Source organism: Pseudomonas sp. USTB-Z (assembly GCF_019691255.1).
Lineage (GTDB): Bacteria > Pseudomonadota > Gammaproteobacteria > Pseudomonadales > Pseudomonadaceae > Aquipseudomonas > Aquipseudomonas alloputida.
Genome location: NZ_JAECZP010000011.1, coordinates 55,578 through 170,496 on the forward strand (window position 1 = coordinate 55,578; position 114,919 = coordinate 170,496).

Annotated in this window: 105 protein-coding genes (2 of these 105 only partly in view); 37 read left to right on the forward strand and 68 right to left on the reverse strand. The window is 59.1% G+C overall.

Going from position 1 to position 114,919, the window contains the following annotated elements:
• The 6 genes from phoU to I8746_RS14665 form a co-directional block, all read right to left on the reverse strand.
• A protein-coding gene (phoU, locus tag I8746_RS14640) for a phosphate signaling complex protein PhoU (RefSeq protein ID WP_003253329.1) crosses the window boundary here: on the reverse strand, positions 1-595 show its 5' portion. It extends 176 nt beyond the left edge of the window; 595 of the gene's 771 nt are visible here — the first part of the coding sequence; the start codon lies at positions 593-595; its stop codon lies off the left edge, out of view.
• A 101-nt stretch (positions 596-696) separates the two neighbouring features.
• A complete protein-coding gene (pstB, locus tag I8746_RS14645) occupies positions 697-1,530 on the reverse strand; it encodes a phosphate ABC transporter ATP-binding protein PstB (protein ID WP_003253327.1) in 834 nt (277 codons plus the stop codon).
• Between the two features lie 72 nt (positions 1,531-1,602).
• Positions 1,603-3,219 (reverse strand): phosphate ABC transporter permease PstA, encoded by a 1,617-nt coding sequence (pstA, locus tag I8746_RS14650; protein WP_178085893.1) that lies wholly within the window; start codon positions 3,217-3,219, stop codon positions 1,603-1,605.
• 71 nt (positions 3,220-3,290) lie between these two features.
• Positions 3,291-5,579 (reverse strand): ABC transporter permease subunit, encoded by a 2,289-nt coding sequence (locus I8746_RS14655; RefSeq protein WP_221100774.1) that lies wholly within the window; start codon positions 5,577-5,579, stop codon positions 3,291-3,293.
• Between the two features lie 138 nt (positions 5,580-5,717).
• A complete protein-coding gene (locus tag I8746_RS14660) occupies positions 5,718-6,716 on the reverse strand; it encodes a phosphate ABC transporter substrate-binding protein PstS (RefSeq protein WP_014861173.1) in 999 nt (332 codons plus the stop codon).
• 236 nt (positions 6,717-6,952) lie between these two features.
• On the reverse strand, positions 6,953-8,242 hold the full coding sequence (locus I8746_RS14665) for an MFS transporter (protein WP_003253318.1): 1,290 nt from the start codon (positions 8,240-8,242) through the stop codon (positions 6,953-6,955).
• Between the two features lie 361 nt (positions 8,243-8,603).
• On the opposite strand from I8746_RS14665, the gene I8746_RS14670 reads away from it, so the two are divergent.
• Positions 8,604-9,002 (forward strand): acyl-CoA thioesterase, encoded by a 399-nt coding sequence (locus I8746_RS14670; protein WP_003253317.1) that lies wholly within the window; start codon positions 8,604-8,606, stop codon positions 9,000-9,002.
• 71 nt (positions 9,003-9,073) lie between these two features.
• The gene (locus tag I8746_RS14675; protein WP_221100775.1) at positions 9,074-9,970 is read left to right on the forward strand and encodes a D-hexose-6-phosphate mutarotase; all 897 of its coding nucleotides are present in this window, start codon (positions 9,074-9,076) and stop codon (positions 9,968-9,970) included.
• A 122-nt stretch (positions 9,971-10,092) separates the two neighbouring features.
• Here the strand turns inward: I8746_RS14675 and I8746_RS14680 are convergent, their stop codons facing one another.
• The 4 genes from I8746_RS14680 to purE form a co-directional block, all read right to left on the reverse strand.
• Positions 10,093-10,626, reverse strand: coding sequence for a DUF3299 domain-containing protein (locus I8746_RS14680; protein ID WP_012054120.1), 534 nt, complete (start codon positions 10,624-10,626; stop codon positions 10,093-10,095).
• A 48-nt stretch (positions 10,627-10,674) separates the two neighbouring features.
• Positions 10,675-10,920 carry a GlsB/YeaQ/YmgE family stress response membrane protein gene (locus I8746_RS14685; protein WP_003253308.1) on the reverse strand — a complete coding sequence of 82 codons (246 nt, stop codon included), beginning with the start codon at positions 10,918-10,920 and terminating at the stop codon, positions 10,675-10,677.
• A gap of 108 nt (positions 10,921-11,028) precedes the next feature.
• On the reverse strand, positions 11,029-12,111 hold the full coding sequence (locus I8746_RS14690; protein WP_010955825.1) for a 5-(carboxyamino)imidazole ribonucleotide synthase: 1,083 nt from the start codon (positions 12,109-12,111) through the stop codon (positions 11,029-11,031).
• A 10-nt stretch (positions 12,112-12,121) separates the two neighbouring features.
• Entirely contained in the window at positions 12,122-12,613 is a 492-nt protein-coding gene (gene purE, locus I8746_RS14695) for a 5-(carboxyamino)imidazole ribonucleotide mutase (RefSeq protein ID WP_003253304.1), read from the reverse strand.
• 269 nt (positions 12,614-12,882) lie between these two features.
• Here purE and I8746_RS14700 point away from each other — a divergent pair, with 269 nt between their 5' ends.
• Positions 12,883-13,509: a zinc-dependent metalloprotease family protein gene (locus I8746_RS14700; RefSeq protein ID WP_088512623.1), complete on the forward strand. Its 627-nt coding sequence runs from the start codon at positions 12,883-12,885 to the stop codon at positions 13,507-13,509.
• On the opposite strand, the gene I8746_RS14705 is transcribed toward I8746_RS14700, so the two are convergent.
• Entirely contained in the window at positions 13,501-14,418 is a 918-nt protein-coding gene (locus I8746_RS14705) for a LysR substrate-binding domain-containing protein (RefSeq protein ID WP_003253299.1), read from the reverse strand. The two genes, I8746_RS14700 and I8746_RS14705, sit on opposite strands and share 9 nt — an antisense overlap.
• Before the next feature lie 182 nt (positions 14,419-14,600).
• Between I8746_RS14705 and aspA the strand changes: the two genes are divergently transcribed.
• The 4 genes from aspA (at position 14,601) to I8746_RS14725 (ending at position 19,692) form a co-directional block, all read left to right on the forward strand.
• Positions 14,601-16,025: an aspartate ammonia-lyase gene (gene aspA, locus I8746_RS14710; RefSeq protein WP_003253297.1), complete on the forward strand. Its 1,425-nt coding sequence runs from the start codon at positions 14,601-14,603 to the stop codon at positions 16,023-16,025.
• 231 nt (positions 16,026-16,256) lie between these two features.
• Entirely contained in the window at positions 16,257-17,249 is a 993-nt protein-coding gene (locus I8746_RS14715) for an AraC family transcriptional regulator (RefSeq protein ID WP_003253295.1), read from the forward strand.
• A 296-nt stretch (positions 17,250-17,545) separates the two neighbouring features.
• Positions 17,546-18,589, forward strand: a complete 1,044-nt coding sequence (locus tag I8746_RS14720) for a histone deacetylase family protein (protein ID WP_012054125.1) — start codon at positions 17,546-17,548, stop codon at positions 18,587-18,589.
• Positions 18,589-19,692: a polyamine ABC transporter substrate-binding protein gene (locus I8746_RS14725; RefSeq protein ID WP_010955830.1), complete on the forward strand. Its 1,104-nt coding sequence runs from the start codon at positions 18,589-18,591 to the stop codon at positions 19,690-19,692. Before I8746_RS14720 ends, I8746_RS14725 begins: the two co-directional genes overlap by 1 nt.
• A 31-nt stretch (positions 19,693-19,723) precedes the next feature.
• On the opposite strand, the gene I8746_RS14730 is transcribed toward I8746_RS14725, so the two are convergent.
• Positions 19,724-21,253: a PLP-dependent aminotransferase family protein gene (locus I8746_RS14730; protein WP_012054126.1), complete on the reverse strand. Its 1,530-nt coding sequence runs from the start codon at positions 21,251-21,253 to the stop codon at positions 19,724-19,726.
• A gap of 89 nt (positions 21,254-21,342) precedes the next feature.
• Between I8746_RS14730 and I8746_RS14735 the strand changes: the two genes are divergently transcribed.
• Genes I8746_RS14735 through I8746_RS14745 form a run of 3 tightly spaced genes read left to right on the forward strand, consistent with a single transcriptional unit; the run spans position 21,343 to position 23,109 of the window.
• Positions 21,343-21,972 (forward strand): FMN-binding negative transcriptional regulator, encoded by a 630-nt coding sequence (locus tag I8746_RS14735; protein ID WP_003253288.1) that lies wholly within the window; start codon positions 21,343-21,345, stop codon positions 21,970-21,972.
• 11 nt (positions 21,973-21,983) lie between these two features.
• Positions 21,984-22,430: a GNAT family N-acetyltransferase gene (locus I8746_RS14740; protein WP_221100776.1), complete on the forward strand. Its 447-nt coding sequence runs from the start codon at positions 21,984-21,986 to the stop codon at positions 22,428-22,430.
• Between the two features lie 7 nt (positions 22,431-22,437).
• On the forward strand, positions 22,438-23,109 hold the full coding sequence (locus tag I8746_RS14745) for a GNAT family N-acetyltransferase (RefSeq protein ID WP_004575198.1): 672 nt from the start codon (positions 22,438-22,440) through the stop codon (positions 23,107-23,109).
• Positions 23,110-23,270: 161 nt separating this feature from the next.
• Here I8746_RS14745 and oadA read toward each other — a convergent pair whose 3' ends face one another.
• Positions 23,271-25,079 (reverse strand): sodium-extruding oxaloacetate decarboxylase subunit alpha, encoded by a 1,809-nt coding sequence (oadA, locus tag I8746_RS14750; RefSeq protein ID WP_003253282.1) that lies wholly within the window; start codon positions 25,077-25,079, stop codon positions 23,271-23,273.
• Positions 25,080-25,090: 11 nt separating this feature from the next.
• Positions 25,091-26,506 (reverse strand): acetyl-CoA carboxylase biotin carboxylase subunit, encoded by a 1,416-nt coding sequence (locus I8746_RS14755; RefSeq protein ID WP_003253279.1) that lies wholly within the window; start codon positions 26,504-26,506, stop codon positions 25,091-25,093.
• A 189-nt stretch (positions 26,507-26,695) separates the two neighbouring features.
• Here I8746_RS14755 and I8746_RS14760 point away from each other — a divergent pair, with 189 nt between their 5' ends.
• Positions 26,696-27,658, forward strand: coding sequence for a LysR family transcriptional regulator (locus tag I8746_RS14760; protein ID WP_003253277.1), 963 nt, complete (start codon positions 26,696-26,698; stop codon positions 27,656-27,658).
• Here I8746_RS14760 and I8746_RS14765 read toward each other — a convergent pair.
• Both I8746_RS14765 and hexR read right to left on the reverse strand, forming a co-directional pair.
• Positions 27,600-27,818: a PA3496 family putative envelope integrity protein gene (locus I8746_RS14765; protein WP_003253275.1), complete on the reverse strand. Its 219-nt coding sequence runs from the start codon at positions 27,816-27,818 to the stop codon at positions 27,600-27,602. The genes I8746_RS14760 and I8746_RS14765 overlap by 59 nt on opposite strands.
• 212 nt (positions 27,819-28,030) lie before the next feature.
• Positions 28,031-28,897, reverse strand: a complete 867-nt coding sequence (gene hexR / locus I8746_RS14770) for a transcriptional regulator HexR (RefSeq protein ID WP_003253273.1) — start codon at positions 28,895-28,897, stop codon at positions 28,031-28,033.
• 103 nt (positions 28,898-29,000) lie between these two features.
• Between hexR and zwf the strand changes: the two genes are divergently transcribed.
• The 4 genes from zwf to I8746_RS14790 all read left to right on the forward strand — a co-directional run bounded on the left by zwf (position 29,001) and on the right by I8746_RS14790 (position 34,350).
• On the forward strand, positions 29,001-30,443 hold the full coding sequence (gene zwf / locus I8746_RS14775; protein WP_003253271.1) for a glucose-6-phosphate dehydrogenase: 1,443 nt from the start codon (positions 29,001-29,003) through the stop codon (positions 30,441-30,443).
• Between the two features lie 214 nt (positions 30,444-30,657).
• Positions 30,658-32,844 (forward strand): DNA helicase II, encoded by a 2,187-nt coding sequence (uvrD, locus tag I8746_RS14780; RefSeq protein ID WP_004575197.1) that lies wholly within the window; start codon positions 30,658-30,660, stop codon positions 32,842-32,844.
• Positions 32,845-32,974: 130 nt separating this feature from the next.
• A complete protein-coding gene (locus I8746_RS14785) occupies positions 32,975-33,829 on the forward strand; it encodes a Tim44 domain-containing protein (RefSeq protein WP_041168564.1) in 855 nt (284 codons plus the stop codon).
• A 113-nt stretch (positions 33,830-33,942) separates the two neighbouring features.
• Entirely contained in the window at positions 33,943-34,350 is a 408-nt protein-coding gene (locus tag I8746_RS14790) for an SMI1/KNR4 family protein (RefSeq protein WP_003253266.1), read from the forward strand.
• A 158-nt stretch (positions 34,351-34,508) separates the two neighbouring features.
• On the opposite strand, the gene I8746_RS14795 is transcribed toward I8746_RS14790, so the two are convergent.
• The gene (locus I8746_RS14795; RefSeq protein ID WP_003253264.1) at positions 34,509-36,269 is read right to left on the reverse strand and encodes a cation:proton antiporter; all 1,761 of its coding nucleotides are present in this window, start codon (positions 36,267-36,269) and stop codon (positions 34,509-34,511) included.
• A 339-nt stretch (positions 36,270-36,608) separates the two neighbouring features.
• Between I8746_RS14795 and I8746_RS14800 the strand changes: the two genes are divergently transcribed.
• A complete protein-coding gene (locus I8746_RS14800) occupies positions 36,609-37,094 on the forward strand; it encodes an acyl-CoA thioesterase (RefSeq protein ID WP_003253263.1) in 486 nt (161 codons plus the stop codon).
• Here the strand turns inward: I8746_RS14800 and pdxY are convergent.
• Entirely contained in the window at positions 37,091-37,963 is an 873-nt protein-coding gene (gene pdxY, locus I8746_RS14805; RefSeq protein ID WP_003253261.1) for a pyridoxal kinase PdxY, read from the reverse strand. The two genes, I8746_RS14800 and pdxY, sit on opposite strands and share 4 nt — an antisense overlap.
• A 120-nt stretch (positions 37,964-38,083) precedes the next feature.
• On the opposite strand from pdxY, the gene I8746_RS14810 reads away from it, so the two are divergent.
• A complete protein-coding gene (locus I8746_RS14810) occupies positions 38,084-38,476 on the forward strand; it encodes a DUF3301 domain-containing protein (protein ID WP_003253259.1) in 393 nt (130 codons plus the stop codon).
• Here the strand turns inward: I8746_RS14810 and I8746_RS14815 are convergent, their stop codons facing one another.
• From I8746_RS14815 to zigA, 3 genes are read right to left on the reverse strand one after another with little or no spacing between them, the layout of a single operon-like run.
• Positions 38,477-39,448 (reverse strand): GTP-binding protein, encoded by a 972-nt coding sequence (locus I8746_RS14815; protein ID WP_012054129.1) that lies wholly within the window; start codon positions 39,446-39,448, stop codon positions 38,477-38,479.
• Positions 39,449-39,488: 40 nt separating this feature from the next.
• Positions 39,489-40,115, reverse strand: coding sequence for a DUF1826 domain-containing protein (locus I8746_RS14820; RefSeq protein WP_012054130.1), 627 nt, complete (start codon positions 40,113-40,115; stop codon positions 39,489-39,491).
• Positions 40,112-41,320, reverse strand: a complete 1,209-nt coding sequence (gene zigA / locus I8746_RS14825; protein WP_012054131.1) for a zinc metallochaperone GTPase ZigA — start codon at positions 41,318-41,320, stop codon at positions 40,112-40,114. Before zigA ends, I8746_RS14820 begins: the two co-directional genes overlap by 4 nt.
• Positions 41,321-41,434: 114 nt before the next feature.
• On the opposite strand from zigA, the gene I8746_RS14830 reads away from it, so the two are divergent.
• Positions 41,435-41,815, forward strand: coding sequence for a hypothetical protein (locus I8746_RS14830; RefSeq protein WP_004575191.1), 381 nt, complete (start codon positions 41,435-41,437; stop codon positions 41,813-41,815).
• A 272-nt stretch (positions 41,816-42,087) separates the two neighbouring features.
• Here I8746_RS14830 and I8746_RS14835 read toward each other — a convergent pair whose 3' ends face one another.
• Positions 42,088-42,615 carry a DUF3617 domain-containing protein gene (locus I8746_RS14835; protein ID WP_003253248.1) on the reverse strand — a complete coding sequence of 176 codons (528 nt, stop codon included), beginning with the start codon at positions 42,613-42,615 and terminating at the stop codon, positions 42,088-42,090.
• Positions 42,616-42,747: 132 nt separating this feature from the next.
• Here I8746_RS14835 and cls point away from each other — a divergent pair, with 132 nt between their 5' ends.
• Positions 42,748-44,187, forward strand: a complete 1,440-nt coding sequence (gene cls, locus I8746_RS14840) for a cardiolipin synthase (protein WP_012054132.1) — start codon at positions 42,748-42,750, stop codon at positions 44,185-44,187.
• Positions 44,188-44,349: 162 nt separating this feature from the next.
• On the opposite strand, the gene cfaB is transcribed toward cls, so the two are convergent.
• Entirely contained in the window at positions 44,350-45,534 is a 1,185-nt protein-coding gene (gene cfaB, locus I8746_RS14845; RefSeq protein WP_020190282.1) for a C17 cyclopropane fatty acid synthase CfaB, read from the reverse strand.
• A 207-nt stretch (positions 45,535-45,741) separates the two neighbouring features.
• On the opposite strand from cfaB, the gene lpdA reads away from it, so the two are divergent.
• Complete coding sequence (gene lpdA / locus I8746_RS14850) at positions 45,742-47,142, forward strand: dihydrolipoyl dehydrogenase (RefSeq protein WP_221100777.1); 1,401 nt, start codon at positions 45,742-45,744, stop codon at positions 47,140-47,142.
• A 70-nt stretch (positions 47,143-47,212) separates the two neighbouring features.
• On the opposite strand, the gene I8746_RS14855 is transcribed toward lpdA, so the two are convergent.
• From I8746_RS14855 to I8746_RS14870, 4 genes are all read right to left on the reverse strand, one after another.
• Positions 47,213-48,220, reverse strand: a complete 1,008-nt coding sequence (locus tag I8746_RS14855) for a transketolase family protein (protein ID WP_221100778.1) — start codon at positions 48,218-48,220, stop codon at positions 47,213-47,215.
• The gene (locus I8746_RS14860; RefSeq protein WP_012054135.1) at positions 48,217-49,065 is read right to left on the reverse strand and encodes a transketolase; all 849 of its coding nucleotides are present in this window, start codon (positions 49,063-49,065) and stop codon (positions 48,217-48,219) included. The genes I8746_RS14855 and I8746_RS14860 overlap by 4 nt, the downstream gene beginning before the upstream one ends.
• 18 nt (positions 49,066-49,083) lie before the next feature.
• Positions 49,084-50,385, reverse strand: coding sequence for an MFS transporter (locus I8746_RS14865; RefSeq protein WP_121784226.1), 1,302 nt, complete (start codon positions 50,383-50,385; stop codon positions 49,084-49,086).
• 67 nt (positions 50,386-50,452) lie between these two features.
• Positions 50,453-51,202, reverse strand: coding sequence for an SDR family NAD(P)-dependent oxidoreductase (locus I8746_RS14870; RefSeq protein ID WP_014754902.1), 750 nt, complete (start codon positions 51,200-51,202; stop codon positions 50,453-50,455).
• A 195-nt stretch (positions 51,203-51,397) separates the two neighbouring features.
• Between I8746_RS14870 and I8746_RS14875 the strand changes: the two genes are divergently transcribed.
• Entirely contained in the window at positions 51,398-52,315 is a 918-nt protein-coding gene (locus I8746_RS14875; RefSeq protein ID WP_012054138.1) for a LysR substrate-binding domain-containing protein, read from the forward strand.
• 811 nt (positions 52,316-53,126) lie between these two features.
• On the opposite strand, the gene I8746_RS14880 is transcribed toward I8746_RS14875, so the two are convergent.
• Entirely contained in the window at positions 53,127-55,301 is a 2,175-nt protein-coding gene (locus tag I8746_RS14880; RefSeq protein WP_014754905.1) for a tetratricopeptide repeat protein, read from the reverse strand.
• Between the two features lie 370 nt (positions 55,302-55,671).
• Between I8746_RS14880 and I8746_RS14885 the strand changes: the two genes are divergently transcribed.
• On the forward strand, positions 55,672-57,201 hold the full coding sequence (locus I8746_RS14885; RefSeq protein ID WP_221100779.1) for a DUF2235 domain-containing protein: 1,530 nt from the start codon (positions 55,672-55,674) through the stop codon (positions 57,199-57,201).
• A 355-nt stretch (positions 57,202-57,556) separates the two neighbouring features.
• Here I8746_RS14885 and I8746_RS14890 read toward each other — a convergent pair whose 3' ends face one another.
• The 6 genes from I8746_RS14890 to I8746_RS14915 all read right to left on the reverse strand — a co-directional run bounded on the left by I8746_RS14890 (position 57,557) and on the right by I8746_RS14915 (position 62,937).
• The gene (locus I8746_RS14890; protein ID WP_014754909.1) at positions 57,557-58,585 is read right to left on the reverse strand and encodes a DUF4238 domain-containing protein; all 1,029 of its coding nucleotides are present in this window, start codon (positions 58,583-58,585) and stop codon (positions 57,557-57,559) included.
• 192 nt (positions 58,586-58,777) lie between these two features.
• Positions 58,778-59,194, reverse strand: coding sequence for a protein-export chaperone SecB (locus I8746_RS14895; protein ID WP_014754910.1), 417 nt, complete (start codon positions 59,192-59,194; stop codon positions 58,778-58,780).
• 21 nt (positions 59,195-59,215) lie between these two features.
• Positions 59,216-59,590, reverse strand: a complete 375-nt coding sequence (locus I8746_RS14900; protein WP_014754911.1) for a hypothetical protein — start codon at positions 59,588-59,590, stop codon at positions 59,216-59,218.
• Between the two features lie 15 nt (positions 59,591-59,605).
• Complete coding sequence (locus I8746_RS14905) at positions 59,606-60,217, reverse strand: hypothetical protein (protein WP_014754912.1); 612 nt, start codon at positions 60,215-60,217, stop codon at positions 59,606-59,608.
• Between the two features lie 527 nt (positions 60,218-60,744).
• A complete protein-coding gene (locus I8746_RS14910) occupies positions 60,745-61,245 on the reverse strand; it encodes a hypothetical protein (RefSeq protein WP_041167266.1) in 501 nt (166 codons plus the stop codon).
• Positions 61,246-61,269: 24 nt separating this feature from the next.
• Positions 61,270-62,937 carry a hypothetical protein gene (locus tag I8746_RS14915; RefSeq protein WP_221100780.1) on the reverse strand — a complete coding sequence of 556 codons (1,668 nt, stop codon included), beginning with the start codon at positions 62,935-62,937 and terminating at the stop codon, positions 61,270-61,272.
• Positions 62,938-63,247: 310 nt separating this feature from the next.
• Between I8746_RS14915 and I8746_RS14920 the strand changes: the two genes are divergently transcribed.
• Entirely contained in the window at positions 63,248-63,988 is a 741-nt protein-coding gene (locus I8746_RS14920) for a hypothetical protein (RefSeq protein WP_049806374.1), read from the forward strand.
• Here the strand turns inward: I8746_RS14920 and I8746_RS14925 are convergent.
• From I8746_RS14925 to rpmH, 22 genes are all read right to left on the reverse strand, one after another.
• Entirely contained in the window at positions 63,961-64,884 is a 924-nt protein-coding gene (locus I8746_RS14925; RefSeq protein ID WP_221100781.1) for a hypothetical protein, read from the reverse strand. The genes I8746_RS14920 and I8746_RS14925 overlap by 28 nt on opposite strands.
• A 150-nt stretch (positions 64,885-65,034) precedes the next feature.
• Positions 65,035-66,870, reverse strand: coding sequence for a glutamine--fructose-6-phosphate transaminase (isomerizing) (glmS, locus tag I8746_RS14930; protein WP_221100782.1), 1,836 nt, complete (start codon positions 66,868-66,870; stop codon positions 65,035-65,037).
• 3 nt (positions 66,871-66,873) lie between these two features.
• A complete protein-coding gene (locus I8746_RS14935) occupies positions 66,874-67,650 on the reverse strand; it encodes a DeoR/GlpR family DNA-binding transcription regulator (RefSeq protein WP_003253204.1) in 777 nt (258 codons plus the stop codon).
• Positions 67,651-67,840: 190 nt separating this feature from the next.
• Positions 67,841-69,208, reverse strand: coding sequence for a bifunctional UDP-N-acetylglucosamine diphosphorylase/glucosamine-1-phosphate N-acetyltransferase GlmU (gene glmU, locus I8746_RS14940; protein ID WP_003253201.1), 1,368 nt, complete (start codon positions 69,206-69,208; stop codon positions 67,841-67,843).
• Positions 69,209-69,332: 124 nt separating this feature from the next.
• Entirely contained in the window at positions 69,333-69,752 is a 420-nt protein-coding gene (locus tag I8746_RS14945) for a F0F1 ATP synthase subunit epsilon (protein WP_003253199.1), read from the reverse strand.
• A 43-nt stretch (positions 69,753-69,795) separates the two neighbouring features.
• On the reverse strand, positions 69,796-71,172 hold the full coding sequence (atpD, locus tag I8746_RS14950; RefSeq protein ID WP_003253197.1) for a F0F1 ATP synthase subunit beta: 1,377 nt from the start codon (positions 71,170-71,172) through the stop codon (positions 69,796-69,798).
• A 27-nt stretch (positions 71,173-71,199) separates the two neighbouring features.
• Positions 71,200-72,060, reverse strand: coding sequence for a F0F1 ATP synthase subunit gamma (gene atpG, locus I8746_RS14955; protein ID WP_003253195.1), 861 nt, complete (start codon positions 72,058-72,060; stop codon positions 71,200-71,202).
• A gap of 48 nt (positions 72,061-72,108) precedes the next feature.
• The gene (atpA, locus tag I8746_RS14960; RefSeq protein WP_012054152.1) at positions 72,109-73,653 is read right to left on the reverse strand and encodes a F0F1 ATP synthase subunit alpha; all 1,545 of its coding nucleotides are present in this window, start codon (positions 73,651-73,653) and stop codon (positions 72,109-72,111) included.
• Positions 73,654-73,674: 21 nt separating this feature from the next.
• Positions 73,675-74,211 carry a F0F1 ATP synthase subunit delta gene (locus I8746_RS14965; protein WP_003253191.1) on the reverse strand — a complete coding sequence of 179 codons (537 nt, stop codon included), beginning with the start codon at positions 74,209-74,211 and terminating at the stop codon, positions 73,675-73,677.
• Between the two features lie 12 nt (positions 74,212-74,223).
• The gene (locus tag I8746_RS14970; RefSeq protein ID WP_003253189.1) at positions 74,224-74,694 is read right to left on the reverse strand and encodes a F0F1 ATP synthase subunit B; all 471 of its coding nucleotides are present in this window, start codon (positions 74,692-74,694) and stop codon (positions 74,224-74,226) included.
• 56 nt (positions 74,695-74,750) lie between these two features.
• Positions 74,751-75,008 carry a F0F1 ATP synthase subunit C gene (gene atpE / locus I8746_RS14975; RefSeq protein ID WP_003097235.1) on the reverse strand — a complete coding sequence of 86 codons (258 nt, stop codon included), beginning with the start codon at positions 75,006-75,008 and terminating at the stop codon, positions 74,751-74,753.
• 144 nt (positions 75,009-75,152) lie between these two features.
• On the reverse strand, positions 75,153-76,022 hold the full coding sequence (gene atpB / locus I8746_RS14980; protein ID WP_003253188.1) for a F0F1 ATP synthase subunit A: 870 nt from the start codon (positions 76,020-76,022) through the stop codon (positions 75,153-75,155).
• A 16-nt stretch (positions 76,023-76,038) separates the two neighbouring features.
• Positions 76,039-76,446 (reverse strand): F0F1 ATP synthase subunit I, encoded by a 408-nt coding sequence (locus I8746_RS14985; RefSeq protein ID WP_003253187.1) that lies wholly within the window; start codon positions 76,444-76,446, stop codon positions 76,039-76,041.
• Positions 76,447-76,595: 149 nt separating this feature from the next.
• Positions 76,596-77,468, reverse strand: coding sequence for a ParB/RepB/Spo0J family partition protein (locus tag I8746_RS14990; RefSeq protein ID WP_003253185.1), 873 nt, complete (start codon positions 77,466-77,468; stop codon positions 76,596-76,598).
• A gap of 9 nt (positions 77,469-77,477) precedes the next feature.
• Complete coding sequence (locus tag I8746_RS14995; protein WP_003253182.1) at positions 77,478-78,269, reverse strand: ParA family protein; 792 nt, start codon at positions 78,267-78,269, stop codon at positions 77,478-77,480.
• Positions 78,270-78,287: 18 nt separating this feature from the next.
• On the reverse strand, positions 78,288-78,938 hold the full coding sequence (gene rsmG, locus I8746_RS15000) for a 16S rRNA (guanine(527)-N(7))-methyltransferase RsmG (protein ID WP_003253179.1): 651 nt from the start codon (positions 78,936-78,938) through the stop codon (positions 78,288-78,290).
• Positions 78,935-80,827, reverse strand: a complete 1,893-nt coding sequence (gene mnmG, locus I8746_RS15005; protein WP_221100783.1) for a tRNA uridine-5-carboxymethylaminomethyl(34) synthesis enzyme MnmG — start codon at positions 80,825-80,827, stop codon at positions 78,935-78,937. Before mnmG ends, rsmG begins: the two co-directional genes overlap by 4 nt.
• Positions 80,828-81,460: 633 nt before the next feature.
• The gene (gene mnmE, locus I8746_RS15010) at positions 81,461-82,831 is read right to left on the reverse strand and encodes a tRNA uridine-5-carboxymethylaminomethyl(34) synthesis GTPase MnmE (RefSeq protein ID WP_010951424.1); all 1,371 of its coding nucleotides are present in this window, start codon (positions 82,829-82,831) and stop codon (positions 81,461-81,463) included.
• An 88-nt stretch (positions 82,832-82,919) separates the two neighbouring features.
• Complete coding sequence (gene yidC / locus I8746_RS15015) at positions 82,920-84,602, reverse strand: membrane protein insertase YidC (protein ID WP_003253171.1); 1,683 nt, start codon at positions 84,600-84,602, stop codon at positions 82,920-82,922.
• Between the two features lie 2 nt (positions 84,603-84,604).
• Positions 84,605-84,850, reverse strand: coding sequence for a membrane protein insertion efficiency factor YidD (yidD, locus tag I8746_RS15020; RefSeq protein WP_003253169.1), 246 nt, complete (start codon positions 84,848-84,850; stop codon positions 84,605-84,607).
• Complete coding sequence (rnpA, locus tag I8746_RS15025; RefSeq protein ID WP_003253166.1) at positions 84,843-85,247, reverse strand: ribonuclease P protein component; 405 nt, start codon at positions 85,245-85,247, stop codon at positions 84,843-84,845. The genes yidD and rnpA overlap by 8 nt, the downstream gene beginning before the upstream one ends.
• Before the next feature lie 13 nt (positions 85,248-85,260).
• Positions 85,261-85,395, reverse strand: coding sequence for a 50S ribosomal protein L34 (gene rpmH, locus I8746_RS15030; RefSeq protein ID WP_003253163.1), 135 nt, complete (start codon positions 85,393-85,395; stop codon positions 85,261-85,263).
• Between the two features lie 595 nt (positions 85,396-85,990).
• Here rpmH and dnaA point away from each other — a divergent pair.
• From dnaA to gyrB, 4 genes are read left to right on the forward strand one after another with little or no spacing between them, the layout of a single operon-like run.
• A complete protein-coding gene (gene dnaA, locus I8746_RS15035) occupies positions 85,991-87,508 on the forward strand; it encodes a chromosomal replication initiator protein DnaA (protein ID WP_003253158.1) in 1,518 nt (505 codons plus the stop codon).
• 40 nt (positions 87,509-87,548) lie between these two features.
• Positions 87,549-88,652 carry a DNA polymerase III subunit beta gene (gene dnaN / locus I8746_RS15040; protein WP_003253156.1) on the forward strand — a complete coding sequence of 368 codons (1,104 nt, stop codon included), beginning with the start codon at positions 87,549-87,551 and terminating at the stop codon, positions 88,650-88,652.
• Between the two features lie 15 nt (positions 88,653-88,667).
• Entirely contained in the window at positions 88,668-89,771 is a 1,104-nt protein-coding gene (recF, locus tag I8746_RS15045) for a DNA replication/repair protein RecF (protein ID WP_011953076.1), read from the forward strand.
• A 4-nt stretch (positions 89,772-89,775) separates the two neighbouring features.
• Positions 89,776-92,196, forward strand: a complete 2,421-nt coding sequence (gyrB, locus tag I8746_RS15050) for a DNA topoisomerase (ATP-hydrolyzing) subunit B (RefSeq protein WP_003253152.1) — start codon at positions 89,776-89,778, stop codon at positions 92,194-92,196.
• Positions 92,197-92,260: 64 nt separating this feature from the next.
• Here gyrB and I8746_RS15055 read toward each other — a convergent pair whose 3' ends face one another.
• Both I8746_RS15055 and I8746_RS15060 read right to left on the reverse strand, forming a co-directional pair.
• The gene (locus I8746_RS15055; RefSeq protein ID WP_221100784.1) at positions 92,261-92,668 is read right to left on the reverse strand and encodes an RcnB family protein; all 408 of its coding nucleotides are present in this window, start codon (positions 92,666-92,668) and stop codon (positions 92,261-92,263) included.
• 131 nt (positions 92,669-92,799) lie between these two features.
• Complete coding sequence (locus I8746_RS15060) at positions 92,800-94,092, reverse strand: sigma-54-dependent Fis family transcriptional regulator (protein ID WP_003253147.1); 1,293 nt, start codon at positions 94,090-94,092, stop codon at positions 92,800-92,802.
• A 222-nt stretch (positions 94,093-94,314) separates the two neighbouring features.
• Between I8746_RS15060 and I8746_RS15065 the strand changes: the two genes are divergently transcribed.
• From I8746_RS15065 to I8746_RS15075, 3 genes are read left to right on the forward strand one after another with little or no spacing between them, the layout of a single operon-like run.
• Positions 94,315-95,199 (forward strand): MBL fold metallo-hydrolase, encoded by an 885-nt coding sequence (locus I8746_RS15065; RefSeq protein ID WP_221100785.1) that lies wholly within the window; start codon positions 94,315-94,317, stop codon positions 95,197-95,199.
• Positions 95,200-95,239: 40 nt separating this feature from the next.
• A complete protein-coding gene (locus I8746_RS15070; protein ID WP_060544876.1) occupies positions 95,240-96,508 on the forward strand; it encodes an FAD/NAD(P)-binding oxidoreductase in 1,269 nt (422 codons plus the stop codon).
• Entirely contained in the window at positions 96,505-97,323 is an 819-nt protein-coding gene (locus I8746_RS15075; protein WP_011953116.1) for a sulfite exporter TauE/SafE family protein, read from the forward strand. Before I8746_RS15070 ends, I8746_RS15075 begins: the two co-directional genes overlap by 4 nt.
• On the opposite strand, the gene I8746_RS15080 is transcribed toward I8746_RS15075, so the two are convergent.
• On the reverse strand, positions 97,312-98,199 hold the full coding sequence (locus I8746_RS15080) for a LysR family transcriptional regulator (RefSeq protein WP_003253138.1): 888 nt from the start codon (positions 98,197-98,199) through the stop codon (positions 97,312-97,314). The genes I8746_RS15075 and I8746_RS15080 overlap by 12 nt on opposite strands.
• A 234-nt stretch (positions 98,200-98,433) precedes the next feature.
• On the opposite strand from I8746_RS15080, the gene I8746_RS15085 reads away from it, so the two are divergent.
• Entirely contained in the window at positions 98,434-100,080 is a 1,647-nt protein-coding gene (locus I8746_RS15085) for a GMC family oxidoreductase (protein WP_003253136.1), read from the forward strand.
• A gap of 97 nt (positions 100,081-100,177) precedes the next feature.
• Positions 100,178-101,797: an MFS transporter gene (locus I8746_RS15090; protein WP_221100786.1), complete on the forward strand. Its 1,620-nt coding sequence runs from the start codon at positions 100,178-100,180 to the stop codon at positions 101,795-101,797.
• Positions 101,798-101,971: 174 nt separating this feature from the next.
• Here the strand turns inward: I8746_RS15090 and I8746_RS15095 are convergent, their stop codons facing one another.
• Genes I8746_RS15095 through glyQ form a run of 4 tightly spaced genes read right to left on the reverse strand, consistent with a single transcriptional unit; the run spans position 101,972 to position 106,334 of the window.
• Complete coding sequence (locus I8746_RS15095) at positions 101,972-102,757, reverse strand: 1-acyl-sn-glycerol-3-phosphate acyltransferase (RefSeq protein WP_010951467.1); 786 nt, start codon at positions 102,755-102,757, stop codon at positions 101,972-101,974.
• A gap of 47 nt (positions 102,758-102,804) precedes the next feature.
• A complete protein-coding gene (gmhB, locus tag I8746_RS15100) occupies positions 102,805-103,332 on the reverse strand; it encodes a D-glycero-beta-D-manno-heptose 1,7-bisphosphate 7-phosphatase (RefSeq protein ID WP_003253129.1) in 528 nt (175 codons plus the stop codon).
• A gap of 3 nt (positions 103,333-103,335) precedes the next feature.
• A complete protein-coding gene (gene glyS, locus I8746_RS15105) occupies positions 103,336-105,390 on the reverse strand; it encodes a glycine--tRNA ligase subunit beta (RefSeq protein ID WP_221100787.1) in 2,055 nt (684 codons plus the stop codon).
• The gene (gene glyQ / locus I8746_RS15110; RefSeq protein ID WP_003253126.1) at positions 105,387-106,334 is read right to left on the reverse strand and encodes a glycine--tRNA ligase subunit alpha; all 948 of its coding nucleotides are present in this window, start codon (positions 106,332-106,334) and stop codon (positions 105,387-105,389) included. The genes glyS and glyQ overlap by 4 nt, the downstream gene beginning before the upstream one ends.
• 83 nt (positions 106,335-106,417) lie before the next feature.
• On the opposite strand from glyQ, the gene I8746_RS15115 reads away from it, so the two are divergent.
• Both I8746_RS15115 and I8746_RS15120 read left to right on the forward strand, forming a co-directional pair.
• Positions 106,418-106,969, forward strand: coding sequence for a DNA-3-methyladenine glycosylase I (locus I8746_RS15115; RefSeq protein ID WP_003253123.1), 552 nt, complete (start codon positions 106,418-106,420; stop codon positions 106,967-106,969).
• Between the two features lie 41 nt (positions 106,970-107,010).
• On the forward strand, positions 107,011-107,898 hold the full coding sequence (locus I8746_RS15120) for a lysophospholipid acyltransferase (protein ID WP_003253121.1): 888 nt from the start codon (positions 107,011-107,013) through the stop codon (positions 107,896-107,898).
• Positions 107,899-107,996: 98 nt separating this feature from the next.
• On the opposite strand, the gene I8746_RS15125 is transcribed toward I8746_RS15120, so the two are convergent.
• From I8746_RS15125 to def, 5 genes are read right to left on the reverse strand one after another with little or no spacing between them, the layout of a single operon-like run.
• Positions 107,997-108,311 carry a tetratricopeptide repeat protein gene (locus tag I8746_RS15125; protein ID WP_003253119.1) on the reverse strand — a complete coding sequence of 105 codons (315 nt, stop codon included), beginning with the start codon at positions 108,309-108,311 and terminating at the stop codon, positions 107,997-107,999.
• A gap of 11 nt (positions 108,312-108,322) precedes the next feature.
• Positions 108,323-109,696 carry a Trk system potassium transporter TrkA gene (trkA, locus tag I8746_RS15130; protein ID WP_003253117.1) on the reverse strand — a complete coding sequence of 458 codons (1,374 nt, stop codon included), beginning with the start codon at positions 109,694-109,696 and terminating at the stop codon, positions 108,323-108,325.
• A gap of 23 nt (positions 109,697-109,719) precedes the next feature.
• Entirely contained in the window at positions 109,720-111,030 is a 1,311-nt protein-coding gene (gene rsmB, locus I8746_RS15135; protein ID WP_003253115.1) for a 16S rRNA (cytosine(967)-C(5))-methyltransferase RsmB, read from the reverse strand.
• The gene (gene fmt, locus I8746_RS15140; RefSeq protein WP_003253113.1) at positions 111,027-111,959 is read right to left on the reverse strand and encodes a methionyl-tRNA formyltransferase; all 933 of its coding nucleotides are present in this window, start codon (positions 111,957-111,959) and stop codon (positions 111,027-111,029) included. Before fmt ends, rsmB begins: the two co-directional genes overlap by 4 nt.
• A gap of 60 nt (positions 111,960-112,019) precedes the next feature.
• On the reverse strand, positions 112,020-112,526 hold the full coding sequence (gene def, locus I8746_RS15145; protein WP_003253111.1) for a peptide deformylase: 507 nt from the start codon (positions 112,524-112,526) through the stop codon (positions 112,020-112,022).
• Between the two features lie 206 nt (positions 112,527-112,732).
• On the opposite strand from def, the gene dprA reads away from it, so the two are divergent.
• The 3 genes from dprA to I8746_RS15160 form a co-directional block, all read left to right on the forward strand.
• Positions 112,733-113,830: a DNA-processing protein DprA gene (gene dprA / locus I8746_RS15150; RefSeq protein ID WP_221100788.1), complete on the forward strand. Its 1,098-nt coding sequence runs from the start codon at positions 112,733-112,735 to the stop codon at positions 113,828-113,830.
• 42 nt (positions 113,831-113,872) lie between these two features.
• Positions 113,873-114,430 carry an L-threonylcarbamoyladenylate synthase gene (locus tag I8746_RS15155; protein WP_011953122.1) on the forward strand — a complete coding sequence of 186 codons (558 nt, stop codon included), beginning with the start codon at positions 113,873-113,875 and terminating at the stop codon, positions 114,428-114,430.
• Positions 114,431-114,809: 379 nt separating this feature from the next.
• A protein-coding gene (locus tag I8746_RS15160) for a hypothetical protein (RefSeq protein ID WP_011953123.1) crosses the window boundary here: on the forward strand, positions 114,810-114,919 show its 5' portion. The gene runs 208 nt beyond the window's last position; 110 of the gene's 318 nt are visible here — the first part of the coding sequence; the start codon lies at positions 114,810-114,812; the stop codon falls past the right edge of the window.

Genomic DNA, 114,919 nt, shown 5'->3' on the forward strand with positions numbered 1-114,919 from the left:
GCAGCACCCAGATCACGCTCAGCACCCGCGAGATAGAGCGCGGGTCTTCCATCATGTAGGTCACCAGCTCACGCAGCGCGGTCTTGTATTCGCGGTCGATGGTCTTGTCGTACTGGGCCACCGACAGCGCCAGGTCGGCGTCGAAGCGGGCAAAGGCGTCCAGCGCATCCCGGACCATGTTGCGCACCTGGTCGCCAATGTGGCGCACCTCGACATAACCACGCGGCGACTCGCCCTCTTCGCACAGCTGGATGGCGCGGCGGGCGATCTTGGTCGACTCGTCACCGATGCGTTCCAGGTCGATCACCGACTTGGAAATGCTGATGATCAGGCGCAGGTCCGAGGCCGCTGGCTGACGGCGGGCGAGGATGCGCAAGCACTCCTCGTCGATGTTGCGCTCCATCTGGTTGATCTGCTCGTCAACCTCGCGCACCTGCTGGGCCAAACCAGAGTCGGCTTCGATCAGCGCGGTAACCGCGTCGTTGACCTGCTTTTCCACCAGCCCGCCCATGGCCAGCAGGTGGCTGCGCACCTCTTCCAGCTCGGCGTTGAACTGCTGGGAAATGTGATGGGTAAGGCTTTCTTTGTTGATCATCGTTTTGTCCTTTGGTAGCGCGGCCCTGTAGGAGCGGGTTCACCCGCAAACACCGGCAACGCCGGTGCCAGACACCGAGGTGCCTGTTTCGCGAGCGGCGCTTAGCCGTAGCGACCGGTGATGTAGTCTTCGGTCTGCTTCTTCGCCGGGTTGGTGAACAGGGTATCGGTATCCCCGAATTCGACCAGTTTGCCCATGTACATGAACGCGGTGTAATCCGAAACACGCGCCGCTTGCTGCATGTTGTGGGTCACGATGACGATGGTGTACTTGGATTTCAATTCATAGATCAGTTCTTCGACCTTCAAGGTCGAGATCGGGTCCAGCGCCGAGCACGGTTCGTCAAGCAGCAGCACCTCCGGCTCCACGGCAATGGTGCGGGCGATGACCAGACGCTGCTGCTGGCCACCGGACAGGCCCAGCGCCGACTCGTGCAGGCGGTCCTTGACCTCGTCCCACAAGGCCGCGCCCTTCAACGCCCACTCGACGGCTTCATCAAGCACGCGCTTCTTGTTGATGCCCTGGATGCGCAGGCCGTAGACCACGTTCTCGTAGATGGTCTTGGGGAACGGGTTCGGCTTCTGGAACACCATGCCCACACGCCGGCGCAGTTCGGCAACGTCTTCACCCTTGCGGTAGATGTTGTTGCCGTACAGGTTGATGGCACCTTCCACACGGCAACCGTCAACCAGGTCGTTCATCCGGTTGAAAGTGCGCAGCAGGGTCGACTTGCCGCAGCCGGATGGGCCGATGAAGGCGGTCACACGCTGCTTCGGGATGTTCATCTGCACGTCGAACAGCGCTTGCTTGTCGCCATAGAACAGGCTCAGGCCCGGCACTTCGATGGCCACGGTTTCTTCAGCCATTCGCAGGCTTTGTTTGTTGCGGCCCAGGGCAGACATGTCGATGCCATGGGTGTGGGAATCTTGCTGCATGGTCAACTCCATACGCTATCAAGTCGTTTCAAAGGGCCGCCCGGCTTAAGGGCGGCACGCTTGCAATCAGGGTCAGCCGTCCAGTGCCTTGTACTTCTCGCGCAGGTGGTTGCGAATCCACACGGCAGAGAGGTTGAGGGTCGCGATCACCAGCACCAGCAGCAGCGCAGTGGCATAAACCAGCGGCCGCGCAGCTTCGACGTTCGGGCTCTGGAAGCCGACGTCATAGATGTGGAAGCCCAGGTGCATGATCTTCTGGTCCAGGTGCAGGTACGGGTAGTTACCATCCACCGGCAGTGACGGCGCCAGCTTCACCACACCTACCAGCATCAGCGGCGCCACTTCGCCGGCGGCACGGGCCACGGCGAGGATCATGCCAGTCATCATGGCCGGGCTGGCCATGGGCAGGACGATTTTCCACAGGGTCTCGGCCTTGGTTGCGCCCAACGCCAGCGAGCCCTCACGCACGGTGCGCGGAATTCGCGCCAGGCCTTCTTCGGTGGCCACGATCACCACCGGCACCGCCAGCAATGCCAGGGTCAGCGATGCCCACAGCAGGCCCGGGGTGCCCAGGGTCGGCGCCGGCAGCGCTTCGGGGAAGAACAGGCGGTCGATCGAGCCGCCCAGCACATAGACGAAGAAGCCCAGACCGAACACACCGTAGACGATCGCAGGAACACCGGCCAGGTTGTTCACCGCAATGCGGATAAGCCGGGTGACCGGGCCCTGCCTGGCGTATTCACGCAAGTACACGGCAGCCAGCACGCCAAACGGGGTAACGATCACGGCCATGATCAGGGTCATCATCACGGTACCGAAGATGGCCGGGAAGATACCGCCCTCGGTGTTGGCTTCACGCGGGTCGTCGCTGAGGAACTCCCAGACCTTGCCGAAGTAGGTGCCCAACTTGGTGAACGCCGACATGCCGTTCGGCTGGACAGCATGCACTACCTTGCTCAGGTTGATTTCCACTTCACGGCCGTTGCCATCCCGGGCCACCAGGCTGTCGCGGGAAAAAGCCTGGTGCAGGCCGGTCAGGCGGTCTTCGATGGCCTTGTAGCGGCTGTTCAGTTCGGCACGGTCGGCGTCCATGTCGGCCTGGGCGGCGGCGTCCAGCTTGCCGTCCAGCTCCAGCTTGCGTGCTTGCAGGCGCAGGCGCTCAAGGCCATGGTTGATGGCACCGATGTCCTTCTTCTCCAACTGCTGCAGCTCGCTGTTGAGCTGGTTGGCACGCTTGAGGCGGGCCTGCAGTTCGCTCCAGGCAGTGGGGCCTTCGGCAACCACGCGGCCTTGTTCCTTGACGCTGACCAGGTAGCCATAGAAGTTGCCCCACTCGCGGCGCTCAAGGGCCATCAAGTCAGCCGGGCGCTGTTCGTCGACCAGCCAGTCGCCGACCACCCAGGTAAAGTCGCTGCCATTGAGGTCGCGGTTACCCACCTTGATCAGCTCGCGGGTCATGAACTCCGGCCCCTGGTCAGGCACTGGCAGGCCAGCCCCCTTCAGACGAGCACGGGGTACTTCCTCCTTCTGCACCACTTCGCCAATGACAACGTGATCGGCCTGGCCCGGCACCTTGTAGGTGGCCTGGACAAGATCGGCTGGCCAGAAGTGGCCCAGGCCGCGCACGGCGATCACCGCCAGCAGGCCGACGGTCATGATCACGGCCATGGCCACCGCGCCGCCGCTCATCCAGACGCCTGGGGCGCCGCTCTTGAACCAGCCTTTGAGGGAATCCTTTTTCACGGATCGCTACCTTTCTATCAAAGCGACGAGTATTTCTTGCGCAGACGCTGGCGAATCAGCTCGGCCAAGGTGTTCATGATGAAGGTGAACATCAGCAGCACCAGGGCGGCCAGGAACAGCACGCGATAGTGGCTGCCACCGACTTCCGATTCCGGCATTTCCACAGCCACGTTGGCGGCCAGGGTGCGCATGCCCTCGAACAGGTTCATCTCCATCACCGGCGTGTTGCCGGTAGCCATCAGCACGATCATGGTCTCGCCTACCGCACGGCCCAAGCCGATCATCAACGCCGAGAAGATGCCCGGGCTGGCGGTGAGGATGACCACGCGAGTCAGGGTCTGCCAAGGCGTCGCGCCCAGTGCCAGCGAGCCCAGGGTCAGACTGCGCGGCACACTGAACACGGCATCTTCGGCAATCGAGTAGATGTTCGGGATGACCGCGAAGCCCATGGCGATACCGACTACCAGGGCGTTGCGCTGGTCGTAGGTGATGCCTAAATCGTTGGTGATCCACAGGCGCATGTCGCCGCCGAAGAACCAGCTTTCCAGGTGCGGGCTCATGGTCAGGGCGAACCAGCCGGTGAACAGGATGACCGGAATCAGGATCGCCGCTTCCCAACCATCCGGTACACGCAGGCGGATCGACTCCGGCAGCCGGCTCCAGAAGAAGCCGGCCAGCAGGATACCGATCGGCATCAGCAGGAACAGGCTGAACACACCGGGCAGGTGGCCTTCCAGGTACGGGGCCAGGAACAGGCCGGCGAAGAAGCCGAGGATCACCGTCGGCATCGCTTCCATCAGCTCGATCACCGGCTTGACCTTGCGGCGCATGCGCGGGGCCATGAAGTAGGCGGTGTAGATGGCTGCGGCAATGGCCAGCGGTGCGGCCAGGATCATGGCGTAGAACGCGGCCTTCAGGGTTCCGAAGGTCAGCGGCGACAGGCTCAGTTTGGGCTCGAAGTCAGTGTTCGACGCGGTCGATTGCCAGACGTACTTCGGCTCGTCGTAGTTCTCGTACCACACCTTGCCCCACAGCGCGCTGAACGAAACTTCCGGGTGCGGGTTGCGCAGGCTAAACGGCAACAACTTGCCGCCTTCTTCGATGATGATGCGGTTGGCGCGTGGCGACAGGGCCAGCGTGCCAGGGCCTTCGGCAGCCGGCTTTACCAGCAGGGTTCGGTGTGCAGTGCTGTGGAACACGCCCAGTTTGCCTTCGGCGTCGAGGGCGATGAAGCCCTTGCGGCGCTCTTCGGCGTCGATCTGCACGATCGGCGCCTTGCCCATCTGGAAGGTACGGATCTGCTTGAAGCGCGATTCGCCATCCGGGTCGCGGGCCATGAACCACTGGGCCAGCCCGCCCTTGGAGTCACCGATGATCAGCGAAATGCCGCCAACCAGCTGGGCCGTGGCAGTAATTTCGGTGTCGGCGCTATCAGACAACTTGTAACGGCCGTTGAGGCTCTTGTCGCGCAGGCTGAACACATCGGCCGTGGCACGGCCGTTGATCACGTACAGCCAGTGCTGGCGTGGGTCGATGAAGATATTCTTCACCGTCTCGGTCATTTGCGGCAGTTCGATGCGGTTCTGCTCGGTGGTGACCTCTTCGGTCATCATGTTTTCCGTGCGGGTCAGCTCGACCACCTGCAGGTGAGCACCGGTAGAGCCGGCCAGCAGCAGGGTGTCGCCGTTGACGTTGACGCTGACGTGGTCCAGCGCACGCCCCTGCTCGTCGAGCACGAACGATTGCTCGCCGTACGGGTAGTCGATGCCAGGGGTGATGGTTTTCTTGTTGTCCGGGTAGGTGATCTTGTAGGTGTGCTGGAAAACCAGCGCCTGGCCATTGGACAGGCCCAGCACCACCAGCGCGCTACCCGGCTGGTCAGTACTGATGGACGTGACCTGGGTGTCCGCCGGCACTGCCAGATCGACACGCTTGAGTTCGTTACCGGTCTTGGTATCGAAGAACAATGCCTGGCCCTTGTCCGAAACACGCATCCCCACCTGATTCTGCTCTTCAAGCGCGATCATCAGTGGCTTACCGGCATCCTGCTGCAGCCATGTCGGCTCCAGGGCTTTCTTGCTGGTCAGCTCGGCGCCCTGGAACAGTGGCAACACCACATAAGCCAGGTAGAAGAAGATCAACGTGATTGCCGCCAATACGGCAAGCCCGCCTACCAGCACATACCAGCGGGTCAGGCGGTCCTTGAGCGCGCGCATGCGGCGCTTGCGTTGCAACTCGGGCGTATTGAAATCAATGCGCACGGGCTGGGAGTTTTGGGTCATGTTGGAATTGGCCAGATCATTCATGCGCACACCCTAGCGGTCCCGTGTGACAAAAACATTACAAAGTGGTGACGCGCGAAAGCCCGCCGCACAGGGAACCTGGCTTCGGACTGGAAATTCGTGGAAGAGGCCGGGCTGTGGCACCGGCCTCCTCTTAATTACTTACTTCTTTGCAACGTTACCGGCGTGCGACAGGCCCAGGTCAGCCAGAGTCTTGTCGACGACTTTGGCCGGCAGCGGGATGTAGCCATCCTTCACCACCACCTGCTGGCCCGCTTGCGACAGCACCAGCTTGACGAACTCGGCTTCCAGCGGGGCCAGAGGCTTGTTCGGCGCCTTGTTGACGTAGACGTACAGGAAGCGCGACAGCGGGTAGGTGCCGTTCAGGGCGTTGGCTTCATTGTCTTCAATAAACTCACCGCCGTCTTTCTTGGCCAGGGCTACGGTCTTCACGCTGGCGGTCTTGTAACCGATGCCCGAGTAGCCGATGCCGTTCAGCGAGGAGCTGATCGACTGCACGACCGAAGCCGAGCCAGGCTGTTCGTTGACGTTAGGCTTGAAGTCGCCTTTGCACAGGGCTTCTTCCTTGAAGTAGCCGTAGGTGCCCGATACCGAGTTGCGGCCGAACAGCTGGATTGGCTTGTTGGCCAGGTCGCCGGTCACACCGACGTCGCCCCAGGTCTTGATCTCGGCCTTGCCACCGCACAGGCGAGTGGAAGAGAAGATGGCGTCAACCTGAGCCATGGTCAGGCCCTTGATTGGGTTGTCCTTGTGCACGAACACGGCCAGGGCGTCGACGGCGACCGGGATGGCGGTCGGCTTGTAGCCGTACTTCTGCTCGAAGGCTTGCAGCTCGACGTCCTTCATCTTGCGGCTCATCGGGCCGAGGTTGGCGGTACCTTCGGTCAGCGCGGGTGGCGCGGTAGAAGAGCCGGCAGCCTGGATCTGGATGTTTACGTTCGGATATTCCTTCTTGTAGGCCTCGGCCCACAGAGTCATGAGGTTCGCGAGGGTGTCGGAACCAACGCTGGAGAGGTTGCCCGAAACACCCGTGGTCTTGGTGTAGGTCGGGATCGCAGGATCGACAGCGGCTACCGCGTTGGCGGTTGCAACGCCAGCGGCGGCAAAGGTAAGGGCCGCCATCAAACGCTTCAGTTTCATGCCTTGCTCCTAGCAGGAATATTGGGGTGTTGGATGGAACGGGCCCAAGTATCGGCAGGCCGCATGAACACGATATGACTTCATTATGACAATTGGATGAAAGGCCATCACTGAAAGCAGGTGTGGCCTCTTCGCGGCTAAAGCCGCTCCTACAGGTTCGGTGTCGGCCTTGAGGCCTGTGCAAAACCCTGTAGGAGCGGCTTTAGCCGCGAAGAGGCCAGTAGCCGTAGCGCAGATCAGCGCTTGTTGGCGAGCAGGTACAGGCCCACGGCCAGACCGACGGCGCACAGGCCTGCCACGTAGTAGGCAGGCGCCATCGGGCTCACCTTCAGCAGTGCGGTCACCACCATCGGCGTCAGCCCGCCAAAGATGGCGTAGGCCACGTTGTACGAGAATGACAACCCGCTGAAACGCACCACCGCCGGGAACGCCTTGACCATTACATAAGGCACTGCGCCAATCACACCCACGCACAGGCCGGTCACGGCATACAGCGGGAACAGCAACTCGGGGCGGGTCGGCAGGCTGTGGTAGAAGGTCCAGGAGCTGGCCAGCAGCAGCAGGCTGCCGATCACGAATACGCGGCCTGCACCAAAGCGGTCGGCCAGGCTGCCGGCACCTATACAACCAAAGCTGAGCAACACGATGGCCAGGCTGTTGGCTTTGAGCGAGTCGGTCGGGCTGATGTGGTAGAAGCTCTGCAGCAGCGCCGGGGTCATCAGGATGACCACCACGATGCCGGCAGAAAGCATCCAGGTCAGCAGCATGGACAGGATGATCGGACCACGGTGATCGCGCAGCACAGCGCGCAGCGGCAGCTCCTCGGCCAGTGCCTTGCGTTGCTGCATTTCGGCGAACACCGGGGTTTCGTGCAGCCAACGGCGCAGGTACACCGAGAACAGGCCGAACACACCGCCAAGCAGGAACGGGATACGCCAGGCGTAGTCAGCCACTTCTTCCGCGCTGTACACGCTGTTGATCAAGGTCGCTACCAGCGAGCCCAGCAGAATGCCGGCAGTCAGGCCGGCGGTCAGGGTGCCGCAGGCATAGCCGGTGTTGCGAGCCGGCACGTGTTCAGAGACGAACACCCATGCGCCCGGTACTTCGCCGCCGATTGCCGCGCCCTGGATCACACGCATCAGCAACAGCAGGATCGGTGCCCACATGCCGATCTGCGCATATGTCGGCAGCAGGCCCATGATCAGGGTCGGCAGGGCCATCATGAAGATGCTCAGGGTGAACATCTTCTTGCGCCCGAGCAAGTCGCCGAAGTGGGCCATGATGATGCCGCCCAGCGGCCGCGCCAGGTAGCCGGCGGCGAAGATGCCGAACGTTTGCATCAGCCGCAGCCACTCGGGCATGTCGGCCGGGAAGAACAACTTGCCCACCACCGTCGCGAAGAACACGAAGATGATGAAATCGTAGAACTCCAGCGCGCCGCCCAGGGCGGACAGTGAGAGGGTCTTGTAGTCGCTGCGGGTCAGCGGCCGCGAGGGCTGCTCGATACTGCTGGGCACGGAAGTCATCGCTCGTTGTTCTCTTTATAGGGCATGCAGGCCGCTTGGCGCGCGGCTTCTGGATTGGAGACAGGCGAAGATAGCAAATTGCCGAGCTACGCCGAAAGCGATACAAAATCCACACAGATATTCGTGAATGCGCGGTCGTCGCTGGCCGTTATGCCCTATATACTGGCATTTCGTAGGATTATGTTGCTCCTAACGTGGGATGTTGTGCGAAAACGCCGGTCACTATTGTCAGGCGGTTTCGCAGAGTTTCCCTACGGCCGCCCAGTGAAACGAAATCGGCGTAGTATGTTTCAAGCTGAATCGTTTACCCGGCCTTTGCGCCACACCAACGAAAAGCGTCACGGGTCAGAGGCCCCATCGCATGATTGAGCTCGAACAAGAAGATCCAATCCCGCAAGGCGACCTGGCCTTGCAAATCACCGCATTGCCGCGAGAAACCAACGGTTTCGGCGATATTTTCGGCGGTTGGCTGGTTGCCCAGATGGACCTGGCAGGCACGGCCATGGCCAGCCGTGTCGCCGGCGGCCGCGTAGCCACCGTAGCCATCGACCGCATGGCCTTCCTGGTGCCCGTCGCGGTCGGCGCACAGCTGTCTTTCTATACCCAGACCTTGGAAATCGGCCGCAGCTCGATCCAGATGATGGTCGAAGTGTGGAGCGACGACCCGCTGTCCAGCGAATGGCGCAAGGTCACAGAAGCGGTATTCGTCTTCGTCGCCATCGACGGCAGTGGTCGTACCCGCTCGGTGCCTCGTCGCTGAGCCACGCTGGCGGTAAACTCATTGCATCTGCCCGGGTCCAAGGCCCACTGGCAATCAATGAGAAGAACGCAATGGCTACCTTTCAGGTCGTAACCGAGCAACATGGCGAACTCAACTGCTGGCGTATCAGCAGTGACCGTGCCGAACTCCTGATCGCCCAGCAGGGCGCACAGGTCCTCAGCTACCAGCAGGTGGGCGAACCGCCACTGCTGTGGCTGAGCGACCAGGCCATCTTCCGCCAGGGCAAGTCGGTACGCGCCGGGGTACCGGTGTGCTGGCCATGGTTTGGCAACCTGCAGCGCAACCCTCAGGCCGTCCAGGCCATGTACCAGGGAACACCGGCGCCTGCCCACGGGCTTGCGCGCACGCGTGACTGGAAATTGCTGGGTATCGAAGAAGTGGGCGAGGCCCTGCGGATCGAGTTCGAACTGCCTGAAGCGCGGGGCGACCTGCCCGGTTGGCCCCATGATGTCGAGCTGAAACTGGTGGTGGAGATGGGCGCAAACCTGACACTGAGCCTGACCAGCCGCAACATGGGCAATACCCCCGTGACCATCAGCCAGGCCCTGCATAGCTACTTCGCGGTCAGCGATGTGCGCCAGGCGCGGGTCGAGGGTGTCGACGGGCTGGGTTATATCGAAACCCTGGCGGGCTGGGAACAACGCCAGCAGCAGGGGGCACTGACGTTTGCCGGGGAGACGGACCGAATCTACCTGAACACCCCGCAGACCCTCAGCATCGTCGACCCGCATTGGAATCGGCGGATTACCTTGACCAGCAGCGGCTCGCGCTCGGCGGTGATCTGGAACCCGTGGACCGAGCGAGCCAAAGACTTGGCGGACATGGCTGATGATGGCTGGCAGCGGATGTTGTGCATCGAGACGGCGAATGTGTGGGATGACCTAGTGGAGTTGAAGCCTGGGGCGAGTCATTCGCTGGGCGTCCAGATCGGTTGTGAAAATATCTGAGCCCTGCTCTTTTATTACCGGCCTCTTCGCGGGCTTGCCCGCTCCCACAGGTTCTCCACAAGCCTCGAAATTGTGGGTTACCTGTGGGAGCGGGCAAGCCCGCGAAGAGGCCGGGGCAATTATCAAAGGTCTGCGTCTTCCACCACCCTCACCTTGTCTGCATCCAGCGCATAGGCCGCATCGGCCAGGTCATTGCTGACCTTCTCCACCTTCAGCTTGCCGCTGACCCACAGCGGGGTGTAGATGTCATCGATCTTAAGGCCTTTCGGGTAGCGCACCAGTACCAACTGGTTGGGCGGCGGTGGCGGCACATGGATGCACGCCCCCGGGTACGGCACCAGGAAGAACAACGTGCTGTTGCCCTTGGCGTCACTCTCCAGCGGCACAGGGTAGCCACCCAGGCGGATATCCTTGCCATTCATGGCTGCAACGGTCTTGGTCGAGTACATCACCGCAGGCAGGCCCTTGCTCTGCTTGAGGCCTCCCTTGGCGGTAAAGGTGCCCATGGCTTCCGGTGAGTTGTGGTCGATTTCAGGCATTTGTTCCAGCGCCTTCTGGTCCGACCTGGGCATCAGCTCCAGCCAGTCGGTTTCGGGCAGTTCGGCATGGGCCAGGGTACTGGCCAACAGCAAGGGGACAAGGAAAAAGGCACGCATGGAAATGCTCGGCAACTCGAATGAATTGCCGAGCATTCTAACCAGTAATCAGCGTTTCTTGATGAATCCGTAGATCACCAGCAGCACCACGGCACCGACCAGCGCGCCAAGGAAGCCCGCCGCTTGCCCAGCCTGGTATATACCCAGCGCCTGGCCGCCATAGGTAGCCAACAAGGAGCCGGCAATACCCAGCAGGATGGTCATGATCCAGCCCATGCTGTCATCGCCCGGTTTGATGAAGCGGGCCAGCAGGCCGACGATGAGGCCGATGAAGATGGTTCCAATGATACCCATGGCAATCCCTCTGCAGTGAAGTTGGAACAAGCCAAAGCCTAGACGGGCTTCGGCTTGTTGCCATATTCAGAGGGCATGCCGCTTGCGGAAGTTCGATTCGAAGCCCGATCAGTTACTGATCAGCGCCTCTACTTCGGCAATCTTGCGCTCGAGGGTGGCCATGTCAGGGCAGCGCAGGGTGGCGTGTCCTACCTTGCGGCCAACCTTGAAGGCCTTGCCGTAGTGGTGCAGGTGACAGTCGCCGATGGCAACAACCTTGTCCACGGCCGGCACTTCACCGATGAAGTTGAGCATCGCGCTCTCGCCCACCTTGGCGGTCGAGCCAAGTGGCAGGCCGGCAACGGCACGCAGATGGTTCTCGAACTGGCTGCACTCGGCGCCTTCGATGGTCCAGTGCCCGGAGTTGTGCACGCGCGGGGCGATTTCGTTGGCCTTCAAGCCACCGTCAACCTCGAAGAACTCGAAGGCCATCACGCCAACGTAATCCAGCTTCTGCAACACACGGCCGACGTAATCTTCGGCCAGAGCCTGCAGCGGGTGTGCCTGGCTGGCTACCGACAAGCGCAGGATGCCGCTCTCGTGGGTATTGTGCACCAGCGGGTAGAAGCGGGTTTCACCATCGCGGCCACGCACGGCGACCAGCGACACCTCGCCGGTGAACGGCACGAAGCCCTCCAGCAGGCATGGCACGCTGCCCAGCTCGGCGAAGGTACCCACCACGTCTTCTGGCGTGCGCAGCACCTTCTGGCCCTTGCCGTCGTAACCCAGCGTGCGGGTTTTCAGCACGGCCGGCAGGCCGATGCTGGCCACCGCGGCGTCCAGATCTGCCTGCGAGAGGATGTCGGCGAAGGCCGGGGTGGGGATGCCCAGGTCGCGGAACATGCTCTTTTCGAACAGGCGGTCACGGGCGATGCGCAGCGATTCGGCGCTGGGGTACACGGGCACGAACTGCGAGAGGAAGGCCACAGTCTCGGCCGGGACGCTTTCGAACTCGAAGGTGACCAGGTCGACTTCGTCGGCCAGCTGACGCAGGTGGTCCTGATCGCCGTAGTCGGCACGCAGGTGTTCGCCCAGGGGCGCAGCACAGGCGTCCGGTGCCGGGTCGAGGAAGGCGAAGTTCATGCCCAGCGGGGTACCCGCCAGGGCCAGCATGCGGCCCAGCTGGCCGCCACCGATTACACCGATCTTCATGGGTTGAGCCTCAAGCCTGGCGCGGGTCTGGGTTGTCCAGCACGGTGTCGGTCTGTTCCGTGCGGAACTGCTTCAACGCCGCGTGGTACTGCGGGTACTTGGCGCCCAGAATGCTGGCCGACAACAGGGCAGCGTTGACCGCACCGGCACGGCCGATGGCCAGGGTGGCAACCGGCACACCGGCTGGCATCTGCACGATCGACAGCAGCGAATCGACGCCCGACAGCATCGACGACTGCACCGGCACGCCCAGCACCGGCAGGTGGGTCTTGGCGGCGCACATGCCTGGCAGGTGGGCTGCGCCACCGGCACCGGCGATGATCACCTCGATGCCACGGCCCTCAGCCTCCTCGGCATACTGGAACAGCAGATCCGGGGTGCGGTGGGCGGAAACCACCTTCACTTCGTAGGGAATGCCGAGTTTTTCCAGCATATCGGCGGTGTGGCTAAGGGTGGACCAATCGGACTTGGAGCCCATGATCACGCCAACCAGTGCACTCATCGTCGAGCCTCTCCTGCAAGCGCCTTCTGGCGCGCTAAAAGCAACAAGCCACGCAGGTGGGCCGGCGTGGCTTGTCATACGGATTCTGAATCGACCAGGTCGGCCGAAGGCGCGGGATTGTAACGTATTTAAAGGCTGGCCGCCCACCCCTACAAGCACATGCCGGATCAAAGGGCAAGCTGTCTCGTGGGACAACTTTTTCCTGCTGCCTCGGGGTCGACGAGTGCTGCACGCTCGCAGCCCTTACTCGCGCACTTTGGTACGTCTACATGAAAACTCCATGCTTTTTCGCACTTTCGTTTGGCCTGGTACTCGGCTTGCAATTGCCAAGTGCTTCGGCGGCCCACTCGCTCACCGTCACCGTCTATGTGCACGACGACCTGGCCGATATGCACGACGGGAAATTGAACGAAGACTTCTTCCAGCATTGGCTGAACGAAATGCGCAGTTTCAGCCAACATCCCATCGAAGTGATATTTCAACGCAATGTAAAACACATAACCGATATTGCTTATGCAGGAATGCCGTCCGAAAAGCTCCTGGAAGCTTTCAGCCAGCAGGTGTATGCACAACAGCGACACCGGCTCTACTCTCTCATGGACAAACATCTCCTGCTCACTCGCAACAGCTACGATCATAGCGGCCTGAACTACAACGCCGGCTTGGCCTATTTCAAGCAGAAAACGGCCATTGCCTCTGTGGCCGCATACGGTGCTGCAGCTCATGAAATTGGCCATCTGCTAGGCGCCACGCATGAAGACGCCGAACTGAAGTTCAATGGCTGGGTGTGCGAAACGTACACGCACCCCCGTGTACCGGCACGATCCAACTGCTACCGCTACAGCGACAGGAATCGTGCAAATATCACTGATTACCTGAAATACAACTCAAATTGACGCTTCACCTTGTGCGCCAGACGACTCCAGCTTGCGCCATAGCAAGCGGACGTTAGCCTTACGAACCAAAGCACAGCGGTACAGGCGGATTTCCAGCGGCACATGCCATTGGCTACCGCCGCAGATCGCCAGCTCACCGCGTTCGAGCTCGCCACGCATCGACAGGCGCGGCACCCAAGCGATGCCCATCCCCTCCAGGGCCATGCTCTTGAGGCTGTCGGCCATGGCGGTTTCGTAGACGGTGGTATAACGCAGGTTGCGCTGGCGCAACAGCAAGTTGACCGAGCGGCCGAGGAATGCGCCGGCGGTGTAGGCTAGCAACGGCACACTGCCCTCGCCCTCCAGGTCGAACAACGGCTTGCCATCGGCATCCACGGCGCACACCGGCAGCATTTCAGTGGTGCCCATGTGCAGCGACGGGAAGATCTCGGCATCCATCTGCAAGGCCGCGTCCGGGTCGTAGAACGCCAGCATCAGGTCGCAGCCGCCTTCGCGCAGTGCATGTACGGCATCTCCGACGTTAGTCGCAACCAGGCGGGTGGCGATGTTCAAACCGTCGTTGCGCAGCTGGGCCACCCAACGGGGGAAGAAACCCGACGCCAAGGAGTGGGCCGCAGCTACCTGCACCACTTCGCCCTGCCCGCCTTCCAAGTGATGCAAATGGCGGAGAATTTCGCTCAACTGGTCGACAACAGTACGTGCTGTGACGAGAAATAGCTGACCCGCCTCGGTCAACTCGATGGGTGTGCGAGAGCGGTTCACCAGTTGCAGGCCCAACGCCGCCTCAAGGCTGCGAATGCGCCGGCTGAAGGCCGGTTGGGTCACGAAACGCCGCTCTGCGGCCTGGGAAAAACTGCGGGTAGCGGCCAGAGCACTGAAGTCTTCCAGCCATTTGCTTTCAAGGTTCACGAAGCACATCTCCCGGCGCGCACCAAAATGGAACACGCTCGAATATCAATTGGCGTCACATGAAACACTATGCCGTTTGTGCATAGGTTAGCGTGCAATAGCATTGGCCGCAAAAACACCTTCAGGCCTAGGATTGGCGCCATTCCGGCATGTGCCGGGTCAAAATCGAGATGATATACATCATGTCCTCTGCTGCATCGTTCCGCGTCGAAAAAGACTTGTTGGGTACCCTTGAAGTTCCTGCAGATGCCTACTACGGCATCCAGACCCTGCGCGCTGCCAACAACTTCCACCTCTCCGGTGTTCCGCTGTCGCACTACCCGAAGCTGGTCGTGGCCCTGGCCATGGTCAAGCAGGCCGCTGCCGACGCCAACCGTGAGCTGGGTCACCTGAGCGATGCCAAGCATGCTGCCATTTCCGCAGCCTGCGCCCGCCTGATCAAAGGCGATTTCCACGACCAGTTCGTGGTTGACATGATCCAGGGCGGCGCTGGTACTTCTACCAACATGAACGCCAACGAAGTCATTGCGAACGTTGCGCTGGAGGCCATGGGCCACCAGAAGGGTGAGTACAAGTACCTGCACCCTAACAACGACGTGAACATGGCGCAGTCGACCAACGACGCCTACCCGACCGCAATCCGCCTGGGCCTGTTGCTGGGTCACGACGCGCTGCTGGCCAGCCTTGATAGCCTGATCCAGGCCTTCGCTGCCAAGGGTAAAGAATTCGACCACGTACTGAAGATGGGCCGTACCCAACTGCAGGACGCCGTACCGATGACCCTGGGCCAGGAATTCCGCGCCTTCGCCACCACCATGACTGAAGACCTGCAGCGCCTGCGCTCGCTGGCTCCGGAACTGCTGACCGAAATCAACCTGGGCGGTACCGCCATCGGTACTGGCATCAACGCCGACCCTGGCTACCAGGCCTTGGCCGTACAGCGCCTGGCCACCATCAGCGGCCATCCGCTGGTACCCGCTGCCGACCTGATCGAAGCCACCTCCGACATGGGCGCCTTTGTGCTGTTCTCCGGCATGCTCAAGCGCACCGCGGTCAAGCTGTCGAAGATCTGCAACGACCTGCGCCTGCTGTCCAGCGGCCCGCGTACCGGCATCAATGAGATCAACCTGCCAGCGCGTCAGCCAGGCAGCTCGATCATGCCAGGCAAGGTCAACCCGGTTATTCCAGAAGCTGTGAACCAGGTGGCCTTCGCCATCATGGGCAACGACCTGGCCCTGACCGTCGCCGCCGAAGGTGGTCAGCTGCAGCTGAACGTGATGGAGCCGCTGATCGCCTACAAGATCTTCGACTCGATCCGCCTGCTGCAACGCGCCATGGACATGCTGCGCGAGCACTGCATCGTCGGCATCACCGCCAACGAACAGCGCTGCCGTGAACTGGTCGAGCACTCGATCGGCCTGGTTACCGCACTGAACCCGTACATCGGCTACGAGAACGCCACCCGTATCGCCCGCGTTGCCCTGGAAAGCGGCCGCGGCGTACTGGAACTGGTGCGCGAAGAGAAGCTGCTGGACGACGCGATGCTCGACGACATCCTGCGTCCGGAAAACATGATCGCTCCACGTCTGGTTCCGCTGAAGGCGTAATCAGGCCGCTGTAAACAGTCTCACCAGGTCGAGGGACTAGACACCTCTCAACCTTTCCAAGGCCCGAGCGCTTGCTTCGGGCCTTTTTTTTTGCCTGAAGGTTTTGGCGACCGCTATGCAGGCCTTCGCAACACCCGGCCGCACCGGCAGGGTATGTGGTTTGCCTGCAGCCCCGGATATCGGCACACAACTTGCTCCATAATGCGTCCCAGCCCAACGGGATTACCCAGCATGCTGCACAGCCACCTGACCACCCTCAACGCAGTTTCGCTGATCCTCAACGTCTTCCAGGCAGACGGTTGCGAGGCGTCGGCGTTGCTGGCCGGTAGCGGCATTGGCCCGGCAGACCTGGGGCATGCCGATGCGCGCATCACCACCCAGCAGGAGCTGCAGGTTTGCGCCAATGCTGTGGCCCGGCGCGAGGACATTGGCCTGGAACTGGGCCAGCGCATGCGTGTGTCGTGCTACGGCATGCTCGGTTACGCGCTGCTCTCCAGTGCCACTTTGGGTGACGCCTTACGCCTGGCGCTGCAGTATCCGGCACTGCTGGGAACAGTCTTCAAGCTGCGCTTGCTCGACGACGGCCAACGTGTCTGGTTCAGCGCCAGCGATTACCAGGACAGCCCGGCGCTGAGCGCTTTCAACGCCGAGTTCTGTCTGGTGTCACTGAAAGTCATCTGTGACGACCTGCTTGGCCGGCCATTGCCGCTGCTTGGCGCACGCTTCGAACACCCTCGCCCTGGTTACCACGCGCTCTATGCCGAAGCGTTTCAATGCCCGATCGGTTTCGCCGCCGAGGACAATGCCTTTGCCTTCGAACGGCGATGGCTGGATATGCCGCTGCCGCTGGCCGACCCGATTACTCACAAAGCCATGAGCGAGCGCTGCCGGCGCCTGAACCTTGAATTCACCGGTCGCCAGGCATGGCTGGGGCGGATTCGCCAGCTGTTGGCGCAGCAACTGGACGCAGCACCTGGGCTGGAAGGGCTTGCGCGGCAGATGAACTGCTCGTCGCGCACCCTGCGCCGGCATTTGCAGGCGCTGGGCAGCAGTTATCAACAGCTGCTGGATGAGCTGAGGTTCGAGCGGGCCAAGCAGTTGCTGGCCGATGAGCAGATGCCGATCTACCGGATTGCGGAGACTTTGGGGTTCAGTGAGACGGCCAGTTTTCGGCATGCCTTCCAGCGCTGGAGTGGCGTGGCGCCCAGCCATTTTCGTGGTTGACCTGTTCTGGCCTCTTCGCGGGTAAACCCGCTCCTACTGGGGCGTCACAACCCCTGACGCCCTGGTGGCCATTGTAGGAGCGGGTTCACCCGCGAAAGGGCCGGGCCTGCCGGCCAATGTCCAAAGGCCGTTCACCGTTGCCGCCGCTGCCTTACCCGCGACGAGGCTGGGATAGGTCACCACCCATATGGCCAAAGACCTTGGCCATATCGATCCCCTTTTGGCCGTTTGCGTCGTTCTCCCCTGCTGATCAGCCCATGACAATGGACCCACGCCAGTCCCACCGGAGAACAACAATGCTGACGATCTATTCCGATGACCACCGCCTGCACCACGGCCGCTGCGAGCTGATCGATGGCAAGCTGATGCCCTGTTTCGAAATGCCTTCGCGCGCCGACCATGTGCTCGACCAAGTGAAAACCCGCAACCTCGGCGACATCCAGGGCCCGACCGACTTCGGCCGTGCGCCGCTGTTGCGCGTCCATAGCGCCGATTACCTGGATTTCTTCGAAGGCGCCTGGGCGCGCTGGGCTGCACTGGGCCAAGAGGGTGACCTGCTGCCCTTCACCTGGCCAGCCCGCACACTGCGCCAGGTCAAGCCGACCGGCCTGCATGGCGAACTGGGTTACTACAGCTTCGATGCCGGCGCCCCCATCACCGCAGGCACCTGGCAGGCGGCCTATAGTGCTGCACAAGTTGCCCTGACCGGCCAGGCAGCGATTCAGCAAGGCGCCCATGCGGCGTTCGCCCTGTGCCGTCCGCCAGGGCACCACGCTGCCGGCGAAGTGATGGGCGGCTACTGCTATCTGAATAATGCCGCCATCGCTGCCCAGGCCTTCCTCGACCAAGGCCGACGCAAGGTCGCCATCCTTGACGTCGACTACCACCACGGCAACGGTACCCAGGACATCTTCTACAGCCGCGACGACGTGTTCTTCGCCTCGATCCACGGCGACCCGCAGGACGAATTCCCATTCTTCCTCGGCTATGCCGATGAAACCGGCGAAGGCGCAGGCCAGGGCTACAACATCAACTACCCCTTGCCGGCCGGTAGCGACTGGGCCGCCTGGAGCGCAGCCCTGGAGGATGCCTGCAAGCGCATCGCCAGCTATGACGCCGACGTACTGGTCATCTCACTGGGTGTGGACACCTTCAAGGACGACCCCATCTCGCAGTTCAAGCTGGACAGCCCGGACTACCTGGAAATGGGCAAGCGCATCGGCCAACTCGGCAAGCCGACCCTGTTCGTGATGGAAGGCGGCTACGCTGTGGAGGAAATCGGCATCAACGCGGTCAATGTGCTGGAAGGCTTCCAGCGCGCCCAGCCAGGAGCCCGATAATGGTCCGACTCAAACGTCTGCTCGCCCCGTTCATCGCTGCCACCCTGTTCGCGGGCGCCCTGCATGCGCAAGCCGAGCAGCGAACCCTGCGTGTATATAACTGGTTCGATTACATCACCCCGCAGACCTTGACTGCCTTCCAGAAGGACAGCGGCGTGAAGCTGGTGTACGACATCTTCGACACCAATGAGGCATTGGAAGCCAAGCTGCTAACCGGCAACTCCGGCTATGACGTGGTAGTACCGTCCAACGTGTTCCTCGCCAAGCAGATCGAAGCCGGGGTGTTCCAGCCGCTGGATCGCAGCAAGCTGCCGAACTGGCAACACCTGGACCCGGCACTGATGAAGCTGATCGAAGCTAACGACCCGGGCAACAAGTTTGCCGTGCCGTATATGTACGGCACCGTGCTGATCGGCTTCAACCCGGCCAAGGTCAAGGCTGCGCTCGGCGACAACGCACCGGTGGACAGCTGGGACCTGATCTTCAAGGAAGAGAACATCGCCAAGCTCAAGCAGTGCGGCGTGGCCCTGCTCGACTCGCCGTCGGAGATTCTACCGCTGGCCCTGCAGTACCTGGGCTTGCCGCCGAACAGCGACAAACCGGCTGACTACAAGAAGGCCGAGGAGCTGATGCTGAAGATTCGTCCGCATATCACCTACTTCCACTCCTCGAAGTACATGGCAGACATCGCCAATGGCGACATCTGTGTGGCAGTGGGCTACAGCGGCAGCTTCTCGCAGGCAGCCAACCGCGCCCGTGAGGCGAACAACGGCGTGGTGGTGGACATGCGCCTGCCCAAGGAAGGCGCGCCGATCTGGTTCGACATGCTGGCGATTCCAAAGGGTGCAGCGAACCCGGAGGATGCGCATACGTTCATCAATTACCTGCTGCGGCCAGAGGTGATTGCGCCGATCAGCGACTTCGTGGGGTATCCGAACCCGAACAAGGATGCGACCGACAAGGTGAATCCGACGATTCGCAACAACCCCAACCTGTATCCGACGGCAGAGGCGATGGCCAAGCTGTATACCCTCAAGCCTTTGACGCGAAATGCCGAACGGGCCAGAACCCGCGCCTGGACGCGGATAAAGTCCGGTACCTGATGTTGAACCGGGGGCTGCTTTGCAGCCCCCTTCATTTTCTCCAGACTTTGCGTAGTTTCATCAAGGCTTCAGCAATCTCGCCCTCCGGCACTGCCGCAAAGCCCAGTACCAGCCCTGCCCGCTTATCCACAGGCACCTCGCAGTCCGCCAACCAGAAATTGCTCAGTGGTGTCACTTCCACCCCCACCGCTTCAGCCGTGGCCACCAACTCCTGCTCCCGAGCAAAGTTATCCACATCGACCTTCACATGCAGCCCAGCCGCCACTTCCGGCATTGCGCCCAACCCCGGAATATCCACAGGCCAACCGGCCTTGAGCACATCGCGCCGCTTCAATGCCGCCTTGCGCATACGGCGGATATGCCGCTGAAAATGGCCACGGGCCATGAACTCGGCCATCACGCACTGACTGCTGACCTCCGAATGCCGCATTACCAACGCTTTGCCTTGGCTGAAAGCCTGCACCAGCTTCGACGGAAGCACCAGGTAGCCCAGACGCAACGCCGGGAAGGCGATCTTGCCGAAGGTGCCGACATACAGCACCCGCCCGTGCCGGTCGAGCGCTGCCAGCGGGGCCAGCGGTGCACCGCTGTAGCGATACTCGCCGTCGTAGTCGTCCTCGATGATCCAGCCGTCACTGCGTTCAGCCCAGGCCAGCAATGCCAGGCGACGTGCAAGGCTCATGGTCACCCCGGTCGGGTATTGGTGCGCAGGCGTGACATAGGTCAGTCGGCAATCCGTCAATTGTTCCAGCCGGCTGCAGTCCAGCCCGTCTTCATCCACAGGCACGCCACACACCCGGCCGCCCGCGAGCGTGAAGGCATGAGCGGCCGCCCGATAGCCTGGGTTTTCCACAGCCACACCGTCGCCCGGTTGCAGCAGCAACTGTGCACAAAGGCTGATGGCCTGCTGCGCACCGCCTGTGATCACAATTTGTTCAGCCGTACAGCTCAGCCCCCGCGAGCGGCGTAGATAGGCCGCTATCAGATCGCGCAAAGCCGGCTCGCCAGCGGGGTCACCATAGCCCAGTTGCGCAGGGGACGGGTTGCGCCAGAAACCCGCCTGTAGCTTGGCCCAGACGTCAAACGGGAACAGGTCAAACGCCGGAATGCCAACGCGAAAAGCACGCGGCGCACCGCTTCTGGGCGGTGGCAAATGGTTGTTTTTCAGGCGCTGCAGAGGTGCGCCTAAAAGCCTCCCGCTGGATAAATCCTCAGTATTTTCTTCACGAAATGTGGATAACCCTGTTGATAAGCCCAGGGATAACCCTGTGGATACTTGTGTGGACAGTTTCGGCAGCCGGCTAACGTAGGTGCCATCACCGACCCGGCTTTCGATGAAGCCCTCGGCATACAGTTGATCGTAGGCGCGCACCACGCTGTTGCGTGAAAGCGCCAACATGGCAGCCAGGTCGCGCGTAGCCGGCAGGCGAGTACCACTGCTCAGGCGCCCATCCAGTACGCGCGCTCGCAACACCTGATACAGCTGCTGGCTAAGCCCGCGGCTGCGATCCAGGGCGATCCCGGCAGGGTCGAAAGGCAGGATGAGGGGCGACTCGCGCATGATATTGGACCTATGAAAACAGGCATTAATGGATCTTACACAGAACCAATAGCCTGCCTAGGATGGAGCCATTCGACAAGGATCCCGCCATGTACAACAGTAAGCCGCACCAGGAACACGACCTCACCCGCTTGCACCAGCACATGCTAGACACCCGCCTGGCCGTTCTGGTCAGCCAGGGCGAACAGGGCCTTCTGGCCACGCACCTGCCGGTGCTGGTCGATACCGCCGAGGGCGATTTCGGCACTGTGTATGCCCACCTGGCCCGGGCCAACCGCCAATGGCAAGACCTGCAGCACGGCGGCGAAGCACTGTTGGTATTCCCCGGCGCCGATGCCTATGTCAGCCCCGGTTTTTACCCAAGCAAGGCCGAAAACCCAAAGGTGGTGCCGACCTGGAACTACCTGGCGGTGCACGCTTATGGCCCGGCCGAAGTTATCCATGAGGCCGAGCCGCTACTGGCTATCGTAAGCCGCCTGACCGACCGCCACGAACAGGGTCGCAGCGAACCCTGGAAAGTCACCGATGCCCCTGCCGACTACATCGAGGGCATGCTCCGCGCCATCGTCGGTATCCGTCTGCCCATCGCACGCCTGCAAGGTGCGCGCAAACTCAGCCAGAACCGCTCCGGGCACGACATCGATGGCGTGCGCGAGGGCCTGAGCGCCAGCCCCGATCAACGGGACAATCAACTCGCGGCGCACATGCGCCAACTCTGAAGGAATAGCCCATGCCCAACCTTACCCTGCGCCCTGTCACTGCCCAAGATCACGCGGCCTGGCACGCCCTGTGGCAGGCCTACTTGCACTTCTACAAGACCGAGCTGGCCGATGCCGTCAGCCTGAGCACCTGGCAACGCCTGCTCGACCCCAGCGAGCCAACCCATTCGACACTGGCCTGGGTCGACGGCAAGGCGGTGGGGATGGTCAACTTCATCTACCATCGTTCCAACTGGAGCATCGAGAATTCCTGCTACCTGCAGGACCTGTATGTGGACAGCACGCAACGTGGCCTGGGCATTGGTCGACAGTTGATCGAGCACGTCTACACCACTGCCAAGGCCGACAACTGCATCAAGGTGCACTGGCTGACCCACGAAACCAACGCCACCGCCATCAGCCTGTACCAGCAGGTTGCCGAGCGCTCGGGCTTCATCCAATTCCGCAAAGGCTTGTAGGCCGCACATGACAGACGCATTGAACTGGAAACCCGCCGCAACCCCCAAGGCCGAGCCCATTGAAGGCCGCTTCATCCGCCTGGAGAAACTCGATCCAGGGCGCCATGGCGAAGACCTCTGGGAAGTGCTGCAGGGTCCGGCCTCCGATCCGGTGCTGTGGGACTACCTGCCGTACGGCCCGTTCGCCGAACGTGCCGCCTTTGACCGCTGGCTGGAAGGCAACGCTGCTGGCCGCGACCCGCTTTTCTACACCGTCATCGACCGCGCCAGCGGCCAGGCCCAAGGCATCCTCAGCCTGATGTCGATCGTGCCTGACCACGGTCGGATCGAGATCGGCCACATTGCCTTCGGTGCCGCCATGCAGCGTACGCCCAAAGGTACCGAGGCGGTGTACCTGCTGGGCAAGCTGGGCTTCGCGCTGGGTAATCGACGGCTGGAGTGGAAGTGCAATAACGCCAATGCCCGCTCCAAACGTGCGGCAGAGCGATTCGGCTTCGTCTACGAAGGGGTGTTCCGCAAGCACTTGGTGGTGAAAGACCATAACCGCGATACGGCGTGGTATTCGATTACCGATGATGAATGGCCGGCGGTGGCTGCCGGGTTTGAGCGGTGGTTGAGTGAAGAGAACCAGCAGCCGGGTGGCCAGGTGGAAAGCCTTGAGGTGTGCCGCCGAGGTTGAACGGTGTGCTGAATCAGCTGGCCTCTTCGCGGGTGAACCGCCCCTACAGGGATGCGCGTTGCGAGTTGCGGGTCTACCCGCGCAGAGGCTAGTGATTCCGGCACAAAAAAAGGGGAGCATCCGCCCCCCAGAGGTTAACCACTTGTAGATGAGGGCTTAAATCAGCCCTCGATCTCGATCAGGATTTCACCCGGCGTCACGCGATCACCCTTGGCCACATGGATGGCCACAACCTTACCGGCGATGGCCGCCTGCACTTCGGTTTCCATCTTCATGGCTTCGGTGATCAAGACCGCCTGGCCGGCCTTGACCATGTCACCTTCCTTGACCAGCACATCAACGATGTTCCCCGGCATGGTGGTGCTTACGTGGCCAGGGTCAGTAGCTTGCTTGCGCTTGCTGCCGCCACCGCTGACGAACTCGTTGAGTGGCTCGAAGACCACTTCCTCCGGCATGCCGTCGATCGACAGATAGAAGTGACGCTTGCCTTCGGCCTTCACGCCCACACCGGTGATGTCGACGCGGTAGGTTTCGCCGTGTACGTCGATGACGAACTCGGTCGGCACGCCTTCACCGCCTGGGGCAGCCACGGCACCGGCTTCCGGAATCGGCAGCAGAACTTCAGGCGTCAAGGTGCCAGCTTCGCGTTCTTCGAGGAACTTGCGGCCAATGTCCGGGAACATGGCAAAGGTCAGCACGTCTTCTTCGCAACGGGCCAGGGCACCGATGTCGCTACGCAACTTGGCCATTTCCGGCTTCAACAGGTCAGCCGGGCGCACATCGATCACTTCTTCGCTGCCGATAGCCTGGCGACGCAGTTGCTCGTTGACCACACCCGGGGCCTTGCCATAGCCACCTTGCAGGTACAGCTTCACCTCATTGGTGATGGTCTTGTAGCGCTCACCCGCCAGCACGTTGAAGAAGGCCTGGGTGCCGACGATCTGCGAGGTCGGGGTGACCAGCGGCGGGAAGCCGAGGTCTTCACGCACACGCGGGATTTCGGCCAGCACTTCGTTCATGCGGTTGAGGGCGCCCTGCTCCTTGAGCTGGTTGGCCAGGTTGGAAATCATGCCGCCCGGTACCTGGTTCACCTGCACCCGGGTGTCCACCGCGGTGAACTCGCTTTCGAACTGGTGGTACTTCTTGCGCACGGCGTAGAAGTACAAGCCGATCTCCTGCAGAAGCTCCAGGTCCAGGCCGGTGTCGAACTCGCTGCCCTTAAGCGCAGCAACCATCGACTCAGTACCCGGATGGCTGGTGCCCCAGGCGAAGCTGGAGATGGCGGTATCGATGTGGTCCGCGCCATTTTCCACAGCTTTGAGCTGACACATGGCAGCCAGGCCGGCGGTATCGTGAGAGTGGATGAACACCGGCAGCGACTGTTCAGCCTTCAGCGCCTTGACCAGCTCGCCAGTGGCGAACGGGGTCAACAGGCCAGCCATGTCCTTGATCGCCACCGAGTCGCAACCCATGGCTTCCATCTGCTTGGCCTGGTTCACGAAGGCTTCGATGGTGTGTACCGGGCTGGTGGTGTAAGCGATAGTGCCCTGGGCGTGCTTGCCGGCGGCCTTGACCGCTTCGATGGCCACGCGCAGGTTACGCACGTCGTTCATGGCGTCGAAAATGCGGAACACATCGATACCGTTGACCGCCGCCTTGGCGACGAAGGCCTTGACCACGTCGTCGCTGTAGTGGCGGTAGCCCAACAGGTTCTGGCCGCGCAGCAGCATTTGCAGGCGGGTGTTTGGCAGCGCTGCGCGCAGCTTGCGCAGGCGCTCCCACGGGTCTTCCTTGAGGAAGCGCACGCAGGCGTCGAAGGTGGCACCACCCCAGACTTCCAGCGACCAGTAGCCAACCTTGTCGAGCTTGTCGCAGATCGGCAGCATGTCTTCGGTACGCATGCGGGTAGCCAGCAGTGACTGGTGAGCGTCGCGCAGGATCGTGTCGGTTACGTGAATTTTCTTGGACATTATGGGGTTCCTCACAGGCCTGCGTGGGCGGCGATGGCGGCGGCGATGGCCAGGGCCAGCTCTTCGGGTTTGCGCTTGATCGAGTAGTTGGTCAATTCAGGGTGGCTTTCGACAAAGCTGGTATTGAACTGGCCGCTACGGAATTCCGGATTGCGCAGGATTTCCTGGTAGTACGCGGCGGTGGTCTTCACCCCTTGCACGCGCATGTCGTCCAGGGCCCGCAGGCCGCGGTCCATGGCTTCTTCCCAGGTCAACGCCCACACCACCAGTTTCAGGCACATGGAGTCGTAGAACGGTGGAATGGTATAGCCGGTGTAGATCGCCGTGTCGGTGCGCACGCCCGGGCCGCCGGGGGCGTAGTAACGGGTGATCTTGCCGAAGCTGGGCAGGAAGTTGTTTTTCGGATCTTCAGCATTGATACGGAACTGCAAGGCGTAGCCGCGGTGCTGAATGTCTTCCTGCTTGACCGACAGTGGCAGCCCCGAGGCGATGCGGATCTGCTCACGCACGATGTCGATACCGGTGATTTCCTCGGTAATGGTGTGTTCCACCTGCACCCGGGTGTTCATTTCCATGAAGTACACTTCGCCATCGGCGAGCAGGAACTCCACGGTACCGGCGTTCTCGTAATTCACCGCTTTAGCCGCACGCACCGCCAGGTCGCCGATGTAGGCGCGCTGCTCAGGAGTGAGCTGTGGGCTCGGGGCAATTTCGATGAGCTTCTGGTTACGACGCTGGATAGAGCAGTCGCGCTCGAACAGGTGCACTACGTTACCGAAGCTGTCACCGAGAATTTGCGCCTCGATGTGCTTCGGGTTGACGATGCATTTCTCCAGGAACACTTCGGCCGAACCGAATGCCTTGGTCGCCTCGGAAATGACCCGCGGGAAGTTCTGTTCCAGTTCTTCGCGGCTATTGCAACGGCGAATACCACGGCCGCCACCACCGGAGGTAGCCTTGAGCATCACCGGATAACCGATGCGATCACCTTCGCTCAGGGCTTCATGAATATCGGCAACGTTGCCTTCGGTGCCCGGGGTTACCGGCACACCGGCGGCGATCATGGTGCGGCGCGCTTCGGTCTTGTCGCCCATACGGCGAATCACGTCGGCGGCCGGGCCAATGAACTTGATCCCGCGCTCGGCGCAAATTTCTGCCAGTTCGGCGTTTTCCGAAAGGAAACCATAGCCCGGGTGCAGGGCATCACAGCCGGTTTCCACAGCCAGGTTCACCAGCTTGCGCGGGTTCAGGTAACCGGCCAGCGGCTCGGCACCGATGCTGTGTGCTTCGTCAGCGCGCTTGACGTGCAAGGCATGCCGGTCGGCGTCGGAAAAGATCGCTACCGAGCGAATGCCCATCTCGGCGCAAGCACGCACGATCCGAACTGCGATTTCACCTCGGTTGGCGATCAGGATTTTTTTTATCACTGGAGTCTTCCCAAAGCCGTAGGAACAGTCGAGCCGGTTCTACCGGTCGGCGCGTGACCAGACGATGCTGGCCAGTCGCGTATTCACCCTAGCGCTGTAGGTCGATAAACAAAAATCAATATTTGTTAGAGGCTGTATTAGCAAAAGCTTATAGTTGGGTAACAAGGTGTTGCCGAAGAGCTGATTAAAATGCGTAAGTCCTTGATGCGTATGACATTGCGTCAACTCCAGATCTTCAATGAGGTGTGCGATTTGCGGTCGTACAGCCGTGCTGCGGAGGAGATGGCGCTGACGCAACCCGCCGTTAGTCTACAGATCCGTCAGCTTGAAGAGCTGATCGGCCAGCCATTGTTCGAGTACGTGGGCAAGAAGCTCTACCTGACCGAGGCGGCCGAAGCCCTGCAGCGCGCCAGCCACGATATCTTCGGGCGCCTGGAGAGCCTGGACATGCAGCTGTCGGACATGCAGGGCTCACTGCAGGGTCAGTTGAAACTGGCGATCGAGTCCAGTGCCAAGTACTTCGTGCCACACCTGTTCGCCGCCTTCAAGCAGCGTCACCCGGAAGTCAACCTGACCCTGACGGTAGTCAACCGTGCCCAAGCCATCCGCCGCCTTTCCGATAACCGCGACGACCTGATCATCATGTCGATGGTGCCGCAAGACATGGGCCTGGAGTTTCTGCCGTTCCTCAACAACCCGATCGTTGCGGTTGCGCCGCCACAGCACCCGCTGTGCAAGCTGGACCAGTTGCGCATGCAGGACCTGGAGCCTCATACGCTGCTGGTCCGCGAGCAAGGTTCGGGAACACGCAAGGCGTGCGAAGAGTACTTCAAGGACAAGCGTGTGCATTTCGCCCAAACGCTTGAAGTGGCCTCGGCCGATGCCCAGCGCGAATGCGTGATCGCCGGGCTGGGGATCGCCCTGTTGACCCGTCACGCAGTCAACCTGGAGCTGGCTACCGGGATGCTGAAGGAATTACCGGTCGAGGAGCTACCGCTGTACCGTAGCTGGTGCGTGGTGCAGGCCAAGGCCAAGCGGCAGTCGCCGGTGGCCTTGGCGTTTCTTGCATTCATCCGCGGTGAACGTGCATTGATCAGCGCGCTTGTTGAACGTTTTTCGGGGAAACTGCCGCCGACGACTGCCATACCGTGAGTGCTTGCAGCTCGGGGTAGTCCGCCAGGTCGCGGAGCAGTTGACGTTGGTCGCAATAGCTCTCGATCGCGCGGCGGTATTCCATACGTCGCTGATCTTTTTCCTGCTGCTTGCGAGCCTTGGCGTTGGGTTGGTACGTACCGTCGAAGTCACGAGCCATTGCCTGTCTCCCAGATAGTATGCGGGAGTTTCAGACTGGCCTTGATGGTTTACCGTTTGGCGGTGGAATGGTGACAGAATCGTGAATTTTCACCTGCCTGGACCGGCCTCTTCGCGGGCTTGCCCGCTCCCACTGGAATTGCACCGATTTATAGAGGTGCACAGTACCTGTGGGAGCGGGCAAGCCCGCGAAGAGGCCAGTGCAGGTTGAATTCAGTCGTCGGTAGCCTTGATCGACTTGGGCGACAGACGCAAGCTGCGCAGGCTGCGTTTCACGCTCTTCAGGTGGTTGACCAGGCTAGGCCCGCGCGCCATGGCAACGCCCATGGCCAGCACGTCGATCACCACCAGGTGGGCAATACGCGAGGTCAGTGGGGTGTAGATCTCGGTGTCTTCATGCACGTCGATCGCCAGGTTGACCGTCGATAGCTCGGCCAGCGGCGTCTGGCTGGGGCACAGGGTAATCAGGTTGGCGCCGCTCTCACGGACCAGGTTGGCAGTGATCAGCAGGTCCTTGGAACGGCCCGATTGGGAAATACACACCGCCACATCACCCGGTTTCAGGGTAACGGCCGACATCGCTTGCATGTGGGGGTCGGAATACGCTGCCGCGCTGAGCAGCAGGCGGAAGAACTTGTGCTGGGCATCGGCCGCAACGGCACCGGACGCGCCAAAGCCATAAAACTCTACCCGTTGCGCCTGGGCCATGGCGCTCACGGCTTGTTGCAGTGCTTGCGGATCAAGGTGCTCGCGCACTTCCATCAGGGTGTGCAGGGTGGTGTCGAAGATCTTCAGACTGTAGTCGGCGACCGAATCGTCTTCGTGGATAGCGAACTGGCCGAAGCTGGCCCCGGCAGCCAGGCTTTGCGCCAGCTTCAGCTTCAGGTCCTGGAAGCCCGAGCAGCCTATGGCCCGGCAGAAACGCACGATGGTCGGCTCACTGATACCCACGCTGTGCGCCAAATCGGCCATGGAGCTGTGCATGACGGCAGCCGGGTCGAGCAGCACGTGGTCGGCCACTTTCAGTTCCGATTTGCGCAGCAGGTGGCGCGATTGGGCGATATGTTGCAACAGATTCACAGGCTGGACTCGGTTATGATCGGCGTGCCGGGTTGTAGCTTTCTTGTAGTTATACTACATGGACGCCAACCCGCCCAGTTAAACGAACGTGGAGAGTGGTGGTTTGACTATTCCTTGCGACATTCTGGTCTTCGGCGGCACCGGTGATCTGGCCCTGCACAAATTACTTCCGGCGCTCTACCACCTGTTTCGCGAGGCCCGTCTGAACCCTGCCGTGCGGGTCATCGCACTGGCCAGACGCAACCTGCCACGCATCGACTATCTCAAGCTCGCCGAACGCCATTGTCGGGCGCAGATTGCCCGCAGCGACTTCGACGAAGAGGTGTGGCAGCGGTTTTCCGCGCGGGTCGACTACTTCCCGATGGATGCTTCACAGAGCGCCGATTTTGGCCGCCTGGCACGCTACCTGGGTGAACCCGGCGGGCTGACGCGCATCTTCTACCTGGCCACCGCCCCCAACCTGTTCGTGCCAATTGCCAACCACCTGCGCATTGCCGGGCTGGCCGACACCGAAGCGCGCATCGTGCTGGAAAAACCGATCGGCCATTCCCTGGAATCCGCCACTGCCATCAATGAAGCCATTGGCACGGTGTTCGAAGAAAGACAGGTGTTCCGCATCGACCACTACCTGGGCAAGGAAACCGTGCAGAACCTGATGGCCCTGCGTTTTGCCAATGCCCTGCTGGAGCCGGTATGGCGCAACAACCAGGTCGACCATGTACAGATCAGCGTTTGCGAGACACTGGGCGTAGAAAACCGCGGTGCCTACTACGATCGCGCCGGGGCTATTCGCGACATGCTGCAGAACCACCTGCTGCAACTGCTTTGCCTGGTGGCCATGGAGCCACCCGCGCAGTTCGAGGCAGAAGCGGTACGCGACGAAAAGGTGAAAATCCTGCGCGCCCTCAAGCCAATCACCGGCCAGGATGTGCAGGACAAGACGGTACGTGGCCAGTATGGTGCCGGGCGTATCGGCGGCCAGGAAGTGCCGGCCTACTACTTTGAAAAGGACGTCGACAACGACAGCGATACCGAAACTTTCGTTGCCATCGAGGCGCACATCGACAACTGGCGCTGGGCGGGCGTGCCTTTCTATCTGCGCACCGGCAAACGCATGGCGCGGCGCGCTTCGCAGATCGTCATCCAGTTCAAGCCAGTGCCTCACGAACTGTTCAGCGGCGGCCAGGTCAACCAGTTACTGATACAGCTGCAACCGGACGAACGCATCAGCCTTCGCATGATGACCAAGAGCCCAGGCAAAGGCATGCGCCTGGAACCCGTGGACCTGGACCTTAATCTGGCCCAGGTGTTCAGCCAGACTCGCCGCTGGGAAGCCTACGAGCGTCTGCTGCTGGATGTGCTCGAAGGTGATTCGACGCTGTTCATGCGCCGCGATGAAGTGGAAGCAGCCTGGGCCTGGGTAGATCCAATCATCAAGGGCTGTGAAGAGCACTTCCAGGCGCCCCGCCCCTACCCGGCTGGCAGTTTCGGGCCCGAGCAAGCCAACAGCCTGCTCGCCAGGCATGGCAGGCACTGGCATGGCTGAATGACCTGCGCGATGGCGCGACCTTTAATCTGAAACAGCAGCAGATGAAATTCGAAGGTGCGAAATCCATAACGGGAAGGCCTTCGACTAACGATGCCTCAGCCAGCTTGCGCAGGCCGTGACCTGGCCCCGGACCGATGAGCGGGATGCCGCCAGGTGAATATTCATACAGTAGATATTTGCCCCTTACCCGGCATCGCCCTAGAATGGCCCGATGCGCACAGACGACCTCTCTCTCCTGCTGAATTCCCTCAACGATGCCCAACGCCAGGCCGTAGCGGCCACGCTCGGGCGTCAACTGGTGCTTGCCGGCGCCGGTTCCGGTAAAACCCGCGTGCTGGTACACCGCATCGCCTGGCTGATCCAGGTCGAGCAGGCATCACCGCACTCGATCCTGTCGGTGACGTTCACCAACAAGGCCGCAGCAGAAATGCGCCAGCGGATCGAGCAACTGTTGGGCATCAACCCGGCAGGCATGTGGGTCGGCACCTTCCACGGCCTGGCCCATCGCCTGTTGCGGGCCCACTGGCAGGAAGCGCGGCTGGTGCAGAACTTCCAGATCCTCGACAGCGACGACCAGCAGCGCCTGATCAAGCGGGTCATGCGCGAGTTGGGCCTGGACGAGCAGAAGTGGCCGGCACGCCAGGCCCAGTGGTTCATCAACGGGCAGAAAGACGAAGGCCTGCGCCCGCAGCATATCCAGGCGGGGGGCGACCTGTTCCTGGCGACCATGCGCGAGGTCTATACGGCCTACGAGCAGGCGTGCGAGCGCGCCGGTGTCATCGATTTCTCCGAGCTGCTGCTTCGCGCCCTGGACCTGTGGCGTGACCACCCGGGCCTGCTGGAGCACTATCAACGACGCTTCCGCCACGTGCTGGTGGACGAGTTCCAGGATACCAACGCCGTGCAGTACGCCTGGTTGCGCCTGCTGGCACGCGGTGGCGACAGCCTGATGGCGGTAGGCGATGACGACCAGTCGATCTACGGCTGGCGCGGCGCCAAGATCGAGAACATTCACCAGTACACCGCCGACTTCCCCGACGCCGAAATGATCCGCTTGGAGCAGAACTACCGCTCCACCGGCGGCATCCTCAAGGCGGCCAACGCGCTGATCGCCAACAACAGCGGGCGCCTGGGCAAGGAACTGTGGACCGACATGGGCGAAGGCGAACCACTGACCCTGTACGCGGCCTACAACGAGCACGACGAAGCGCGCTATGTCGTGGAAACCATCGAGAGCCTGGTCAAGCAGGGTAATGCGCGCAACGAGATCGCCATCCTGTACCGTTCCAACGCCCAGTCGCGCGTGCTGGAAGAGGCCCTGCTGCGCGAACGCATCCCCTACCGCATCTATGGCGGCCAGCGCTTCTTCGAGCGCGCCGAAATCAAGAATGCCATGGCTTACCTGCGCCTGATCGAAGGGCGTGGCAACGATGCCGCTCTGGAGCGGGTGATCAACGTGCCGCCGCGTGGTATTGGCGAAAAAACCGTCGAAGCCATCCGCGAGCACGCCCGTCACAGCCAGCTGTCCATGTGGGAGGCCATGTGCCAGCTGCTCGCCGCCAAAGCCCTGAAGGGCCGCGCCGCCAGTGCCCTGGGGGCCTTTATCGAGCTGATCGAGGGGCTGGCCGCCAAGGTTGTGGACATGCCGCTGCATACCATGACCCAGACCACCATCGAACAGTCCGGCCTGATCACCTATCACCAGGAAGAAAAAGGTGAAAAGGGCCAGGCACGCGTAGAAAACCTTGAGGAACTGGTCAGTGCGGCACGCAACTTCGAGTCCACCGACGAAGACGCCGACCTGTCCCCGCTCTCGGCCTTCCTTGGCCACGCCTCACTCGAAGCTGGCGATACTCAGGCTGACGAGCATGAAGACAGCATCCAGCTGATGACCCTGCACAGCGCCAAAGGCCTGGAGTTCCCCTATGTGTTCCTGGTGGGCATGGAAGAAGGCTTGTTCCCGCACAAGATGAGCCTGGAAGAACCCGGCCGTCTGGAAGAGGAACGACGCCTGGCCTATGTAGGCATCACCCGCGCCATGCGCCAGCTGGTCATGACCTATGCCGAAACACGCCGCCTTTATGGCAGCGAGACTTACAACAAGGTGTCGCGTTTCGTGCGTGAAATTCCGGCCGGCCTGGTTCAGGAAGTACGCCTGTCCAACAGTGTCAGCCGCCCGTTCGGCGGGGCCAAGACGGCCACCAACAGCAACCTGTTCGCCAATGCCAGCATTCCGCAGACCGCGTTCAACCTTGGCCAGCGTGTGCAGCATGCGGTATTCGGCGAAGGCGTAATCCTCAACTTCGAGGGTTCTGGCGCTCAGGCGCGGGTGCAGGTGAATTTTGCCGAAGGTAGCAAATGGCTGATGCTGGGGTATGCCAAGCTCGAGGCTGTCTAAGCCCACAAGGGTCGGGCCTGCCAACTTTGTAACATCAGGCAAAAGCTCGAAACACTATGTCGCTGGTCATGTGCCCGGGAACCTGTGCACCATGACGCGCGTGCAATCCACAACAGGGGATATCCCACTTATGCAACGTTTTCTTAGCATCGCACTGGCGCTCTGCGTCGGCCTGACGCTGAGCCTGGACGCCAGCGCCAAGCGTTTCGGCGGCGGCAAGAGCTCGGGCTCCGCGCCTATCCACCAGACCCGCCAGGCTACGCCAACCACGCCTGCTGCCGCGCCGACCGCACCTGGCCGTGCACCGGCTGCCGCCAGCGGTGCTTCGCGCTGGTTGGGCCCACTGGCCGGCCTCGCCGCCGGTGGCCTGCTGGCTTCCATGTTCATGGGCGACGGTTTCGAAGGCTTCCAGATCATGGACTTCCTGATCGTGGCGCTCATCGCCTTCCTCGTGTTCCGCTTCATCGCCGCGCGCCGCCGCCAACAGCAGCCACAAATGGCCATGCCAGGCCATGCGCCGATGCAGCGTGAGGCTCACGCGCAGCCTGCCCAGCCTTCGATTTTCGGGGGTTCGGCCGCACCTGCTGCCGCAGCCGCACCGGTGATCAACGCCCCGGCCTGGTTCAACGAGCAGAGCTTCCTGGCGGCAGCCCGTAACCACTTCCAGTCGCTGCAGCAGCACTGGGATGCCAATGAAATGGACAAGATCAGCGAGTTCGTTACCCCGCAAATGCTTGAGTTCCTCAAGCGTGAGCGTGCTGAACTGGGTGATGGCTTCCAGTCCACCTACATCGATAACCTGGAAGTGCAACTGGACGGTGTCGAAGACCGCGCCGACCGCACCGACGCGACCCTGACCTTCCGTGGCGTGTCGAAGAATTCGCGCTTCGACCAGGGCGAAGTGTTCAGCGAAAGCTGGCACATGGTTCGCGCCCAAGGCGAGAACCAGCCTTGGCTGGTAGCCGGTATCCGTCAAAACGGCTAATCGCTGCGTGCTAAACAGAGAACCCCGGGCTTGCCCGGGGTTTTTGCTTTTGCCAAAGTGGGCTACTAGGGTATAAGGCGCAGCGTTGTCATCTAGGTCAGAGGAAGTGAACCGTGGAAGAAGTGATCGAACAACTCCGTGAAGCGAATGAGCCAGTACCAGTGCCCCTGGAGCTTCCCGATGAAGACCAGCTGGTAGAGATCGAAGAACAGCTGTTCATCAATATTCCATTCGTGTTCAAAGAGTTTCTGCTGACCGTAAGTGATGTGGTTTACGGCTCCCTTGAGCCTGTTACCGTCACTGATCCGCAGTCGCACACCTACCTGCCAGATGTGGCCTCCAACGCCTGGGATGCCGGCGTACCGCGTGACCTGATTCCGCTGTGCCAGGACGGCGACAATTACTATTGCGTCGAAGAGGACGGCACCGTGGTGCTGTGGGATGCCGAAGAGGAAATTGTCGGCGAAGACAGTTGGGAATCGGTGTGGCACTGGGCGCGAGATGTTTGGCTGGAGAGCTGATCGCTAGCACTTATAGAGAAGCTCGCGATCTGAGTCAGTAACAATGACGTCTCAGCGCCTCAAGATCGTTAAAATCGCCAGGCCTTCTGCGCCTGGCGACATCGCTGTAGCCCCATCTCCTCGGGCGGGCGGGATACCTTGCCCAAGGCGTAACCCCCTCAGTGCGAGTTTTCGCGACTGTTCTCCAGCGTCTCTAGCAACGCGATCTGCATGCGCGTGTGCACGCGGATAAACCAGCGCCACAACAACGCCACCACCACCGCAGCTACCACGGCAATCACCAGCAGCAATTCGCTGGTGGGCAGAATGCTGGCGGACAATGCCGACAACAGCAGGAAAATCACCAGCAGCGACAACAGCGGGATCACTTCGGCGATCACACGGCGCACGCGCTGGGTATGTCGCCCGGCCATTTCCGGCTTCACGCCCATCTCTGCCAGCAGCATCGAGAGTGCCTTTAGCTTGCGGTACGCAGCGATCAGGAATGGCAGTGACAGCAACAAAGCAGCCCCCCATATGACGGCCTTCTGCTGGCTGACATCGCTGACCCACTCACTGAGCCAATTGCCGATACGCCCTGCAAAGTAGCCGCCACTGAAGAAGATGGCGATCACCAGCGCCAGGTTCACCCCAACCTGCAACAGGATACGCCGGATCATCGCCGCCAGCATGGCACTCTCGCCCTGCGGCTGGATGTTGCGTAACCACTCGCCATACAACGACAACACGCGTGCGAGGCGGGCGGGCACCACATTGCCCAGTTTCTGCGACAACGGGTCAGCCGCGCGGATCAGATAGGGTGTCAGCAACGTGGTGATTGCCGATACCGCCACCGCCACCGGGTAAAGGAAGTCGCTGGTCACCTGCAGGGTCATGCCCAGCGCGGCAATGATGAAGGAGAACTCGCCGATCTGCGAAAGCCCCATGCCCACACGCAAAGACGTACGCCCGTCATTGCCGGCAATGAACGCCCCCATGCCGCAAGACAGCATTTTGCCCAGCACCACCGCCAGGGTGATGACAACGATAGGCCAGGCATAGTCGATCAGTACCTGAGGGTCGATCATCAGGCCGATGGCGACAAAGAAGATGGCACTGAACAGGTCGCGTACAGGCTCGATCAGGCGTTCGATCTTCAGCAACTGGCGTGATTCGGCCATGATCGCGCCAATCAGGAAAGCGCCTAACACCATGCTGTACTCCAGCTTCACAACCAGCAGGCAGAAGCCGAAACACAGGCCCAGAACAGTGATCAGCAACATTTCGTTGCTTTCGAACTTGGCGACATAGGCCAGTAACCGCGGTACCAGCAAAATACCGATGACCAAGGCGACAATCATGAACAGCGACAGCTTGCCGACAGTGGAGAACACTTCGCCCGAACTGACCGTGCCGCTGACCGCGATGCCCGACAGCAGGGCAATGATACCGATACCCAGAATGTCCTCGACGATCAGCACGCCGAAGATCAGCTGGGCAAAGCGCTCGTTCTTCATCTTCAAGTCGTTGAGCGCCTTGACGATGATGGTGGTGGAGGAAATGGCCAGAATGGCGCCCAGGAACAGTGAATCCATGGTGCTCCAGCCAAACCAGCGGCCAATCTCGAAACCGATCCAGATCATCAGGACGATTTCCAGGAACGCTGCGATGAACGCCGTGGCACCGACCTTGAACAGCTTGCGCAAGCTGAACTCGAGCCCCAGGCAGAACATCAGGAAGATCACCCCCAGTTCGGCGAGGGTCTTGATGGTGTCTTCGTCATGAATCAGGCCGAACGGCGGAGTGTGCGGGCCAATGATGAAGCCGGCGACAATGTAGCCCAGCACCACCGGCTGCTTGAAACGGTGAAAAAGAATGGTGACCACGCCAGCGACCAGCATGATGACTGCCAGGTCCTGGATGAAGCTGATGGCATGCATGGCGTGATACTCCTTTTCTCGTCTTGTGAATGCCTGGGCAGACCGCTCCTCTGCCGAGGCAAACCTGAGCGAGCAGCAAGTACATACTGTATTGAATCTGGGAACACCCATGTTGCATGGGCGTACTCAGGTTAACATCGCGCTCCGCCGCAAAAAGCCAGTGCAATATGCAGAAACAGATCGGCTGGAAAAGCGCCGCTGATGGCATGATCAGCGTGACGATGATGCGCCAGCCAACGTCCCGTATCAGCAAGGCACATTCAAAAGAGGGGAACAGCAGTGTCAGCAGATAACGCCCTCCATTCGCCCGATTCAGCGCAACCTCACCGTGAGCACACTATGGAACCTGGAAACGCCCAGCTGAGCATGACCGTCCTGATGACCCCGGACATGGCCAACTTTTCTGGCAACGTACATGGCGGCACCCTGCTCAAGTACCTCGACGAAGTGGCTTATGCATGCGCCAGCCGTTATGCCGGCAGTTATGTGGTGACCCTGTCGGTCGACCAGGTGATCTTCCGTGAACCCGTGCACGTGGGTGAACTGGTGACCTTCCTGGCGTCGGTCAACTACACCGGCAACACTTCGATGGAAGTTGGCATCAAAGTCGTGACCGAGAACATTCGCGAGCGCTCGGTGCGCCATTCCAACAGCTGCTTCTTCACCATGGTCGCGGTCGACGACAACCGCCGCCCGGTGCCGGTGCCACCACGCCAGCCGCACAGCAGCGAAGAAAAGCGCCGCTTCCTGCAAGGCCAGCAGCGCCGGCAGATCCGCCAGGAACTGGAAAAGCGCTATCAGGACTTGAAAACCGACGCCATTTAAAGCGCCAGTAACTGCGCTTCGAAGCGCACCCGTGGGTGCGCAATGCGGTCCTGGGCCCGTACCAACTGCAATTCGTAGCTGGCGCAGGCCTGGGTTTCCAGCAGCACTTCATGCACTGCCGCAGCCGTGAATTCGAATGCCTGCACCCAGCTGTCGCCGAGCAGCACACGCGCCAGGAACAAGCCTGAGGTCAGGTCACCCACCCCCACCGGCTGACGCGGAAACGCCAGCAGTGGGCGGCGCAAGTGCCAGCTGTGCTCGGCGGTCACCAGCAACATTTCGAACTGTTCTTCGGCCCGCCCGGGGTACGCCAGGTGCTTGACCAGTACAACCTGCGGCCCACGCTGCAGCAGGCTGCGCGCCATGTTCACGCAATCCTCCAGCGACTGGGCGCGGCGCCCACAGAAGCTGTCCAGCTCCAACTGGTTGGGGCACAGGATGTCCGCTGTGGCTGCAGCCTCGTCAAGCAGAAACTCACTGACTTCGGGCGGCACGATGCAGCCCTTTTCCGGGTGCCCCATGACCGGGTCGCACAGGTATAACGCTTTTGGGTTTACCGCCTTGATCCGCTCGACGCCGGCCAGGATCGCTCGCCCTTGTTCGGCACTGCCCAGGTAGCCGGAAAGCACTGCATCGCAGTGGCCCAGCTCGCCGATATTGGAAATGCCTTCCACCAACGCAGGAATTTGCGCTGGGGCAAGCACTTCACCCGCCCACTGGCCATACTGTGTGTGATTGGAGAACTGCACGGTATTGAGTGGCCAGGCATTGACCCCGATACGCTGCATGGGGAATACCGCGGCGCTGTTGCCGGCGTGGCCGAACACCACGTGGGACTGAATGGCGAGCAGGTGCGGGGTACGTTTCATGCGGGAGGTTTCCAAAGCTGTTTCTAGGATTGTGCGCAGCGCAGTATGAACTCGATTGCTACCTGTACGACAGGCCAGGAACGCAGTTAAGCTGGATCTACCTGTTTGGAGCATATGCAAATGTTGACCCTGGAGAACCTCTTCGTCCTGATGCTGGTAGCCACGGCAGGCGCCTGGTTGTGGCACAACCATGGGTTGCGTGAAAAGGCCCTGGAACGGGTCAAACAGCATTGCGCCAAACTCGACCTGGAGTTGCTTGACGATGCCGTAGCGCTCAAGCGCATCGCCTTTGTCCGGGATGCCAATGGCCGCAAGCGCCTGGCACGCGTCTATGCCTTCGAATTCACCGTCACGGGTGAGCAACGTCACCCCGGCACCGCGACCCAGTTCGGCGCCCACAGTGTGCAGATCGAGCTGGCGCCCTACCCGTTCGAAATCAAGACCCCACCGCGCGCCGACAACGTCATAGAGATGCAGCAATGGCGCCAGGAGCATAACCGCTGGCGCAACTGATCAACTGACGCGACATTCATCCAACCCGGCTTGCAATGCGGGTTGCGGTTGCGGCTGATCGAAAATCAGCTCGATACGCGTGTCCTTCCGCCAGTCGCTGGGCTCCCAAGCGGGCATATCCCCATTCAGCCCATTGAATGACCACCAGCCCTCCATGCTGTGGATAACTCCCTTGGCCCGTCGCCATGGCCAAGCACACAAGAAAGCCTTTAGCCGCTGTGGATAAAACTGTTGGCCGGGGTGCCACCGCCAGCCAATACTCCAACCACCCTCCCCCTGCTGGGCAAGGCAAATCGGTTGACTCGGGTCAGCCCACAGTGCTGCTGGATCGATTCCAGGATTGTCGACAATCCTGTTTTTCAAGAATGGGCTGTCAACAATCTGTGGGGATACCGTCGGGAGGCCGGACAAAGGCAACTGCCCCTGCACGGTCCACATGATCTTCTTTTCTTTAAATTTATTACTTATCAACAACTTATGTATTTCATCCACAGCCTCTGACTTATTGAAAACCACGCTTTCAGAGGCGTTGAAAGCCTGCTGTTGAGCCTCTGGCAGAGGCTCGTTTCGAGCCATGGCCTGGGCATCCACAACCATCATGAGTGGCTGAATTGTCAGCACTCCAACCCAAGGCGCTTGTTGCAGCTGAGCCAGCAGCTGCAAGGGATGGCCCAGGCCGGAAGGTTCGATAAACAGCCGGTCAGGCCGCGATTTGCGCAGCAGTCGTCCCAGGCCCACCTGGAACGGCATGCCGTTGACGCAGCACAGGCAGCCCCCTGCGACCTCGCCGATGGCGATGCCGTCTTCGTCACGGCTGAGTAAGGCCGCATCCAGGCCGACAAGGCCGAACTCGTTGATCAATACCGCCCAGCGCTCGTTGGCTGGGCGCTGAGCCAGCAAGTGACGGATCAGCGTGGTCTTGCCAGCACCAAGCGGGCCGGCAATTACATGGGTGGGAATGTTCTGCAGCATGGGGTGGCTTCAGGCGGCGGTGATGCCTCACTATGCGCCGTCAGGCCAGCCAGTCAAGGCTGAGCAGCAAACGCCCCCGCTGCGTAGAAGGGGACCGATGCACCAGGCCTGCCCCTTCGTTACCCTGCCATTTTTCGCCTTTAAGTACCGCAACCTCGGCGGCCTGCAGGTGTTGGATGTTATCCACAGGTGGCTGAGCTGTGTGTAACTCTCCACGACAGCTATCCCGCTCTTGCAACCACTCACTACCTGGGCCGACGTAAGTGGTGAGCAAGCGCAACGGTACGTTATCCACATGGAAGCGTGGGCACATCGGAGCGTTCAACACGCGCAAGCGCAAACCGACCCGTCGTGCGCCAACCAGACAGGTATAAGCCGCCACCAACCACGTCACATCAGCAACGAAAGCTTCATACCCATGCAAATCCGCCGCTTCACGCAGCAGATCTGGCAATACCGGCTTCTGCTCCTCGTTCACATCAATCACCCGCTGATCAGCCAAGGGCTGGCCAAGGCTGATCACCAGTGCGGCAAAGTCCTCCAGTTGTGCCGGCAAGCGCCGCCGCCAGACGGCCAGGTTCACGCCATCCTGCAGCACTTCGGCCAGCACTTGAGGCGTCTCGCCAAACACCTGAAAGATATCCACAGGTCGGTGAGCCAGGTTCATGCTGCCGCTTCCTCATGCCATGGGCCAAATGGGTCAGGTAAACGCAGCCAGCCCATGTGACCCAAGCCCATTTCTTGATCCGTCAACAGGCATGCATCCAGGGCTGTGGATAATTTTTCGACGTCGATATTCTGCCCAATAAACACCAACTCCTGCCGGCAGTCACCGGTGTCGGTGGTCCAGTGTTTCAAGATCGCATTCGTGTTATCCACATCCTGTGGCCACTGCTCGCGTGGCACGAAGCGCCACCAGCGGCCAGCCAGACCATGGCGCATCATGCCGCCCGCTTGCGACCAGCTGCCAGCTTCCTGATATTTGCTGGCCAACCAGAAAAACCCTTTGGAACGCAGCAGCCTTCCGTTTTCCCAGTCCTTGTGGATAAAGTCGTAAAAGCGCTGTGGATGAAGCGGGCGTCGGGCCTGCCAGGTCATGGCCGCGATTCCGTACTCTTCGGTTTCTGGTACATGTTCACCGCGCAGCTCCTGCAACCAGCCTGGTGCCTGGGCCGCTTGATCGAAGTCGAACAGCCCGGTGTTGAGGATCCGTGCCAGCGGCACTTGGCCCATGACCATGGGTACGATCTGCGCCCGGGCATTGAGGCTGCGCAAAATGGCGATGAGTTCTTCGCGCTCATGTTGGCTGATCAGGTCGATCTTGCTCAGCAGCAGTACATCTGCGAACTCGACCTGTTCGATCAGCAAATCACTGATCGACCGCTCGTCTTCTTCGCCCAACGTTTCACCACGGCTGGCCAGGCTCTCTGCTGCTTGATAGTCGCGCAGGAAGTTCAAGCCATCGACCACGGTGACCATGGTGTCCAGTCGCGCCATATCGGACAGACTGCGACCCAGCTCGTCACGGAAAGTGAAGGTCTCAGCCACTGGCAGTGGCTCAGAGATACCGGTGGATTCGATCAACAAATAATCGAAACGTCCCTCTTCGGCCAGCCGTGCAACCTCCTCAAGCAGGTCTTCGCGCAACGTGCAGCAAATGCAGCCGTTGCTCATCTCGACCAGTTTCTCCTCAGCGCGGTTGAGGCTGACATTGCGCTGCACCTCACTGGCATCGATGTTGATTTCACTCATATCGTTGACGATTACCGCCACCCGCAGGTTGTCGCGGTTGCGCAGCACATGGTTGAGCAGCGTGCTCTTGCCGGCGCCCAAAAAGCCGGACAGCACGGTGACGGGAAGACGATTGGACATGGCGAACCCCTTCAGGCAGACGCATTCGAAGCGATGCATTGCACAATGTTATAAAGTAACAATACAATTTCGCCAAGTGGTTCTCGACGGACGAGTGCTCACAGGGGATGAAAAATGAATCTGCCACGCGTCATGGCATTGCTGGTGCTCACCATGCCTGCCTCGCTGTTGGCCATGCCGCAAAACGGTGCATTGGCCCTTTGTACGCGAAGCGCGACGCTGCTCGCTTGCCAGGACGGCAAAGGCAACTACTACAGCGTGCGCACCGAAGGCAGCACGTTCTACCTTCGCGGCTATGACTTCAGCAGCCGCCGACTATGGGCGCAAACCAACAGCCGCTATGGCACGTTGACTTTTTTTACCGGCCTGGCCAGCAATGGTGAGGCCTGGGTGGGTTACAGCCGCCGAGTAGGCTGGACCACCTTGAACCGCGTATCGAGTTCCAGTGGGGAGCGCTTCAAGCTGCATTGCAGCTTGATCGAGGGCTGCCGTTGATGCCTTCTTTTGTTTTGAAGGCTTTGCCTCTACTGCCGCCTATTTGCACATCAGCTTCGAGCGCTAGCTGAAAACGCCTGCCTTGATCAGCCGTTCTCAGGCCGAAAAGCTATGCCTTAACCGCGTCGAGGCAAGGATTGAAAACGAAATGTTCCACGTGGAACTATTCGTTTCCCTACCGACTTCTGGAACTGGCCATGCTCGGCTGCTCGAACGGCAACAGAGGCTGCATGCCCACGACGCGGTTGCCACCAGCCAGTGGCAATGGAACTTCAGCTGCGCGGTTTGACTGTCCCGCAGTCATTGCCTAGCCACACCGCACGCGTGTTCATGCTGCCTTGCTGCTGCACACCCGAAGCGTTGAACGTGCCACTGACCTGGGTGGTGAATTCCCGATCACTGAGAAATGTAGCCTGGCCACTACCCTGTGCCTTCGGGCAGCTGAACTGGAATTTCCACACGTTACCGGTACGGTCGGTAATCTTCTGAGTGCAGCCCGATTTCGGGTCCTGCAGCGGAATGTCATTCGTTGCCACCTGTTCTGGTGTCAGGCACGAACGCACACCCTTGCCACCTACACTGACCCCTTGTTTGGCCAACACCCCCTCCATCATTGCGCGCTGCTCTGGCGGCAGGTTCTTCAACTGGCCAAGCATGAATTCCATGTCGGGTAGCGGCTTGCCATCGACCTGCATGTTGCTGGTGGTCAGCTCCCACAACCCCGGTTGCAGCATCTGGGCTTGCACCAGCGGACTGCTCATGCCTAGGGCCAACGCCAACAGTGGCAGACGAATCTTCATGGACGAACGCTCCTGGAAAAAAACCGGTCAAACGGGCCGGACTGAGCCTTAGACGCCAAATCCGCCTGCGGGTTGCAGGCGGACCGGGAACGTGTTCTGTTACCTCAAGTGTACTCGGCAAGCAGGATGCATATGGATTACCACAGCCCCTACTTCTTTGGTTACCTACTCGGCATGATCCATCTGCTGGGTATAGTCGCCGCACTGCATGCGCTGTTCACCGTGCGGACAGCTCAGGGAGCCATTGCGTGGGCGATGCCCTTGCTCTTCATCCCCTACCTCACCTTGATCCCCTACCTGATCTTCGGCGCCCGCTCGTTCTACGCCTACATCAAGGCTCGGCGTCAGGCCAACCAGGAAATGCACGTGGCCATGGCCAACCTCAACTGGCGACCTTGGGTTGAAGAAGCCCTTACCGCCCGCGAGTCCGAAAGCTACGCAGCGTTGCGGGCGATGCCCAAGCTGGGTCGCATGCCATGCCTGGCAAATAACCAGGTAAAACTGCTGATCAATGGCAAGGCCACCTTCGATGCCATCTTCGCAGCCATCGAAAAAGCACGCGATGTGGTATTGGTGCAGTTCTTCATCATTCATGACGACACCCTCGGCAAGGCGCTGCAGCAACTCTTGCTACGCAAAGCCGCCGAAGGCGTGCAGGTGTTCGTGCTGTACGACCGTGTCGGCAGCCACGCCTTGCCGGCCAGCTACAGCCAGATGCTGCGTGACGGCGGCGTGCAGATCCATGCATTCGCCACCCGTCGCGGCTGGTTCAACCGCTTCCAGGTGAACTTCCGCAACCATCGCAAGATTGTGGTGGTGGATGGCTTGCTCGGCTTCATTGGCGGTCACAACGTGGGAGACGAGTATTTGGGTGAACACCCACAGCTTTCACCCTGGCGTGACACCCACGTACAGATCAGCGGGCCGGTACTGGCCTGCCTGCAAGAGTCGTTCGCCGAGGACTGGTACTGGGCCACGCGCCAGCTACCGCCGCTGATCCTGCCCGATACGTACCCGGATAACGGCGTACTGTGTCAGGCCCTGGCCAGCGGCCCGGCAGACCCACAAGAAACCTGCTCGCTGTTCTTCCTTGAAGCGATTCATTCGGCCACCCGCAGGGTGTGGATCACCAGCCCCTACTTCATCCCTGACGAGGCCGTGTTCGCCGCCTTGCGGCTGGCGGTACTACGAGGAGTCGATGTGCGGGTGCTCATCCCGTCACGGCCGGACCACCGCATCGTCTACGCCGCCTCCAGCCTGTTTGCCTTCGAAGCGGTGCGCGCGGGGGTACGTATGTTCCGTTACCAACCCGGGTTTCTGCATCAGAAGGTGGTGCTGGTGGATGATGACGTCAGCGCGATTGGGAGTGCCAACCTGGACAACCGCTCGTTCCGCCTGAACTTCGAGATTACCCTGCTGACAGTCGATCGCGGCTTCGCTGACCAGGTCGAGCACATGCTCCACGAAGACTTCGAACACGCGCGGGAAATTACTGCAGAAGACACCCAAGACACCCATCGACTACAGCAGTTGGGGATGCGGATTGCGCGGCTGATATCGCCGATTCTTTAAGGTGAGCACGCCCGTTGTGAGAGCGACCTTTACCGCGAAAGGGCCGTAACGCGGCCCCAGCAATATAGGCTGCACAGATGAAATGCAGGGGCCGCATTGCGGCCCTTTCGCAACACAAGGCCACTCCTGCAAAGCCATATCAGCGCTGTGACACTTACGATTTCAGCGGTACAAATCTTCCCGCGTCCAAGGCAGGTCATGATGCCCGTCGGCGTATGGCTTCACGGCCAATATCTGGTGCAGGTTGATCCAGCCCTTCTGAAAGGCGTAGGCACACCCGGCCAAGTACAAACGCCAGATCCGCAGGGTCTTCTCAGGCACCAGCGCGGCCGCCTTGTGCAACTGGTTCTCCAGGTTCTCGCTCCAGTGGTGCAAGGTTTTAGCGTAGTGCAGGCGCAGGCTCTCCACGTCCACCACCTCCAGCCCGGCTTCACAGATACTGGCGCTGATCATCGACAGGTGCGGCAGTTCGCCGTGGGGGAATACATAACGATCGATGAACTCACCCGCCCCGCGCCCGACCGGTCGGCCATCGACGTGCTTGGCAGTGATGCCGTGGTTCATCACCAGCCCCCCTTCCCTCACCGCCCCAAACAACTTCTGGCAATACAGCGCCAGGTTGGCATGCCCGACATGCTCGAACATACCCACGCTGACAACCTTGTCGAAGCGGCCATCCTGGGGCAGATCGCGATAATCGAGAATCTGCAGGTCAACCTTGTCGGCAAGCCCTTCCGCTTGCACACGCTTGCGGCCGAGCTTCAATTGCTCCTTGCTCAAGGTAATGCCGAACACCTTGGCGCCATATTCACGGGCAGCGAACCGCGCCAGCCCGCCCCAGCCACAGCCAACATCGAGCAGGTAGTCACCGGCATCCAGGCGCAGTTTGCGGCACAGGTGGTCGAACTTGTCCTGCTGCGCCTGGTCGAGCGTATTGTCCGGCTCACGGAAGTAGGCGCAAGAATAGGCCATGTCCTGGTCCAGCCAAAGCTGGTAGAACGCGTTGGACACGTCATAGTGGTAGGAGATGGCTTTGGCGTCGGTGCTCTTGTCATGAGACACACGTGGCGGCGGCGTTTCATCCTCATCCGCCAGCAGCGCTTCGCTCAGCTCGTCGCACACACGGATGGCCTCACCAATATCGCCTTCCAGCTCCAGCTTGCCTTCGACGAATGCGGTGCCTAGCTGGTCCATGCTTGGGTGGGTCAACTGGCTGATCAGCTGCGGCTCCTTCACCAGAATGGTGACCTGAGGACTAGGCCCAAGATCAAACTGGTTACCGTCCCACAGCTTCAGCCTCAGCGGCAGATGCAAGCTCTGCAATGCAGGTGGAAGTTGAGCAAGCATGAAACACCCCTCCTGTCCGTAATTGGCCACGACGCCTAATATTTCGAACGTCACCGGATCAGAGTAGTTCATCTGTAGGATGTTTCCTCTAAGCAAGACCTTGGTCTAGAACCAACTGATCTTATCCATACAGCAGATTGTATACAATCACTGCATCTCAGCTTAACCTTGTGCCCTCTCGCGCTTCTACATCCTGGAGTTGAACCCATGAAATCCTATGACGTGGTGATCATCGGCGGTGGCCCTGGCGGCTACAACGCAGCCATCCGTGCTGGCCAGTTGGGCCTGAGCGTTGCCTGCGTGGAAGGCCGCTCGACCTTGGGCGGTACCTGCCTGAACGTCGGCTGCATGCCATCCAAGGCGCTGCTGCATGCTTCGGAGCTTTACGAAGCTGCCAGCGGTGACGAGTTCGCCCACCTCGGTATCGAAGTAAAGCCCACCCTCAACCTCGCCCAGATGATGAAACAGAAGGACGAGAGCGTGACAGGCCTGACCAAGGGCATCGAATACCTGTTTCGCAAGAACAAGGTCGAGTGGATCAAAGGCTGGGGCCGCCTGGATGGCATCGGCAAGGTCGTGGTCAAGGCCGAAGACGGTAGCGAAACCGCGTTGCAGGCCAAGGACATCGTCATTGCCACCGGCTCTGAGCCCACCCCTCTGCCAGGTGTGACCGTCGACAACCAGCGCATCATCGACTCGACCGGCGCGCTGTCGCTGCCGCAAGTGCCCAAGCACCTGGTTGTCATCGGTGCTGGCGTGATCGGTCTTGAGCTGGGTTCGGTCTGGCGCCGCCTGGGTAGCCAGGTCACTGTCATCGAATACCTGGACCGCATCTGCCCAGGCACTGACACGGAAACGGCCAAGGCCCTGCAGAAGGCGCTCGCCAAGCAAGGCATGGTGTTCAAGCTGGGCAGCAAAGTGACTCAGGCTACCGCAGGTGCCGATGGCGTCAGCCTGACGCTGGAGCCTGCCGCCGGTGGTACTGCAGAATCGCTGCAAGCCGATTACGTGTTGGTGGCTATCGGCCGCCGCCCTTATACAAAAGGGCTGAACCTGGAAAGCGTGGGCCTGGAAGCCGACAAGCGCGGCATGCTCAGCAACGAGCACCACCGTACCTCAGTGCCGGGTGTCTGGGTGATTGGCGACGTCACTTCGGGCCCAATGCTGGCGCACAAGGCCGAAGACGAAGCGGTGGCCTGTATCGAACGCATCGCCGGCAAGCCCCACGAGGTCAGCTACAACCTCATCCCTGGCGTGATCTATACCCGCCCGGAGATGGCCACCGTGGGCAAGACTGAAGAGCAGCTCAAGGCCGAAGGGCGTGCCTACAAGGTTGGCAAGTTCCCCTTCACCGCCAACAGCCGTGCCAAGATCAACCACGAGACCGAAGGCTTCGCCAAGGTCATCGCCGATGCCGAAACCGATGAAGTACTGGGTGTGCACCTGGTGGGCCCAAGCGTCAGCGAGATGATTGGTGAGTTCTGCGTGGCTATGGAGTTCTCGGCCTCGGCAGAAGATATCGCCCTCACCTGCCACCCTCACCCGACGCGCTCCGAGGCCCTGCGCCAGGCGGCGATGAATGTGGATGGCATGGCCATGCAAATCTGACGAGCCCCATTCGCTGCGTCGGGGATAGAGCCGCCTTTAATTCCGGCCGGCTCTATCTTCAGGTATCAAGTCACAGCCAAGCCTTGATCTGCGCGCTCACCGCTTCGGTAGAGATACCGTAGCGGTCATGCAGCGTCGGCAGAGCGCCGGCATCGAGGAAGGCATCGGGCAAGGCGATCTGGCGGAATGTCGGCGTTACTCCGTTGCGCAGCAGCAGGCCCGCCACCGCCTCGCCGAGGCCGCCGATGATCGAATGGTTTTCGGCGGTGACCACCAACCGTCCGGACTTGCGTGCCTCAGCCAGAATCGTCTGTTCGTCCAGTGGCTTGATGGTGGGTACGTGCAGTACTGCCACATCGACGCCATCCTTCTGCAACTGCGCTGCGGCCTCTAGCGAACGCATGGTCATCAGACCGGTGGAAATGATCAGCACGTCCTTTCCGGTGCGCAGGGTCTTGGCCTTGCCGATCTCGAACTTGTAGCCATATTCGTCCAATACCAGCGGCACGTTGCCGCGCAGCAGGCGCATGTACACCGGTCCCTGATGGGCGGCGATGGCAGGCACCGCCTGCTCGATCTCCAGAGCGTCGCATGGGTCGACGATCATCAGGTTCGGCATGGCGCGGAAGATTGCCAGATCATCCGTTGCCTGGTGGCTGGGGCCGTAACCGGTGGTCAAGCCCGGCAACCCGCAGACGATCTTGACGTTGAGGTTCTCCTCGGCGATGGCCATGCAGATAAAATCATAGGCCCTGCGCGAGGCGAATACCGCGTACGTGGTGGCGAACGGCACGCAGCCTTCGCGTGCCATGCCAGCGGCTGCACTCATCAGCAATTGCTCGGCCATACCCATCTGATAAAAACGGTCCGGGTGCGCCTTCGCGAAAATGTGCAGGTCGGTGTACTTGGACAGGTCCGCCGACAGGCCGACGATGTCCGAACGCTGTTCGGCCAGTGCCGCCAACGCATGGCCGAATGGCGCTGAACGGGTGGCCTGGCCCTCGGCAGCGATCGAAGCGATCATGGCCGAGGTTGTCAGGCGCTTCTTGCCGGTTTCGGTAGTGTTTACGCGGCTCATACAGTTCTCCCGACCTGAAGGTTTTGCAATGCCAGATCCCACTCGTTTTCATCGACGCGGATGAAGTGGGTTTTTTCACGTGACTCGAGAAAGTCCACACCCTTGCCCATCTTGGTATCGCAGATGATGACCCGCGGCTGTGCCCCTTGATGGTTGCGTGCGGCGTCGAACGCGGCGACCAGGGCGCCGATGTCGTTGCCGTCCACGCGCTGGGTAAACCAGCCAAACGCCTGCCAACGGTCAACGATGGGCTCGAAGGCCAGCACTTCGCTGGAGTAGCCGTCGGCTTGCTGGTTGTTGACGTCGACGATTGCGATGAGGTTGTTCAGTTTCCAATGTGAGGCCGACATCGCGGCTTCCCAGGTTGAACCCTCGTTCAATTCGCCGTCCGAGAGCAGGTTGTAGACAAACGAATCCGAGTTCTTGCGTTTCAGGCCCAGGCAGGCGCCGACCGCTATGCCCAAGCCGTGGCCGAGCGACCCCCCGGTTATTTCCATGCCCGGCGTGTAAGCGGCCATGCCCGACATCGGCAGGCGGCTGTCGTCCGAACCATAGGTTTCCAGTTCCTCCAGGGGGATCACGCCGGCTTCGATCAGCGCTGCATACAGGGCGATGGCGTAGTGACCGATGGACAGGTAAAAGCGGTCGCGTTGCTCCCATTCGGGGTTGTGGGGCTGATAGCGCAGCGCATGGAAGTACGACACGGCCAGCAAGTCAGCGGCGCCGAGGGCCTGGCCGACATAACCCTGGCCCTGGACCTGCCCCATGCGCAGGGCATGGCGGCGAATGTTGTACGCGCGTTCGGCGAGCGCCGAGAGCGAAGTGTCGGGTGCGTTGACAGTCATGGTGACTACTCCAGCGAGTTAACGATTGACCGATGCGGCGGGAATGCGCAGGACCAGCGTGGCCCCCGCGAGCAGCACTGCGGTGATCAGGTACATGCCGATGGCACTGGAACCGGTGGAAGTGGTGATCCAGCCGATCAGGTAAGGCGAGCAGAACCCGGCAAGGTTGGCGAAACTGTTGATACCGGCGATACCTGCTGCGGCTGACACGCCGCCGAGCAGCGTAGTGGGCAGCATCCAGAACAGTGAGGAAGCCGAGAGCACGCCAGCTGCTGCAAGGCACAGGCTGAGTACCGACAGCAGCAGGTTGCCGCCCAGCAGCGCCGCCAGCGTCAGGCCGATGGCACCTGCGATCATCGGGGCAACCAGGTGCCAGCGACGTTCGCGATGCTTGTCGCCACTACGGCCCATCAGCAGCATGGCGGCGATGGCGCACATGTAAGGCAGGCTGGTCAGCATGCCGATGTGCAGTGGGTCCGATACCCCGGCATTGCGGATCAGGGTCGGCAGCCAGAAGGTGATCGCGTACTGGCCCATTACGACACAGAAGTAGATGCAGGCCAGCAGCCATAGGCGGCGATCACGGATGAATTCCCGAGGTGAGGCATGAGTGACCTTGTGGGCGTTGTCCTCGGCGAGCTCCTTGGTAACCAGGTCCTTTTCTTCATCGGTCAGCCAAGTGGCCTGATGCACGCCATCTTTGAGATAGCTCAGTACCAACAAGCCGACGATGACGGTTGGAATTGCCTCGATGACGAACATCCATTGCCAGCCCGCCCAGCCATGAAAACCTGCGAACTGATTCATGATCCAACCTGACAGTGGGCCGCCAATCATCCCCGACAATGGAATCGCGACGAACCAAAGCACGGTCATCTTTGCGCGACGGTAGGATGGGAACCAGTAGGTCAGGTACAACAACAGGCCAGGAGCCAGACCCGCTTCAGCGATACCAAGCAGAAAACGCAGGGCATAAAACTGCCAGGCGGTTTCAACAAAGGCGAATAAAGCGGAAATGATCCCCCAGGAAATCATGATCCGGGCGATCCAGCGACGTGCGCCGACCTTGTGCAGGATCAGATTGCTGGGCACTTCGCAGAGAAAGTAGCCAATGAAGAACATGCCGGCGCCCAGGCCATAGACGGCCTCGCTTAGGGACAGGTCGTTCATCATCTGCAACTTGGCGAAGCCCACGTTTACCCGGTCCAGATAGGCACACAGGTAGCACAGCATCAGGAACGGCATCAGTCGCCAGGCAGTCTTGCGGTATGCGTTGGAGCGCACGGCCGAAACCGCGTCCAATGACAGGGTGGTAATCATGATGGTCTGATCTCTTGTTTTTATCGATTCAGAACAGCGTCAGCCGCGCGGGCTGACGCAATGTGCATCAGTGAATGAGCATGCCGCCGTTTACATCCAGGGTGATTCCGGTCAGGTAAGTCGACAGATCGCTGGCCAGAAACAATGCGGCGTTAGCGACGTCTTGCGCTTCGCCCAGACGACCCAGTGGAATGCCGTCGATGATCGCGTGACGACGATCGTCCTGCATCAGACCGCCAGTGATGTCCGTGTGAATCAGACCCGGGGCGATGGCGTTCACGCGCACGTTGTCCGGCCCCAGCTCTCGTGCCATGGCCTTGGCCAGGCCCAGTACCCCAGCTTTCGCTGCGCTGTAGTGCGGGCCACCGAAGATGCCGCCGCCACGCTGTGCCGATACCGAGGACATGCAGACAATGCTGCCCGAACGTTGCTCCCGCATCAGGGGAATGACGGCCTGAGACATCAGTAGCGTGCCGCGCAGGCTGACGTCGAGTACCTTGTCGTAGTCGCTGTGCTTGATGTCCAGGGTCTTGAGGGGTTGGGTGATGCCAGCGTTGTTGACCAGCACGTCGATGCGGCCAAAGTGCTCGATGATCTGCGCAACGGCCTGATTTACCTGTGCCTGATCGGCGACGTTGGCGGCCAGGCCGAGATGCCCTTCGCCAAGAGACGCTGCGGCATCGCGGGCAGCGGCTTCATCCAGATCGAGGATCACCACGCGGGCACCTTGAGCAGCGAATGTGGCCGCAGTTGCCCGGCCGATCCCGCGTGCCGATGCGGCGCCAGTGATGATTGCGACTTTGCCTTGAAGAAGCATGGGTGTGACCTCTGATTGTTTTTATAGGGTCGATTCAGCGGAATCGATGGGCCTACTTTGGTCTCGGCCCAGGCCCTGAGCAATAACGCAAAAATCATTGGGTGCTGAAAAAAATTCAGCACTCGTCACCCTGATTGCTAAGTGATTGAATGAAGGTCCCCAATAAAAATATGCGCTGCGAGCGAAGTGACTGATATGCGATCTGTTGACGATACCGCGCCGGCCCTGCCACCCCTGAGAGCGATTCAGGCCTTTGAGCAAACCGCTCGCTTCGGTAATGTTGCGCGCGCAGCGGAAGTGCTAGACCTCACCCCTTCGGCTGTCAGTCATCAATTGGCCAAGCTCGAAGCAATGATTGGTCGACAACTGTTCTTTCGCGCGGCGCGTGGCGTCAGCCTGACTCCCGTTGGCGAGCAGTATCTGAAAGACGTTTCCGGCATTCTGCACAGTCTTTCCGTCGCCACAGAACGGGCCAGCAGCGACGTCAGCCTCGATTGTCTGCGTTTGCATTCGTCACCAAGTTTCGGCCTGCTCTGGCTAATGCCAAGGCTGGAAGCATTTCGGATGGCGCACCCGGATATCCAGATCAACTTGTCGTGCTCCTATGAATCTCTGCATTTCAGTCGCGACAAGATTGACGTAGACATTCGCCATGGCGAACCCAATTGGCCTAGCTACGAGGTGCGCACTTTAGGCAATGAGGCATTTGCCGTGCTGGCCTCACCGAAACTGCTGGCCCGGCATAGGATCGACGACGCGTCGGATCTACTGCGTCGGGACTTGATTCTCTCCGAGGCCACATTGCTGAAATGGCCGGCCTGGTTCGCTCGACACGGCCTCGCCCGCCCGGAAAAGCCCTACGCGTTGAGCTTCGATCGTTCCTACATGTCCCTGGAGGCCGCCAGTCACGGGCTGGGTTTTGCGCTCGAAAGCACGTTATTAGCGCAGAAGTACCTTGCGGCCGGAACACTGGTGGAAGTCGTGCCACACATCTTCAGCGCGCCTGTGGCGGCCCATCATCTGGTATTCCCGAAAGCGCATTCCGGGTTCGAAAGGGTCAGGCGTTTCTTGGCGTGGATGGAGAGAGAGCTCGGGCATGGCTTCGTGTTTTAAGCATGCTGATGATCGCGTGCATGTTGACGTCATTGCCCAAAAGCCAGCGTCGAACGAGTGAGGCAACTTCAAGGAGCAGGAACATTGCAGGCGGCGGCGCGGTGGACTCACCGCCTCCTGCGACAGTTTTAATTATCCTGCGTCAGCTTTAATTCTCTAAATCCACAAGCTGATCGTAGACATTAAAGTCTGTCTCGCCTTAGCACGAATCTAGGGGCCTGTAGCGTGGTGGAATGAGTTTTAAAGTCTGTCTCACCCTACCGCTCGGGCCGCTTTTCGGTTGTGGAAAATATTAAAAACTGTCTCGCATCCAACCAGATGCAACTCTCAGCCTGACGATGAACAGGTAGGTTGCGCAGAATGTGTAACCTCAGGAGGTTTGCTCTGAGACTTTGTTGGCCATGGTCCTCGGAGATGCTTGAGCACATCTCTCAACTCGGAGGCCGGCACCACGGCTTCGCCCGTGCTGACCGCCGACAGGCTGCGGTCCTTATACAGCTTGGCTGTAGGAATAACTGATAAGCATTGATTGCGTTGCGCCGAGCGACACACATTGTCCGGGTTCAAGGCCCTCGCGAACCATGGGCAGCTTTTGCTCTGGGCTCCGCCGGCGCCGCCGCTCCTGGCCCAAAAGCTACCACTCTTATCGTTGCTGTTAGCCATAGAGCCGTTTGCTAGTCCCTTATCGTAAGGGGGAAAAAATATCCTGCCTTTCATGGGGCTCGTTCGGGCACACGGACCGCCGGCGAAAGCTATTCCAACTACTAAATATTTGCCATTAGATGAAAGACAGTATCTATGTTTGCCGCTATCACGGTCCGACGCTTGCCGTGCACGATTGTATTTTTGCAGGAGCAGATTCGACCAAAAGTTTTGTTGCCTCTTCATTCCCCGCCGTTGCTGCTTCTAATAAATACTCCTTACTCTTTAAAACATTGACCTTAACAAGAAGGCCGTCACCGTATAATTTTGACAGGTAAACGAGACTCTCTGTGCTTCCATAATCCGCGGCCTGCTCAAGGTATTTTATTCCTCGCTCGATATCCCGCGCAGTATATTCGCCAGAAGTATATATAACTCCAAGATTATATCCCCCGCTAGCACGTCCCCCCTCAAACCCTTTTTGGAATAATTCAATCGCTTTAGGTACATCTTTATCAACCCCATCACCAGACAGGAGCAAAGCTCCTAGATCTACCATTGCACATGGCTGATTGTTAGACGCGGCCTTTTTAAGCCACGAAAGTGACTTCTCCTTATCAACAGCGCTTTTGGAATATATTGAATAAAGTCTATATTGCGCCCAGGGACTCCCTGCTTCCGAGAAATGAATAACTTTATTCAACGCATTTAGTTTTTGCTCAACCGAAGTGGAGAGTTCGTATTCCACTGCAGCTGCGTACATCTCATAATCGGCATCACCAGAATCAATAACACTTGCTTGATGATAATATTTTTTCGCCGTAGCCAGATCCCGCGCTACGCCGAGACCATTCTCGTACATATACCCAAGCTCATAAGCTGAATATGCATGCCCCAGTTCGACAGCCTGCTTAAAATATTCAATCGCCTCAGGATACTTCCGCCTTTCCAGATAGACAACTCCTACAAGACCAACAGAAGTCCCATCAGACGCCTCTACACCTTTCTGCAAAATAGACAATGCCTTAGATAGATCTCTATCAAAAGGCTTTTCTCCGTAGATATAAGATGTTGCAAGCCGAACCGCTGCATCAAGATTTCCACCTTCTGCCGCCTCCTGCATGAGCTCTAGCCCTTTGCTCTCGTCCTTTTTTACTCCCTGCCCATTCAAATGTCGAATTGCCAACTCCAGCGCAGCATTTTTATTACCTTGATTATACGCTTTCCATGACCACTTTAGAGACTCGGAATAATCTTTCTTAGTCCCCCAACCTGATGCTAGGCAAGAAGCTAAAACAACCATTGCATCTAAGTCTCCAAGTTCAGCAGCTCTTTTATAGAAATAGACCGCTTTCTCTGCCTCTAACGGATACCCCCCATACCCCGCCGCATAGCGACGTCCAATTTCATTGTAAGCTTCGGGAAAATCATCGGACTGTGACTTTTCAAGATAACGACGTGAAACTTCATCATTTTTTTCGAAAACTTCGCCGTCTAAATATTCCTTGGACAATTGTAAAAGCGCGGGTGGATATCCAGTGCCCTCAGCCATTGATAGATAGGTTACAAATTTGTCCTTATCACTATCTAGATCTTGCCTATAGATCATTGCCAATGCGTACATCGCGTACGGATATCCCGCCTTTATAGACTTCTCATACCAAACTTTAGCAGCTGGCAAATCTTCATCTAAACCTTCGCCTGCCTCGTATAAGCTAGCAAGAATACCAAACGATCTACTGTACCCCCCTTCAGCTGAAAGCCTTATTAATTTCGCAGCATGTTTTTCATCTTTACCTACAACCAGACCATTACTGTACAACAAACCCAAAAACAGGCAAGCTGCTGGATTTTTGAGTTTCTCACACCATTCGGTAAGGTACGGAAAGGATTTTGTTGCCAGGTCAATAGATCGACTTAAATCTTTCTGCGTGCCAACGCCCCCCATTAAAAACAGTGCAACTTGTGTCTGTGCTAGTGGATTACCTTCCTCAGCAGCGGCGCTTACTTCCTCAAATGCCTTTGTATAATCCCGGCCGGTAACTAAGTATTGCTTGAATGCTTTCCAGTGCGGATCATTTACTGCAGCAGATACTTTTTCCTCTTCGCTTGGAGGTCGCTCCATAATTTTCAGAGCAACCCAACTTCCGATACCCAAGATGGCGATTACTCCTGCCCACCCAATTACCATTCTTAGAATCTTATAGGCTTTATCGGGGCCTAAAGGCACCAATATTTTCTCCGCTAAAACTTTATAAAATATTCCGGCGAGGGTAAGTACAGCAATGCCTGCCAACCCAGCGTACTTGGCCACCACTTCCATAAGCTCGCTGCTGAGATCCATAACCAGCCCGCCTTTGCTTCGACATTGAGTGTGCGTATCACTACTATAGACCCTTAATGAGTCAACGCCCTGAACACTTCGAGCCCGACGCTATGAAATCCTGAGGAAATCTCACTACCCATATCCTAAAGCACCAAACACGAAAGCAAGCGAATTCATAGCCGGCATCGATATTTGCAGAGCAATAGATGGATGAGGCGGCAACTTGAAAAAGACGTGTATCAAAACCATAACAGCCCCTTATAGACCACGAACAAGTTTTCTGACTGAGCCTTTTGGAATTAGCTATATAGCTGGACCGAATATCTGATACTTGAAGAACTATCTAAACTGGTTTTGACTTCACGAAACACTTAAAAAGGGCTTCCCCATGGCAAACATCGTCATTTGCTGCGACGGCACCTGGAATACACCCGACCAACTCGATAAAGGCGTTCCTGCCCCCACCAATGTCGTCCGACTGCACAATGCGGTTGCCGAGAGCGACGTAAAGGGCACGCCGCAGGAAAAGTACTACCACCCCGGCGTAGGGACTTCCGGCAAGTGGTGGGACAAGGCGATTGGCGGTGGCACCGGCGCCGGGTTGGACGACAACATCAAGAGTGCATATCAGAAGCTGTGCTACAGCTATAAGCCAGGCTCCGACATCTATCTATTCGGTTTCAGTCGCGGTGCCTATACGGTGCGAAGCTTGTCCGGCTTCATTGCCAGTTGCGGCTTGTTAAAGATCGATGGTTTAGAACCTGCCGAAGTTTGGCGACAAATCGATCAACTGCTAAAACGGGGTTACCGACGCAAGCTGGAAGACCGTTCCGACTGGGATGCTTTAGGTTGGAAGTTTCACAACAAACCGAATGCCAGCGTTCCGATTCGCTTTATTGGCGTGTGGGATACCGTTGGTGCTCTGGGCATCCCGGATGACATGGCGTTGCTCAACTTGCTCGACGACCGCAATCGCTACACCTTCCACGACACCACGTTGCACAACTCGGTGAAGACGGCGCGCCATGCGGTGGCCATGGACGAGCGCAGGGCCACGTTTCAGCCAACCTTATGGACCGAGGTGCCAGCGGCTCAAGATGTGAAGCAGTTGTGGTTTCCCGGCGTGCATTCCGATGTGGGCGGTGGCTATTACGAAAACGGACTGGCAGATGGCGCCCTGCAATGGATGATCGAAGAAGCGTCTGCGTGTGGATTGCAGTTCAACAACGCAATCAAACAGGTCAAACCCGATTACCACGACATGATGCATGACTCATGTGACGGCGTTTTCAACCTGCTGCCAACCCAGCCGCGCAGCATCGCCAACCTCGTCACCCAACCGGACCACTTTCACGACTCCGCACTGAAACGGCATGACGATCCGCCTATCACACAGTACCCCTATCGACAATCACGCATCATAGCTACAAAACCACCCGTGTCGCTGGATATCTCGGCACGCTCGTCCTGGAACGAAACGGGTCTATGGCTGGAAGCGGGCGTGAGTTACACCTTCAGCGCCTCCGGAGAATGGCTGGACAGCTCCATCAGATGCGGCCCCGACGGCACCGATGACGGCAACTTCCAGCCAGCGGAAGTCGCACAACTGGTTGCCAGCGCTTTGGGGCAGGTGGAATCCTGGTACGGCAAGCTGTTCAAGAACAGAGATGCCAACTTCCGCTTTACCAAGCGTCATGAACAATATCCGTGGTTCTGCCTGATGGGCGCTATTGCTAACGGCGATGGGGTGGATGCCAAGGGTTATTTGATAAAACCCGAGACTTTCAAGATCGGTGCGGGGTGCAGTTATGTGCCGAAGCGTTCGGGGTATTTGTATGCATATGCCAATGATGCTTGGAATTGTTATGGTAACAATCGAGGGCATGTGGCGTTGAGATTGGAGGTTAAGAAGCGTTGATACAACGAGGTGGGTTGACGGCTTTGCGCTGAGCTTTGCAAGTTGAAAGCAAACAATCGCAGTGGACTGCTTTCCGCCAGAACCAGACGTTGAGCATCTACAAAGAGCGGGTGCTATGTAACCCTCAGCCCGATGATGAAGAGGTAGGCCGCGCAGAAGTGTAACCTACGGAGGTCTGGCCTGAGATTTTGTTGGCCACGATCTCTCTTCAGAGACACTTGATAGCCCGGCCCCCATGGCGGGCTTTCAACTTTCTTGCTGCAATGCTAGGGGAGCAGTCTACAACTTAGCGGTCCGAGGGGCGCCATTGTGAAAGCGGGATGCTCCTCCTAGAAGCGCAGGAGACTCGCAAGCATTACAGGTCGGGATAATTGGCTTCCTCTCTCGACTGAGTCTCATGCCATTCCTCCCAATGCTTCCGCACTGCTTTAAATCGCTCGGGACAGACGGTACGGGGCCTGTACTCCTCAATATCTCGCGTATCTGTCGCAAACACGTAGTAATGGGCCCCGGTCAAAATCATCGTCCTAAAAAAAGCTGCTTCAGCAAGACTCAGCGTGGTGCCGCGCCGTGGGGGCGGTGAGCCAACACACGTGAACAGAAGATGCTTGGGACTGAGTGGCATGAACAGCTGTGTGCCTGGAACATCCCAACCGCCCTCAAGACTAAATGTCCCATTCGCACCAGCTCCTACCCTCATGAATGGGTTATCGGACGTTGGCCAGGTGACTCCTGGTGGCGCGTGGAGGATGGTCCAACGATGATTTGGCATTCGATTGATAGTGCTCTTGAGCACTTGTTCAATCTGCCAGAGCCAAAACTTCCGCCCGACCAGGATCTCGGCTTTGATGCCTTCTTCGCCATCCTTATTCTTCACACGATGAATCTTCAGCGGCAGCTTGCTGTGTGGGTCTAAAACCGGAGGGGGTTCAAGTTGAACTCCAGCGGCTGAAGCTGCCTCGATTTTGCGCACTGACGACTCCATGATCTCAGTTAGCAATGCCTCAAGCGTTTCATTTTGGCGTTTGATAAAGATCTGCATTTGCGCAGGAGTACGGACCGATTGCGCAACAGCAAAGCGGAACAAATTGTTCCAATCCTCTCGGGTCAACCGCGACTCGCTCACTACCTTTTCGATGGATGCCAGTCCAGGAGTTTCGAAGTCACGCTCGAGCCATCGCTCGACTTCGTCGCTGGCTTCAGAACCCGACAAACGAGTATAAAGATGCCGAAGCACGGCCACGCTTTTGGTTGAATGCGGTTTCCAAATCGCGCTTTTTTCATGGGGCACTAGCAGACGATAGGCAAGGACTTTGTTCTCTATTGTCCAGTGCTTCAGATACGACTGCGGTACGTAATGGTTGTCCTTCTTGAAGCCTTTCATTCCCCGCTACTTCCTCAAATCTCTTGCTACTTGGCAAACGTGCTTGCGTGACTCGCCTGCGAACCCTACATCACTGCAAGGATTTCCAGATCTGTGTAGGGGACGGTTGCAATACCAGAGCAGTAATTTGCCTGAAAGGTGAGGCTGGGACTTGTTGCCACAAGTCCCGGTAGCAGGCAGCATCATTGATGCCTAGTCTTGCTTTACCAACTTGAAAGAGGGGACTTGAACAAGTGGGAAAATTAGAGGCTCAACTCCAGCGCGTACAGTGAGGGAGTAGGCGTGCTCGCGGATATAAGGTATTAAAATGATAGGGGCATTACGCTCGGCGAAATCATATATCTTGTCAGTCGGGAAAGCGTCTTCATCAACTTTAAAGTGGCCCGCGATAGATAGCCGCATTTCGAAGGACTTAAGTTTGTCTTCGACATCTGGCTCCACTTCCATATCAAGTTTAACAGAAAACATCTTTTCAGACTTGTCGTAGTCTGAACGAGACACCGTGAGGGAAAAATCTCGCTCTTGTTTTTCGGACTCGGAGCCACCTCGTTTCTTAAAATACAACTCTTCGACCGTAACGTCTACAAGCTGTATGGGATGTCTGTCCATGGACTTTCCTTAAAATAACAACTAAGCAGCAGCTGGATAATAAACAACATGATCTAAAGCAACTACTGCGCTGGGGACAGCGCAGTAGCATTTCGCTTCACAATTAATATTGTGGCCTGGGAAGCTGATTTTTTCTTCAGTAGTGTATACCGCACTCATACTTTTGAGTCGTGCATCTTTCGACTCAACTACAAAGTGTAGCGATTTTGCCACATGAACTTCTTCATGATCATAGCCTTCGGCCCAAGCCGAGCTAAATCGGGCGATATCACCGTCGGAATGTTGACGGGCTTGTTCGAACAATTCTTGAGCTGGCATAGCCTCAAATTTGGCAAAAGTTTCATCAAGCGCCCGAGAAAACTCTGGAGTTCTTGCCAAGCCAAATATAGTTTCCATCTTAATGCACCTTGGTTAATGAGTAATATCCATACTACTTATAACGCTTGTGTCTCTAATCGCAAAACAGCTGTGATTTCCTATAAACGACATAATCGGATCAGAAAATTTTGGGCATTTCTGCGATTTGAAGATAACCTTGAACCTCTTCCCGAGCCTCTTTTCTAGCTCCAAAACAAACATTTCAATGAAGCCGTGAATCTCATTTTCATGATTTTGCAACGTCGTGGTGGTGACGTTTCTCCAGCCATCCTCATTCTCCAAGCGTAGCAGCTCAGACAGCTTTGTCTTGAGCAGCGACCACAGCCTAAAGGTCATGGATGGATCGTCGAGGGGTAATACATCCGAAGCATGGAACGCAACCCCTACTTGTACGACTGCCAAGTCAGATTCTTTAGAATACTGACCTCTGGTTTGAGCAGTAGTTGCCCAGGTCTTGGCCAATTTTTGAGCCAGTTGGATGCAGTCCTGCGAATCGTTCACAGCAGTCCAAAAATAGGCACCATTGCCAATTCGACCCGGCTTCGCAATGAAGCCTTGCTCCAGAATGGCCTCAGCTCGGCTTTTGGACGTGCCGTGGGTGCCCCACATCACGACTTTTTCTTCCCGAGCCTCCTGTTGAGCCATGCCTTCTCTCCCTGAGTTACAACTGTAGTGCATTGATCTTAACTATTAAAGCTATCAGATCAATAGTTATTATCTATTTTCATTGGCCCGATTTAATCGGCTCTCCAGTGATGGCATCAGGATATCATCGTGCCTTAGTCAAACTCAAAACCTTTACAATTCGACCCAAACCAATGGACAGGGAAAAGTCCTTATATTTCAACTAGATACTCACACCTAAAATATTGGGACGAACAGGTTTGATGCCAAGCGTTAATTCCTTTAGCTGCGACGCCCCACGCCTCAACTACGCCACGCATCTAGAAGACTCGTCTTACTGAATCGCCCCGGGTTTCCTAGACACCTCCAAGCATCATAATGAGGCCCCTAGGTGGTGCCATGAGTCGTCAGCGTTAGACGAAGAATTCAAGATCAAAGCGGTCAAGCAGGTGACCGAAAAAGGCAAACCTGCCGCCGATGTCGTCTAGTTTCTGGGCATGTCCGTGCACAGCCTTTACGCGTGGATCAGGGTCTACAGGCGAATTTATTTAGCTCTGCCATTCTCCTAGTGTTTCGGCGATCCTGGCCTCTAGAGCCTCCACTGATACACCGTGGCTCAATACGAATTTTTCCGAAAGCGCGGAGATTTCCTTCAGTAATCGCCCAGTTTCGTCCAACATGGATTCCAGCCTTCTGTGAAGATCGCTGTAGGCAACGTCGTCATCCAGAGCTTTCTTGCTATCTGCGTTTGAGCTATGTACCAGCCAGTTTCGGTCCTTTAACAAGGCCTGGAACCTCACCAGTACGTCTTTAGGAAGGTGTTCACTTTTGGATAGGCGCGAAATGCTGCCTCCAAAGGTCTTCTTCTGGGCGTCGGTTACAAGGAGGTTGCCTTCCTCCTCCCCCATCTGCGGTTCCGCTTGCTCAACCAATACGAAAAATTGGGCCGTGGAACCCTCAAGCGTCTGGAGCTGCCACAACGTGAAGCCAATTGCTTGGCAGATCTCACCAAACCGCTCAGATCTTTTGTGAGTGTTAGCTGCGTTCATTTTCTTTCCGAGTAGCGAAATAAGTTACAGGTTTGATGAGGGGAGAGAGAGCCCAGCACTGGGTGCCGGGGGACTCGTAGGTGGAGGGGCCGCTGGTTCTATGGAGGGCGCTTTTAACCTTGCCTTGGCTTTTTCGGCTTTACGCTGCTCGCGTTTCCGGGCCGCTTCAAATTCCTGCATCGGATGCGTCACGAAATGCTGGCGGTATGTTTTGAGAAGCCCTTGATCATTGCCGCTCATGGCCTGGCCAAGCACGTAGTCGGCATCACGCAGCTGGATGTCCAATTTTGGGTTTTTTGCCTGTGCAGCTTTCACCATCGCAATCGCGTCATCGGAAAGCTTGCCACTGGTCCACAGTTCGAACCTTTGGCGGATGTTAGCCCACTCAGAATGCATTTTTACAAATCCCCTGATCACGGGGACACGTTTATCCAGCCATTTCTCCACCTCGGCATCATCCAAAGTGCTGATGGGGTGTATCCCTTTGCATTCGATGAAAACAACTTCATGGCCCGGACGGTAGGCAAGCACGTCGATCTCCGCTTCTGCTCCGATGCTGTCCTTGACGATCCGGTTCATCTCCTGGGGATATCCCAAAAAGGTAGAACGCGCGATCTGAGCTACCGCGAATTCGAAAAGGCTGCCGCGCAGCGTCGAAGCTGCACCTTCGATTCTGGACAAATCGTTGAAAATTTTGTCCAGCGCTTCAGGCGCTTGTGTGAGCTTTGCTGTGTCGGTCAGGACAGCACAAAGATTCTTCAATGCTAATGCGACATCGCGGCCAAAAAGGCTCTCGGTTGTCGCCGGAATGATGCCCTGTTCCTTGAGAAGGGCGAAAGCTTCAGTGTGGTAGCTTTCGGCGACAAAAATCTGAAGACATTTGCTCACCTTCCTGAGACTACGCAGCGTGACACATTTGTTGACGAACCCTGCCAGATGGGCAGCGGTCACCCACCCGTTGAGGGCAAGGTCGCAAACGAAGAAACCTGGTTTGAGAGTTGTGTTGACGTACTCTCGCATGGGGAATAAGTACGAGGGTCCAGCTAGATCCCAATTGAACGTCCCGACCTTCGGTAACGTCTCGGAGCCCTCATCCTCGCGGGTTTCAACGGAATCGTAGCTCACCATTCCCAAGTTTCGGGCCCAATCCTTGACCGCCAGAAGGGTTATCTTTTCTGCGATGAGACGACCCTTCATTTTTGCCCACGTCGACGTCACTTCGAGCATCTGGTGGTGATCGCATCGCACCACACAGGATTCGCCCCCTGGAAGCGTCACCTCCTTTACAAGAGTCGCTTTCACCAGTCGCTCCAGCAGAGTTTCTGCTGAAATGTGTTTCTTTTGAGCAACTGGTGCACCGCAAGCAATAAGAAAATGGCGGCGGGGCATCACGTTGCCTCGAAGCGCAAGAGCCTGTAATGCCGCAAAATAGGCACTGCGCGTTTTTTTCAGAGCCTCCATCAAATTTTCGAAGAAAAACGGAGACCCATACTCCTCTTGGAGATAGCAGAAGCGTGCCCGATGGGGAAAGATGATGTGGTTGAGACGGGTCATACCAGCACACCCACGCTCAACACGCTTTCTCGCCGCTTCGGGGTTCAGGCCGTATTTGGTCTCAAGGAGCTTGGACAAATCACTGCTCAGCAAGGGTCCAGTTTGCTTCAAAAGGTCGATGAGCGCATTGTCAGCCATGTTCGTTCTCGAAGGATGTCACACAGCGCTATTTATACACCTTGTAAACAAGGGTCAACGCTTCGTTTCGGCGCCTGTTCTTGGACCTAGCAAAAATGGGCATTTCAGCGCAATTTCCTCCATTTTTTGCCCAAAATGTCACAAAGGCTTTTTCAGGCCCGCATTGCCACCGTTGTCTTCATTACCTGGAAGCAGGACCTGCGAGTGATTTCCGTGGCCTGATCAAAGATGATCGCCAAGCTATCTTGAGTCTTGGGCTGCGTAGCCAAGACCGTATGCGAATGCCATCTCACTGGCTATCCTTGAAGAAATGCAGCATTTAACCCCTGGGAAAGGTGTAGCTCTTACAACCGACATATTGCTTACGATGTCCGGCCTTGGATTGCCTATGGTATATGTATCAAACTTCAGCTTGGGGCATAAGCTGCTGAAACGTAATCAGGAAGACACCCAACGCTTGATAGCACAGCCGAGAATCATGTGGCCGGACGCTCCAGAGTCAAAAGTCTGGACTGACTTCATAGAAGAATGCATCACTGTGAGTGATGGCCGAATTCGGGCCAAACCCGCAGATTTCTCCCATGAAATATATCGTGGGAGCTATGGGCTTAAGCGTGCAGCCATTCACCTGATGGTTCAGGCATACATCCAAGCTCGTACATTAAACCGCACACGGATAGAAATTGAGGATGTCCATCGGGCTTATATCTCAAGTTCGTATTACTCGTACCGCGTAGACGTTGAGGAACTTGAGCGAATCGCGATTCAAAAAAACTCCAAGCGCGATGACCTCAATTGCCCATTCGGTTCCCCGATACGGTCAAATGTAGTGCAGTTCGTAAGGAAGGAGCGCGACAATCGTGTTGCTCAAGCTGCTTTCAAAGGTGCGTTGACGGCTGAGGAGCGTGAAACGCATAAAAGCCTGAAACTGGATACGGACATGAAAGCTCAAAAACATCAGCGCCCTAAGCGACCCTCTTTAGGGAAACCGACAAATGATGATCTGGGGAACGCATTCAGCGATTATTTTGGCGATAAGGATGACGAGTAGTATCTAGGAGCTTCCCGGTACTCGATACGCATAAGGTCATCTACACTCTGTAAAATATTATCTGTATCACGTAGGCTATATATCAAAGCAGCAAAGCTCCCATACAACAATGCTATAACTTCAATAATGCTTTGAGAATACCTACCATCAGGGCGATAATCTAAACTTGTATCTGAAATTCCTCTAAAGCGTTCGAGCTTCCAGTTTATTGCGATCAACTGCTCCTCAGTAATCAATCTCTCCATGGCTATCTTAGTGGCTTTGCCCGCAAGCTGCGCTATAGCAGACTCCAAATCAACAGCAAAATGCGACTCTCCGATTTCCGCAAAAATTTTTGCGAATGTCAGCTTATATTTGCTTGTATTTTTCCTGGACTCGCAGTGATGGATATAGCGTCCTTTGCAGCCGGTCCAAAGGAGATCATGACCGTATCCTTGGCCATGATATCGGATATCTCTCCCACATACTGGGCATTGTCTAAGCAGGATTGTATTGTGCTTTGCACATACCTCGACGTATCTGTGGTCACGTCTCCAGTAAGGGAAACCAAGCGAATCAATGTCTTCTTTTACACAATCTATGCAAATTCCAGCTAGCTGACATTCTGTCTCAAATCTCGTATAGCAATCCTTATAAATTTTTCTGGTATAGCTGCGTTGGTCGAAATCCGGAAAAACACCTACCTGCGAATAACTCGTGTGTTCATGCAGCAGACGATTGAATCCGTAGGTATCAGACATGCCTAGCAGATCAGCAATAATCCCGATTGACTGTCCTCGCATGTAGTACCTGGATATTTCCTTGAGCTTGATCGACTCGGGTGAGCGTGGAGCCAGGTAGAAATGCCTTTCGATAAAGGAACGCAGAAACTCGTGCGGTTGGATGGCGAGCAGCAAGGAGGAGCACCCAGGATTTCAAGGCAGCGGAGGGGCAGCAGAGCGGGATCTGCGCTTGGAGCCCACAGAGGCTCCAAGCGAGACAGACTTTAATATTCAGAGACAGACTTTAATATTTACGATCAAAGCTGATCAACACCTGACTACCCGTTACTCGACAGTCACCGACTTGGCCAGATTGCGCGGCTGGTCAACGTCGGTCCCCTTCAGCACGGCCACGTAATAAGACAGCAACTGAAGCGGAATGGTGTACAGGATTGGCGCCAGGGCATCGGCAATGTGCGGCACCTTGATCACGTGGGTGCCTTCGCCATTGGTCATGCCAGCGTGCTCGTCGGCGAACACGACCAGCTCGCCACCACGGGCACGCACTTCCTGCAGGTTGGACTTCAGCTTCTCCAGCAGTTCGTTGTTCGGTGCAACGGTAACCACCGGCATGTCGTTGTCCACCAGAGCCAGCGGGCCGTGCTTCAACTCGCCTGCAGGGTACGCTTCGGCGTGGATGTAGGAGATTTCCTTAAGCTTGAGAGCACCTTCCATCGCCACCGGGTACTGCGCGCCGCGGCCGAGGAACAGGGTATGGTGCTTGTCGGCGAACAGCTCGGCAATTTTCTCGACAGTGGCATCCATGGCCAGGGCTTCGCCCAGGCGGGTCGGCAGGCGACGCAGCTCTTCAACCAGCTCAGCTTCGACACCGGCTTCCAGCGTACCGCGCACCTGACCAAGGGCCAGGGTCAGCAGCATCAGCGAAACCAGCTGGGTGGTGAATGCTTTGGTCGAAGCCACGCCGATTTCAGGCCCGGCCAAAGTCAGCAGGGTCAAGTCCGACTCGCGTACCAGCGAGCTGATACCCACGTTGCAGATCGCCAGGCTGCCAAGGAAACCCAACTCCTTGGCGTTGCGCAGTGCGGCCAAGGTATCGGCGGTTTCGCCGGACTGCGAGATGGAGACGAACAGCGTGTCCGCCTGCACCACCACCTTGCGGTAGCGGAACTCGCTGGCCACTTCTACCTGGCATGGGATGCCGGCCAGGCTTTCCAGCCAGTAACGCGCAACCATACCGGCGTGGTAGCTGGTGCCACAGGCAACGATCTGCACGTTGCGCACCTTGGCAAACAGGTCGGCAGCTTGCGGGCCAAAGGCCTGGACCAGCACGTTGTCCTTGCCCAGGCGGCCTTCAAGCGTGCGCTGAACAACGCTTGGCTGCTCGTGAATTTCCTTGAGCATGAAGTGGCGGTAAGCGCCCTTGTCGGCAGCCTCGGCACCTTCGTGGTACTGCACGGTTTCGCGCTGGATCTTGTTGCCCTGCTGGTCCCAGATAGAGACCTGATCACGGCGGATTTCAGCGATGTCGCCTTCTTCCAGGTACATGAAGCGGTCAGTAACCTGACGCAGCGCCAGCTGGTCGGACGCCAGGAAGTTCTCGCCAAGGCCCAGGCCGATAACCAGCGGGCTACCACTGCGCGCGGCCACCAGGCGGTCCGGCTGCTTGGCACTGATCAGCGCGAGGCCGTAAGCGCCGTGCAGGCGCTTCACCGCCGCCTTAAGGGCGTCGGTCAGGTCTGGAATGCTCTTCAGGGTGTGGTGGATCAGGTGGACGATGACTTCGGTATCGGTCTGCGAAGTGAAGACATAGCCCAGGCCCTTCAGCTCTTCGCGCAGCTCCTCGTGGTTTTCGATGATGCCGTTGTGCACCACGGCCACGTCATTGCCCGAGAAGTGCGGGTGGGCGTTGCCTTCAGTCGGCGCGCCGTGGGTAGCCCAGCGGGTGTGGGCAATTCCCAGCTGGCCTGCCAATGGGTCATCAGTAACAGCAACCTCCAGCTCGCTGACCTTGCCGATGCGGCGGCGGCGCTGCAGTTCACCATTCTGGGTGAGTACAGCCAAACCGGCGCTGTCGTAACCGCGGTATTCAAGACGCTTGAGGCCTTCGATCAGGATGGCTGTGATATTACGCTCGGCGACAGCACCAACGATTCCACACATGTTTTATTGCTCCTGGCTGATCGCGGCGCAGATCAGGTTGATGCCGCGGGCTTGAATTTGTTCGCGCGCTGCTGCTGGCAGGCGTTCATCTGTAATAAGGGTGTGTACGCTGCCCCAGGGCAGCTCGAGGTTAGGGATCTTGCGCCCCACCTTGTCCGACTCGACCATCACGATCACTTCACGGGCAACTTCGGCCATGACCCGGCTCAGCCCAAGCAGTTCGTTGAAGGTAGTGGTACCCCGGCCGAGGTCGATGCCATCGGCACCGATGAATAATTGGTCGAAATCGTAGGAGCGCAGTACCTGCTCCGCGACCTGGCCCTGGAACGATTCGGAATGTGGGTCCCAGGTGCCACCGGTCATCAGCAGCACCGGCTCGTGTTCGAGGTCGCAGATTGCACGAGCCACATTGAGCGAATTGGTCATCACCACCAGGCCTGGCTGGCGCCCCAGCTCGGGGATCATTGCCGCCGTGGTGCTGCCGCTGTCGATGATAATGCGCGCATGTTCGCGGATACGCCCCACGGCGGCACGCGCAATGGCCTTTTTATAAGAAGAGACGGGTTGCGCCGGTTCACCGAGCAACTCTTGCGGCACCGGCACCGCTCCGCCATAGCGGCGTAACAACAAGCCGTTGGTTTCCAAGGCGGCGAGGTCTTTGCGAATGGTCACTTCCGAGGTGGCGAAACGCTTGGCCAACGCGTCCACACTTACCTCACCCTGCTCGCTGAGCAGAGCCAGAATATTGTGTCGCCGTTGTGGTGTGTTTCGTTTCGACATGTGCGTTTAAGTTTCGATTCGAAAGTTATTGGTTGCAATCAAAACCTAAGACGCGCGATTCGTCAAGCTGTCGCTGACCTGTGGATTGTTTGCCTCTGCTTTGACGCGGTCCCTTTAGGCGCGGCAGCGCCAATAAAAAAGCCGACTTATTCACATAAGTCGGCTTTCGATCGAAACGGCTGTGAATAACTCAGCTCTTCTTGATCTTCTCCGGGCGCTTCCAGCCCGAAATGTTGCGCTGGCGCGCACGGGCAACAGCCAGGTCACCCGCTTCTACAGCCTGGGTGATGGTCGAGCCGGCTGCGGTGGTCGCTCCGGCCTTGATTTCCACAGGCGCCACCAGCGAGTTGTTCGAACCGATGAACACGTCTTCACCCATCACGGTCTTGAACTTGTTGGCGCCATCGTAATTGCAGGTGATGGTGCCGGCGCCGATATTGGTGCGCGCACCGATTTCGGCATCCCCCAGGTAGGTCAGGTGACCAGCCTTGGCCCCTTCACCCAGGTGGGCGTTTTTCAGTTCAACGAAGTTACCCACATGGGCCTTGGCGTCCAGTACGCTGCCCGGACGCAGGCGGGCGAACGGGCCAGCATCGCTGCCTTCTCCCATCACAGCGCCTTCGAGGTGGCTGTTGGCCTTGACCACCGCGCCTTTGCGCAGGGTCGTGTTCTTGATCACGCAGTTAGGGCCGATCTGCACATCGTCTTCGATGACCACCTTGCCTTCGAGAATCACGTTGATGTCGATCAGTACATCACGACCAACGCTGACTTCACCACGAACATCGAAGCGTGCCGGGTCACGCAGGGTAACCCCCTGAGCCATCAGACGGCGGCCTTCACGCAATTGGTAGTGACGCTCCAGCTCGGAGAGCTGGCGGCGGTCGTTGGCGCCCTGCACTTCCATAGCGTCGTGTGGCTGTTCAGTTGCCACCACCAAGCCATCGGCCACTGCCATGGCAATTACGTCGGTCAGGTAATACTCGCCCTGGGCGTTGTTGTTCGACAGCCGGCCCATCCAGTCAGCCAGACGCGCGGCTGGCAGCGCCAGAATGCCGGTGTTGCCTTCCTTGATCGCTTTTTGCGCGTCGTTGGCGTCCTTGTGCTCAACGATGGCAGTTACCCTGCCCTGCTCGTCACGCACGATCCGGCCATAACCGGTCGGATCGTCGAGGGTGACTGTCAGCAGTCCCAGCTGCTGATCGTTGGCCTTCGCCAACAGACGCTGCAGGGTCTCCACTTCGATCAACGGCACGTCGCCGTACAACACCAGCACGGTGTCAGCGGTCAGCGCCGGCAGTGCCTGGGCAACAGCATGACCGGTACCCAGCTGTTTATCCTGCATGACGAAATTCAGGTCGTCAGCAGCCAGCCGCTCGCGAACCAGCTCGGCACCATGGCCAATGACCACATGAATACCTTGCGGCTGAAGTTGGCGCGCGCTGTGGATAACATGGCCGAGCATGGAATTGCCAGCTACCGGGTGCAACACTTTGGGCAGCGCCGAGCGCATGCGGGTGCCTTGGCCGGCGGCGAGAATAACGATATCGAGTGACATTACTGGCTACCAATCCTGGGCGGTCAGTGAAAGACCGGGGGAGAAAACAGAAAAAGAAAAAGAAAAAGGGTAGCCGAGGCTACCCTTTTACTCAATCGCAACAGCAGTTATCAGCCGGGGCCGATTACTTGCCTTTGCGCATTTGCTGGACGGTACGCAGCTGGGCTGCGGCCTCGGCCAGACGTGCGGCGGCGGCACTGTAGTCGAAGTCCGCGCCTTTCAGATTCAGGGCGTTCTCGGCAGCCTTGAGGGCCTCCTGAGCCTGAGCTTCATCCAGGTCTGTAGCACGTTGCACGGTATCGGCAAGCACCTTGACCATGTTCGGCTGAACCTCGAGGAAACCACCAGAGATGTAGAACACCTCTTGTGCGCCACCCTGCTTGGTCAGCGTGATCGGACCAGGCTTGAGATTGGTGATCAGCGGCGCATGGCCTGGAGCGATACCAAGATCACCCAGGTTACCGTGCGCAACCACCATCTCGACCAGGCCGGAGAAGATCTCTCCTTCCGCGCTGACGATATCGCAATGGACTGTCATAGCCATCTGCTTGCCTCAACCTGATAGCGCCCCTTGCGGGGCGCAGGAATTACAGTTTCTTGGCTTTCTCGATCGCTTCGTCGATGCTGCCGACCATGTAGAACGCTTGTTCTGGCAGGTGGTCGTAGTCACCTTTGAGGATGCCGCTGAAGCCAGCGATGGTGTCTTTCAGAGAAACGTACTTGCCTGGCGAACCGGTGAAGACTTCTGCCACGAAGAACGGCTGCGACAGGAAGCGCTGGATCTTACGAGCGCGGGCTACCAGTTGCTTGTCGGCTTCGGACAGTTCGTCCATACCCAGGATCGCAATGATGTCCTTCAGCTCTTTGTAGCGCTGCAGAACATACTGAACGCCACGAGCGGTCTCGTAGTGCTCGTTGCCGATCACGTTCGGGTCCAGCTGGCGCGAAGTCGAGTCCAGTGGGTCGACCGCTGGGTAGATACCCAGGGAGGCGATGTCACGGGACAGAACGACGGTGGCGTCCAAGTGGGCGAAGGTGGTCGCTGGCGACGGGTCGGTCAAGTCGTCCGCAGGTACATATACGGCCTGTACGGAGGTGATCGAACCTTCCTTGGTGGAGGTGATGCGCTCTTGCAGAACGCCCATCTCTTCAGCCAGGGTCGGCTGGTAACCTACTGCCGAAGGCATACGGCCCAGCAGTGCGGATACTTCGGTACCGGCCAGGGTGTAACGATAGATGTTGTCGACGAACAGCAGAACGTCGTTACCTTCGTCACGGAACTTCTCGGCCATGGTCAGGCCGGTCAGCGCTACACGCAGACGGTTTCCTGGTGGCTCGTTCATCTGACCGTAGACCAGCGCTACTTTGTCGAGAACGTTGGAGTCCTTCATCTCGTGGTAGAAGTCGTTACCCTCACGAGTACGCTCACCCACACCAGCGAACACGGAGTAACCGCTGTGTTCCATGGCGATGTTACGGATCAGTTCCATCATGTTTACGGTCTTGCCGACACCGGCACCACCGAACAGACCAACCTTACCACCCTTGGCGAACGGGCAAACCAGGTCGATAACCTTGATGCCGGTTTCCAGCAGGTCGTTGCCGCCTGCCTGGTCAGCGAACGAAGGCGCTGGCTGGTGGATACCGCGACGCTCTTCTTCGCCGATCGGGCCGGCTTCGTCGATCGGGTTGCCCAGTACGTCCATGATACGGCCCAGGGTGGCCTTACCAACTGGAACGGAAATGGCAGCGCCGGTGTCGACGACATCCAGACCGCGCTTCAGGCCTTCGGTCGAGCCCATCGCAATGGTACGAACCACGCCGTCGCCCAGCTGCTGCTGAACTTCCAGGGTGGTTTCCGCGCCTTGTACTTTAAGCGCGTTGTATACACTCGGCACGACGTCACGTGGGAATTCCACGTCGATGACGGCGCCGATGATTTGAACGATACGTCCGCTACTCATAGCTGGATCCTCTGAATATGTGAACCGTTAAACCGCGGCAGCGCCGCCGACGATTTCCGAGATCTCCTGGGTGATCGCAGCCTGACGCGCCTTGTTGTAGATCAACTGAAGCTCTTTGATCAAATCACCGGCGTTGTCTGTGGCGTTCTTCATGGCGATCATCCGGGCCGCTTGTTCAGCAGCGTTGTTCTCGACCACCGCCTGGTATACCTGCGACTCCACGTAGCGCACCATCAAGCCGTCCAGCAGCTCTTTTGCGTCGGGTTCGTACAGGTAGTCCCAGTGATGCTTGAGATCCTGATCCGGGGTTGCCACCAACGGTACCAATTGCTCGACCGTCGGCTTCTGGGTCATGGTATTGATGAACTTGTTCGAAACCACCGAGAGGCGATCGATACGGCCGTCCAGGTAGGCGTCCAGCATCACTTTGACGGAGCCGATCAGATCGTTGATCGATGGCTCTTCGCCCAAGTGGCTGATCGCTGCTACGACGTTGCCGCCAAAGATGCGGAAGAAAGTCGCACCCTTGCTGCCGATCACGCACAGGTCGATTTCCACGCCCTGTTCGCGGTTTGCGCTCATGTCCTTGACCAGGGCCTTGAACAGGTTGGTGTTCAAGCCACCGCACAGACCACGGTCACTGCTCACCACGATATAACCAGCGCGCTTTACAGGGCGCTCGATCATGAACGGGTGGCGGTATTCCGGGTTGGCGTTGGCCAGATGACCGATCACCTGGCGGATACGTTCCGCGTAAGGACGGCTAGCAGCCATGCGCATTTGTGCCTTGCGCATCTTGCTGACCGCCACTTTCTCCATGGCGCTGGTAATTTTTTGCGTGCTTTTGATGCTCGCAATCTTACTGCGAATCTCTTTTGCGCCTGCCATGTATCACCTATCAGGTTAGCAAGCGGGGGCCTGAGCCCCCGCTGCGGCTTACCAGGTCTGGGTGGCCTTGAACTTCTCGATACCGGCTTTCAGGCCTGCGTCGATTTCGTCGTTGAAGTCACCCTTCACGTTGATCTTCGCCATCAGTTCAGCGTGATCACGGTTGAAGAAGGCGATCAGAGCTTGCTCGAAGCTGCCGATCTTGGAGACTTCTACGTCGATCAGGAAGCCACGCTCAGCGGCGTACAGCGACAGAGCCATGTCCGCGATGGACATCGGCGCGTACTGCTTCTGCTTCATCAGCTCGGTAACGCGCTGACCATGCTCCAGCTGCTTGCGGGTCGCTTCGTCCAGATCGGACGCGAACTGGGCGAATGCAGCCAGTTCACGGTACTGAGCCAGAGCGGTACGAATACCACCGGACAGCTTCTTGATGATCTTGGTCTGAGCGGCACCACCTACGCGGGATACCGAAACACCGGCGTTCACTGCAGGGCGGATGCCCGAGTTGAACATGGCCGATTCCAGGAAGATCTGACCGTCGGTGATGGAAATCACGTTGGTCGGAACGAACGCAGAAACGTCGCCAGCCTGGGTTTCGATGATCGGCAGAGCGGTCAGGGAACCGGTTTTGCCAGTGACAGCACCGTTGGTGAACTTCTCGACGTACTCTTCCGAAACGCGCGATGCACGCTCCAGCAGACGGGAGTGGAGATAGAACACGTCGCCTGGGTATGCTTCGCGTCCTGGTGGACGGCGCAGCAGCAGGGAGATCTGACGGTAGGCAACGGCCTGCTTGGACAGGTCATCGTAAACGATCAGTGCGTCTTCACCGCGGTCGCGGAAGAACTCGCCCATGGTGCAACCGGCGTATGGCGCCAGGAATTGCAGTGCGGCGGATTCCGAAGCACTGGCAACAACCACGATGGTGTTGGCCAGGGCGCCGGTTTCTTCCAGCTTGCGAACGATGTTGGCAACGGTGGAACGCTTCTGGCCGACAGCAACATAAACGCAGAAAATACCGGAGTTTTTCTGGTTGATGATGGCGTCGATGGCCATGGCGGTCTTGCCGATCTGACGGTCGCCAATGATCAGCTCACGCTGGCCACGGCCGACAGGGATCATGGCGTCGACGGATTTGTAACCAGTCTGTACAGGCTGGTCTACCGACTTACGCCAGATCACGCCTGGAGCCACTTTCTCGACTGCGTCGGTCTGGGTGTTGCCCAGAGGACCTTTGCCGTCAATCGGGTTGCCCAGTGCGTCGACGACGCGACCCAGCAGTTCCTTACCAACCGGAACTTCCAGGATGCGGCCGGTGCACTTGGCGCTCATGCCTTCGGCGAGGGTGTCATAGGCACCCAAGATCACTGCACCTACGGAGTCTTGCTCCAGGTTCAGGGCCATGCCGTAGACGCCGCCAGGGAACTCGATCATTTCGCCGTACATAACGTCGGCCAGACCGTGGATCCGCACGATACCGTCGGATACCGAAACGACGGTACCTTCGTTACGGGCTTGGGAGCTCACATCGAGGTTATCGATGCGGCCCTTGATGATTTCACTAATTTCGGAAGGATTGAGTTGCTGCATTGCTCTGCTGCCCCTTCAAACTCAAGATTTCAATGCTTCGGCCAGTTTCGCGATTTTGCCGCGAACAGAGCCATCGATTACCAGGTCACCGGCGCGGATGACGACGCCGCCAATCAGGCTGGCATCCTCCGACGCGTGCAGGCGCACTTCCTGGCCTAACCGTGCACTGAGAACCTTGGCGAGTTTGTCTTGCTGTTCTTGGTTCAACGCGAAGGCACTGGTGACTTCCACGTCCACGGATTTCTCTTGCTCGGCCTTGTACAGGTCGAACAGGGCGGCAATCTCCGGCAGAAGCAGGAGACGGTCGTTTTCCGCGGCAACATGAATGAAATTCTGTGCCTGTGCATTGAACTTGTCACCGCACACGTCAATGAACGTGGCGGCCTTTTCTGCGCTCGTCAGTCGCGGGGCCTTGAGCAGGCGCTGCATGGTGTCGTCTTGCGACACCGCAGCAGCCAGGCCGAGCATGGCTGACCAATTGGCCAGTTGCTGATGGGCCTGGGCATGCTCAAAGGCAGCCTTAGCGTAAGGTCGGGCCAACGTGGTCAGTTCTGCCATGATCGCCCTCGCTTAAATTTCAGCGGCCAGTTTGTTAACCAGCTCCGCATGCGCGTTTTGATCGATTGTGGCGCCAAGGATCTTTTCAGCACCACCAACGGCCAGAGCACCCACTTGGGCACGCAGGGCGTCTTTAGCGCTGTTCAGTTCCTGTTCGATCTCGGCCAGAGCCTGAGCCTTCACACGGTCAGCTTCGACGCGGGCCTGTTCACGGGCTTCCTCGACAAGCTGAGCAGCGCGTTTCTTGCTTTGCTCGATGATTTCGGCTGCTTGTGCTTTAGCTTCACGCAGTTGCTGACCCGCTTTCTCTTGGGCCAGCTCCAGGTCGCGAGCTGCGCGGTTGGCAGCGTCCAAGCCGTCGGCAATCTTCTTTTGGCGCTCTTGCAGAGCAGTGATGACCGGAGGCCATACATACTTCATGCAGAAGAGTACAAAAATCAGGAAAGCAACGGATTGGCCAATCAGGGTTGCATTAATGTTCACGCCAACACCTCGCTCGGTCTTAATTCATACAGCCATCAACTCGTGGTGACGAGTGATTAGCCGGCGATCTGACCAACGAACGGATTCGCGAAGGTGAAGAACAGAGCGATACCAACACCGATCATGGTTACGGCGTCGAGCAGACCGGCAACGATGAACATTTTGACCTGCAGCATCGGAACCATTTCTGGCTGACGAGCAGCGCCTTCCAGGAATTTGCCACCCAGCAGGCCGAAACCAATGGCGGTACCCAGAGCACCCAGGCCGATCAGCAGAGCAACAGCGATAGCGGTCAGACCAACTACAGTTTCCATCTTTCCTCCCGACTTTTACGTCGTATTGGTTAGGTTTTTAGTTTGAAGCGGTAAAACAAATCGTTTGGTACAGCATGCCCTTGCGGACTTTTTAAGCCCTCCCCCCGTACAGGCAGGGAAGGCTATCAGACACGCCAGGCGGTCTTAATGGTTATCTTCGTGAGCCATCGACAGGTAGACGATGGTCAGCATCATGAAGATGAAAGCTTGCAGGGTGATGATCAGGATGTGGAACACAGCCCACGCCCATTGCAGCACCACACCCAGGCCGCTGAGCCACAGCAGGCCGGAGCCGAACATTACAGCGATCAGGATGAACACCAGCTCGCCAGCATACATGTTGCCGAACAGACGCAGTGCCAGCGAGATCGGTTTGGCGATCAGGGTGACGAATTCCAGCAGGAAGTTGACCGGAATCAGCAGGATCTGCACGAAGATATTCTTGCTGCCAAACGGGTGCAGGGTCAGCTCACCGATGAAGCCGCCCAGTCCCTTGACCTTGATGCTGTAGAAGATGATCAGGGCGAAGACGCAGAAGGCCATGGCCAGGGTCGCGTTCGGGTCAGTGGTCGACACGGCGCGGAACGGAATGTGCGGGTCACCGGAAATCAGGATGGCCAGCTGAGGGATCCAGTCGACCGGTACCAGGTCGACGGCGTTCATCAGGAATACCCAGACGAAAATGGTCAGCGCCAGTGGTGCGATTACCGGGCTACGGCCGTGGAAGGAGTCCTTCACGCTGCCGTTGACGAAGTCGACCATCACCTCAACGAAGTTCTGCAGACCGCCAGGTTGGCCGGAAGTCGCCTTCTTGGCCGCCATGCGGAAGATCAACAGGAAGATCAGACCCAGCGCGACGGACCAACCCAGGGTGTCCAGGTGGAACGCCCAGAAGCCCATTGCCTTGGCTTCTGCAGCCGAATGGGCGAAGCCCCAGCTGCCGTCTGGTAGTTGACCGTAGGTCAGGTTCTGCAAGTGGTGCTGGATATAGCCCGAAGCGGTTTCTGCTGCCATGGTTGCCTCAAACGCCCTAAGGTCTCGAAAGTCTTTTATTCATCAGCAGGGGCGCGAACCAGCTGACCAAAAGGGTCAACACGAAGACGCCGAATACTGCTAGCGGCGCCAGTGGCTTCACTCCTGCAAAGGTCAGTGCAAAAAGCACTGCCGTCAAAATCATCTTGCCTGCCTCGCCAGCGTAAAACGACTTGACGATAGCTTGTGCCGCCCGAGCCCCGCTGAAGCGAAAAGCCTTCCAGGCGAAATACACATTGGGCAGCCAGGCAATCAAACCTCCGCAAAGGCCTGAATATCCACTGACCGACCCTTTCCACTGCCACACCACCAAGGTTGCCAGCAGCAGTACGACAAATTGAGCCAGCAGTACCGGAAAAACCGCCCAGCGATGGAAAGGCAGGCGGTTTGGCGTGCGTATTTCCATCACAACTGCTCCTCGGAAGTCGACCAACAAGTCAGCTATGACTTGGCATAATTTGTGCCGACAAAATGCGCGCAGAGTATAGGGGTGGATTAACCCCTATTCAACTCTTCGGTAGTGATTTCCGACTTCGCGCTACAACAGGAATTGTTTCAGCGGATGTGAGCGAGCACGCCTTGCAACTCATCAAGCGAGTTGTAGCGAATAACCAACTGGCCTTTGCCCTTGTTGCCATGACGGATCTGCACGGCCGAGCCCAGGCGCTCTGCGAGCCGCTGTTCAAGGCGTGCGATATCCGGATCAGGTTTGCTCGGTTCGACCGGATCAGGCTTGTCGCTGAGCCACTGACGGACCAGTGCCTCGGTTTGGCGCACGGTGAGGCCACGTGCGACAACATGACGCGCCCCCTCCTCCTGACGATTTTCATCCAGGCCGAGCAATGCACGGGCGTGCCCCATCTCCAGGTCACCGTGGGCGAGCATGGTCTTGATCGCATCGGGCAAGGTGATGAGGCGCAGCAGGTTGGCCACGGTCACCCGCGACTTGCCCACAGCGTCAGCCACCTGCTGCTGGGTGAGCTCGAATTCCTGTTGCAGGCGCTGCAGGGCCATGGCCTCTTCCAGCGGGTTGAGGTCTTCGCGCTGGATGTTCTCGATCAATGCCATGGCGATGGCGGCTTCGTCGGGCACTTCACGGACCATGGCCGGGATCGTGTCCAGGCCGGCCTGCTGGGTGGCGCGCCAACGGCGCTCACCGGCGATGATCTCGTATCGGTTGTCGCCAATCGGGCGTACCACGATCGGTTGCATCACACCATGGTTGCGAATCGAGTGCGCAAGCTCTTCCAGCGCCTCCGGGTCCATGTCCCGGCGAGGCTGATACTTGCCGCGCTGGACCAGCTCGACCGGCAGGTGTTGCAGTTCTTTCTGGTCGATCTTCACAGCCTGCTCTTCGAGCGCGCTGACGGAAGGACCACTGAGCAGTGCATCCAACCCACGTCCGAGACCCCGTTTCTTGACGGCCATACGGATTCCTTAAGTTGTTTGTGCAGTGCGTGATGGACGGCGTTGACGGCGTACCAGTTCCCCAGCCAGGGCCAGGTACGCCAGCGCGCCCCGCGATTGCTTGTCGTAAGCAAGGGCTGGCATGCCGAAGCTGGGGGCCTCGGCCAAGCGAATGTTGCGCGGAATGACCGTGTCGTACAGCTGAGGGCCAAAGTGCTCCTTCAACTGTGCCGAAACATCGTTGTTCAGGCTCAGACGCGGATCGTACATGGTCCGCAGCAGGCCCTCGATCTTCAACTCCGGGTTCAACCGGGCGGCGATACGCTTGATGTTATCCACAAGGTCGCTGAGACCTTCCAGTGCGTAGTACTCACACTGCATGGGGATAATCACGCCATCGGAAGCGACCAGAGCATTCAGCGTGAGCATCGACAGCGACGGCGGGCAGTCGATGAGGATGTAGTCGTAGTTATCGCGAATAGGCGCCAGGGCGTTGCGCAGACGGCTTTCCTTGACCTGCATTTCCAGCAGCACCACCTCAGCGGCGGTCAGGTCACGGTTTGCCGGCAGCAACTGGAAGCCTCCGTGCTCGGAGTAGTGCATAGCTTGGGCCAAGTCGCACTCCCCGATCAGCAGGTCGTAGACCGAATGCTCGAGCTCGTGCTTGTCCACACCGCTGCCCATGGTGGCGTTGCCCTGCGGATCGAGGTCGATCAGCAGGACACGACGCTTGGTCGCAGCCAGCGAGGCGGCGAGATTGATACAGGTGGTTGTCTTGCCCACACCACCTTTCTGGTTCGCGATTGCGAATACCTTAGCCATTGTTGCGAGTGTTCCCAGTCATGCCTTGCGGCGCAGTATCAGCAGATGGCGCTGGCCCTGGCAACCCGGAACGGTCAGGGCCTGTTCGCTTTCCACTGTGAAGTCTGCGGGCAATGCTACCAGTTCATCGGCAGGATGCAGCCCCTTCATTGCAAGCCATTGCGTCCCGGTGTCGCCCAAGTGGCGGGTCCAGTTGGTGAAGTTCTCCATGCTGCTGAAGGCGCGGGAGATGATTCCGTCGAACGGTTGTGCCGGCTGGAAGGCCTCGACCCGGCTGTGGATAACCGTGAGGTTGTCCAGCTTGAGTTCCATTTTCACCTGAGTCAGGAAACGGGTTTTCTTGCCATTGGCGTCCAGCACGGTGACGCGCTTGTGTGGATGCAGGATAGCCAGCGGGATGCCGGGCATGCCACCGCCGCTGCCAACATCCAGCCAGTTATCACGATCGTTGTGGATAAAAGACATGACGCTAAGGCTGTCGAGCAGGTGACGCGAAACCATCTCGTCCGGATCGCGCACAGCAGTCAGGTTGTAGGCTTTGTTCCATTTGATCAACAGAGCCAGGTAGCCAAGCAGCTTCTCGTGCTGCTCGGCAGTCAGCTCGACGCCAAGCTGGCGCGCACCTGTGGATAACTCTTCAGCGTGTTGAGGGGTGACCAGGGAACTCAAGCGCTTTGCTCCAATTCGCGGCCAGCGCCGCGTTTTTTCAAGTGAATCAGCAACAGGGAAATCGCCGCCGGGGTCACACCCGGGATACGCGAAGCCTGGCCCAGCGTCTCCGGACGGGTCTGGCTCAGCTTGCCCTGTATCTCCTTGGACAGGCCGGAAATCGTCGTGTAGTCGATATCCACAGGCAGGCGTGTGTCTTCGCTGGCGCGCAGTCGGGCAATTTCATCCTGCTGACGGTCGATGTAGCCGGCGTACTTGGTGCGGATCTCGACCTGCTCGGCAACCTGTGGATCGATTGCTTCACCGCCAGTCGCTTCCATCAGGCCGGCGTAGTCGATTTCGGGACGCGCCAGCAGGTTGAGCAAGCTGTACTCGTGGCTCAGCGGAGTGCCCAATTTATCCACTACGGCCTGGCCTTGCTCGGTATTCGGCCGAACCCAGGTCGATTTCAGGCGCTGTTCCTCACGCTCGATACCGTCGCGCTTGGCGCAGAATGCGGCCCAGCGCTGGTCATCGATCAGGCCCAGTTCACGGCCCTTTTCGGTCAGGCGCAGGTCGGCGTTGTCTTCGCGCAGTATCAGCCGGTACTCGGCACGCGAGGTAAACATGCGGTACGGCTCCTGAGTACCCAAGGTAATCAGGTCGTCCACCAGTACGCCGATGTATGCCTCGTCGCGGCGCGGGCACCAGCTGTCACGGCCCTGCGCCCGAAGTGCGGCGTTAGTCCCGGCCAGCAGGCCCTGGGCGCCGGCTTCTTCGTACCCGGTGGTGCCGTTGATCTGCCCGGCGAAGAACAGGCCGCCGATGACTTTGGTCTCGAGGCTGTACTTGAGGTCACGGGGATCGAAGTAGTCGTACTCGATGGCATAGCCCGGGCGCACGATGTGGGCGTTTTCCATGCCGCGGATCGAACGGACCAGCTCCAGCTGCACGTCGAACGGCAGCGAAGTGGAAATACCGTTGGGATACAACTCATGGGTGTTCAAGCCTTCCGGCTCAATGAACACCTGGTGGCTTTCCTTGTCGGCGAAGCGGTGGATCTTGTCTTCGATCGACGGACAGTAGCGCGGACCGACACCTTCGATCACACCCGAGTACATCGGTGAACGGTCGAGGTTCGACGCAATGATCTCGTGGGTGCGCGCATTGGTGTGGGTAATCCAGCAACTCACCTGACGCGGGTGCATTTCGGCATTGCCCATGAACGACATCACCGGGATCGGCGTATCGCCTGGCTGTTCGGTCATTACCGAGAAGTCCACCGAGCGGCCGTCAATGCGTGGCGGGGTACCGGTTTTCAGGCGGCCGACGCGCAGCGGCAGTTCACGCATGCGGTGGGCCAGGGCAATCGAAGGTGGATCACCGGCGCGACCACCGGAATGGTTTTGCAGACCAATGTGGATGAGGCCGCCGAGGAAGGTACCGGTAGTCAGCACCACCGATTCGGCAAAGAAACGCAGGCCCATCTGGGTCACCACGCCTTTGACCTGGTCCTGCTCGACGATCAGGTCATCGCAGGACTGCTGGAATATCCACAGGTTTGGCTGGTTTTCCAGGATTTCACGTACCACTGCCTTGTAGATGGCGCGGTCGGCTTGCGCACGGGTGGCTCGTACGGCCGGGCCCTTGCGGTTGTTCAGAACGCGGAACTGGATGCCGCTCTTGTCGGTGGCCAGCGCCATGGCGCCGCCGAGCGCATCGATCTCTTTGACCAGATGGCTTTTGCCAATACCGCCGATGGCGGGGTTGCAGCTCATGTGACCGAGGGTTTCCACGTTATGGGTCAGCAGCAGGGTTTTCACACCCATGCGTGCAGACGCAAGCGCAGCCTCGGTACCGGCATGGCCGCCGCCGATGACGATCACGTCAAAACGGGAAGGGAAATCCACCACGCACCTCGTGCCTGTTTTTGCGAATAGAGAAGGTAAGCGGACAAGTATAGGGACTTCACCCCCAGTAAAGAAACCGTCTGAGCAAATTTTGACCAGTCTGTGGATGAGTGGCAAACAACAGAAATCAAAGAGAAGAAATTTAAAAAGCTTTGTTTTTATGTTTATTCTTATGCACAGCGATATCTGTGGATAAAGTCCTGTATCCCAATAATGGCGCTATGTAGAGAGAAATTAAACCCTGTGTCTGGAGTGCCATGAGGCCTATGGATAACGTCTTTTAGCCTGTGGATTAAATGGCTGTTTACCCACAGGCGGGTTTTTCCTCAGAAAAAAAGCCCGCTTATCAACTGAGCTGAAGGCGACTTTTCCACAGGGCTCCTGAGCAAGGTTTTTAAGCCGAGCATGGAAAAATCATCGCGCTGACGGGCAGACATGGTCAGGTTGGAGCGGTCGAGCCCGCGAAAGGGTGGGTACATCCACAGAGATCTGGTGCTTGTAAGGGTTTCTTCGCGGCCCTGCCCGCTCCCACAGATGTTTGGGTCATCGGCCTGCATTCATCTTCTGCAACGAATTTCAGGCAAAAAAAAGCCGCTCCCTAAGGAGCGGCGCTTGGCCTTGCCTGGCTGTGGATTACTTGCCGATGCAGAAGCTGGAGAATATCCGTCCAAGCAGGTCATCCGAGCTGAATGCTCCTGTAATCTCCCCCAGCGCATGCTGTGCCTGGCGTAAGTCCTCAGCCAGAAGCTCTCCCGCGCCCGCCAAGGTCAATTGAGCACGGCCGTGCTCCAGGTGCTCGCTGGCTTGGCGCAAGGCATCCAGATGGCGCCGGCGGGCGCTGAAGCCACTCTCTGCAGTCTGCTCGTAACCCATACAGCCCTTCAGATGGTCGCGGAGCAGTTGCAGCCCTGTGTCGTCGCCCTTGGCGCTCAGGGTAATGGTCACATGGCCGTCATCGCACTGTTCCAGCGCTACCCGCTCACCACTCAGGTCGGCCTTGTTGCGAATCAGCGTGACCTTGGCCGGGTCCGGCCGCTGAGCCAGAAACTCAGGCCACAAAGCGAACGGGTCGCTGGCCTCGGGCGCAGTGGAGTCGACTACCAGCAGAACGCGGTCTGCCTCGCCAATGGCCTTCAGGGCGCGTTCCACACCGATCTTTTCCACATGGTCATCGGTATCGCGCAAGCCGGCAGTATCGACAACGTGCAGCGGCATGCCGTCGATGTGGATATGTTCGCGCAGGATATCCCGCGTGGTGCCGGCGATGTCAGTGACGATGGCAGCTTCCCGCCCGGCCAGCTGGTTCAGCAAGCTCGACTTACCAGCATTCGGCCGGCCGGCAATGACTACCGTCATGCCGTCACGCAGCAAGGCGCCCTGCCCGGCCTCGCGCTGCACAGTGGATAACTCGCTGCGCACGGCATCAAGCATCGACAGCACGTGGCCATCGGCGAGGAAGTCGATCTCTTCCTCAGGAAAATCGATCGCCGCCTCGACGTAAATTCGCAGGGCAATCAACGCCTCGGTGAGGCTGTGCACACGCCTGGAGAATTCCCCTTGCAGCGAGCGCAGGGCGTTGCGCGCTGCCTGGCTGGAACTGGCCTCGATCAGGTCGGCGATGGCTTCGGCCTGCGCCAGGTCGAGCTTGTCGTTGAGGAAGGCGCGCTCGCTGAACTCGCCCGGGCGAGCCAGACGACAGCCGACTTGTACACAGCGCTGCAGCAGCATGTCCAAGACCACAGGGCCACCGTGTCCCTGCAGTTCAAGCACGTCCTCACCAGTGAACGAATTAGGCCCGGGAAAGAACAGAGCAATCCCTTCGTCCAGCACCAGCCCTTCATCGTCGCGGAACGGACCGTAATGGGCATGCCGCGGGGTCAGGGTGCGGCCAGTGATCAACAGGCCGGCCTTGGCAGCCAGAGGGCCGGACAACCTGACAATTCCCACACCGCCCCGGCCCTGGGCCGTGGCGATGGCGGCGATGGTTTCACGCACAGTGTTCATGCTCGAAAGCCTCTACGACAAAAACGACAGATAGCAAAAACGCCCCACTAGGGGGCGTTTTTTATTCACAGGCTAGCGTATTAGACCGTCAAGCAGCAGCTTTTTTGGTAGCTGCTTCGATACGGCGAGTGATGTACCACTGCTGCGAAATCGACAGGCAGTTGTTCACAACCCAGTACAGCACCAGACCGGCAGGGAACCACAGGAAGAAGAAGGTGAAGATGATTGGCATCATTTTCATCACCTTGGCCTGCATCGGATCCGGCGGTGTCGGGTTCAGGCGCTGCTGGATGAACATGGTGGCGCCCATGATGATCGGCAGGATGAAGAACGGATCCTTGATCGACAGGTCGGTAATCCACAGTATCCATGGGGCCTGGCGCATTTCCACGCTTTCCAGCAGTACCCAGTACAGGGCCAGGAATACCGGCATCTGCACCAGGATCGGCAGGCAGCCGCCCAGCGGGTTGATCTTCTCTTTCTTGTAAAGCTCCATCATCGCCTGGGACATTTTCTGGCGATCGTCACCGAAGCGTTCCTTGAGTGCGGCGAGCTTAGGTGCAACGGCACGCATACGCGCCATGGAGCGGTAGCTGGCAGCCGACAGCGGGAAGAACAGGCCTTTGATCAACATGGTCAGCACGATGATCGACCAGCCCCAGTTACCCAGCAGGCTGTGGATATGTTGCAGCAGCCAGAAGATCGGTTGGGCGATAAACCACAGGAAGCCGTAGTCGACGGTCAATTCCAGGCCTGGGGACAACTCTTTCAGCTTGGACTGGATCTTCGGACCAGCGTACAGCAGGGCACTGGTTTCGACCTTGCCGCCAGCCGGTACGCTGATAACCGGGCCGGTGTAGCCGATGATGTAGTTGCCCTGGCTATCCTTGCGGGTCTGGACAACGTTGTTGTCCGACTTGGCCGGAATCCAGGCGGTCACGAAGTAGTGCTGCAGCCAGGCAACCCAGCCGCCGGACACATTTTCTTTCAAACTACCTTTGTCGATGTCCTTCATCGAGACCTTTTTGTAAGGCTCAGATGCTGTCCACAGGGCTGCACCCAGGTAGGTAGCGGTGCCGGTGGCAGTACTGGAGGACGGATCGCCGCTGGCATCACGCTTGAGCTGGGCAAACATGTTGCCGCTCCAGGCCTGGCCGCTCTGGTTGTCGATCAGGTAGCTGACATTCAGGTCGTACTCACCGCGCTTGAAGCTGAAACGCTTGATGTAGTTGACACCGTTGTCACTGAACTTCAGGTCTACCACCAGTTGTTCCTGGCCGTCGGCCAGCTGGTAGCTCTTCTGCTCGGCGGCATACAGGGGACGGCCGCTGGCGCGGGCATCCGGGCCATCGGTGCCGGTCAGACCACTTTGTGCCAGGTAAACACGCTCACCACCGTTGTCGAACAACTGGAATGGAATGTTCGGGTGGTCTTGACGGCGTGGGTACTTCGGCAGGTTCAGCTGGACGATGTCACCACCGACCGGATCGATAGCCAGTTCCAGAACGTCGGTCTTGACTCGGATCAGGTCCTTGCTGAGTGCGACCGGTGCCAGTTCGGCAGGGCTCGATTCGGCGTTGGCGCTCGGTACATCGGCGCTGGCACCGTTGTTACCGGCCGGCACGCCATCGGGCAAGCCCGGAGCAACAGTGCTGGCAGCAGTATTCTGAGTCGGCAGGGCAGCCTGGCCGTAGTCATCGTTCCACTTCAGGACCATGACGTAGGACACGACTGCCAGCGCGGCGATCAGGATCGTGCGTTTAATATCCATGATTACTCGGCTATCGAAGAAGTTCGGGAGGAAGGAGCGGGTGGAACGGGGTCGAAACCGCCGTCATTCCACGGATGACAACGCCCCAGGCGACGAACGGCCAGCCACCCACCACGCCAGATGCCATGGTTTTCGATGGCTTCATACGCGTAACAGGAGCAACTGGGGAAAAACCGACAGTGATTGGCCATCAGAGGACTAATGGCGTAACGGTAAAACTGGATCGGAACGAGTGCCAGTTTACGCATCTTGGCTGTCTACCCCTGCGGAATTGGCGGTGACTGCTGGTGTCGGCCGGCTGCGCGCCAGGCGTTTCCAGAGCTTGCCAAAGTGTTGGTGCAATTCCGGGTTTTCTATCTCACCCAATCCCTTGCGCGCGACGATCACGATGTCCAGGCCGGCAAGCAATTGCTGGTTCAGACGAAAGGAATCGCGCATCAAGCGCTTGAGGCGGTTGCGTTGAACGGCGAGCTTGACACTCTTCTTGCCGATTACCAAGCCAAGGCGTGGGTGATCGAGGCCGTTCTCGCGAGCAAGGATCAGCAGGTTTTTCCCTGGAACCTTGCCGGTTGGGGAGTCGAAGACCGCTTTGAAATGCCGGGGTGTAAGCAGTCGCTTTTCCCGACTGAAGTCCTGACTCACCACCTGTGCCGAAAAATCAAATGGCCAGACGCTTACGGCCTTTGGCACGACGACGCGACAGAACAGCACGGCCGTTCTTGGTAGCCATACGGGCACGGAAACCGTGGGTGCGGGCGCGCTTGATGGTGCTTGGTTGGAAAGTACGTTTCATGGCGTGTTACCTGGTTTGTCGACGACGGGCCGGGATGGCCCCCTTTTTAAGAGACCGGCGATTCTAGAGAAAGCAAGCCCATAGGTCAATTTCCAACCAGTCTTTCCATATAGAGCATGTGATGGACGGTGCCTGTTGATCAGTGCCCAAGCAGTGCTTGATCGGACACACGGATCGGGGACAACATGAAAAAAAAGAAGAGACATATAAAAAGCTTTTTTGAAGAACTTATAACTCTTAAGTGGATAACCTTCTGTGGATAACCTTCGCCGGCCCATGAGTTACGGGGTGTACAGAGTTTTACAACTTTGTTCTGAACCCGTGCTGCGCTTGTTCCCATCGTGAGCGAAAGCTGTGGATGAAAACACCTGTTATCCACAGTGGAGTTATCAACAGGCTAGGGGTTAGGGTTGTGCATAGCCCTCACGGCCGTTTATCCACAGGGCTTATTCACAGAGGCGAAATGCCGTTTTGGTCGATAAATGGCTGTTTTGTCATGGTTCCTAACGTGTCCACATGTGGATAACTGAACGCTCGACCGGTACAATGGCGGTTTGTTTTTGCCTCATCCGGCTTTCAAACTCAGGGGATATCCGTGTCAGTGGAACTTTGGCAGCAGTGCGTGGAGCTTCTGCGCGATGAACTGCCTGCCCAGCAATTCAACACCTGGATCCGTCCGCTACAGGTCGAAGCCGAAGGCGACGAGTTGCGCGTCTATGCGCCTAACCGTTTCGTTCTCGATTGGGTCAATGAAAAGTACCTGGGTCGCTTGCTCGAGCTGTTGGGTGAGAACGGTAGCGGCATTGCACCAGCCCTTTCCTTATTAATAGGTAGCCGTCGCAGCTCGGCCCCAAGGGCTGCGCCCAACGCGCCGGTCAGCGCTGCAGTTGCGGCTTCGCTGGCGCAGACTCAGGCGCACAAGACGGCCCCGGCAGCAGCGGTTGAACCCGTTGCCGTGGCCGCGGCCGAGCCTGTATTGGTCGAGACGTCTTCGCGTGACAGCTTTGATGCCATGGCCGAGCCTGCTGCGGCGCCGCCCAGTGGTGGCCGGGCTGAACAGCGCACCGTGCAGGTTGAAGGTGCGCTCAAGCACACCAGTTATCTGAACCGGACCTTTACCTTTGACACCTTCGTCGAAGGTAAGTCGAACCAGCTCGCCCGCGCGGCTGCCTGGCAGGTTGCGGACAACCCTAAGCATGGCTACAACCCACTGTTCCTTTATGGCGGTGTGGGTTTGGGTAAAACCCACCTTATGCATGCTGTGGGTAACCATCTGCTGAAGAAGAATCCGAACGCCAAGGTGGTGTACCTGCATTCGGAGCGTTTCGTCGCGGACATGGTCAAAGCGTTGCAACTCAACGCCATCAATGAATTCAAGCGCTTCTACCGCTCGGTGGACGCGTTGCTGATCGACGATATCCAGTTCTTCGCTCGCAAAGAGCGCTCGCAAGAAGAGTTTTTCCACACCTTCAACGCCTTGCTTGAGGGTGGCCAGCAGGTAATCCTTACCTCTGACCGCTATCCCAAGGAAATCGAAGGCCTGGAAGAGCGTCTGAAGTCGCGCTTTGGTTGGGGCCTGACGGTGGCTGTCGAGCCGCCAGAGCTGGAGACCCGCGTAGCAATCCTGATGAAGAAGGCCGACCAGGCCAAAGTCGAGCTCCCGCATGACGCAGCCTTTTTCATCGCTCAGCGCATTCGCTCCAACGTCCGTGAGCTGGAAGGTGCACTGAAGCGGGTTATCGCTCACTCGCATTTCATGGGGCGTGACATCACCATCGAGCTGATTCGTGAATCGCTCAAGGATCTGTTGGCGCTGCAAGACAAACTGGTCAGTGTGGATAACATTCAGCGTACCGTCGCTGAGTACTACAAGATCAAGATCTCCGATCTGTTGTCCAAGCGTCGTTCGCGTTCTGTCGCGCGCCCGCGTCAGGTAGCCATGGCCCTGTCCAAGGAGTTGACCAACCACAGTCTGCCGGAAATCGGCGACATGTTCGGTGGTCGCGACCATACGACCGTGCTGCACGCCTGCCGCAAAATCAATGAACTGAAGGAATCCGACGCGGACATCCGCGAGGACTACAAGAACCTGCTGCGGACGCTGACGACCTGATGGCCGTCTGCGCAGCTAATTGAAGGCAAGGGACTAGACCATGCATTTCACCATTCAACGCGAAGCCCTGTTGAAACCCCTGCAACTGGTCGCCGGTGTCGTCGAGCGCCGTCAGACCTTGCCGGTCCTGTCCAACGTATTGCTGGTCGTACAAGGCCAGCAACTGTCGTTGACCGGTACCGACCTGGAAGTCGAGCTGGTAGGCCGCGTGCAACTGGAAGAGCCGGCCGAGCCTGGCGAGATCACTGTTCCGGCGCGCAAGCTGATGGACATCTGCAAAAGCCTGCCTAACGACGCCCTGATCGATATCAAGGTCGATGAGCAGAAATTGTTGGTAAAGGCCGGCCGCAGCCGCTTCACCCTGTCGACCCTGCCTGCCAATGACTTCCCGACTGTGGAAGAAGGCCCGGGTTCGCTGACCTGCAACCTGGAGCAGAGCAAGCTGCGCCGCCTGATCGAGCGAACCAGCTTCGCCATGGCCCAGCAGGATGTGCGCTATTACCTCAACGGCATGCTGCTTGAGGTTTCCCGCAACACGTTGCGGGCCGTATCCACCGACGGTCACCGCTTGGCGCTTTGCTCGATGAGCGCGCCGATCGAGCAGGAGGATCGACACCAGGTCATCGTGCCGCGTAAAGGTATCCTGGAGTTGGCGCGCCTGCTGACCGATCCTGAAGGTATGGTCAGCATCGTGCTGGGCCAGCATCACATCCGCGCCACTACTGGCGAGTTCACCTTTACCTCCAAGCTGGTGGACGGCAAGTTCCCGGACTACGAGCGCGTACTGCCCAAAGGCGGTGACAAGCTGGTTGTCGGAGACCGCCAGGCGCTGCGTGAAGCTTTCAGCCGTACTGCGATTCTTTCCAACGAAAAGTACCGCGGTATTCGCCTGCAACTGGCTGCCGGTCAACTGAAGATCCAGGCTAACAACCCTGAGCAGGAAGAAGCTGAAGAAGAAATCAGCGTGGACTACGAAGGTAGCTCGCTGGAGATTGGTTTCAACGTCAGCTACTTGCTGGACGTGCTGGGCGTGATGACTACTGAGCAAGTTCGTCTGATCTTGTCCGATTCAAACAGCAGTGCGCTGCTGCAGGAAGCTGGCAATGACGATTCTTCCTACGTTGTCATGCCGATGCGCCTGTAACCTGTAGCAGGCGAAATGTCCCTTCGACGTATCATGGTCACCGCGGTGCGCAACTTGCACCCGGTGACACTCTTACCCTCCCCCCGCATCAACATCCTTTACGGCTCCAACGGCAGCGGCAAGACCAGCGTGCTCGAAGCCGTGCATTTGCTCGGCCTGGCCCGTTCATTTCGCAGCACCCGCCTGAATCCGGTTATTCAGTACGAACAGGCTGCCTGTACTGTTTTCGGCGAGGTTCAGCTGACGGAGGGTGGTACGAGCAACCTGGGTGTGTCCCGTGAGCGACAAGGGGAGTTTACTATCCGCATCGATGGGCAGAATGCGCGCAGCGCCGCGCAATTGGCTGAGTTACTGCCGCTCCAGCTCATCAACCCAGACAGTTTCCGGCTGCTTGAAGGCGCCCCAAAAATACGCCGCCAGTTTCTGGACTGGGGGGTGTTCCACGTGGAACCTCGTTTTCTGCCAGCCTGGCAACGCCTTCAGAAGGCGCTGCGGCAGCGGAACTCATGGTTGCGTCATGGTACACTTGACCCAGCTTCGCAAGCCGCCTGGGACCGGGAATTGTGCCTGGCTAGCGCGGAAATAGATGAATACCGTCGCAACTACATCAAGGCCTTGAAGCCCGTCTTCGAGCGAACCCTGAGCGAACTGGTCGAGCTGGACGGGTTGACCCTAAGCTACTACCGAGGCTGGGACAAGGACCGGGAACTGCAAGAAGTGCTCGCCTCCTCCCTCCTTCGCGATCAGCAGATGGGCCATACCCAAGCCGGTCCGCAGCGTGCTGATCTGCGTTTGCGGTTGGCTGGCAATAACGCAGCCGACATCCTGTCGCGTGGTCAGCAAAAGTTGGTGGTATGCGCATTGCGCATTGCCCAAGGCCACCTCGTTAGTCAGGCTCGCCGCGGTCACTGTATTTATCTCGTGGATGACTTGCCGTCCGAACTGGATGACCAGCATCGCCGCGCACTGTGCCGCTTGCTTGAAGAATTACGCTGCCAGGTGTTCATCACCTGTGTAGATCACGAATTACTGAGGGAAGGCTGGCAGACGGAAACGCCAGTTGCTTTGTTCCACGTGGAACAAGGCCGTATCACCCAGACCCACGACCATCGGGAGTGAAGGCATGAGCGAAAATCAAACGTACGACTCCTCCAGCATCAAGGTGCTGAAAGGTTTGGATGCCGTACGCAAGCGTCCCGGCATGTACATTGGCGACACCGATGATGGTAGTGGCCTGCACCACATGGTCTTCGAGGTGGTCGACAACTCGATCGACGAAGCCCTCGCCGGTCACTGCGATGACATCACTGTCATCATCCATCCGGACGAATCTATCAGTGTGCGCGACAACGGTCGCGGCATTCCGGTCGATGTGCATAAGGAAGAAGGCGTTTCCGCAGCCGAGGTCATCATGACTGTGCTGCACGCCGGCGGTAAGTTCGACGACAACTCCTACAAAGTATCCGGCGGTCTGCACGGTGTCGGTGTGTCGGTTGTGAACGCCCTGTCCGAGAAGCTGGTTCTGACTGTTCGCCGTAGCGGCAAGATCTGGGAACAGACTTACGTTCACGGTGTTCCACAAGCGCCTATGGCGGTTGTCGGTGACAGTGAAACCACGGGTACCCACATCCACTTCAAGCCATCGGCTGAAACCTTCAAGAACATTCACTTCAGCTGGGACATCCTGGCCAAGCGCATCCGCGAACTGTCGTTCCTCAACTCGGGCGTTGGCATTCTGCTGAAGGATGAGCGCAGCGGTAAGGAAGAGTTCTTCAAGTACGAAGGCGGTCTGCGTGCGTTCGTCGAGTACTTGAACACCAACAAGACGCCGGTCAACTCTCAGGTTTTCCACTTCAACGTTCAGCGTGACGATGGCGTGGGTGTTGAAGTCGCCCTGCAATGGAACGACAGCTTCAACGAAAACCTGCTGTGCTTTACCAACAATATTCCGCAGCGAGATGGCGGCACCCACCTGGTGGGCTTCCGTTCCTCGCTGACCCGTAGCCTTAACAGCTACATCGAGCAGGAAGGCCTGGCCAAGAAGAACAAGGTGGCAACCACTGGCGACGACGCCCGTGAAGGCCTGACCGCAATCATCTCGGTGAAGGTACCGGACCCGAAGTTCAGCTCGCAGACCAAGGACAAGCTGGTCTCCTCGGAGGTGAAAACCGCCGTAGAGCAAGAGATGAACAAGTACTTCGCCGATTTCCTCTTGGAAAACCCGAACGAGGCGAAGGCCGTCGTTGGCAAGATGATCGACGCCGCTCGCGCCCGTGAAGCCGCCCGTAAAGCCCGTGAGATGACCCGCCGTAAAGGTGCGCTGGATATCGCGGGTCTGCCGGGCAAGCTGGCCGACTGCCAAGAGAAGGATCCTGCTCTCTCCGAACTGTACCTGGTGGAGGGTGACTCTGCGGGTGGCTCAGCCAAGCAAGGCCGCAACCGTCGTACCCAGGCGATCTTGCCGCTGAAGGGTAAAATCCTCAACGTCGAGAAAGCGCGCTTCGACAAGATGATTTCGTCCCAGGAAGTGGGCACGCTGATCACTGCGCTGGGCTGTGGTATCGGCCGTGAAGAGTACAACATCGACAAACTGCGTTATCACAACATCATCATCATGACCGATGCTGACGTTGACGGTTCGCACATCCGTACGCTGCTGCTGACCTTCTTCTTCCGTCAGCTGCCGGAGCTGGTCGAGCGTGGCTACATCTATATTGCCCAGCCGCCGCTGTACAAGGTGAAACGAGGTAAGCAGGAGCAGTACATCAAGGACGATGAGGCCATGGAAGAGTACATGACCCAGTCGGCTCTGGAAGATGCCAGCCTGCACCTGGACGAATCGGCGCCAGCAGTTTCCGGCGTGCAGCTGGAAGCGCTGGTGAATGAGTTCCGTAGTGTCATGAAGACTCTCAAGCGCCTGTCGCGTTTGTACCCGGAAGAGCTGACTGAGCACTTCGTCTACCTGCCTGAGGTGACCCTGGAGCAGTTGGGTGACCACGCAGTGATGCAGGCCTGGCTGGCCCAGTTCCAGGCGCGTCTGAACTCCAGCCAGAAGTCTGGCCTGGCTTACAACGCCAGCTTGCGTGAAGACAAAGAGCGCAACGTGTGGCTGCCTGAAGTGGAAATTACCTCTCACGGTCTGGCCAGCTACATCACGTTCAACCGCGATTTCTTCGGCAGCAATGACTACCGTACCGTAGTCAACATTGGTGCCAAGCTTTCGAGTCTGTTGGGTGAAGGTGCGTACGTGCAGCGTGGTGAACGCCGCAAGGCAATCGTCGAGTTCAAAGAGGGCCTGGATTGGCTGATGAACGAGACCACCAAGCGCCATACGATTCAGCGCTACAAAGGGCTGGGTGAGATGAACCCGGACCAACTGTGGGAAACCACCATGGACCCGACCGTTCGCCGTATGCTCAAGGTCACTATCGAAGATGCCATCGCCGCTGACCAGATCTTCAACACCCTGATGGGTGATGCAGTCGAGCCGCGTCGTGACTTCATCGAAAGTAACGCGCTGTCGGTGTCGAACCTGGACTTCTGATCAGGTGTAATTCGCCAGACACTAAAAAGCCCGCTGATGCGGGCTTTTTAGTGTCTGCAAACAATCAGTAGCCGGTGAGAATGTTCACGATCACACCGCTGGCAATAGCCACCAGCACATAGTCGCCATTCACATACAGCCAACGATGATCACGAGGTGGCGCATACAGGTGGCGCGCTTTCCAGTCAGTTACCCAGTAACGGTCTCCACGGTAATGTGGATCAACGGCATGACCCCGCTGCCACTGCTTATGAGGTATCGGCATGCCTTGTTGTGGGTGGAAGTTTGGATCACGGTAAGCAGGACCGCGGCCATTGTCATGTCGGCCCTGGTGCTGTGGTTGACCCTGTGGCGGGTTGCCTTGGTGCGATGGGCCGCCATCATGCCGATCAGGCGGGCCCGGTTGCGCGAAGCTTGCCAGCGGTGTGCTGAGCATGAGCCCGGCGCAGATCACGGTTAGGGCTTTCTTCATTTTGATGCGGTCCTCTGCCTGTTAATCGCCTGGCAAGTATTGATTGCCAGGTTCGGTTAACTGATCAGACCACGATTTTTCCCTTTCAATGTCAGGGCGCAGGTAAAGGTCCGGTAAAGTCTGGCGTTCTTTCAGTTCAGCCCGAGCGCTTTCAAGCGGCGATACAGCGTGCGTTCACTCATGCCAAGATGACTGGCCAGTTCACTGCGCGAGCCTTTGAACTGCTCCAGCGCCTGCGCCAGCTCACCCAGGTCATTGCGACGGCCGCTTCCTTTAGCCGCGCCAGTCAGTCCAGTGTCTTCCGGTAAATGCTCTGGCCTGATCACACCGTCATCGGCAAACAAACGCGCGCGTTCCAGAATGTTGCGCAGTTCGCGGATATTGCCCGGAAACGGATGCAATGCAAGTTGCTGCAAGGCGTCTTCACTCAGCCTGGGCGTCGGCTGGCCGGCCATGCGCTGCAGCAGGCTCTGTGCGAGCAGCGGCAGATCTTCCACCCGTTCGCGCAATGCAGGCAGACGAATCGGAAAGCCGCTGATGCGGTAATACAGGTCTTCACGGAAGGAGCCATCCGCGACCATTTGTTTAAGTGGTTTATGGGTGGCCGATATCAGGCGGAAATCCGAATGCACAGTGCGCAGGCTGCCCACGGGACGGAAACTCCCGGACTCTATCAGGCGCAGCAACTTCACCTGCATCGCCAGCGGCACTTCACCAATTTCATCGAGGAACAAGGTGCCGCCATGCGCCGCCTCGGCCAAGCCGATCTTGCGCTGATTCGCCCCGGTGAACGCGCCCTTCTCATAGCCGAACAGTTCACTCTCGAACAACGACTCGGTCAGGCCGGTGCAGTCGACCACCACCAGTGGGCCGTTGGCCCTGGGGCTGCCCATGTGCACTGCACGGGCGAACAGCTCCTTGCCGGTCCCTGATTCACCCTGCAGCAACACCGGGATCTGCGCCGGTGCCGCACGCTGCAGGCTGGCCAGCGCGGCCTTGAAGGTTGGCGCGCGGCCGACCAACCCCTGCTCCTGTGGCTGGGCCGAAGCGAGGGTGATGGTGGTGAGGCGTTCGACAAAGGCCACTACCTTGCCCTGCTCATCCAGGATCGGCCGCAACTCCACATCCACATGCTCCGGGCCACGTGGTGTGTGATGAATGTGCAATACCCGCTCCGGTACCTTGCTGTCCCACGCCTTGCGCATCGGGCAATGTTCGCCAGCCTGGTCGCACGGCACAGCGTAGTGGTGCGAAACCCTGTGGCACTTCTCGCCCAGTGGGGCCTGATCATGCCGGCCAAACTGACGGCGATAGGCCGCATTGGCGGCGAGGATGTTGTAGTCGGTGTCCAACACGATGGTCGGAAGGGCATCGTGCTCGAGGTAGGAAACCAGAGCTAGGATGAGAGGATGGGCTTCAGGCATGTCGGCACCGTATGGATGACCGACGCAGGGTAACAAGGACTGCCAAACACTGCCATTGGCTGTCAGTCGACTGCCACCTGGGCTGCCAGTTTTGCCCGCAGCGGTCTGCAACTGGCCGGTTTTATTGGCCAGTGAGTGGCAAAAAGCCTGGCATGCATCTTGATAAAGCTCCTGTCACTGCCTACGCCTGTACAAGGCGGGGCGGATAAATTGGAGAACGTGATGATCATCGGCAACAACCTTCACGTGGACGCCTTCTACGACGAGGCGACCTCGACCATCAGCTACCTGGTCATGGACCGTGAAACCCGACAATGCGCATTGATCGACAGCGTGCTGGATTACGACCCCAAGTCCGGGCGCACCTGTAGCGCTTCGGCTGATCGCTTGGTCGAGCGTGTGAATGAACTGAACGCCAGCGTGCGGTGGGTGTTGGAAACCCATGTGCACGCTGACCACCTTTCAGCGGCTGCCTACCTGAAAGAAAAGCTGGGCGGCCATACCGCAATTGGCGCGCACATTACCCAGGTGCAGAAAGTGTTTGGCGCCTTGTTCAACGCAGAGCCCGGCTTCGCCCGTGATGGCAGCCAGTTCGATGTGCTGCTCGAAGATGAGGAAGGTTTCCGTATTGGCAACCTGCAGGCCCGTGCGTTGCACACGCCTGGGCACACACCCGCGTGCATGAGTTTCATGATCGAAGATGCCGGCGAGATCGCGGTGTTCGTTGGAGACACCTTGTTCATGCCCGATTACGGCACCGCCCGCTGCGACTTCCCCGGGGCCGATGCCCGCACCTTGTACCGCTCAATCCGTCGCCTGCTGGCTTTCCCCGACCAGACTCGGTTGTTCATGTGCCACGACTACCTGCCGGGTGGCCGCGACATGCAGTACGTCACAACTGTCGCCGAGCAGCGCGCCAGCAACATTCACATCCATCAGGGTATCGATGAGGACAGCTTCGTTGCCATGCGCGAAGCCCGTGACAAGACGCTCGAAATGCCCGTACTGATCCTGCCTTCGGTGCAGGTGAACATGCGTAGCGGCCAACTACCCCCTCCGGAGACGAACGGCGTGAGCTATCTGAAGATCCCGCTGAACAAGCTGTAACCGCCCTGCCCCCATAATCAGATTTCCAGGATTTGCCGCCATGCCTGCCTTGTTGTCCCCTGCCAATACCGACCACCACAAGGTGGTCATCGTCGGTGCCGGTGCCGCCGGGATCGCCACTGCTTCCAGCCTGATCAGCCGCGACCCATCATTGGACGTCGTCTTGATCGACCCTGCCGAAGTGCACTACTACCAACCCGGCTGGACCATGGTCGGTGCCGGTGTGTTCAAGGCACCCAGCACTGCTCGCACCATGGCGTCGACCATTCCTCGCGGTGTGCGCTGGGTCAAGGCGCGGGTAAAGGGATTCGACCCGTTGGGCCAGTTGGTCATCCTCGATGATGCTCGCGCCATCAGCTATGAACAGCTGATCGTCTGCCCCGGCCTCAAGCTGGACTGGGCGGCCATCGATGGGCTCAGCGAGACCCTGGGCCGCAACGGTGTCACCTCCAACTACCGCTACGACCTGGCGCCCTATACCTGGGAACTGGTGCAAAAGCTCAAGCAAGGACGCGCGCTGTTCAGCCAGCCGCCCATGCCGATCAAGTGCGCCGGTGCACCACAGAAGGCGCTGTATCTGTCTTGTGACCACTGGCTGCGCCATGGCCATTTGGGGGCGGTGAAAGCCAGCTTCTACAATGCGGGTGCCGTACTGTTCGGTGTCGCGGACTACGTGCCCGCGCTGATGAAGTACATCGAAAAATACGCCGTCGACCTCAACTTCTCTCACCGGTTGGTTGCCGTAGACGGCCCGGGAAAGCGCGCTACATTCTTGCGTACCCTGCCCGATGGCAGCAGCGAAACGCGCATCGAGGCCTTCGACATGCTGCACGTGGTACCGCCACAGGTGGCGCCAGACTTCATTCGCGAAAGCCCCTTGGCTGATAGCGCCGGCTGGGTTGACGTCGATCCGCATACCCTGCGCCATCGCAAATACACCAACGTTCATGCCTTGGGTGACGTGGCTAACACCAGCAATGCCAAGACCGCCGCTGCGGCGCGCAAGCAGGCACCGGTGGTTGCCAACAATGTGCTGGTGGCGCTGGGCAGGCTGGCGACCCTGGCCCAGTACGACGGCTATGGCTCGTGCCCGCTTACCGTCGAGCGCGGCAAGATCGTCCTGGCCGAATTCACCTATGGCGGCAAGCTGGCACCGAGCTTCCCCAACTGGTTACTCGATGGCCGCAAGCCGACACGCCTGGCCTGGCTGCTCAAGGCACAGGCGCTGCCACCGTTGTACTGGCAAGGCATGCTCAAGGGGCGCGAGTGGTTGGCACGCCCGCAGCTGGTAGCCGAGGGTGGGCAGTGATCGAGCATCAACTGTTAGGGGCGGGCCTTGGCGCAATCATCGGCGCTGTGCTGGCGCTGACCGGCGCAGGCGGTGGCATTCTCGCTGTACCCTTACTGGTGTTCGGCCTGGGGTTATCGATGGTCGAAGCGGCACCGGTGGGCCTGTTGGCTGTAGGTTTGGCTGCAGCGGTTGGCGCAGTGCTGGGCTTGCGCCAAGGGCTGGTACGTTATCGGGCTGCGCTGTTCATTGCGTTGGTTGGTGTGGCAGCAGCGCCGTTCGGGCTGATGCTGGCGCACCGCCTGCCGAATGCACCGTTGCAGGTGGTATTCGCTGGCGTGCTGGTTTATGCCTGCCTGCGCATATGGCGCAAGGCGGCCAAAGAACTGCGTGGCGAAGCCAATGACGCTCATCGCTTTATCGAGCCGTGTGTGCTGAACCCGTTGCAGGGGCGTTTGCGCTGGACCCTACCCTGCGCGCGCGCATTGGCATTCACGGGTGCCTTGTCCGGGTTGTTGTCCGGCCTGCTCGGCGTGGGTGGGGGGTTCGTCATCATCCCTGCCCTGAACCGCTACACCAACCTGCGCATGGCCAGCATCGTTTCCACTTCGCTGGCGGTGATTGCCTTGGTCTCTACCGGCAGTGTGGTCAGCGCCAGCCTTGCGGGCGTCATGCACTGGCAGGTTGGCGCCCCGTTTGCCGTCGGCGCGGTGCTTGGCCTGCTGCTGTCGCGACCCTTGGCAGCCAGGTTGGCCGGGCCGCGTCTGCAGCAGATGTTTGCCGTGGCAGGTTGGGCCGCTGCCCTGTTGTTGGCGGGCAAAGCGCTACTCGGCTAGCAACTCGCTCTGTTCGGCCGCGCACAACGCCAGCAGGTAGTCCCACACCACCCGCAGGCGCACAGACTTGTGCAGCTCACGGCGGGTGCAGATCCAGTAGCTGCGCTGGATGGTTTCTCCCGGCAGCACGCGCACCAGTGTCGGGTCGTGGCGGGCCATGTAGTTGGGCAGCACGGCGATGCCCAGCCCGGCGCGGGCGGCGGCTTGCTGGGCGATCACGCTGGTGCTGCGAAACACCACGTTGGGTGCTCGGCAGAAACTGTTGAGAAACAGCAGTTCCTGGCTGAACAGCAAATCGTCGACGTAGCCGATCCAGCTGTGCCGGGCCAAGTCTTCGCGGTTGCGCAGTGGCGGTGCGCGGTCCAGGTAGTCCTGGCTGGCGTACAGCGCCAAGCGGTAGTCGGTGAGTTTGCGGGTGATCAGCAGGTCGGCGTTGGGTCGCTCCAGATGGATGCTGATTTCTGCCTCGCGGTTGAGGATGCTGACGAAACGCGGCACCGCTACCAGTTCCACCTCCAGGCCGGGGTAGCGCTCGAACAACGCGTTCATGCGTGGGGTGAAGAACATGATGCCGATGCCTTCGGTTACCCCCAGACGAATCTTGCCCAGCGGGGTGATGGCCTGGGTGATTTCCTCTTGTGCCAGCAAGGCGACGTTCTCCATGGCTTCGGCATGCTTGAGCAGGGCTTGGCCCGAGGGGGTCAGCTCGTAGCCCTGGGCATGCTGCACGAACAGCGCGGTCCCCAGGCTCTGCTCGATGCTCTCGATATGCCGGGCCACGGTGCTGTGGGTAGTGTTCAGGCGCTTGGCGGCGGTCAGCAGGCGGCCGCTGCGCTGCAACTCGAGGAAAAACCGCAGATCATTCCAGTCGAACATGCTTGTCCTTTATGGCAGTTCGTTCCGGCCTCTTCACGGGCATGCCCCACAGGTGCGGTGAACACCCTGAAGGTAACGTGATCCCTGAGGTGCGGGCGAGCCCGCGAAAAGGTCGGTACAGGCTTGCCACTGTGCTAAAACACACAGCGGCTGCGCGAAATCTCGTGTTTCATCCACGAAATTACTCACTAAGATGGATCGGGACAAGAATAAAAAACAGGCGCGAGGTTGCACATGCCATCAGCCGATTCTGTCTTCGACTACGTGGTCGTAGGGGCCGGTCCCGCCGGATGCCTGCTGGCCAATCGTTTGTCCGCCGACCCTTCCTGCCGCGTGCTGCTGCTGGAGGCGGGGGGCCGCGACAATTATCCCTGGATCCACATCCCCGTCGGTTACCTCTACTGCATCGGCAACCCGCGCACAGACTGGTGCTTCAAGACCGAGGCACAGCCTGGCCTCGGCGGTCGCGCTTTGGGTTATCCAAGGGGCAAGGTGCTAGGTGGCTGTTCGTCGATCAACGGCATGATCTACATGCGGGGCCAAGCCGCCGACTATGACCATTGGGCCGCGCAAGGCAACGACGGCTGGGCGTGGAAAGATGTGTTACCCCTGTTCAAGGCCAGCGAAAACCACTTTGCCGGCGCCAGCGAGCACCATGGCGCGGAGGGCGAATGGCGGGTCGAGCGCCAACGCTACAGCTGGCCGATTCTTGATGCTTTCCGTGATGCCGCCGAGCAGAGTGGTATTGGCAAGGTCGACGATTTCAACACCGGCGACAACCAGGGTTGTGGATATTTTCAGGTCAACCAGCGCAGTGGGGTGCGCTGGAACGCTTCCAAAGCTTTCCTGCGGCCGATCAAGGATCGCGCCAACCTCACTGTGCTGACCGGCGTGCAGGTTGACCAGGTACTGCTCGACAACACCCGCGCAAGGGCGGTGAAGGCGCTCTGGCAAGGGACCTGGCATGAGTTTGCGGCGCGCCGCGAGATCATTCTCTGTGCTGGGGCGGTAGGTTCACCGGGCATTCTCCAGCGCTCCGGCATCGGCCCGCGTCAGTTGCTGGAAAGCTTGGGCATTGGTGTTCGCCACGATATGCCAGGCGTTGGTGGCAACTTGCAGGACCACCTGCAACTGCGCCTGATTTACCAGATCCGCAACACCCGTACCTTGAACCAGATGGCCAACAGCCTGTGGGGCAAGATGGGCATGGGCCTGCGTTACCTCTACGACCGTAGCGGGCCGCTGGCCATGGCGCCGAGCCAGTTAGGCGCGTTCGTGCGTTCAAGCCCTGAACAGGCCACCGCCAACCTTCAGTATCACGTGCAGCCGCTGTCACTGGAACGCTTCGGTGAGCCGTTGCATCAGTTCCCGGCCTTTACGGCTTCGGTGTGCAACTTGCGCCCGGTCAGTCGCGGGCGCATCGACATCTGCAGCACCGACATGAACAGCACGCCGCTGATCGACCCCAATTACCTCAGTGCTCCGCAGGACTTGCGGGTTGCTGCCGATGCCATTCGCCTTACCCGGCGTATCGTCCAGGCCCCTGCCCTCGCTGCTTTCGAGCCCAAGGAATATTTGCCGGGCCCAGCGCTGCAAAGCGAGGAAGAACTGTTCGAGGCCGCTGGCAAGATCGGCACCACCATCTTCCACCCGGTCGGTACCTGTCGCATGGGCAACGGTGCCATGGACGTTGTGGATAACCAGCTGCGCGTGCATGGCATCCCCGGTCTTCGTGTCGCTGATGCTTCGATCATGCCGCAGATAACGTCCGGCAATACCTGTTCCCCCACCCTGATGATCGCCGAAAAGGCGGCGCAACTGATCCTCAAAGGAGCGGCTACCCAGACCTACCTGAACGAAGACGCGTTACCGACGCCCTGACCCGGGTGCGTGCAGTACCGGCGGCTTGCGGTCAGAAGTCGCCGACAGTGGAACAACAAGAATAATCACTGTGGCCTAAGGGCCGAGGACAGCAACGATGTCGGATTACATCCAAGAGCAGGGTGCGGCGGCCAGCAGCTCCAGCCGCCGTGAAGAACGCAAGATCATTTTCGCGTCATCCCTCGGGACGGTTTTCGAGTGGTATGACTTTTTTCTCTATGGTGCGCTGGCAGCGGTCATCAGCAAGCAGTTCTTCGCTGGCGTGAACGATACCACCGCTTTCATCTTCGCCCTGATGGCCTTTGCTGCGGGCTTTCTGGTGCGGCCGTTTGGCGCGCTGGTGTTCGGCCGCCTGGGTGACATGATCGGGCGCAAGTACACCTTCCTGGTCACCATCGTGCTGATGGGCCTGTCCACTTTCGCTGTGGGGTTGTTGCCCACCTACGCCAGCATCGGCATCGCCGCACCGATCATCCTGGTGATCCTGCGCATGCTTCAGGGGCTGGCGCTGGGCGGTGAGTATGGCGGTGCCGCCACTTACGTGGCCGAGCATGCGCCGCCCGGCAAGCGTGGCTTGCATACCGGTTTCATCCAGTCCACCGCAACGTTGGGCCTGTTGTTGTCGCTGTTGGTGGTGCTGGGTAGCCGGTATGTCAGTGGCGACCAGTTCGAAACCTGGGGCTGGCGCTTGCCGTTCCTGCTGTCGATCGTGCTGCTGGCGATCTCCACCTGGATTCGCATGAGCATGCACGAGTCGCCGGCATTTGTGAAAATGAAGGCTCAGGGCAAGGTCAGCAAGTCGCCCATCCGTGAGTCATTCACCTCCTGGCCAAACCTGAAAGTGGTGCTTACCGCCCTGTTCAGCATCAACGCGGGTCAGGCTGTGACCTTCTACACGGCGCAGTTCTACGTTCTGTTCTTCATGACCCAGATGCTGAAAATGGACTCGGCTCAGGCCAACACCCTGCTCATCATCAGCGTGGTGATTGGCGCGCCGTTCTTCGTGTTTTTTGGCTGGTTGTCCGACCGTATCGGCCGCAAGCCGATCCTGATGCTCGGCCTGTTGCTGGCCACGGTACTGTACTTCCCACTGTTCAAGGCGCTGAGCCACTACGCCAACCCGCAGATCGACGCTGCCAGCCGTCAGGCGCCGATCGTGGTCACCGCCGACCCGCAAGGCTGCACATTCCAGTTCGACCCAGTGGGCAAGGCTCGTTTTGACAGCCCGTGCGACAAGGTCAAGACCTTCCTGGTCAAGCAGGGCCTGCCGTACAGCTCGGTAAGCGTGGCCGGCAGTGAAGTGGTGGTCAACATCGGTGACAAGACCATCAACGGCTTTGACGAAACCGCCATGCGTACTGCAATCGAGCAGGCTGGTTACCCGGCCAAGGCGGACCCTGCGCAGGTTAACCAAGTAATGGTGGTGGTACTGATCGTGGCGATGATCCTGATCGCGACCATGACCTATGGCCCGTTGGCGGCGGTGATGGTCGAGCTGTTCCCGACCCGCATCCGCTACACCTCGATGTCGCTGCCCTACCACATTGGTAATGGCTGGTTCGGTGGTTTCCTGCCTACCGTATCGTTTGCGCTGGTGGTCTATACCGGGGATATCTTCTACGGGCTGTGGTACCCGGTGCTGGTGACCGGGATCAGCCTGGTGGTTGGGATCTTCTGTCTGAGAGAAACCAAGGATGTAGATATCGACAAAGTCTGATGTCCACATGCCATAAAAAAACCGGCTGTAAAAGCCGGTTTTCTTATGCCTCAAAAAAACTTATGCACGATTTTCAGAAAAAATTCATACAAAGAAATAACTAGAAAATTCATACACTTAGGTATCAATTCAAGCATTTAATCCAAAAACTGCACACAAGTTATCCACAGAAGGTCAAGCCATCTGCTCCTGAGGTTTTTCCGCAGCTGGCGGCAGCGATCCCATGGCCCGCTGGGTCGCTTCGTTCCAAGCTGCAGCGCGGTCGTTGAGTTCGGCAATGGCACGTGGCCCCGTGCCGTTGGCGTACATCGGCTCACCAATTACCACTTCGATTGTACCGGCACGCTTGCCCCAACCGGTCTTGGGCCAGAACTTGCCAGCGTTGTGGGCAATCGGCAGCACCGGCAGCCCGGCATTCACGGCCAGGGCGGTACCGCCGCGCGAGAACTTGCCGATGGTGCCGAACGGCACACGGGTGCCTTCTGGGAAAATCAGCACCCACGTCTTCTGCTTGAGCAGTTCGTCACCTTTGCTCGCCACCTGGCGCAACGCTTCCTTGGGGTTGTCGCGGTTGATCGCGATGGGCCGCAGCATGGCCATGGCCCAGCCGAAGAACGGTACATACAGCAGCTCGCGCTTGAGCACCTGGCTAAGCGGCGAGAAGTACTGGGACAGGAAGAAGGTTTCCCAGGTGCTCTGGTGATTGGACAGAATCACGCAAGGCTCAGCTGGCACGTTCTCGGCGCCAGTGATCTTGTAGTCGATGCCCAGGATGGTGCGCACCAGAAACAGCGCGCAGCGGCACCAGTACACATTGATGAACTTGTAGCGCTTGGGGAACGACAGGAACGGCGCGACGAAGAAGCTCAGCGAGCACCACAGCAGCGAACTGGTGCCCAGCAGCAGGTAAAAAAGAAAGATTCTGATCGCCTGCAGGATCGACATAGTGGCTTGTACCATTGCGGGGCATGCCCGCCTGAAGAAAAATGCGCCAGAAGGCGCACTGTTTAAATTAGTTCTCTGGCGATAGCTGCCAGATCGTCGAAAATCAGTGTAGTTTCCGGGACGCCTTTTTCCAGGGTCCGCTCGCCCTTGCCGGTCTTCACCAGCACGGGTTGTGCACCGACGGCCAGGGCGGCCTCCAGGTCACCTTTGCTGTCGCCGACGAACCAGACGCCTTCAAGGCCGATCTGGTAATGCTCGGCGATCGCCCGCAGCATGCCGGGCTTGGGCTTGCGGCAATCGCACCCTTCGTCCGGCCCATGCGGGCAATACACGATATGGCCCACCTCACCGCCCTGCTCGGCCACCAGCGCGCGCAGGCGCGCATGCATGGCCTCAAGGGTTGCCAGCGGGTAGTAGCCACGGGCAATGCCGGACTGGTTGGTGGCCACGGCCACCGTCCAGCCCGCCTTGCTCAACTGCGCGATCGCATCGACCGAACCGGGGATCGGCACCCATTCTTCCAGCGTCTTGATGTACGCATCGGAGTCGTAGTTGATCACCCCGTCACGGTCGAGAATCAGCAGTTTCAAGGCTTACCCCAGCAGCGAAATGTCAGCCACGCCCAGGAACAGGCCGCGCAGACGGCTGAGCAGGGCATAACGGTTGGCACGTACCTTGGCGTCTTCGGCGTTGACCATGACCGCCTCGAAGAAGGCATCGACCGGGTCACGCAGGGCCGCCAGGCGGGCCAGCGATTCGCTGTACTGACGTGCTGCAGCCATCGGTTGCACGGCCTGGTCGGCCTGCTGGATGGCCGAGTACAGGGAGAACTCGTTGGCATTGTCGAAGTACTTCGGCTCGACCTGCTCGGCGATGGCACCTTCGGCCTTGCTCAGCAGGTTCGACACGCGCTTGTTCACCGCGGCCAGGGCCTCGGCTTCCGGCAGTTTGCGGAACGCCTGTACGGCTTGTACGCGCTGGTCGAAGTCCAGGGCGGAGCCTGGCTGCAGTGCGCGTACCGACAGGTACGTGGCCACGTCGATGCCTTCGTCTTCGTAACGCGCGCGCAGGCGGTCGAAAATGAACTCCAGTACTTGCTCGGCCAGGCCGGGGGCCTTGACCTTGGCGCCGAACTGCTTGACCGCAAACTCGACTGCACCGGTCAGGTCCAGGTCCAGTTGCTTCTCGATCAGGATACGCAGCACGCCCAGAGCCGCACGGCGCAGGGCGTACGGGTCCTTGCTGCCGGTAGGCAGCATGCCGATGCCGAAGATGCCCACCAGGGTGTCGAGCTTGTCGGCGATGGCCACGGCAGCACCGGTGAGGGTCTGCGGCAGCTCGGCACCAGCACCGCGCGGCATGTACTGCTCGTTCAGGGCCAGGGCTACGTCTTCCGGCTCACCGTCGTTGAGCGCGTAGTAGTAACCGGCAACACCCTGCATTTCAGGGAATTCGCCGACCATCTCGGTGGCCAGGTCGCACTTCGACAGCAGCCCGGCACGGCCAGCGCGCTGGGCGTCGCCGCCGATCAGCGGGGCAACGAAGGCGGCCAGCTTGGAAACACGTTCCGCCTTGTCGTACACGGTGCCGAGCTGAGCCTGGAACACCACGTTCTTGAGGCGCTCGTTGAAGGTTTCCAGCGGCTGCTTCTTGTCCTGCTTGAAGAAGAACTCGGCGTCGGTCAGGCGTGGGCGCACGACCTTTTCGTTGCCTTGCACGATCTGCTTCGGGTCGCGGCTTTCGATGTTGGCCACGGTGATGAAGCGCGGCAGCAGCTTGCCTTCGCTGTCCAGCAGGCAGAAGTACTTCTGGTTGTCCTGCATGGTGGTGATCAGGGCTTCCTGCGGCACCTCGAGGAAACGCTCTTCGAACGAGCACACCAGCGGCACTGGCCATTCGACCAGAGCAGTCACTTCGTCCAGCAGCGCCGGCGGCACGATGGCAGTGCCCTCCTGCTGCATGGCAAGCTCGGCGGTACGCTTGCTGATCAGCTCGCGGCGTTCGGCGAAGTCGGCCAGCACGTGAGCTTTACGCAGGTCTTCGACATAGTTGGCCGGGGTAGTGATGACCACGGTTTCCGGATGATGGAAGCGGTGGCCACGGGATTCACGGCCGGCCTTCTGCGACAGAATGGTGCAGTCGACCACCTGGTCGCCCAGCAGCATTACCAGCCATTGGGTTGGGCGCACGAACTCTTCACGGCTGGCCGCCCAGCGCATGCGCTTGGGGATCGGCAGGTCGTTCAGCGAATCTTCGACGATGGTCGGCAGCAGGTCAGTGGTGGCCTTGCCCGGGATGTGCTGGGAGAAGCGCAGCTTGGGGCCGCTCTGGTCGATTTCGGCCAGTTCGACACCGCACTTCTTGGCGAAGCCCAGCGCAGCCTGGGTCGGCTCGCCTTCGGCGTTGAAAGCTGCCTGCAGGGGCGGGCCGTCGATGTTGATGCTGCGGTCAGGCTGCTGCACGTCCAGCTGGCGAATCAGCACGGCCAGACGACGCGGCGCGGCGTACACCTGCTTGCCGGTGTAGTTCAGGCCAGCGGCCTGCAGGCCTTTTTCGATACCGGCCAGGAAAGCTTCGCCGAGGCTGGTGAGGGCCTTGGGTGGCAGCTCTTCGGTGCCCAGTTCTACCAGAAAATCTTGAGCACTCATTGTGCAGCCTCCAGCTTAGCCAACACTTCGTCACGCAGTTCAGGGGTGGCCATCGGGAAGCCCAGGCGTGCGCGGGCTTGCAGATAGCTTTGCGCCACGTCCCGGGCCAGGGTACGTACACGCAGGATGTAACGCTGGCGCTCGGTTACCGAGATGGCGCGGCGGGCGTCCAGCAGGTTGAAGGTATGCGATGCCTTCAGGACCATTTCATAGGTCGGAAGCGGCAGCTCCAGCTTGATCAGGCGGTTGGCTTCGCTTTCGTAGAAATCGAACAGCTCGAACAGTTTGTCGACGTTTGCATGTTCAAAGTTGTAGGTCGACTGCTCCACCTCGTTCTGGTGGAACACGTCGCCATAGGTGACCTTGCCGAACGGGCCGTCGGCCCACACCAGGTCGTACACCGAATCGACGCCCTGGATGTACATGGCCAGGCGCTCCAGGCCGTAGGTGATTTCACCGGTGACCGGGTAGCACTCGATGCCGCCAACCTGCTGGAAGTAGGTGAACTGGGTCACTTCCATGCCGTTGAGCCAGATTTCCCAGCCCAGACCCCAGGCGCCGAGGGTCGGCGATTCCCAGTTGTCTTCGACGAAACGAATGTCGTGCACCAACGGATCCAGGCCGATGGCTTTCAGCGAGCCGAGGTACAGCTCCTGGAAGTTGGCCGGGTTCGGTTTGAGCACCACCTGGAACTGGTAGTAGTGCTGCAGGCGGTTGGGGTTTTCGCCATACCGCCCGTCGGCAGGACGACGGCTCGGCTGCACATAGGCGGCGTTCCAGGTTTCTGGACCCACGGCGCGCAGGAATGTAGCGGTGTGGAAAGTGCCGGCGCCTACTTCCATATCGTAGGGCTGAAGTACCACACAACCTTGAGCTGCCCAGTAGTTCTGCAGGGCAAGGATCAGGTCTTGGAAGGTACGCACGGCTGGCGTAGGCTGGCTCACGAAATTCACCTGTATCTGGGGATGCGGATGTAAAGAGCGGGAGTATAACCTGATTCGCCTCGCCCTCTACTCATTGGAGCCTTATGCCACGCTGCTTTTGGTGTACCGACGATCCGTTGTACCAGGCCTACCACGACCAGGAATGGGGGATGCCACAGCGCGACCCGGCGTTGCTCTTCGAGATGCTTTTGCTCGAAGGGTTCCAGGCAGGGCTTTCATGGATTACCGTTTTGCGCAAACGCGAGCGTTATCGCCAGGTGATGTACGGCTTCGACCCCGTGAAGCTGGCGGCCATGGGCGACGAACGCATCGAAGAATTGATGCAGGATGCAGGCATCATCCGCAATCGCCTCAAGCTCAAGGCTGCGCGGCGCAACGCCCAGGCCTGGCTGGCTGTGGATAACCCTGCCGAATGGCTGTGGTCGTTCGTCGGCGGCTCGCCGAAGATCAACCACTTCAAGGCGCGCGGCGACGTGCCAGCTGTTACCGATGAAGCCAAGGCAATGAGCAAGGCCTTGCAGAAAGCTGGCTTCACGTTCGTCGGTCCGACCATCTGCTACGCCTTCATGCAGGCCACCGGCATGGTCATGGACCACACCACCGACTGCGATCGCTACGCCGCCTTGTTGCGCTGAGGGGTTACAATGCGCGCCTTGCTGAAATAAGGAATTCGCCTGTGGAAAAGTTCAAGGGCGCCCTGATGGTCGGGGTGCTGCGCCTGTTTGCCAAGCTGCCCTGGGGCGCTGTGCAGCGTGTCGGCGCCGGTATTGGCTGGCTGATGTGGAAAATCCCCAACAGTTCGCGCAACGTGGTACGGATCAACCTGGCCAAGTGCTTCCCGGAGATGGACCCGGTTGCCCGTGAGCAACTGGTGGGCCAGGCGCTGCGGGATATCGGTAAATCCTTTGTCGAAAGTGCCTGTGCCTGGATCTGGCCGCCACAACGCTCGCTGGAGCTGGTCAAGGAAGTGCATGGCCTGGAAGTGCTGGAGCAGGCTTTGGCCTCAGGTAAAGGGGTGGTCGGCATCACCAGCCACCTGGGCAACTGGGAAGTGTTGAACCACTTCTACTGCAACCAGTGCAAACCGATCATCTTCTACCGCCCGCCGAAGCTGAAGGCGGTGGATGATCTGCTGCGCGAGCAGCGCGTGCAGATGGGCAATCGCGTGGCACCGTCGACCAAGGAAGGCATCCTCAGCGTGATCAAGGAAGTGCGCCGTGGTGGCCAGGTGGGTATTCCTGCCGACCCGGAGCCGGCGGAATCGGCGGGCGTGTTCGTACCGTTCCTCGGCACCCAGGCGCTGACCAGCAAGTTCGTGCCGAACATGCTGGCCGGTGGCAAGGCGGTAGGTGTGTTCCTGCATGCGCTGCGGTTGCCGGATGGCTCGGGCTTCAAGGTGTTCCTGGAGGCGGCGCCAGAGGAGATGTACAGCACCGACGTGAATGTGTCGGCGGCGGCGATGAGCAAGGTGGTCGAGCGCTATGTGCGCGAGTACCCCAGCCAGTACATGTGGAGCATGAAGCGCTTCAAGAAGCGCCCGGCTGGCGAGCCGCGCTGGTATTAAGCCATTCACCGCCCTCTGGTAGGAGCGGGTTTACCCGCGAATGCGATGTTGGATTCACCGACGCATTCGCGGGTAAACCCGCTCCTACAGGGACCGCGTCAACCCGCTGCTCTGTTGAGCTTCTTCAGGAATACGGTCATTTCTTTTTCGGCCTGCTTGTCACCATGGGCCTGCGCCGCCACGATCCCGTCTTCCCACGCCTTGCGCGCCGCCGCCAGGTCGCCCTGCAACTGATAGGCCTTGCCCAGCAGCTTCCATGCTGCCGAGTATTTCGGATCCTGCTCTACACAGCGCGCCAGGTGCACCGCTGCTTCAGCGCCGTTGCCTTCATCCAGCCAGGCCTTGCCCAGGCCAAACCTCAGCAGCGGGTTATCCACACCTTTGGCCAGCATCTTCTCCAGCGATTCGCGCATGCCCTCTTCTCCTAGAAGAAACTCAAGCCGACGTGGAACAGCTTCTCCACATCACGAATGTGCTTTTTATCCACAACGAACAGGATCACATGGTCACCCGATTCGATCACGGTGTCGTCGTGGGCAATCATCACCTCTTCGTCACGGATGATCGCGCCGATGGTGGTTCCCGGTGGCAGGGCAATGTTCTCGATCGCCTTGCCGACCACCTTGCTCGACTTCGAATCGCCATGTGCCACCGCCTCGATCGCTTCGGCCGCACCACGGCGCAGCGAGTGCACACTGACGATGTCGCCGCGACGGACGTGCGCCAGCAGGGTACCGATGGTAGCCAGCTGCGGGCTGATGGCAATGTCGATATCGCCGCCCTGCACCAGGTCGACATAAGCCGGGTTGTTGATGATGGTCATCACCTTGCCTGCGCCCAGGCGCTTGGCCAGCAGCGACGACATGATGTTGGCTTCGTCATCGTTGGTCAGGGCCAGGAAAATATCGGCGTCGGCGATGTTCTCTTCGAGCATCAGGTCTTTGTCCGAAGCGCTGCCCTGCAGCACTACCGTGCTTTCGAGGGTATCGGAGAGGTGCCGACAACGCGCCGGGCTCATCTCGATGATCTTCACCTGATATCGGCTTTCGATAGCTTCCGCCAGGCGCTCGCCGATCTGCCCGCCGCCCGCGATGACAATGCGTTTATTGGTCTCGTCGATGCGGCGCAGTTCGCCCATCACCGCACGGATATCCTTCTTCGCGGCAATGAAGAACACCTCGTCGTCGGCTTCGATCACCGTGTCGCCACGCGGGGTGATCGGCCGGTCGCGGCGGAAGATGGCTGCCACGCGGGTGTCGACGTTGGGCATATGCGCACGGATCTGGCGCAATTGCTGGCCGACCAGCGGGCCGCCATAGTAGGCCTTCACTGCCACGAGCTGGGCCTTGCCCTCGGCGAAGTCGATCACCTGCAGCGAGCCTGGGTGTTCGATCAGGCGCTTGATGTAATTGGTCACCACCTGCTCGGGGCTGATCAGAACGTCGACCGGGATATGGTCGTTGTCGAACAGCTCTTCGCGGGTCAGGTAGGACGATTCGCGCACCCGTGCAATCTTGGTCGGGGTATGGAACAGCGAATAGGCCACCTGGCAGGCAACCATGTTGGTCTCGTCACTGTTGGTTACTGCCACCAGCATGTCGGCGTCGTCGGCACCGGCCTGACGCAGCACCGTCGGCAGTGAGCCGCGGCCCTGGACGGTGCGGATGTCCAGGCGGTCGCCAAGGTCGCGCAGGCGGTCGCCGTCGGTGTCGACCACGGTAATGTCGTTGGCTTCGCTGGCCAGGTGTTCAGCCAGCGTACCGCCTACCTGCCCTGCGCCGAGGATGATGATCTTCATGCGCTACTCCCTATCCTTTGTTCTTATCCGCGCGAGGCGGCGATCTTGATCAGCTTGGCATAGTAGAAACCGTCGTGACCGCCTTCCTGGGCCAGCAGCTGACGGCCGTGGGGCTGGCGCAGGCCGGCTTCGGTCGCCAGGTCCAGCTCACGGGCGCCCGGGGTGCGGGCGAGGAAGGCTTTGATCACTTCAGTGTTTTCGGTCGGCAAGCTGGAGCAGGTGGCGTATAGCAGCATGCCGCCCACTTCCAAGGTCGGCCACAGGGCATCGAGCAGCTCGCCTTGCAGCGTGGCCAAAGCCGGGATGTCGTCGGCTTGGCGGGTCAGCTTGATGTCCGGGTGGCGGCGAATCACGCCGGTGGCCGAGCACGGCGCGTCGAGCAGAATGCGCTGGAATGGCTTGCCGTCCCACCAGCTGGCAGTGTCGCGGGCATCGCAGGCGATCAGCTCGGCGTCCAGCTGCAGGCGGTCGAGGTTTTCTCGCACGCGGGTCAGCCGCTTGGCTTCGAGATCGATGGCCACCATGTGCGCCAGGCCAGCCTCGGCCTCCAGCAGGTGGCAGGTTTTGCCGCCCGGTGCGCAGCAAGCATCGAGCACGCGTTGACCGGGGGCCAGTTCCAGCAGGTCGGCAGATAGCTGCGCAGCTTCGTCCTGCACGCTCACCCAGCCTTCGGCGAAGCCTGGCAGGCCGCGCACGTCGCAGGCTTCGGCCAGCACGATGCCATCCCGGCTGTACTGGCATGCGCTGGCGCCGATGCCGGCTTCGGCCAGCAGTGCCAGGTAGGCATCGCGGCTATGGTGACGGCGATTGACCCGCAGAATCATCGGTGGGTGGGCATTGTTGGCGGCGCAGATGGCTTCCCACTGCTCTGGCCAGAAAGCTTTCAGCGCTTTTTGCAGCCAGCGCGGGTGCGCGGTACGCACCACCGGGTCGCGCTCCATGCCGGCGAGCAGCTCCTCGCCTTCGCGCTGTGCACGGCGCAGTACGGCATTGAGCAGGCCCTTGGCCCACGGCTTCTTCAGTTTGTCGGCACAGCCCACGGTCTCGCCGATGGCGGCATGGGCCGGAATGCGCGTGTAGAACAGCTGGTACAGGCCGACCAGCAGCAGCGCCTGAACATCGGCATCGGCTGCTTTGAAGGGTTTTTGCAGCAGCTGTGCGGCCAGCAGGTCGAGGCGTGGCTGCCAGCGTGCGGTGCCGAACGCCAGGTCTTGGGTCAGGCCGCGGTCGCGTTCATCTACCTTGTCCAGTTGCGCCGGCAGCGAGCTGTTCAGCGAAGCCTTGCCGCTGAGCACAGCAGCAAGCGCACGGGCGGCGGCGAGGCGTGGGTTCATTGGCCCAGCACCTTGCCGGCGGCGAACTTCTCGCGGCGGCTGTTGAACAGGTCACTGAAGCTCAATGCCTTGCCGCCAGGCAGTTGCAGGCGGGTCAGGCTCAGGGCTTGGTCACCGCACGCAACTACGAGGCCGTCCTTGCTGGCGGAAAGTATCTCGCCCGGGGCGCCTTGGCCTGTGGACAGGTTGGCGGCCAGCACCTTGACGCTTTCACCGTCCAGCATGCTGTGGCACACCGGCCATGGGTTGAAGGCGCGGATCAGGCGTTCCAGCTCGACGGCCGGGCGGGTCCAGTCGATACGCGCTTCGTCCTTGTTCAGTTTGTGCGCGTAGGTGGCCAGGGCATCGTCCTGTATTTCGCCTTGCAGCGAACCGTCAGCCAGGCCGGCGATGGCCTGAACGACTGCGGGCGGGCCCATTTCGGCCAGGCGATCGTGCAAGGTGCCGCCGGTGTCCTCGGCGCTGATCGGGGTGACGACCTTGAGCAGCATCGGCCCGGTGTCCAGGCCGGCCTCCATGCGCATCACGGTCACGCCGCTTTCGGCGTCGCCGGCTTCCACGGCACGCTGGATCGGCGCGGCACCGCGCCAGCGTGGCAGCAGGGAAGCGTGGCTGTTGATGCAACCCAGGCGCGGGATATCCAGCACCACCTGCGGCAGGATCAGGCCGTAGGCGACCACTACCATCAGGTCTGGTTTCAGTGCGGCCAGTTCGGCCTGCGCATCGGCATTGCGCAGGGTCTGCGGCTGGAACACCGGGATGTCATGGGCCACGGCCAGTGCCTTGACCGCACTTGGCATCAGCTTTTGGCCACGGCCGGCCGGGCGGTCGGGCTGGGTGTAGACGGCCACGATCTCGTAGGGGCTGTCGAGCAGGGCCTTGAGGTGTTCGGCGGCAAACTCTGGAGTGCCTGCAAAGACGATGCGCATGGAGTTCTCGCTTCAAAAAAGAAAAAGGCTTGCCGGAGCAAGCCTTCAGGAAGGTGGGGATCAGGCTTGCTGGCGATGCTGCTTTTCCAGCTTCTTCTTGATCCGGTCGCGCTTGAGCTGCGACAGGTAGTCGACGAACAGCTTGCCGTTGAGGTGATCGAATTCGTGCTGTACGCACACCGCCAGCAGGCCTTCGCATTCCAGTTCGAACGGCTTGCCGTCGCGGTCCTGGGCCTTGACCCGGACACGCAGCGGACGGTCGACGTTCTCGTAGAAGCCCGGTACCGACAGGCAGCCCTCCTGGTACTGGCCCATGTCATGGGTCAGCTCTTCGACCGACGGGTTGATGAAGACGCGCGGTTCGCTGCGGTCTTCGCTGAGGTCCATGACCACAACCTGCTTGTGCACGTTCACCTGGGTAGCGGCCAGGCCGATGCCAGGGGCTTCGTACATGGTTTCAAACATGTCGTCGATCAGCTGACGCAGGGCGTCGTCGAACTCCGTCACCGGTTTGGCGAGGGTGCGCAGGCGCGGGTCCGGGAATTCGAGAATGTTCAAGATGGCCATAAGGTCAGGCAGTCACTGTGCGTTCGGTTGAAAACTGAGCACACATAATAAAGGGAAACGGGGATTTCGGCACCTGGCAAGCTCGTCTAGGGTGACTATGGGCTTGATAGCCCCCAATCAATGGACAGCTTTTCAAAGTGTTACTCACAGAGTTATCCACAGGTTGTGCCACGTAGATGGCCCTGTTTCGATCAAGGACGATCCCCATGCCCAGTTACCATTCGTCGCTCTGCCCGCCTGCTGAACTGGAGGCCCGATTACGCCTGCATCGCTTGCCCGAGACAGGATTGCGACGTTTTCGCACCTTGCTGGATGCGTTCGGCAGCGCCTCTAGTGCGCTTTGCGCTCCCGGTTCGGCCTGGCGAGCGTTGGGCATCCCCCAAGCCACCATCGATGCCCGGCGCAGTGCCGAGGTACGCGAGGGCGCGCTCGCCGCAATGGCCTGGTTAGAGCGCCCTGGCCAGCATTTGCTGATGTGGGACGGCCCAGACTACCCAGCCTTGCTGGCAGAAATCGACGATGCCCCGCCGCTGCTTTTTGTCGCTGGCGAACCAGCCTTGCTCGATCGTCCTCAGTTGGCGATCGTGGGCAGCAGACGTGCCACACCCCCGGCGCTCGACACCGCCCGGGCATTTTCCCGCTACCTCGCGCAGGCTGGTTTCACCATCACCAGCGGGCTGGCGGTAGGTGTCGACGGTGCCGCTCATCGGGCCGCGTTGCAGGCCGGTGGGTGCACGATTGCCGTACTCGGTACGGGGCTGCAAAAACTTTATCCACAGCGCCATCAAGAGCTTGCGCAGGCGATGATCGACAACGGCAGTGCGCTGGTTTCCGAGTATCCGCTGGACGCCGGGCCACTGCCCGGCAACTTCCCACGGCGCAACCGCATCATCAGTGGCCTGTCGCTAGGTGTACTGGTGGTTGAGGCGAGCCTCGCCAGTGGCTCGCTGATCACGGCGCGCCTGGCCGCAGAGCAAGGCCGTGAGGTGTACGCCATTCCGGGCTCCATTCATCACCCGGGGGCCAAGGGCTGCCACCAGCTGATTCGTGATGGGGCGCTGCTGGTGGAAACTGTGGAGCAGATCCTGGAAAGCTTGCAGGGCTGGCAGAACCTGCCGCCTGCGGTTGTGGACAGGTTCGACCACCCCCTGCTCGCCCTGCTGCATGCCGCACCCCAGACCAGTGAAAGCCTGGCCCACTGCAGCGAGCAGCCGCTGGCCGACGTGCTGGCGCAGTTGACCGAGCTGGAGCTGGAAGGCCGGGTCAGCAATGAAGCCGGGCGTTGGTTTGCCCGCGCGGGCTAAGTACACTGCGCACAAGCAAGGTATTCAGGCGGAGAAACAGCAATGGTGAGCAGTTTTCGTGTGCAACAAGCCGCACGTGAGATCCGGGCGGGCGCAGTAATCGCCTACCCGACGGAAGCGGTCTGGGGCCTGGGCTGCGACCCATGGAACGAGGACGCGGTGTATCGCCTGCTGGCGCTGAAGTCGCGGCCTGTGGATAAAGGGCTGATTCTGATCGCTGACAACATCCGTCAGTTCGACTTCCTGTTCGAGGACTTCCCCGAAGACTGGATCGACCGCATGGGCAGCACCTGGCCGGGGCCGAACACCTGGCTGGTGCCGCACCAGGACCTGTTGCCCGAGTGGGTGACCGGGCAGCATGACACGGTGGCGCTGCGGGTCAGTGATCACCCGGTGGTGCGTGAGCTGTGCGCGCTGGTGGGGCCGCTGATTTCCACCTCGTGCAACCCTGGCGGGCGCCCGGCGGCGAAGACCCGCTTGCGGGTTGAGCAGTACTTCCATGGCCAGTTGGACCTGGTGCTTGGCGGGGCGCTGGGCGGGCGGAAGAACCCGAGTGTGATTCGCAACCTGGCAACCGGCGAAGTCGTTCGCCCGGGTTGATACCTATCCACAGGCCTGGCTCGGGACTCGGGCCCCTGTGGGCATGCCCACAGGTTAGGGCCAAATCCACCGCAGGGTTTTCTGATTTTTACCAAAATGTCTGTCCAGCTGGGCACTTCGGAAATATCCTACGAACCGCGTCTCCTTCCATCACCTTCTAAGTGGGAACCTCTGCCTCTAGGCTCTATCCGTCGCCGAATAACTTGGCGATCGGGTGTGGTAGCCCGGACGCATTTTTTCCATGACAGTCTATGGTGGCTGTGCGTGGGAGGCTTTCGAGCCTGCCTGGATTGGAAAATGCCCGGGTCTACCACCTCGCGTACAGTCGCCACCCATTCACGTGGTAGTGAGGGTTGGCGGCCTTGAGGAGCATTTTCCAATGATGAAGAAAATAGTCCCCGATCCACCTCTCCCATGCACCTCCACCCGCCCCTTCGGCCGCTGCGATGCCGGCCACGATCCACTCTTCACCGTCAACCCAAACATTTC

What these genes read in the sequence shown, in the direction of transcription:
- oadA (WP_003253282.1), bottom strand. Translation starts at nt 25,079, where the DNA reads ATGTCCAAGAAAATTCACGTAACCGACACGATCCTGCGCGACGCTCAC.
- fmt (WP_003253113.1), bottom strand. Translation starts at nt 111,959, where the DNA reads ATGCGCATCGTCTTTGCAGGCACTCCAGAGTTTGCCGCCGAACACCTC.
- I8746_RS14915 (WP_221100780.1), bottom strand. Translation starts at nt 62,937, where the DNA reads ATGGCTGACAATGCGCTCATCGACCTTTTGAAGCAAACTGGACCCTTG.
- I8746_RS14655 (WP_221100774.1), bottom strand. Translation starts at nt 5,579, where the DNA reads ATGAATGATCTGGCCAATTCCAACATGACCCAAAACTCCCAGCCCGTG.
- I8746_RS14865 (WP_121784226.1), bottom strand. Translation starts at nt 50,385, where the DNA reads ATGATTACCACCCTGTCATTGGACGCGGTTTCGGCCGTGCGCTCCAAC.
- I8746_RS15155 (WP_011953122.1), top strand. Translation starts at nt 113,873, where the DNA reads ATGGTGAGCAGTTTTCGTGTGCAACAAGCCGCACGTGAGATCCGGGCG.
- I8746_RS14680 (WP_012054120.1), bottom strand. Translation starts at nt 10,626, where the DNA reads ATGCGTGCCTTTTTCCTTGTCCCCTTGCTGTTGGCCAGTACCCTGGCC.
- yidD (WP_003253169.1), bottom strand. Translation starts at nt 84,850, where the DNA reads ATGCGTAAACTGGCACTCGTTCCGATCCAGTTTTACCGTTACGCCATT.
- I8746_RS14745 (WP_004575198.1), top strand. Translation starts at nt 22,438, where the DNA reads ATGACAGACGCATTGAACTGGAAACCCGCCGCAACCCCCAAGGCCGAG.
- I8746_RS14795 (WP_003253264.1), bottom strand. Translation starts at nt 36,269, where the DNA reads ATGCATGCCATCAGCTTCATCCAGGACCTGGCAGTCATCATGCTGGTC.
- aspA (WP_003253297.1), top strand. Translation starts at nt 14,601, where the DNA reads ATGTCCTCTGCTGCATCGTTCCGCGTCGAAAAAGACTTGTTGGGTACC.
- I8746_RS15080 (WP_003253138.1), bottom strand. Translation starts at nt 98,199, where the DNA reads ATGTTCGACTGGAATGATCTGCGGTTTTTCCTCGAGTTGCAGCGCAGC.
- I8746_RS14890 (WP_014754909.1), bottom strand. Translation starts at nt 58,585, where the DNA reads ATGAAAGGCTTCAAGAAGGACAACCATTACGTACCGCAGTCGTATCTG.
- pstA (WP_178085893.1), bottom strand. Translation starts at nt 3,219, where the DNA reads ATGAGCGGCGGCGCGGTGGCCATGGCCGTGATCATGACCGTCGGCCTG.
- I8746_RS14685 (WP_003253308.1), bottom strand. Translation starts at nt 10,920, where the DNA reads ATGGGTATCATTGGAACCATCTTCATCGGCCTCATCGTCGGCCTGCTG.
- purE (WP_003253304.1), bottom strand. Translation starts at nt 12,613, where the DNA reads ATGAGTGCACTGGTTGGCGTGATCATGGGCTCCAAGTCCGATTGGTCC.
- recF (WP_011953076.1), top strand. Translation starts at nt 88,668, where the DNA reads ATGTCCCTTCGACGTATCATGGTCACCGCGGTGCGCAACTTGCACCCG.
- I8746_RS14990 (WP_003253185.1), bottom strand. Translation starts at nt 77,468, where the DNA reads ATGGCCGTCAAGAAACGGGGTCTCGGACGTGGGTTGGATGCACTGCTC.
- I8746_RS14965 (WP_003253191.1), bottom strand. Translation starts at nt 74,211, where the DNA reads ATGGCAGAACTGACCACGTTGGCCCGACCTTACGCTAAGGCTGCCTTT.
- I8746_RS14800 (WP_003253263.1), top strand. Translation starts at nt 36,609, where the DNA reads ATGGAACCTGGAAACGCCCAGCTGAGCATGACCGTCCTGATGACCCCG.
- I8746_RS14895 (WP_014754910.1), bottom strand. Translation starts at nt 59,194, where the DNA reads ATGGACAGACATCCCATACAGCTTGTAGACGTTACGGTCGAAGAGTTG.
- I8746_RS14910 (WP_041167266.1), bottom strand. Translation starts at nt 61,245, where the DNA reads ATGAACGCAGCTAACACTCACAAAAGATCTGAGCGGTTTGGTGAGATC.
- I8746_RS15055 (WP_221100784.1), bottom strand. Translation starts at nt 92,668, where the DNA reads ATGAAGAAAGCCCTAACCGTGATCTGCGCCGGGCTCATGCTCAGCACA.
- I8746_RS14945 (WP_003253199.1), bottom strand. Translation starts at nt 69,752, where the DNA reads ATGGCTATGACAGTCCATTGCGATATCGTCAGCGCGGAAGGAGAGATC.
- zigA (WP_012054131.1), bottom strand. Translation starts at nt 41,320, where the DNA reads ATGTCCAATCGTCTTCCCGTCACCGTGCTGTCCGGCTTTTTGGGCGCC.
- atpE (WP_003097235.1), bottom strand. Translation starts at nt 75,008, where the DNA reads ATGGAAACTGTAGTTGGTCTGACCGCTATCGCTGTTGCTCTGCTGATC.
- I8746_RS14985 (WP_003253187.1), bottom strand. Translation starts at nt 76,446, where the DNA reads ATGGAAATACGCACGCCAAACCGCCTGCCTTTCCATCGCTGGGCGGTT.
- I8746_RS14765 (WP_003253275.1), bottom strand. Translation starts at nt 27,818, where the DNA reads ATGGCTCGTGACTTCGACGGTACGTACCAACCCAACGCCAAGGCTCGC.
- pdxY (WP_003253261.1), bottom strand. Translation starts at nt 37,963, where the DNA reads ATGAAACGTACCCCGCACCTGCTCGCCATTCAGTCCCACGTGGTGTTC.
- I8746_RS15085 (WP_003253136.1), top strand. Translation starts at nt 98,434, where the DNA reads ATGCCATCAGCCGATTCTGTCTTCGACTACGTGGTCGTAGGGGCCGGT.
- I8746_RS14735 (WP_003253288.1), top strand. Translation starts at nt 21,343, where the DNA reads ATGTACAACAGTAAGCCGCACCAGGAACACGACCTCACCCGCTTGCAC.
- I8746_RS14760 (WP_003253277.1), top strand. Translation starts at nt 26,696, where the DNA reads ATGCGTAAGTCCTTGATGCGTATGACATTGCGTCAACTCCAGATCTTC.
- dprA (WP_221100788.1), top strand. Translation starts at nt 112,733, where the DNA reads ATGCCCAGTTACCATTCGTCGCTCTGCCCGCCTGCTGAACTGGAGGCC.
- I8746_RS14675 (WP_221100775.1), top strand. Translation starts at nt 9,074, where the DNA reads ATGGCTACCTTTCAGGTCGTAACCGAGCAACATGGCGAACTCAACTGC.
- I8746_RS14700 (WP_088512623.1), top strand. Translation starts at nt 12,883, where the DNA reads ATGAAAACTCCATGCTTTTTCGCACTTTCGTTTGGCCTGGTACTCGGC.
- glmU (WP_003253201.1), bottom strand. Translation starts at nt 69,208, where the DNA reads ATGTCACTCGATATCGTTATTCTCGCCGCCGGCCAAGGCACCCGCATG.
- glyS (WP_221100787.1), bottom strand. Translation starts at nt 105,390, where the DNA reads ATGAGTGCTCAAGATTTTCTGGTAGAACTGGGCACCGAAGAGCTGCCA.
- I8746_RS14870 (WP_014754902.1), bottom strand. Translation starts at nt 51,202, where the DNA reads ATGCTTCTTCAAGGCAAAGTCGCAATCATCACTGGCGCCGCATCGGCA.
- I8746_RS15065 (WP_221100785.1), top strand. Translation starts at nt 94,315, where the DNA reads ATGATCATCGGCAACAACCTTCACGTGGACGCCTTCTACGACGAGGCG.
- I8746_RS14875 (WP_012054138.1), top strand. Translation starts at nt 51,398, where the DNA reads ATGCGATCTGTTGACGATACCGCGCCGGCCCTGCCACCCCTGAGAGCG.
- I8746_RS15125 (WP_003253119.1), bottom strand. Translation starts at nt 108,311, where the DNA reads ATGCGCGAATCGCTGGAGAAGATGCTGGCCAAAGGTGTGGATAACCCG.
- I8746_RS14905 (WP_014754912.1), bottom strand. Translation starts at nt 60,217, where the DNA reads ATGGCTCAACAGGAGGCTCGGGAAGAAAAAGTCGTGATGTGGGGCACC.
- I8746_RS15095 (WP_010951467.1), bottom strand. Translation starts at nt 102,757, where the DNA reads ATGGTACAAGCCACTATGTCGATCCTGCAGGCGATCAGAATCTTTCTT.
- atpD (WP_003253197.1), bottom strand. Translation starts at nt 71,172, where the DNA reads ATGAGTAGCGGACGTATCGTTCAAATCATCGGCGCCGTCATCGACGTG.
- I8746_RS14665 (WP_003253318.1), bottom strand. Translation starts at nt 8,242, where the DNA reads ATGACTTCCGTGCCCAGCAGTATCGAGCAGCCCTCGCGGCCGCTGACC.
- I8746_RS14995 (WP_003253182.1), bottom strand. Translation starts at nt 78,269, where the DNA reads ATGGCTAAGGTATTCGCAATCGCGAACCAGAAAGGTGGTGTGGGCAAG.
- I8746_RS14860 (WP_012054135.1), bottom strand. Translation starts at nt 49,065, where the DNA reads ATGACTGTCAACGCACCCGACACTTCGCTCTCGGCGCTCGCCGAACGC.
- I8746_RS14690 (WP_010955825.1), bottom strand. Translation starts at nt 12,111, where the DNA reads ATGAAGATCGGTGTAATCGGTGGCGGCCAGCTGGGCCGCATGCTGGCC.
- cls (WP_012054132.1), top strand. Translation starts at nt 42,748, where the DNA reads ATGGATTACCACAGCCCCTACTTCTTTGGTTACCTACTCGGCATGATC.
- trkA (WP_003253117.1), bottom strand. Translation starts at nt 109,696, where the DNA reads ATGAAGATCATCATCCTCGGCGCAGGGCAGGTAGGCGGTACGCTGGCT.
- I8746_RS14715 (WP_003253295.1), top strand. Translation starts at nt 16,257, where the DNA reads ATGCTGCACAGCCACCTGACCACCCTCAACGCAGTTTCGCTGATCCTC.
- gyrB (WP_003253152.1), top strand. Translation starts at nt 89,776, where the DNA reads ATGAGCGAAAATCAAACGTACGACTCCTCCAGCATCAAGGTGCTGAAA.
- I8746_RS14855 (WP_221100778.1), bottom strand. Translation starts at nt 48,220, where the DNA reads ATGAGCCGCGTAAACACTACCGAAACCGGCAAGAAGCGCCTGACAACC.
- I8746_RS14880 (WP_014754905.1), bottom strand. Translation starts at nt 55,301, where the DNA reads ATGGATCTCAGCAGCGAGCTTATGGAAGTGGTGGCCAAGTACGCTGGG.
- rsmB (WP_003253115.1), bottom strand. Translation starts at nt 111,030, where the DNA reads ATGAACCCACGCCTCGCCGCCGCCCGTGCGCTTGCTGCTGTGCTCAGC.
- mnmE (WP_010951424.1), bottom strand. Translation starts at nt 82,831, where the DNA reads ATGAACACTGTGCGTGAAACCATCGCCGCCATCGCCACGGCCCAGGGC.
- I8746_RS14820 (WP_012054130.1), bottom strand. Translation starts at nt 40,115, where the DNA reads ATGAACCTGGCTCACCGACCTGTGGATATCTTTCAGGTGTTTGGCGAG.
- I8746_RS14810 (WP_003253259.1), top strand. Translation starts at nt 38,084, where the DNA reads ATGTTGACCCTGGAGAACCTCTTCGTCCTGATGCTGGTAGCCACGGCA.
- I8746_RS14835 (WP_003253248.1), bottom strand. Translation starts at nt 42,615, where the DNA reads ATGAAGATTCGTCTGCCACTGTTGGCGTTGGCCCTAGGCATGAGCAGT.
- I8746_RS15060 (WP_003253147.1), bottom strand. Translation starts at nt 94,092, where the DNA reads ATGCCTGAAGCCCATCCTCTCATCCTAGCTCTGGTTTCCTACCTCGAG.
- I8746_RS15070 (WP_060544876.1), top strand. Translation starts at nt 95,240, where the DNA reads ATGCCTGCCTTGTTGTCCCCTGCCAATACCGACCACCACAAGGTGGTC.
- I8746_RS14720 (WP_012054125.1), top strand. Translation starts at nt 17,546, where the DNA reads ATGCTGACGATCTATTCCGATGACCACCGCCTGCACCACGGCCGCTGC.
- I8746_RS14660 (WP_014861173.1), bottom strand. Translation starts at nt 6,716, where the DNA reads ATGAAACTGAAGCGTTTGATGGCGGCCCTTACCTTTGCCGCCGCTGGC.
- I8746_RS14725 (WP_010955830.1), top strand. Translation starts at nt 18,589, where the DNA reads ATGGTCCGACTCAAACGTCTGCTCGCCCCGTTCATCGCTGCCACCCTG.
- I8746_RS15090 (WP_221100786.1), top strand. Translation starts at nt 100,178, where the DNA reads ATGTCGGATTACATCCAAGAGCAGGGTGCGGCGGCCAGCAGCTCCAGC.
- I8746_RS14730 (WP_012054126.1), bottom strand. Translation starts at nt 21,253, where the DNA reads ATGCGCGAGTCGCCCCTCATCCTGCCTTTCGACCCTGCCGGGATCGCC.
- I8746_RS14885 (WP_221100779.1), top strand. Translation starts at nt 55,672, where the DNA reads ATGGCAAACATCGTCATTTGCTGCGACGGCACCTGGAATACACCCGAC.
- yidC (WP_003253171.1), bottom strand. Translation starts at nt 84,602, where the DNA reads ATGGATATTAAACGCACGATCCTGATCGCCGCGCTGGCAGTCGTGTCC.
- glmS (WP_221100782.1), bottom strand. Translation starts at nt 66,870, where the DNA reads ATGTGTGGAATCGTTGGTGCTGTCGCCGAGCGTAATATCACAGCCATC.
- I8746_RS14900 (WP_014754911.1), bottom strand. Translation starts at nt 59,590, where the DNA reads ATGGAAACTATATTTGGCTTGGCAAGAACTCCAGAGTTTTCTCGGGCG.
- I8746_RS14830 (WP_004575191.1), top strand. Translation starts at nt 41,435, where the DNA reads ATGAATCTGCCACGCGTCATGGCATTGCTGGTGCTCACCATGCCTGCC.
- def (WP_003253111.1), bottom strand. Translation starts at nt 112,526, where the DNA reads ATGGCCATCTTGAACATTCTCGAATTCCCGGACCCGCGCCTGCGCACC.
- I8746_RS14815 (WP_012054129.1), bottom strand. Translation starts at nt 39,448, where the DNA reads ATGCTGCAGAACATTCCCACCCATGTAATTGCCGGCCCGCTTGGTGCT.
- uvrD (WP_004575197.1), top strand. Translation starts at nt 30,658, where the DNA reads ATGCGCACAGACGACCTCTCTCTCCTGCTGAATTCCCTCAACGATGCC.
- I8746_RS14670 (WP_003253317.1), top strand. Translation starts at nt 8,604, where the DNA reads ATGATTGAGCTCGAACAAGAAGATCCAATCCCGCAAGGCGACCTGGCC.
- rpmH (WP_003253163.1), bottom strand. Translation starts at nt 85,395, where the DNA reads ATGAAACGTACTTTCCAACCAAGCACCATCAAGCGCGCCCGCACCCAC.
- I8746_RS14740 (WP_221100776.1), top strand. Translation starts at nt 21,984, where the DNA reads ATGCCCAACCTTACCCTGCGCCCTGTCACTGCCCAAGATCACGCGGCC.
- pstB (WP_003253327.1), bottom strand. Translation starts at nt 1,530, where the DNA reads ATGCAGCAAGATTCCCACACCCATGGCATCGACATGTCTGCCCTGGGC.
- I8746_RS14935 (WP_003253204.1), bottom strand. Translation starts at nt 67,650, where the DNA reads ATGTCGAAACGAAACACACCACAACGGCGACACAATATTCTGGCTCTG.
- atpA (WP_012054152.1), bottom strand. Translation starts at nt 73,653, where the DNA reads ATGCAGCAACTCAATCCTTCCGAAATTAGTGAAATCATCAAGGGCCGC.
- lpdA (WP_221100777.1), top strand. Translation starts at nt 45,742, where the DNA reads ATGAAATCCTATGACGTGGTGATCATCGGCGGTGGCCCTGGCGGCTAC.
- cfaB (WP_020190282.1), bottom strand. Translation starts at nt 45,534, where the DNA reads ATGCTTGCTCAACTTCCACCTGCATTGCAGAGCTTGCATCTGCCGCTG.
- I8746_RS14920 (WP_049806374.1), top strand. Translation starts at nt 63,248, where the DNA reads ATGCAGCATTTAACCCCTGGGAAAGGTGTAGCTCTTACAACCGACATA.
- atpB (WP_003253188.1), bottom strand. Translation starts at nt 76,022, where the DNA reads ATGGCAGCAGAAACCGCTTCGGGCTATATCCAGCACCACTTGCAGAAC.
- I8746_RS14785 (WP_041168564.1), top strand. Translation starts at nt 32,975, where the DNA reads ATGCAACGTTTTCTTAGCATCGCACTGGCGCTCTGCGTCGGCCTGACG.
- I8746_RS15115 (WP_003253123.1), top strand. Translation starts at nt 106,418, where the DNA reads ATGCCACGCTGCTTTTGGTGTACCGACGATCCGTTGTACCAGGCCTAC.
- dnaN (WP_003253156.1), top strand. Translation starts at nt 87,549, where the DNA reads ATGCATTTCACCATTCAACGCGAAGCCCTGTTGAAACCCCTGCAACTG.
- atpG (WP_003253195.1), bottom strand. Translation starts at nt 72,060, where the DNA reads ATGGCAGGCGCAAAAGAGATTCGCAGTAAGATTGCGAGCATCAAAAGC.